The sequence below is a fragment of the Delftia sp. DS1230 genome (assembly GCF_040112715.1).
Classification (GTDB): Bacteria; Pseudomonadota; Gammaproteobacteria; order Burkholderiales; family Burkholderiaceae_C; genus Comamonas; species Comamonas tsuruhatensis.
The window spans coordinates 4203957-4317677 of the sequence record NZ_CP157763.1; the positions used below are offsets into that span (position 1 = coordinate 4203957).

At 65.9% G+C, this 113721-nt stretch carries 105 protein-coding genes, 7 tRNA genes and 2 pseudogenes (2 of these 114 running past the window's edge); 56 read left to right on the forward strand and 58 right to left on the reverse strand.

Going from position 1 to position 113721, the window contains the following annotated elements:
• The 3 genes from AAN986_RS18930 to AAN986_RS18940 all read left to right on the forward strand — a co-directional run.
• Positions 1 to 37: the 3' portion of a MarR family transcriptional regulator gene (locus tag AAN986_RS18930; RefSeq protein ID WP_047217614.1), read on the forward strand. 473 nt of this gene lie to the left of the window's left edge; the window shows 37 of its 510 coding nt (coding positions 474–510); the start codon falls outside the window, past its left edge; its stop codon occupies positions 35 to 37.
• A gap of 1 nt (position 38) precedes the next feature.
• Complete coding sequence (locus AAN986_RS18935; RefSeq protein ID WP_047217613.1) at positions 39 to 1265, forward strand: multidrug effflux MFS transporter; 1227 nt, start codon at positions 39 to 41, stop codon at positions 1263 to 1265.
• A gap of 114 nt (positions 1266 to 1379) precedes the next feature.
• Complete coding sequence (locus AAN986_RS18940) at positions 1380 to 2279, forward strand: alpha/beta hydrolase family protein (RefSeq protein ID WP_034363042.1); 900 nt, start codon at positions 1380 to 1382, stop codon at positions 2277 to 2279.
• 64 nt (positions 2280 to 2343) lie between these two features.
• Here AAN986_RS18940 and fumC read toward each other — a convergent pair whose 3' ends face one another.
• Positions 2344 to 3735 (reverse strand): class II fumarate hydratase, encoded by a 1392-nt coding sequence (fumC, locus tag AAN986_RS18945; RefSeq protein ID WP_047217612.1) that lies wholly within the window; start codon positions 3733 to 3735, stop codon positions 2344 to 2346.
• A gap of 313 nt (positions 3736 to 4048) precedes the next feature.
• On the opposite strand from fumC, the gene AAN986_RS18950 reads away from it, so the two are divergent.
• From AAN986_RS18950 to murI, 4 genes are all read left to right on the forward strand, one after another.
• A complete protein-coding gene (locus AAN986_RS18950; RefSeq protein ID WP_013803260.1) occupies positions 4049 to 5602 on the forward strand; it encodes a fumarate hydratase in 1554 nt (517 codons plus the stop codon).
• Between the two features lie 100 nt (positions 5603 to 5702).
• A complete protein-coding gene (locus AAN986_RS18955) occupies positions 5703 to 6335 on the forward strand; it encodes a class I SAM-dependent methyltransferase (RefSeq protein ID WP_047217611.1) in 633 nt (210 codons plus the stop codon).
• Entirely contained in the window at positions 6332 to 6919 is a 588-nt protein-coding gene (locus tag AAN986_RS18960; protein ID WP_017407255.1) for a GNAT family N-acetyltransferase, read from the forward strand. The genes AAN986_RS18955 and AAN986_RS18960 overlap by 4 nt, the downstream gene beginning before the upstream one ends.
• A gap of 58 nt (positions 6920 to 6977) precedes the next feature.
• Positions 6978 to 7868, forward strand: coding sequence for a glutamate racemase (murI, locus tag AAN986_RS18965; protein ID WP_016445161.1), 891 nt, complete (start codon positions 6978 to 6980; stop codon positions 7866 to 7868).
• Position 7869: 1 nt separating this feature from the next.
• On the opposite strand, the gene AAN986_RS18970 is transcribed toward murI, so the two are convergent.
• The 13 genes from AAN986_RS18970 to tig all read right to left on the reverse strand — a co-directional run bounded on the left by AAN986_RS18970 (position 7870) and on the right by tig (position 17556).
• Positions 7870 to 8481, reverse strand: coding sequence for a YgjP-like metallopeptidase domain-containing protein (locus tag AAN986_RS18970; protein WP_047217610.1), 612 nt, complete (start codon positions 8479 to 8481; stop codon positions 7870 to 7872).
• A gap of 32 nt (positions 8482 to 8513) precedes the next feature.
• The gene (locus AAN986_RS18975) at positions 8514 to 9140 is read right to left on the reverse strand and encodes a DUF6806 family protein (RefSeq protein WP_013803265.1); all 627 of its coding nucleotides are present in this window, start codon (positions 9138 to 9140) and stop codon (positions 8514 to 8516) included.
• 328 nt (positions 9141 to 9468) lie between these two features.
• Positions 9469 to 9559: transfer RNA gene (locus AAN986_RS18980), tRNA-Leu, on the reverse strand.
• A 99-nt stretch (positions 9560 to 9658) separates the two neighbouring features.
• A tRNA-Gly gene (locus AAN986_RS18985) sits at positions 9659 to 9734 on the reverse strand.
• A gap of 139 nt (positions 9735 to 9873) precedes the next feature.
• Entirely contained in the window at positions 9874 to 10638 is a 765-nt protein-coding gene (locus tag AAN986_RS18990) for a M48 family metalloprotease (protein ID WP_349335432.1), read from the reverse strand.
• Positions 10639 to 11021: 383 nt separating this feature from the next.
• A tRNA-Cys gene (locus AAN986_RS18995) sits at positions 11022 to 11095 on the reverse strand.
• Between the two features lie 43 nt (positions 11096 to 11138).
• A tRNA-Gly gene (locus tag AAN986_RS19000) sits at positions 11139 to 11214 on the reverse strand.
• 58 nt (positions 11215 to 11272) lie between these two features.
• Positions 11273 to 11348 (reverse strand) — tRNA-Gly (locus AAN986_RS19005).
• A gap of 69 nt (positions 11349 to 11417) precedes the next feature.
• Positions 11418 to 11493 (reverse strand) — tRNA-Gly (locus AAN986_RS19010).
• Between the two features lie 103 nt (positions 11494 to 11596).
• A complete protein-coding gene (gene lon / locus AAN986_RS19015; protein WP_012204531.1) occupies positions 11597 to 14011 on the reverse strand; it encodes an endopeptidase La in 2415 nt (804 codons plus the stop codon).
• A 120-nt stretch (positions 14012 to 14131) separates the two neighbouring features.
• Entirely contained in the window at positions 14132 to 15394 is a 1263-nt protein-coding gene (clpX, locus tag AAN986_RS19020; protein ID WP_012204530.1) for an ATP-dependent Clp protease ATP-binding subunit ClpX, read from the reverse strand.
• A 107-nt stretch (positions 15395 to 15501) separates the two neighbouring features.
• Entirely contained in the window at positions 15502 to 16110 is a 609-nt protein-coding gene (gene clpP, locus AAN986_RS19025; protein WP_012204529.1) for an ATP-dependent Clp endopeptidase proteolytic subunit ClpP, read from the reverse strand.
• A 135-nt stretch (positions 16111 to 16245) separates the two neighbouring features.
• Positions 16246 to 17556 carry a trigger factor gene (tig, locus tag AAN986_RS19030; protein WP_047218350.1) on the reverse strand — a complete coding sequence of 437 codons (1311 nt, stop codon included), beginning with the start codon at positions 17554 to 17556 and terminating at the stop codon, positions 16246 to 16248.
• A 571-nt stretch (positions 17557 to 18127) separates the two neighbouring features.
• On the opposite strand from tig, the gene AAN986_RS19035 reads away from it, so the two are divergent.
• The 26 genes from AAN986_RS19035 (at position 18128) to AAN986_RS19160 (ending at position 39577) form a co-directional block, all read left to right on the forward strand.
• Complete coding sequence (locus AAN986_RS19035) at positions 18128 to 18346, forward strand: hypothetical protein (protein WP_012204526.1); 219 nt, start codon at positions 18128 to 18130, stop codon at positions 18344 to 18346.
• Positions 18347 to 18722: 376 nt separating this feature from the next.
• On the forward strand, positions 18723 to 18926 hold the full coding sequence (locus AAN986_RS19040) for a tail protein X (RefSeq protein WP_043824232.1): 204 nt from the start codon (positions 18723 to 18725) through the stop codon (positions 18924 to 18926).
• A 1-nt stretch (position 18927) separates the two neighbouring features.
• A complete protein-coding gene (locus AAN986_RS19045; protein ID WP_047218349.1) occupies positions 18928 to 19194 on the forward strand; it encodes a hypothetical protein in 267 nt (88 codons plus the stop codon).
• Positions 19191 to 19772 (forward strand): lysozyme, encoded by a 582-nt coding sequence (locus tag AAN986_RS19050; protein WP_047218348.1) that lies wholly within the window; start codon positions 19191 to 19193, stop codon positions 19770 to 19772. The genes AAN986_RS19045 and AAN986_RS19050 overlap by 4 nt, the downstream gene beginning before the upstream one ends.
• Positions 19772 to 20380, forward strand: a complete 609-nt coding sequence (locus AAN986_RS19055; RefSeq protein WP_349335433.1) for a DUF2514 family protein — start codon at positions 19772 to 19774, stop codon at positions 20378 to 20380. The genes AAN986_RS19050 and AAN986_RS19055 overlap by 1 nt, the downstream gene beginning before the upstream one ends.
• Before the next feature lie 12 nt (positions 20381 to 20392).
• Positions 20393 to 21778, forward strand: coding sequence for a hypothetical protein (locus AAN986_RS19060; protein ID WP_349335434.1), 1386 nt, complete (start codon positions 20393 to 20395; stop codon positions 21776 to 21778).
• On the forward strand, positions 21775 to 22308 hold the full coding sequence (locus tag AAN986_RS19065) for a hypothetical protein (protein ID WP_047218347.1): 534 nt from the start codon (positions 21775 to 21777) through the stop codon (positions 22306 to 22308). The genes AAN986_RS19060 and AAN986_RS19065 overlap by 4 nt, the downstream gene beginning before the upstream one ends.
• 141 nt (positions 22309 to 22449) lie before the next feature.
• Positions 22450 to 22959, forward strand: coding sequence for a phage tail protein (locus tag AAN986_RS19070; protein WP_047218346.1), 510 nt, complete (start codon positions 22450 to 22452; stop codon positions 22957 to 22959).
• A 107-nt stretch (positions 22960 to 23066) separates the two neighbouring features.
• Positions 23067 to 23663 carry a phage baseplate assembly protein V gene (locus AAN986_RS19075; protein WP_235434622.1) on the forward strand — a complete coding sequence of 199 codons (597 nt, stop codon included), beginning with the start codon at positions 23067 to 23069 and terminating at the stop codon, positions 23661 to 23663.
• Positions 23660 to 24010 (forward strand): GPW/gp25 family protein, encoded by a 351-nt coding sequence (locus tag AAN986_RS19080; RefSeq protein ID WP_016445079.1) that lies wholly within the window; start codon positions 23660 to 23662, stop codon positions 24008 to 24010. Before AAN986_RS19075 ends, AAN986_RS19080 begins: the two co-directional genes overlap by 4 nt.
• An 8-nt stretch (positions 24011 to 24018) precedes the next feature.
• Positions 24019 to 24864, forward strand: a complete 846-nt coding sequence (locus AAN986_RS19085; protein WP_241150373.1) for a baseplate J/gp47 family protein — start codon at positions 24019 to 24021, stop codon at positions 24862 to 24864.
• Positions 24861 to 25841, forward strand: a complete 981-nt coding sequence (locus AAN986_RS19090; RefSeq protein ID WP_012204517.1) for a phage tail protein — start codon at positions 24861 to 24863, stop codon at positions 25839 to 25841. Before AAN986_RS19085 ends, AAN986_RS19090 begins: the two co-directional genes overlap by 4 nt.
• A 2-nt stretch (positions 25842 to 25843) precedes the next feature.
• Positions 25844 to 26329, forward strand: coding sequence for a hypothetical protein (locus AAN986_RS19095; protein ID WP_012204516.1), 486 nt, complete (start codon positions 25844 to 25846; stop codon positions 26327 to 26329).
• A gap of 10 nt (positions 26330 to 26339) precedes the next feature.
• Entirely contained in the window at positions 26340 to 29456 is a 3117-nt protein-coding gene (locus AAN986_RS19100; RefSeq protein ID WP_052862698.1) for a DUF4815 domain-containing protein, read from the forward strand.
• Entirely contained in the window at positions 29453 to 29992 is a 540-nt protein-coding gene (locus tag AAN986_RS19105) for a hypothetical protein (RefSeq protein WP_047218365.1), read from the forward strand. Before AAN986_RS19100 ends, AAN986_RS19105 begins: the two co-directional genes overlap by 4 nt.
• Positions 29989 to 31137: a hypothetical protein gene (locus tag AAN986_RS19110; protein ID WP_156179821.1), complete on the forward strand. Its 1149-nt coding sequence runs from the start codon at positions 29989 to 29991 to the stop codon at positions 31135 to 31137. Before AAN986_RS19105 ends, AAN986_RS19110 begins: the two co-directional genes overlap by 4 nt.
• Complete coding sequence (locus AAN986_RS19115; RefSeq protein ID WP_206424526.1) at positions 31127 to 31612, forward strand: hypothetical protein; 486 nt, start codon at positions 31127 to 31129, stop codon at positions 31610 to 31612. Before AAN986_RS19110 ends, AAN986_RS19115 begins: the two co-directional genes overlap by 11 nt.
• 304 nt (positions 31613 to 31916) lie before the next feature.
• On the forward strand, positions 31917 to 32309 hold the full coding sequence (locus AAN986_RS19120) for a hypothetical protein (RefSeq protein WP_047218343.1): 393 nt from the start codon (positions 31917 to 31919) through the stop codon (positions 32307 to 32309).
• Positions 32309 to 32794, forward strand: a complete 486-nt coding sequence (locus tag AAN986_RS19125) for a hypothetical protein (RefSeq protein WP_047218342.1) — start codon at positions 32309 to 32311, stop codon at positions 32792 to 32794. The genes AAN986_RS19120 and AAN986_RS19125 overlap by 1 nt, the downstream gene beginning before the upstream one ends.
• Before the next feature lie 56 nt (positions 32795 to 32850).
• Positions 32851 to 34044 (forward strand): phage tail sheath subtilisin-like domain-containing protein, encoded by a 1194-nt coding sequence (locus AAN986_RS19130; protein WP_016450710.1) that lies wholly within the window; start codon positions 32851 to 32853, stop codon positions 34042 to 34044.
• Positions 34045 to 34107: 63 nt separating this feature from the next.
• Positions 34108 to 34617 carry a phage major tail tube protein gene (locus AAN986_RS19135; RefSeq protein ID WP_012204508.1) on the forward strand — a complete coding sequence of 170 codons (510 nt, stop codon included), beginning with the start codon at positions 34108 to 34110 and terminating at the stop codon, positions 34615 to 34617.
• A 68-nt stretch (positions 34618 to 34685) separates the two neighbouring features.
• Positions 34686 to 35045: a phage tail assembly protein gene (locus tag AAN986_RS19140; RefSeq protein ID WP_012204507.1), complete on the forward strand. Its 360-nt coding sequence runs from the start codon at positions 34686 to 34688 to the stop codon at positions 35043 to 35045.
• Between the two features lie 8 nt (positions 35046 to 35053).
• The gene (locus AAN986_RS19145; protein WP_012204506.1) at positions 35054 to 35170 is read left to right on the forward strand and encodes a GpE family phage tail protein; all 117 of its coding nucleotides are present in this window, start codon (positions 35054 to 35056) and stop codon (positions 35168 to 35170) included.
• 113 nt (positions 35171 to 35283) lie between these two features.
• Complete coding sequence (locus tag AAN986_RS19150; protein WP_047218341.1) at positions 35284 to 38124, forward strand: phage tail tape measure protein; 2841 nt, start codon at positions 35284 to 35286, stop codon at positions 38122 to 38124.
• A gap of 11 nt (positions 38125 to 38135) precedes the next feature.
• Entirely contained in the window at positions 38136 to 38576 is a 441-nt protein-coding gene (locus AAN986_RS19155; protein ID WP_012204504.1) for a phage tail protein, read from the forward strand.
• A complete protein-coding gene (locus AAN986_RS19160; RefSeq protein WP_241150372.1) occupies positions 38576 to 39577 on the forward strand; it encodes a contractile injection system protein, VgrG/Pvc8 family in 1002 nt (333 codons plus the stop codon). The genes AAN986_RS19155 and AAN986_RS19160 overlap by 1 nt, the downstream gene beginning before the upstream one ends.
• Positions 39578 to 39625: 48 nt before the next feature.
• Here AAN986_RS19160 and AAN986_RS19165 read toward each other — a convergent pair whose 3' ends face one another.
• On the reverse strand, positions 39626 to 39958 hold the full coding sequence (locus tag AAN986_RS19165; protein WP_012204502.1) for a helix-turn-helix transcriptional regulator: 333 nt from the start codon (positions 39956 to 39958) through the stop codon (positions 39626 to 39628).
• Between the two features lie 158 nt (positions 39959 to 40116).
• On the opposite strand from AAN986_RS19165, the gene AAN986_RS19170 reads away from it, so the two are divergent.
• From AAN986_RS19170 to AAN986_RS19195, 6 genes are all read left to right on the forward strand, one after another.
• Positions 40117 to 40266, forward strand: coding sequence for a hypothetical protein (locus tag AAN986_RS19170; protein ID WP_236884675.1), 150 nt, complete (start codon positions 40117 to 40119; stop codon positions 40264 to 40266).
• 61 nt (positions 40267 to 40327) lie between these two features.
• The gene (locus tag AAN986_RS19175; protein WP_043825225.1) at positions 40328 to 40651 is read left to right on the forward strand and encodes an ogr/Delta-like zinc finger family protein; all 324 of its coding nucleotides are present in this window, start codon (positions 40328 to 40330) and stop codon (positions 40649 to 40651) included.
• Between the two features lie 152 nt (positions 40652 to 40803).
• Positions 40804 to 41220: a hypothetical protein gene (locus AAN986_RS19180; RefSeq protein WP_349335435.1), complete on the forward strand. Its 417-nt coding sequence runs from the start codon at positions 40804 to 40806 to the stop codon at positions 41218 to 41220.
• 4 nt (positions 41221 to 41224) lie between these two features.
• Positions 41225 to 43210 carry a replication endonuclease gene (locus AAN986_RS19185; protein ID WP_047218338.1) on the forward strand — a complete coding sequence of 662 codons (1986 nt, stop codon included), beginning with the start codon at positions 41225 to 41227 and terminating at the stop codon, positions 43208 to 43210.
• A gap of 21 nt (positions 43211 to 43231) precedes the next feature.
• Entirely contained in the window at positions 43232 to 43489 is a 258-nt protein-coding gene (locus tag AAN986_RS19190; RefSeq protein WP_016449585.1) for a hypothetical protein, read from the forward strand.
• Positions 43490 to 43531: 42 nt separating this feature from the next.
• On the forward strand, positions 43532 to 43738 hold the full coding sequence (locus AAN986_RS19195) for a hypothetical protein (RefSeq protein ID WP_012204496.1): 207 nt from the start codon (positions 43532 to 43534) through the stop codon (positions 43736 to 43738).
• Between the two features lie 26 nt (positions 43739 to 43764).
• Here the strand turns inward: AAN986_RS19195 and AAN986_RS19200 are convergent, their stop codons facing one another.
• From AAN986_RS19200 to AAN986_RS19225, 6 genes are all read right to left on the reverse strand, one after another.
• On the reverse strand, positions 43765 to 45072 hold the full coding sequence (locus tag AAN986_RS19200) for a type II toxin-antitoxin system HipA family toxin (protein WP_047218337.1): 1308 nt from the start codon (positions 45070 to 45072) through the stop codon (positions 43765 to 43767).
• On the reverse strand, positions 45072 to 45491 hold the full coding sequence (locus AAN986_RS19205; RefSeq protein WP_047218336.1) for a helix-turn-helix transcriptional regulator: 420 nt from the start codon (positions 45489 to 45491) through the stop codon (positions 45072 to 45074). Before AAN986_RS19205 ends, AAN986_RS19200 begins: the two co-directional genes overlap by 1 nt.
• Before the next feature lie 119 nt (positions 45492 to 45610).
• Positions 45611 to 46627 (reverse strand): tyrosine-type recombinase/integrase, encoded by a 1017-nt coding sequence (locus tag AAN986_RS19210; protein WP_047218335.1) that lies wholly within the window; start codon positions 46625 to 46627, stop codon positions 45611 to 45613.
• Positions 46628 to 46811: 184 nt separating this feature from the next.
• Positions 46812 to 46898: transfer RNA gene (locus AAN986_RS19215), tRNA-Leu, on the reverse strand.
• Between the two features lie 119 nt (positions 46899 to 47017).
• Positions 47018 to 50233 carry an efflux RND transporter permease subunit gene (locus AAN986_RS19220; protein ID WP_047218334.1) on the reverse strand — a complete coding sequence of 1072 codons (3216 nt, stop codon included), beginning with the start codon at positions 50231 to 50233 and terminating at the stop codon, positions 47018 to 47020.
• Positions 50230 to 51453, reverse strand: coding sequence for an efflux RND transporter periplasmic adaptor subunit (locus AAN986_RS19225; protein ID WP_047218333.1), 1224 nt, complete (start codon positions 51451 to 51453; stop codon positions 50230 to 50232). Before AAN986_RS19225 ends, AAN986_RS19220 begins: the two co-directional genes overlap by 4 nt.
• A gap of 174 nt (positions 51454 to 51627) precedes the next feature.
• Here AAN986_RS19225 and hpnC point away from each other — a divergent pair, with 174 nt between their 5' ends.
• The 4 genes from hpnC (at position 51628) to AAN986_RS19245 (ending at position 55953) form a co-directional block, all read left to right on the forward strand.
• The gene (gene hpnC, locus AAN986_RS19230) at positions 51628 to 52512 is read left to right on the forward strand and encodes a squalene synthase HpnC (protein ID WP_047218332.1); all 885 of its coding nucleotides are present in this window, start codon (positions 51628 to 51630) and stop codon (positions 52510 to 52512) included.
• Between the two features lie 67 nt (positions 52513 to 52579).
• A complete protein-coding gene (hpnD, locus tag AAN986_RS19235) occupies positions 52580 to 53425 on the forward strand; it encodes a presqualene diphosphate synthase HpnD (protein WP_349335436.1) in 846 nt (281 codons plus the stop codon).
• Positions 53422 to 54810: a hydroxysqualene dehydroxylase HpnE gene (hpnE, locus tag AAN986_RS19240; RefSeq protein WP_047218331.1), complete on the forward strand. Its 1389-nt coding sequence runs from the start codon at positions 53422 to 53424 to the stop codon at positions 54808 to 54810. The genes hpnD and hpnE overlap by 4 nt, the downstream gene beginning before the upstream one ends.
• Before the next feature lie 123 nt (positions 54811 to 54933).
• Entirely contained in the window at positions 54934 to 55953 is a 1020-nt protein-coding gene (locus AAN986_RS19245; protein ID WP_034367499.1) for a tripartite tricarboxylate transporter substrate binding protein, read from the forward strand.
• A 39-nt stretch (positions 55954 to 55992) separates the two neighbouring features.
• Here the strand turns inward: AAN986_RS19245 and AAN986_RS19250 are convergent, their stop codons facing one another.
• On the reverse strand, positions 55993 to 56676 hold the full coding sequence (locus AAN986_RS19250; RefSeq protein ID WP_016454064.1) for a GntR family transcriptional regulator: 684 nt from the start codon (positions 56674 to 56676) through the stop codon (positions 55993 to 55995).
• A 167-nt stretch (positions 56677 to 56843) separates the two neighbouring features.
• On the opposite strand from AAN986_RS19250, the gene AAN986_RS19255 reads away from it, so the two are divergent.
• From AAN986_RS19255 to AAN986_RS19265, 3 genes are all read left to right on the forward strand, one after another.
• Positions 56844 to 57242, forward strand: a complete 399-nt coding sequence (locus tag AAN986_RS19255) for a carboxymuconolactone decarboxylase family protein (RefSeq protein WP_012204485.1) — start codon at positions 56844 to 56846, stop codon at positions 57240 to 57242.
• A 10-nt stretch (positions 57243 to 57252) separates the two neighbouring features.
• Positions 57253 to 58116, forward strand: coding sequence for an NAD(P)-dependent oxidoreductase (locus AAN986_RS19260; RefSeq protein ID WP_047218330.1), 864 nt, complete (start codon positions 57253 to 57255; stop codon positions 58114 to 58116).
• A gap of 132 nt (positions 58117 to 58248) precedes the next feature.
• The gene (locus AAN986_RS19265; RefSeq protein ID WP_016454061.1) at positions 58249 to 59232 is read left to right on the forward strand and encodes a tripartite tricarboxylate transporter substrate binding protein BugD; all 984 of its coding nucleotides are present in this window, start codon (positions 58249 to 58251) and stop codon (positions 59230 to 59232) included.
• On the opposite strand, the gene AAN986_RS19270 is transcribed toward AAN986_RS19265, so the two are convergent.
• From AAN986_RS19270 to AAN986_RS19285, 4 genes are read right to left on the reverse strand one after another with little or no spacing between them, the layout of a single operon-like run.
• Positions 59204 to 59830, reverse strand: coding sequence for a class I SAM-dependent methyltransferase (locus tag AAN986_RS19270; protein WP_047218329.1), 627 nt, complete (start codon positions 59828 to 59830; stop codon positions 59204 to 59206). The genes AAN986_RS19265 and AAN986_RS19270 overlap by 29 nt on opposite strands.
• Positions 59831 to 59849: 19 nt before the next feature.
• Positions 59850 to 60062, reverse strand: coding sequence for a DUF2788 domain-containing protein (locus AAN986_RS19275; RefSeq protein WP_046240878.1), 213 nt, complete (start codon positions 60060 to 60062; stop codon positions 59850 to 59852).
• Between the two features lie 56 nt (positions 60063 to 60118).
• Entirely contained in the window at positions 60119 to 60952 is an 834-nt protein-coding gene (locus AAN986_RS19280) for a DUF2189 domain-containing protein (RefSeq protein ID WP_047218328.1), read from the reverse strand.
• 30 nt (positions 60953 to 60982) lie between these two features.
• Entirely contained in the window at positions 60983 to 61753 is a 771-nt protein-coding gene (locus AAN986_RS19285; protein WP_016449602.1) for an HAD family hydrolase, read from the reverse strand.
• A gap of 91 nt (positions 61754 to 61844) precedes the next feature.
• Between AAN986_RS19285 and hemH the strand changes: the two genes are divergently transcribed.
• From hemH to AAN986_RS19305, 4 genes are all read left to right on the forward strand, one after another.
• Entirely contained in the window at positions 61845 to 62942 is a 1098-nt protein-coding gene (gene hemH, locus AAN986_RS19290) for a ferrochelatase (RefSeq protein WP_047218327.1), read from the forward strand.
• 146 nt (positions 62943 to 63088) lie between these two features.
• Positions 63089 to 64063: a rhodanese-like domain-containing protein gene (locus AAN986_RS19295; RefSeq protein ID WP_047218326.1), complete on the forward strand. Its 975-nt coding sequence runs from the start codon at positions 63089 to 63091 to the stop codon at positions 64061 to 64063.
• 91 nt (positions 64064 to 64154) lie between these two features.
• Positions 64155 to 65252, forward strand: a complete 1098-nt coding sequence (locus tag AAN986_RS19300; protein ID WP_047218325.1) for a YeeE/YedE thiosulfate transporter family protein — start codon at positions 64155 to 64157, stop codon at positions 65250 to 65252.
• Positions 65253 to 65263: 11 nt separating this feature from the next.
• Positions 65264 to 65437 (forward strand): hypothetical protein, encoded by a 174-nt coding sequence (locus AAN986_RS19305; RefSeq protein WP_016449605.1) that lies wholly within the window; start codon positions 65264 to 65266, stop codon positions 65435 to 65437.
• A gap of 13 nt (positions 65438 to 65450) precedes the next feature.
• Here the strand turns inward: AAN986_RS19305 and AAN986_RS19310 are convergent, their stop codons facing one another.
• From AAN986_RS19310 to AAN986_RS19355, 10 genes are all read right to left on the reverse strand, one after another.
• Positions 65451 to 66446 (reverse strand): rhodanese-like domain-containing protein, encoded by a 996-nt coding sequence (locus AAN986_RS19310; RefSeq protein ID WP_016449606.1) that lies wholly within the window; start codon positions 66444 to 66446, stop codon positions 65451 to 65453.
• Between the two features lie 110 nt (positions 66447 to 66556).
• Positions 66557 to 67477, reverse strand: a complete 921-nt coding sequence (locus tag AAN986_RS19315) for an alpha/beta fold hydrolase (protein ID WP_026062925.1) — start codon at positions 67475 to 67477, stop codon at positions 66557 to 66559.
• 62 nt (positions 67478 to 67539) lie between these two features.
• On the reverse strand, positions 67540 to 69744 hold the full coding sequence (locus AAN986_RS19320) for a 3-hydroxybutyrate oligomer hydrolase family protein (protein WP_349335437.1): 2205 nt from the start codon (positions 69742 to 69744) through the stop codon (positions 67540 to 67542).
• Between the two features lie 52 nt (positions 69745 to 69796).
• Positions 69797 to 70864: a branched-chain amino acid ABC transporter permease gene (locus AAN986_RS19325; RefSeq protein ID WP_349335438.1), complete on the reverse strand. Its 1068-nt coding sequence runs from the start codon at positions 70862 to 70864 to the stop codon at positions 69797 to 69799.
• Positions 70865 to 70877: 13 nt separating this feature from the next.
• Positions 70878 to 71870 (reverse strand): branched-chain amino acid ABC transporter permease, encoded by a 993-nt coding sequence (locus tag AAN986_RS19330; RefSeq protein ID WP_016449610.1) that lies wholly within the window; start codon positions 71868 to 71870, stop codon positions 70878 to 70880.
• Positions 71867 to 72616, reverse strand: a complete 750-nt coding sequence (locus tag AAN986_RS19335) for an ABC transporter ATP-binding protein (RefSeq protein ID WP_016454051.1) — start codon at positions 72614 to 72616, stop codon at positions 71867 to 71869. The genes AAN986_RS19330 and AAN986_RS19335 overlap by 4 nt, the downstream gene beginning before the upstream one ends.
• Positions 72613 to 73395 (reverse strand): ABC transporter ATP-binding protein, encoded by a 783-nt coding sequence (locus AAN986_RS19340; RefSeq protein WP_046988338.1) that lies wholly within the window; start codon positions 73393 to 73395, stop codon positions 72613 to 72615. Before AAN986_RS19340 ends, AAN986_RS19335 begins: the two co-directional genes overlap by 4 nt.
• A gap of 3 nt (positions 73396 to 73398) precedes the next feature.
• Positions 73399 to 74592 (reverse strand): substrate-binding domain-containing protein, encoded by a 1194-nt coding sequence (locus AAN986_RS19345; protein ID WP_349335439.1) that lies wholly within the window; start codon positions 74590 to 74592, stop codon positions 73399 to 73401.
• Positions 74593 to 74929: 337 nt separating this feature from the next.
• Positions 74930 to 75511, reverse strand: a complete 582-nt coding sequence (gene msuE / locus AAN986_RS19350; RefSeq protein WP_349335440.1) for an FMN reductase — start codon at positions 75509 to 75511, stop codon at positions 74930 to 74932.
• Positions 75512 to 75808: 297 nt separating this feature from the next.
• Positions 75809 to 76711 (reverse strand): LysR substrate-binding domain-containing protein, encoded by a 903-nt coding sequence (locus AAN986_RS19355; protein WP_349335441.1) that lies wholly within the window; start codon positions 76709 to 76711, stop codon positions 75809 to 75811.
• Positions 76712 to 76822: 111 nt separating this feature from the next.
• Between AAN986_RS19355 and AAN986_RS19360 the strand changes: the two genes are divergently transcribed.
• The 3 genes from AAN986_RS19360 to AAN986_RS19370 all read left to right on the forward strand — a co-directional run bounded on the left by AAN986_RS19360 (position 76823) and on the right by AAN986_RS19370 (position 79938).
• Positions 76823 to 77797 (forward strand): tripartite tricarboxylate transporter substrate binding protein, encoded by a 975-nt coding sequence (locus AAN986_RS19360; protein ID WP_013803335.1) that lies wholly within the window; start codon positions 76823 to 76825, stop codon positions 77795 to 77797.
• A gap of 54 nt (positions 77798 to 77851) precedes the next feature.
• Positions 77852 to 78697, forward strand: a complete 846-nt coding sequence (locus AAN986_RS19365) for a substrate-binding domain-containing protein (protein ID WP_047218318.1) — start codon at positions 77852 to 77854, stop codon at positions 78695 to 78697.
• A 137-nt stretch (positions 78698 to 78834) separates the two neighbouring features.
• On the forward strand, positions 78835 to 79938 hold the full coding sequence (locus AAN986_RS19370; RefSeq protein ID WP_047218317.1) for a porin: 1104 nt from the start codon (positions 78835 to 78837) through the stop codon (positions 79936 to 79938).
• 27 nt (positions 79939 to 79965) lie between these two features.
• On the opposite strand, the gene AAN986_RS19375 is transcribed toward AAN986_RS19370, so the two are convergent.
• From AAN986_RS19375 to AAN986_RS19395, 5 genes and pseudogenes are all read right to left on the reverse strand, one after another.
• On the reverse strand, positions 79966 to 80244 hold the full coding sequence (locus AAN986_RS19375) for a hypothetical protein (RefSeq protein WP_047218316.1): 279 nt from the start codon (positions 80242 to 80244) through the stop codon (positions 79966 to 79968).
• Between the two features lie 458 nt (positions 80245 to 80702).
• Positions 80703 to 80912: pseudogene (locus AAN986_RS19380) on the reverse strand (transposase); the annotation flags it as partial.
• 18 nt (positions 80913 to 80930) lie between these two features.
• Positions 80931 to 83456 carry a hypothetical protein gene (locus AAN986_RS19385; RefSeq protein ID WP_052862701.1) on the reverse strand — a complete coding sequence of 842 codons (2526 nt, stop codon included), beginning with the start codon at positions 83454 to 83456 and terminating at the stop codon, positions 80931 to 80933.
• A gap of 3 nt (positions 83457 to 83459) precedes the next feature.
• The gene (locus AAN986_RS19390; protein ID WP_156179819.1) at positions 83460 to 86135 is read right to left on the reverse strand and encodes a hypothetical protein; all 2676 of its coding nucleotides are present in this window, start codon (positions 86133 to 86135) and stop codon (positions 83460 to 83462) included.
• A gap of 511 nt (positions 86136 to 86646) precedes the next feature.
• Positions 86647 to 87297 (reverse strand): S24 family peptidase, encoded by a 651-nt coding sequence (locus tag AAN986_RS19395; protein WP_052862696.1) that lies wholly within the window; start codon positions 87295 to 87297, stop codon positions 86647 to 86649.
• Positions 87298 to 87419: 122 nt separating this feature from the next.
• Here AAN986_RS19395 and AAN986_RS19400 point away from each other — a divergent pair, with 122 nt between their 5' ends.
• From AAN986_RS19400 to AAN986_RS19410, 3 genes are read left to right on the forward strand one after another with little or no spacing between them, the layout of a single operon-like run.
• A complete protein-coding gene (locus tag AAN986_RS19400; RefSeq protein ID WP_047218314.1) occupies positions 87420 to 88118 on the forward strand; it encodes a hypothetical protein in 699 nt (232 codons plus the stop codon).
• Entirely contained in the window at positions 88061 to 88855 is a 795-nt protein-coding gene (locus AAN986_RS19405) for a hypothetical protein (protein WP_241150371.1), read from the forward strand. The genes AAN986_RS19400 and AAN986_RS19405 overlap by 58 nt, the downstream gene beginning before the upstream one ends.
• Positions 88855 to 89598, forward strand: coding sequence for a hypothetical protein (locus tag AAN986_RS19410; protein ID WP_047218312.1), 744 nt, complete (start codon positions 88855 to 88857; stop codon positions 89596 to 89598). The genes AAN986_RS19405 and AAN986_RS19410 overlap by 1 nt, the downstream gene beginning before the upstream one ends.
• Positions 89599 to 89616: 18 nt before the next feature.
• Here the strand turns inward: AAN986_RS19410 and AAN986_RS19415 are convergent, their stop codons facing one another.
• The 17 genes and pseudogenes from AAN986_RS19415 to AAN986_RS19495 form a co-directional block, all read right to left on the reverse strand.
• The gene (locus tag AAN986_RS19415) at positions 89617 to 92127 is read right to left on the reverse strand and encodes a TonB-dependent siderophore receptor (RefSeq protein WP_082138083.1); all 2511 of its coding nucleotides are present in this window, start codon (positions 92125 to 92127) and stop codon (positions 89617 to 89619) included.
• Between the two features lie 111 nt (positions 92128 to 92238).
• Positions 92239 to 93345 carry a FecR domain-containing protein gene (locus AAN986_RS19420; protein WP_046988654.1) on the reverse strand — a complete coding sequence of 369 codons (1107 nt, stop codon included), beginning with the start codon at positions 93343 to 93345 and terminating at the stop codon, positions 92239 to 92241.
• Between the two features lie 120 nt (positions 93346 to 93465).
• Complete coding sequence (locus AAN986_RS19425) at positions 93466 to 94023, reverse strand: sigma-70 family RNA polymerase sigma factor (protein WP_047471487.1); 558 nt, start codon at positions 94021 to 94023, stop codon at positions 93466 to 93468.
• 162 nt (positions 94024 to 94185) lie between these two features.
• Positions 94186 to 95361, reverse strand: a complete 1176-nt coding sequence (locus AAN986_RS19430; protein ID WP_047218310.1) for a DUF4272 domain-containing protein — start codon at positions 95359 to 95361, stop codon at positions 94186 to 94188.
• Positions 95362 to 95457: 96 nt separating this feature from the next.
• Positions 95458 to 96990: a sigma-54-dependent Fis family transcriptional regulator gene (locus AAN986_RS19435; protein WP_047218309.1), complete on the reverse strand. Its 1533-nt coding sequence runs from the start codon at positions 96988 to 96990 to the stop codon at positions 95458 to 95460.
• Positions 96991 to 97032: 42 nt separating this feature from the next.
• On the reverse strand, positions 97033 to 97353 hold the full coding sequence (locus AAN986_RS19440; RefSeq protein ID WP_016449629.1) for a metalloregulator ArsR/SmtB family transcription factor: 321 nt from the start codon (positions 97351 to 97353) through the stop codon (positions 97033 to 97035).
• 140 nt (positions 97354 to 97493) lie between these two features.
• Positions 97494 to 100016, reverse strand: coding sequence for a TonB-dependent receptor (locus AAN986_RS19445; protein WP_047218308.1), 2523 nt, complete (start codon positions 100014 to 100016; stop codon positions 97494 to 97496).
• 86 nt (positions 100017 to 100102) lie between these two features.
• Entirely contained in the window at positions 100103 to 101140 is a 1038-nt protein-coding gene (locus AAN986_RS19450) for a siderophore ABC transporter substrate-binding protein (protein WP_016449631.1), read from the reverse strand.
• A gap of 64 nt (positions 101141 to 101204) precedes the next feature.
• Positions 101205 to 102167 (reverse strand): iron chelate uptake ABC transporter family permease subunit, encoded by a 963-nt coding sequence (locus AAN986_RS19455; protein WP_017405488.1) that lies wholly within the window; start codon positions 102165 to 102167, stop codon positions 101205 to 101207.
• Positions 102167 to 103171, reverse strand: coding sequence for an iron chelate uptake ABC transporter family permease subunit (locus tag AAN986_RS19460; protein WP_016449633.1), 1005 nt, complete (start codon positions 103169 to 103171; stop codon positions 102167 to 102169). Before AAN986_RS19460 ends, AAN986_RS19455 begins: the two co-directional genes overlap by 1 nt.
• Positions 103168 to 104985, reverse strand: coding sequence for an ABC transporter ATP-binding protein (locus AAN986_RS19465; protein ID WP_047218307.1), 1818 nt, complete (start codon positions 104983 to 104985; stop codon positions 103168 to 103170). The genes AAN986_RS19460 and AAN986_RS19465 overlap by 4 nt, the downstream gene beginning before the upstream one ends.
• A complete protein-coding gene (locus AAN986_RS19470; protein WP_047218306.1) occupies positions 104979 to 106793 on the reverse strand; it encodes an ABC transporter ATP-binding protein in 1815 nt (604 codons plus the stop codon). Before AAN986_RS19470 ends, AAN986_RS19465 begins: the two co-directional genes overlap by 7 nt.
• 163 nt (positions 106794 to 106956) lie before the next feature.
• Positions 106957 to 107961: a FecR domain-containing protein gene (locus tag AAN986_RS19475; RefSeq protein ID WP_047218360.1), complete on the reverse strand. Its 1005-nt coding sequence runs from the start codon at positions 107959 to 107961 to the stop codon at positions 106957 to 106959.
• 17 nt (positions 107962 to 107978) lie between these two features.
• Positions 107979 to 108497: a sigma-70 family RNA polymerase sigma factor gene (locus AAN986_RS19480; protein WP_043792729.1), complete on the reverse strand. Its 519-nt coding sequence runs from the start codon at positions 108495 to 108497 to the stop codon at positions 107979 to 107981.
• Between the two features lie 103 nt (positions 108498 to 108600).
• On the reverse strand, positions 108601 to 109887 hold the full coding sequence (locus AAN986_RS19485) for an SGNH/GDSL hydrolase family protein (RefSeq protein WP_047218305.1): 1287 nt from the start codon (positions 109885 to 109887) through the stop codon (positions 108601 to 108603).
• Between the two features lie 1154 nt (positions 109888 to 111041).
• Positions 111042 to 111483: pseudogene (locus AAN986_RS19490) on the reverse strand (RHS domain-containing protein); the annotation flags it as partial.
• Positions 111484 to 111766: 283 nt separating this feature from the next.
• Positions 111767 to 113721 carry the 3' portion of an RHS repeat-associated core domain-containing protein gene (locus AAN986_RS19495; protein ID WP_349335442.1) on the reverse strand. It continues 2725 nt past the right edge of the window, so the window shows 1955 of its 4680 coding nt (coding positions 2726–4680); the start codon falls outside the window, past its right edge; its stop codon occupies positions 111767 to 111769.

Here is a 113721-nt window from a genome sequence, read left to right on the forward strand (position 1 = left end):
CTGCGACACGGACCTGCCCGACGAGCAGGCTGCCTGAGATGGCTGCCGAGCACTCTTCGCTGCCACCCGCCCAGGACCATGCAGCGGCCAGCCGCAAGGCGCCGCTGTGGCTGCTGGTGGTCGTGACCATCGTCGGCACGCTGGCCATGCACATGTTCCTGCCCGCCCTGCCCGATGCGGCACGCCAGCTCCAGGCCGGCGCCAGCCAGATGCAGCTGACCATCACGGTCTACATCCTGGGCCTGGGCGTGGGCCAGTTGATCTATGGCCCGCTGTCGGACAGCCTGGGGCGCCGCCCCATGCTGCTGGCCGGACTCATCCTCTATGCGCTGGCCAGCCTGGCGGCCTTTCTCGCCCCGTCCGCCCCCTGGCTGATCGGCGCGCGGCTGCTCCAGGCGCTGGGCGGCTGCGCGGGCCTGGCCCTGGGCCGCGCCATTGCGCGCGATTCGAGCACGCCCGAGAACGCCGTGGGCAGCCTGGCGCTGCTCAACCTGATGATGATGATCGGCCCCGGCATCGCGCCGGCCATCGGCTCGGCCATCGACGACGCCCTGGGCTGGCGCGCCATCTTCGGCACGCTGGCCGTGGTCGGCGGCGTGACGGCCTTCGCCATCTGGAAGCTGCTGCCCGAAACCGGCCAGCCCACGGGCCGCCTGCACCTGGGCACCATCCGCGACGACTACCGCAGCCTGCTGCGCTCGCCGGCCTTTGTGGGCTTTGCCGTGGGCGGCGGCTGCGCCACCACGTCCATCTATGCCTTCCTGGCGGCGGCGCCCTTCGTCTTCATCGAGCAGCTGCATTCCACCAAGCATGAGGTGGCCATCTACCTGGGCCTGCTCATGGGCGGCATGGCCGTGGGCAATGCGCTGGCCCGCCAGCTGATACGCCACTGGCCCCTGGAGCGGCTGATGCTCAACGGCAATCTGCTGAGCCTGGCCAGCGCGGCCATGCTGCTGTTGCTGGCCCTGTTCAACCAGCTCACGCCGGCCATCGTGGTGGGGCTGATGGTGCTGTTCGCGCTGGGTTCGGGCCTGACCAGCCCTGCGGCGCTGGCCAGCGCGCTGAGCGTGCATCCGCGCCTCACGGGCTCGGCCGCTGGTGTCTACGGCAGCACGCAAATGGCCGTGGGCGGCCTGTGCACCTTGGGCGCCAGCCTGGGCAGCAACCCCGCGCTGTCGGCCGCGCTGGCCCTGGTCGTGGCGTGCGTGGTGGGGCAGTTGGGCTTTCGCAGCGCGCTGCGCCACGCGCAGCGTGCGCCCGGCTGAGCACCATGGTCCCCGAGGCGACGGCCCGGCCGCGCGGAGCGCAGGCGGGGCCAGGGCCTCGATTACATTGGCGCAGCCGTGGGCCCTTGCCACGGACCACAGGAGACAAAAAACATGCGCCAACTTTCCTTTTCCATCGTCCTGCGCCAGGCCGCCTCCGGCACGCTGGCGGCCGCCGCGCTGCTGGCCGGCCCGGCCGCCCAGGCCGGCTCCATCGAGGCCGCCGAGTTCAAGAGCGCCACGCTGCAGCGCAGCTGGACCTACAACGTCTACCTGCCCACGGGCTACGACGCCCAGTCCAGGCTGCGCTATCCCGTCATGTACCTGCTGCACGGCAACGACGGCCAGCGCAACGACTGGCCCGTCAAGGGCAATCTGCTGCGCACGGTGGACCAGCTGATCCAGAACGGGGAGATCCCGCCCGCCATCATCGTCATGCCCGACGCGGGAACGACCTGGTACGTGGACCTCAAAGAGCCCATGGAGACGGCCTTCTTCCAGGACCTCGTCCCCCATGTCGAGAAGAAGTACCGCACCCTCACCAGCCGCGATGGCCGCGTCATCGGCGGCCTGTCCATGGGCGGCTACGGCGCGCTGCGCTACGTGCTCAAGTACCCCGAGAAATTCCAGGCCGCCGCCCTGCTCAGCCCCGCCATCTACAACCCCGAGCCGCCCGCCGATTCCTCGGCACGCTCGGTCAAGGTCTTTGCCGAACCCAATACCGGCGGCCAGTACAGCACCACGGTCTGGAAAAGCTACAACTACCCCGCGCTGTGGGACAGCTTTCTCGCCCGCAAGATCAGCGTGCCCATGTACATCAACTCGGGCGATGACGATGAATTCATGATCGAGTCCGACGCCGCCCAGCTCTACGCCCAGCTGCGCAGGAACAAGCAGCCTGCCGAGCTGCGCATCGTCAACGGCAAGCATGAATGGCCGGTCTGGGAAAGCACCATCGGCGACGCGCTCAAGTACGTGTTCCGCACCGTGCGCCGCCCGCAGGCGGACAACTGAGCCAGGCCATGAAGCAAAAAAAGGGGAGCCGATCGGCTCCCCTTTTTGATGGCGTCAGCAGGTCCTACAGATTGCCGACCATCTTGGCAGGGATCACCCAGGCGTCGAACTGTTCGCCGGTCAGGTGGCCGGAGGCCACGGCGGCTTCGCGCAGGCTGGAGCCTTCCTTGTGCGCCTTCTTGGCGATGTAGGCCGCCTTGTCGTAGCCGATGTGCGGGTTCAGCGCCGTCACCAGCATCAGCGAGCGCTGCACCAGCTCGGTGATGCGCTCGCGGTTGGGTTCGATGCCAACGGCGCAGTGGTCGTTGAAGCTCTTCATGCCATCGGCCAGCAGGCGCACGCTCTGCAGGAAGTTGTGCGAGACCATGGGGCGGAACACGTTCAGCTCGAAGTTGCCCGAAGCGCCGCCGAAGTTGATCGCCACGTCGTTGCCGAAGACCTGGGCCGCCAGCATGGTCACCGCCTCGCTCTGCGTGGGGTTGACCTTGCCGGGCATGATGGACGAGCCGGGCTCGTTCTCGGGGATGGAGATCTCGCCCAGGCCGCTGCGCGGGCCCGAGGCCAGCCAGCGCACGTCGTTGGCGATCTTCATCATGCTGGCGGCCAGCGTCTTGAGCGCGCCGTGGGCGTGGACCAGGCCGTCGCACGAGGCCAGGGCCTCGAACTTGCTGGGCGCCGTCACGAACGGGTAGCCGGTGAGCTGGGACAGCTCGGCCGCCACGCCCTCGGCATAGCCCTTGGGCGCATTCAGGCCCGTGCCCACAGCCGTGCCGCCCAGCGCCAGCTCGTACAGGTGCGGCAGCGCGGCGCGCACATGCTTTTCGCCATGGGCCAGTTGGGCCACCCAGCCCGAGATTTCCTGACCCAGCGTCAGCGGCGTGGCGTCCTGCAGATGGGTGCGGCCGATCTTGACGATGTCGGCATAGGCCTCGCTCTTGGCCTGCAGCGTATTGCGCAGCAGGGCAATGGCGGGCAGCAGCTTTTGCTCGATGGCCGTGACGGCAGCCACGTGCATGGCCGTCGGGAACACGTCGTTGCTCGACTGGCTCTTGTTCACGTCGTCATTGGGGTGGACCAGGCGCGACTCGCCGCGCTCGCCACCGAGGATTTCGCTGGCGCGGTTGGCCAGCACCTCGTTGACGTTCATGTTGGTCTGCGTGCCCGAGCCCGTCTGCCAGACCACCAGCGGGAACTCGTCCGGGTGCTTGCCGGCGATCACCTCGTCGGCGGCAGCCAGGATGGCCCGGGTCTTCTTCTCGTCGAGCAGGCCCAGCTTGTGGTTGACGGAGGCCGAGGCCTTCTTGACCTGGGCCAGCGCGTGGATGATCTCGCGCGGCTGCTGCTCTCCGCTGATGTCGAAGTTCTGCAGCGAACGCTGCGTCTGCGCACCCCAAAGCTTGTCTGCGGGGACGGCTATGGGTCCGAAAGTGTCTTTTTCCTGGCGGGTCGCGGTCATTGGTGTGGACTCCTTGGTGAAAACAACGCGGCGCAGTTGGCTGGAGGCAGGTCGGCGGGCCGCGCGCTGCGTGGCTCGGGGATGTCTGGCTGGCGGGGCCGCAATGGCAAAAACCCGCCCATGGTAACTCCGCAAATGGGAACCTCTCGCATCCATCCCCCACTGAGGTGTCGCCGAGGCGGGCTTGTCCAGGCAAACCCCTCGACTCTTGTACAAGACTGCACCCCTCGCGTGCACTTTCCGCCGCGCAGCGCCGATAATCGCCCCCGGGATTCCCCTCCCCTGTTCCCCCGATCAAAAAGACACCCCACCGATGACCACCACGATCCGCCAGCAGGACCTGATCGATTCGATCGCAGGCGCCCTGCAGTACATCAGCTACTACCACCCCGCCGACTACATCGCCCACCTGGCCCGCGCCTACGAGCGCGAGCAGAGCCCGGCGGCCAAGGACGCGATGGCCCAGATCCTGACCAACTCCAAGATGTCGGCCACCGGCCACCGCCCGATCTGCCAGGACACCGGCATCGTCAACGTGTTCCTGAAGGTGGGCATGGACGTGCGCTGGGAAGGCTTCACGGGCGGCCTGGAAGACGCCATCAACGAAGGCGTGCGCCGCGGCTACAACCACCCCGACAACACGCTGCGTGCCTCGGTCGTGGCCGATCCGCTGTTCGCGCGCAAGAACACCAAGGACAACACGCCTGCCGTCATCAACGTGCAGATCGTGCCAGGCGACAAGCTGGACGTGACCGTGGCCGCCAAGGGCGGCGGCTCGGAGAACAAGTCCAAGATGATCATGATGAACCCCAGCGACAACCTGGTGGACTGGGTTCTCAAGACCGTTCCGACCATGGGCGCGGGCTGGTGCCCGCCGGGCATGCTGGGCATCGGCATCGGCGGCACCGCCGAGAAGGCCGTGCTGCTGGCCAAGGAAAGCCTGATGGAAGACCTGGACATGTACGAGCTGCAGGCCAAGGCCGCGCGCGGCGAGAAGCTCGACCAGGTCGAGGAACTGCGCCTGGAGCTGTACGAGAAGGTCAACGCCCTGGGCATTGGCGCGCAAGGCCTGGGCGGCCTGGCCACCGTGCTGGACATCAAGATCAAGATGTACCCCACGCACGCGGCCTCCAAGCCCGTGGCCATGATCCCCAACTGCGCGGCCACGCGCCACGCGCACTTCGTGATGGACGGCTCCGGCGCGGTCTACATGGACGCCCCCTCGCTGGACCTGTGGCCCAAGATCGACTGGGAGCCCGACTACAACAAGTCGCGCCGCGTGGACCTCAACGCCCTGACCAAGGAAGAAGTGGCCAGCTGGAAGCCCGGCGACACACTGCTGCTTAACGGCAAGATGCTCACGGGCCGCGATGCCGCCCACAAGCGCATCCAGGACATGCTGGCCAAGGGCGAGAAGCTGCCCGTGGACTTCACCAACCGCGTGATCTACTACGTCGGCCCGGTGGACCCGGTCAAGGACGAAGCCGTGGGCCCCGCAGGCCCGACCACGGCCACCCGCATGGACAAGTTCACCGACATGATGCTGGAGCAGACCGGCCTGATCGCCATGATCGGCAAGGCCGAGCGCGGCCCGGTGGCCATCGAGTCCATCAAGAACCACAAGTCGGCCTACCTGATGGCCGTGGGCGGTGCCGCCTACCTGGTGTCCAAGGCCATCAAGAACGCCAAGGTCGTGGGCTTCGAGGACCTGGGCATGGAAGCCATCTACGAATTCGACGTGGTGGACATGCCCGTGACCGTGGCCGTGGATGCCGGCGGCACCAGCGCCCACATCACCGGCCCTGCCGAATGGCAAAAGCGCATCGCATCCGGCGAGTTCAAGACCATTGAGATCGCCTCGGCCTGACGCCGGCGCCAAGCGCAAAGAGGCCGCCTTCGGGCGGTCTTTTCATTGGCGCGGGCATTTGTGACAGACTGCCCGCTGCCTGCAACACTGCCCATTCAACATGACCCTCGCGCTCGTCCTCATCGCCCTGCTGGCCGCGACCAGCCTGGCGTGGCGCCTGTCCTCCCGCCGCCATGTCCTGCCCTGCCCGTCCTGGCTGCGCTGGATGGTCGAGCTCGACAATCCCTTCGCGGCCAGCAACAAGGCCGCCTTCATCGTCGGGCAACTGCAGATCCAGCCAGGCATGAAGGTGCTGGACGCGGGCTGCGGCCCGGGCCGCGTCACCCTGCCGTTGGCACGTGCCGTCGGTGCGCAGGGACAGGTGCTGGCCGTGGACCTGCAGCCGGCCATGCTCGAACAGGTGGCGGCCAAGGCGCGCGCGCAGGGGCTGGAGAATGTGCGCACCCAGGCGGCGGCGCTGGGCCAGGGGCAGCTGGCAGCCGAGCAGCACGACCGCGCCGTGATGGCCGCCGTGCTGGGAGAGATCCCGGACCGCCAGGCCGCGCTGGCCGACGTGTTCCAGAGCCTGCGCCCCGGCGGCCTGCTGGCCGTGGCCGAGCTGGTCTTCGACCCGCATTTCCAGCGCCGCACCAGCGTGGAAAAGCTGGCAGGCAAGGCAGGCTTCATCCCCCACTCCTTCCACGGCCATGCAGCCGCGTATCTGCTGGTACTGCAGCGCCCTCTCCAACCATGACCACCACACATTCCCCTGTAGCGACCCTGCGGACACCGCGCCTGATACTGCGCCAGTGGCAGGCCGGCGACCGGCAGCCCTTTGCCGCGCTGAATGCCGACCCACAGGTCATGGAGCACTTTCCGGCACTGCTCAGCCGTGAACAAAGCGATGCCATGGCAGACAGGATCCAGGCACTGATCGAGGAACGCGGCTGGGGCTTCTGGGCGGCAGAACACCTTGCCAGTGGCGAGTTCATGGGCTTCATCGGGCTGCACACTCCCGCCGCGTCTTTGCCGTTCTCGCCCTGCGTGGAAATCGGCTGGCGGCTCGCCCGGCCTTTCTGGGGCCAGGGCCTGGCCAGCGAAGGCGCGCGGGCGGCGCTGGAGCACGGCTTCGGCGCGTTGCATCTGGAGTCCATCGTCTCGTTCACCGCGCTGTCCAACCTGCGTTCGCAGGCCGTGATGCAGCGCCTGGGCATGGAGCGCGACGCCCATGACTTCGACCATCCGGAGGTGCCGGCAGGCCATGCGCTGCGCAGGCATTGCCTGTACCGCCTGACACATGCCCAATGGCTGCAGCAGCAAGCCATGGCCCGAGCATGAACGCGCCCGAGCGGGCATACTGGGCGCCGCCTCCAAAAGCCTTTATCCGCATCTCCACATGACCTCCCCGGCCTCTCCCATCGGCGTCTTCGACAGCGGCATCGGCGGCCTCAGCGTGCTGCAGGCGCTGCGCCATGAGCTGCCGCATGAGCGCTTCATCTACCTGGCCGACAGCGGCTATGCACCGTATGGCGATGCACGCGGCGACGCGTTCGTGCAGCAGCGCACGCGCACCATTGCGCGCCACCTGTGCGAGCAGCACCAGATCAAGGTACTGGTGATCGCCTGCAATACGGCCACGGCCGCTGCCGTGGACATGCTGCGCGCTGAAATGCCCGAACTGCCCCTGATCGGTGTGGAGCCCGCCATCAAGCCCGCTTCGCTATCGAGCCAGACCGGCCACGTGGGCGTTATGGCCACGCGCGGCACGGTGAGCAGTGCGCGCTTTGCCCGGTTGGTGGCCGACCATGGCCAGCGCGTGCAATTCCATGTCCAGCCCTGCGACGGTCTGGCCAAGGCCATCGAGGAAAGCACGGAGCAGCCCGTTCCCGCCGACCCCATGGCCACCGAGGTCGCGCGCCTGTGCGCCAGGTATGTGAATGCCCTGGGCAGCTTCGGACAGAAGACGGGCGAGATGGATTCCCTGGTGCTGGGCTGCACCCACTACATATTCGCCCGCGAGCAGTTGCGCACGCTGCTGGGGCCGGACATCCAGTTCATCGACACCGGTGCCCCGGTGGCCCGCCAGACGCGGCGCGTGCTGGACCGCCTGGGCACCCTGGCCAGCGAAACAGGACCCTTGCCCGCGGCGGAGGGCCAGGTCCGGTTGATGACCACGGGATCGCTGCAGGCCCTGCAGTCCGCCGCATCGCGCTGGCTGGATCTGCCCGCGCAATGCTGCTCGTCCGTTCAGGTCGGCGAATCCAGCGCCATCCCCACGGCCGCTTGAATCACGGCTGCGCCTGCCACAGGCGCCGGCCCGAGTGGTCCATCCAGCTCAGGTACAGCCGCAACTCGAACTCCAGCTGGTGGTATTCGGGCTCCATGTGGGTGCACAGCTGGTAGAAGGCCTTGTCGTGATCGGGCTCGCGCAGGTGGGCCAGCTCGTGGACGACGATCATGCGCAAAAAAGCCTCGGGCGCTTGCTTGAACAGTGCACCGATGCGGATCTCATGCCGTGCATTGAGGCGGCTTCCCTGCACCACGGCGCGGCGCGTGTGCAGGCCCAGGGCGTTGTGGACCACATGGATGCGGCCGTCGTAGGCTACCTTGTTCAGCGTGCCGGCATTGCGCATGTGCCGGCCCTTGAGGGCATCCACATAGTCATAGAGGCTCTTGTCCGTGCGCACGGCATGGGCCTCGGGATGCTTGCGCAGCAGCCAGGCCTCGGCCTTGTCATCGGCCAGCCAGCCACGCACCTGTGACTGCAGCGCGGCCGGGTAGGCGGACAGGTAGGGAAGCGGCAGCGCGCCACCGGCCACCTCGCGCCGCTGCTCGCGCTGGCGGCGCACGGTCTCGGTGACTGCTCCGGAATACTTGGGCGTGCTGGCCTGTGCCGCCATGGCTGTACGCTGCGCGGGGCAGCGCCTTGCGCTCAATGCAGGTGGCGGGGGCGGCGGTTGCCGCCGTGGCCCGAACCCGATCCACCCATGCCGCGCGGCGGCTTGCCGATCTCCAGCGAGCTGACCAGGGCGTCGAAGCGCTGGGAGAACAGCTTGTCGATCTCCTGCACCACGCCACCCAGCTCGGAGCCGTCGAAATGGCGCTCCATCAGGTTGACCACGTCCTGCACCAGCAGGTCGCGCTGCACCTGCATGATGGCCGCGGGCGTCGGGCCCACGAAGAGCATGACGAAGTCGTCGCGCGACTCGGCCTCTTCGGACTCCTCTTCCTCGTCGAACTCGGTGTCGTAGAAGGTCACCTCGATGGCAGCGCCCTGCTCGGCCAGCTCGTTGATGCCCATGCACATGTCGTCCAGCGACTGGCGGAAGTCCTCATCGCCGCGCACCGTCCAGCACACCTGGAGCAGGCGCTCCTTGGTATCGAACTGGATGCCGGGCTCTTCTTCGTAGACGCTGCCAGCGCCATCGGCCAGGGAGCGGGCACCCGCATACTTCCACAGCGGGCCCAGCGCTTCCTGCAACTGCTCGTAGGTCGTGTCGGGGCGCAGCAGCACCTGGCCGTGCACGTGGATTTCAAATGGAGCGTTGTAATTCGACATGTTCTCGTCTGGGATGAGTTTGGCCACACCTGTCACGCCGCACCATGTGCCACGATCAATGTCAACGGAACGCATGCAGGCATCGCCATCACTGTCTGCCCGAGCCGCGCCATCCAGGCAAGCAGCCCGGGGCCTGATGAAGGGATTCTCGCACGTAATGCAGCCGGCAAGGACTTGGCGGCGCATGGCCACAATGCGGTGCTGCAAGAGCACGAAGCCAGCAACATGCACTGCGCAGCACCGCGAAACATTGCGCAACCGCAGCATTCGCCTCAACGCAAAATTGCTACAAAGATTGCAGCATCAGAACGCTGCTGCACATAGCTCATGGTGCCCCGAGCCGGGATCGAACCGGCACGCCCCTGTTCGGAAGCGGCGGATTTTAAGTCCGCAGTGTCTACCAATTTCACCATCGGGGCCCTGCGCCGCAGCGTCACAGGCCAACGCAAGCTGCTCATGCCTGCGAACTGCAGCACCAACGAAAAAGGGAAGCGTTACCGCTTCCCTTTTTTCTGAATTGGAGCGGGAAAACGGGCTCGAACCGTCGACCTCAACCTTGGCAAGGTTGCGCTCTACCAACTGAGCTATTCCCGCATATCTGTCAAGCTGTGCGCCTCACAGAGCAGACTTGAATTCTAGCGCAGATTTCCGGCACTCCGGACCAAGTCCGGAAAAAATCCACGTCGAAGCGGATCGATGCCCACCCGCACAGCAGCCCGCTCCATGCCGTCGCTTACTTGCCGTCGATGCGGTCCTGCATGCGCTTGGCCCGCTGTTCGGACGGCGGGTGGGAGCTCAGGATGGAGCTGCCGCCGCTGCCAGCGCTGAGCTTGGCCAGCTTCTGGAACGATGTGACCAGCCCCTGGCGGCTCATCTTCTTTTCCGTGAGCAGATCAAAGGAGTAGTCATCGGCCGCCGATTCCTGCGACTGCGAGAACTGGGCATTGATGAACTTCTCACCCAGATCACCCGCCTGCGAACGCGACAGCGAGGCCAGCGCCGAATTGCCGCTATTGGCCGCAATAGAGCGTGCAGCCGACGCCGCATAGGCCGTCTGCATGCGCTTCTTGCTGTGACCCAGTGCCACGTGCCCGATCTCATGGCCAATCACGCCACGCAGCTCGTCATCGTTCATCAGATCCATCAGGCCGCTGTAGACACGGATGCAGCCATTGGCCATGGCCCAGGCATTCACGTCCTGCGTCATATAGACCTTGTAGACAGCCTTCTTCCCATTGACAGCCTGCGGCATGCCGGCAGTCACCTTGTTCAGCCGCAGCGTGTACTTGCTCTTTGCATCTGCCACCTTGTTCTGGGCATCCATGGCTGCGCAGGAATCATTGGACAGAGTGACCACGTCGTCATCCGTGAGTGTCATGGCCTTCATGGCCGTGGAGCCCGAATCCAGCAACCCGCCCACATCGGCAGACTCCATGGTTTTACAGCCCGCCAGCACCACGTCCCCGGCAACAATCGCCGTCAATAACTTGATCTTCATAATCCCTCCCGATAAATGAAGCGCGCATCATATCCACGACCCGCCAATTCAATCTACCGGCAATGACAACACATTCGCAATTTCTTGCAATTTCTCAATGGACAAGCAATGCCAAATTTCAATGACGACTGTTCACTTAAAACAAATGGAAACAATTGAATTCACCAAATCAGCGATGAATGACCAAAACAGGCATGCAGTCATGCTCTCGATGCACAGAGCGTGAAGCACTGCCACGGCACTGAATCGGAAGAGAAGAAGATGCGCCAGCCAAGTCGAGGCGGCTGCGGAGACATGGCACCAAAGACGAACAACGATCCGTGATGCAGAAAAAGAAAAAGGCCCCGAGGGGCCTTTTGAACACTGTGTCTGCAATGAATTTTTGGAGGCGCGAACCAGAGTCGAACTGGTCTAACCGGATTTGCAATCCGGGGCATAACCGCTTTGCTATCGCGCCAAGATCACTATCAAACATGCAGCATTGCTGCAGTTTTTAAAACTGGAGCGGGAAAACGGGTTCGAACCGTCGACCTCAACCTTGGCAAGGTTGCGCTCTACCAACTGAGCTATTCCCGCAAACATTCAAGCAACTACCCGTCACCTGAATCGAACGTACACAAGGCACATTCAAAACTGGAGCGGGAAAACGGGTTCGAACCGTCGACCTCAACCTTGGCAAGGTTGCGCTCTACCAACTGAGCTATTCCCGCTTGAATCATCCATTCTGGCAGCCAACCGCCACCAGAACCGAACACACCCGAAACGGCATGTTCAAAATCTGGAGCGGGAAAACGGGTTCGAACCGTCGACCTCAACCTTGGCAAGGTTGCGCTCTACCAACTGAGCTATTCCCGCATTTCTACCGAAGCCTGACATTCTACAACGTCGTTTGCTGCGATGGGATGAATTGTAGCGTAGTTCTTGGAGGGTTCAGGAAAAACGCTACATTTTTTCATCTTCAGTGCTTGACGGCTGGCTCCACAGGCTTGGATTCCGCTGGCGGCGGCGCTGCGGCCTCCTCCTCGGACAAGGGCTCGGGCACGCGCTCCAGCGCCACCTTGAGGACCTGGTCGATCCACTTGACGGGGATGATTTCCAGGCCGCTCTTGACGTTGTCGGGGATCTCCTGGAGATCTTTGACGTTCTCTTCCGGGATCAGCACCGTCTTGATGCCGCCACGCAGGGCCGCCAGCAGCTTTTCCTTGAGGCCGCCGATGGCGGTGACCTCACCGCGCAGCGTGATCTCGCCAGTCATGGCGACATCGGCACGCACCGGGATACCGGTCAGCGCAGAGACGAAGGCCGTCGTCATGGCCGCACCCGCGCTGGGGCCGTCCTTGGGCGTGGCGCCATCGGGCACGTGCACGTGGATGTCCTTCTTCTCGAAGGCCTCGTCCTTGATGCCGAGCATGCGCGAGCGGCTCCGCACCACGGTGCGGGCGGCTTCCACGGATTCCTTCATCACATCGCCCAGGGAGCCGGTGCGCGAGATCACGCCCTTGCCGGGCATGATGGCGGCCTCGATGGTCAGCAGGTCGCCACCGACCTCGGTCCATGCCAGGCCCACGACCTGGCCGACCTGGTTGTTGTGCTCGGCACGGCCGTAGCTGTACTTGCGCACCCCCAGGTAGTCGGTGAGGTTGTCGGCATTGACGACGACGGTGGGCTCCAGCTTCTTGAGCTGCAGTCCCTTGACCACCTTGCGGCAGATCTTGGAGAGCTCGCGCTCCAGCGAGCGCACGCCGGCTTCACGCGTGTAGTAGCGCACGATGTCGCGGATGGCGGACTCGTCGACCTGCATTTCGCCGTCCTTCACACCGTTGTTGGTGAGTTGCTTGGGCAGCAGATAGCGGATGGCGATGTTGACCTTTTCGTCCTCGGTGTAACCCGACAGGCGGATCACTTCCATGCGGTCCAGCAGCGCGGGCGGGATGTTCATGGAGTTGGAGGTCGCCACGAACATCACGTCGCTGAGGTCGAAGTCCACCTCGACGTAGTGATCGCCGAAGGTGTGGTTCTGCTCGGGGTCCAGCACTTCCAGCAGGGCGCTCGACGGGTCGCCACGGAAGTCCATTCCGAGCTTGTCGATTTCGTCCAGCAGGAACAGCGGGTTGCGCGTGCCGACCTTGTCCAGGCTTTGCAGCACCTTGCCCGGCATGGCGCCGATGTAGGTGCGGCGATGGCCGCGGATTTCCGCCTCGTCACGCATGCCGCCCAGCGCCATGCGCACGTACTTGCGGCCCGTGGCCTTGGCGATGGACTGGCCCAGCGAGGTCTTGCCCACGCCCGGAGGTCCGACCAGGCACAGGATGGGCGCCTTGACCTTGTCCACGCGCTGCTGCACAGCAAGATATTCAAGGATGCGGTCCTTGACCTTTTCGAGGCCGAAGTGGTCGGCATTGAGCACGTCCTCGGCATTGGCCAGGTCGTGCTTGATCTTGGTCTTCTTGCTCCAGGGCAGGCCCGTGAGCACGTCGATGTAGTTGCGCACGACGGTGGCTTCGGCCGACATGGGCGACATGAGCTTGAGCTTCTTGAGCTCGGCCTCGGCTTTCTTGCGCGCCTCGGCGGGCATGCGGGCCAGCTTGATCTTCTTTTCGATCTCTTCTATGTCGGCGCCGTCTTCGCCCTCGCCCAGTTCCTTCTGGATGGCCTTGACCTGCTCGTTCAGGTAGAAGTCGCGCTGGTTCTTCTCCATCTGGCGCTTGACGCGGCCACGGATGCGCTTGTCGACGTTGAGGATGTCGACTTCGCGGTCCAGTTGCTCGAAGAGGTTCTCCAGGCGCTCCTTGATGTCCACCAGGTCGAGCACGGCCTGCTTGTTCTCAAGCTTGAGCGGCAGGTGCGCGGCAATGGTGTCGGCCAGGCGGCCGGCATCGTCGATGCTGGCGATGGAGGTGAGGATCTCGGGCGGGATCTTCTTGTTGAGCTTGACGTACTGGTCGAACTGCTGCGTCACGGCACGGCGCAGGGCCTCGATCTCGCTGGGCTTGTGCGTTTCGGCCTCGGGCGCCACGGGCACGACGGAGCCCACGAAGTGGGTCTCTTCGTCCATGACCTGCTTGACCAGCGCGCGCTGCTGGCCTTCGACCAGCACCTTGACCGTGCCGTCGGGCAGCTTGAGCATTTGCAGGATGGTGGACACGCAGCCGACATCGAACATGTCAGCGGCCGTGGGCTCGTCCTTGGAGGCGGTCTTCTGGGCCACCAGCATGATGCGGCGGTCGCCCTCCATGGCCAGCTCCAGCGCCTTGATGCTCTTGGCGCGCCCCACGAACAGCGGGATCACCATGTGGGGGAACACGACCACGTCACGCAGCGGCAGCAGCGCCAGGTCTAGGGGGGTGGAAGGCAAAGGGGTATGTCCTGACATGGGAATCCTCGGTTTGTCAGCGGAAGATGGTCCGCACACCGGTGTATTTCAACCCTGCGGCCCGAAAGGATTTCGGGACGCAGGGACTTGCGCTGCCGGACCTTTGCAGGCGGCGGCGCATCAGGCCTTCTTGGCCGCTTCGCGGTAAACCAGCAGCGGCGCCTTTCCGTCTTCGATGGTGGACTCGTCCACCACTACCTTTTCGACATTGTCGGCATTGGGCAGCTCGTACATGGTGCCGATCAGCGATTGCTCCAGGATGGAGCGCAGGCCACGGGCACCCGTCTTGCGCGCCAGCGCCTTGCGGGCGATGGCCTTGAGCGCGGCAGGCCGGATCTCCAGCTCCACGCCTTCCATGGCCAGCAGCTTGCTGTACTGCTTGACCAGGGCGTTCTTGGGCTCGGTCAGGATCTGCACCAGGGCGTCTTCGCCCAGTTCGGCCAGGGCCGTGACCACGGGCATGCGGCCGACCAGCTCGGGGATGATGCCGAACTTGATCAGGTCTTCAGGCTCGATCTCCTGGAACACTTCCGAGATGGAGCGCTGCTTCTTGCTCTTGACCGTGGCGCCAAAGCCGATGCCCGACGCCTCGGTACGGTTCTCGATGACCTTCTCCAGGCCCGCGAACGCGCCACCGCAGATGAACAGGATGTTGGTCGTGTCGATCTGCAGGAAGTCCTGGTTCGGATGCTTGCGGCCGCCTTGCGGGGGCACGCTGGCCATGGTGCCTTCGATGAGCTTGAGCAGGGCCTGCTGCACGCCCTCGCCCGACACGTCACGCGTGATGCTGGGGTTGTCGGACTTGCGCGAGATCTTGTCGATCTCGTCGATGTAGACGATGCCGCGCTGCGCACGCTCGACGTCGTATTCGCAGCTTTGCAGCAGCTTCTGGATGATGTTCTCGACGTCCTCGCCCACGTAGCCGGCCTCGGTCAGCGTGGTGGCATCGGCCATGACGAAGGGAACGTTGAGCATGCGCGCCAGCGTCTGCGCCAGCAGCGTCTTGCCGGAGCCCGTGGGACCGATGAGCAGGATGTTGCTCTTGGCCAGCTCAATCTCGTCCTTGCCGGCCTTGTCCTTGTGACGCAGGCGCTTGTAGTGGTTGTATACGGCGACAGCCAGCGTGCGCTTGGGCAGGTCCTGGCCAATCACGTAGTTGTCCAGGTTGGCCTTGATTTCGGCGGGCGTGGGCAGGTCGCCTCGGCCGTCCTTGGCCTCGGTGCTGGGCTGCTCGTCGCGGATGATCTCGTTGCAGAGATCAATGCACTCGTCGCAGATAAAGACTGACGGACCCGCGATCAGCTTCTTGACCTCATGCTGGCTCTTGCCGCAGAAGGTGCAATAAAGGTTTTTTTCGCTGGAGGAGCCTTTTTTCTCGGCCATGGGGTCGGTGCCTTGTTACAGAAATATGGAAAAGGATGATAACCAAATGGAAAGCGGCGTTTTCCGTAGGGGGAAAACGCCGCCCATTCTCATGCAGCCTCCGGACTTCAGGAGCGCTTGTTGATCACCTGATCGACCAGGCCGTAGTCCTTGGCTTCCTCGGCGGACAGGAAGTAGTCGCGCTCGGTGTCGTGCTGGATCTTTTCCAGCGGCTGGCCCGTGCGCTCGGCCAGGATCTTGTTCAGGCGCTCGCGGGTCTTGAGGATCTCGCGTGCGTGGATCTCGATCTCGGTGGCCTGACCCTGCATGCCGCCCAGCGGCTGGTGGATCATGACCTGGGAGTTGGGCAGCGCAAAGCGCTTGCCCTTGGTGCCAGCGGCCAGCAGGAAGGCGCCCATGCTGGCTGCGATGCCGGTGCACAGCGTGGACACATCGGGCTTGATGAAGTTCATCGTGTCGAAGATGGCCAGGCCGGCGCTCACGGAGCCGCCAGGGCTGTTGATGTAGAACGAAATGTCCTTGTCGGGGTTTTCGCTTTCAAGGAACAGCAGCTGGGCCACGACGAGGTTGGCCGTCTGGTCATTGACAGGGCCCACCAGGAAGATCACCCGGTCCTTGAGCAGGCGCGAGTAGATGTCGTACGACCGCTCTCCGCGGCCGGACTGTTCGATGACCATTGGGATCATGCCCAAACCCTGAGTTTCCAATGCGCTCATGTTTTCTCCAGTACTAGGGGGCTACTTTAGCCGTATCCGGAAAGAAAATGGGGCTTGTGCGCCAAAGCACAAGCCCCGCAGATGCCAACCCGCCCGCCGATCTCACGAAGCGGCAGGCAGGCGGTGCTCAAACCCTCAGGCCTGGCCCATCAGTTCGTCGAAGGACACGGCCTTGTCGGAGACCTTGGCCTTGCGCAGCACGAACTCGGTCACGTTGTTTTCGATGACAACGGCTTCGACTTCAGCCAGGCGTTGGCGGTCGCCGAAGTACCAGCGTGCCACGTCTTCGGGCTTTTCGTAGCTGGCGGCCAGCTCTTCCACGTGGGCCTTGATCTGGTCGGGCGTGGCGTGCAGCTCGTTGGCGCGCACCAGCTCGGCCACCACCAGGCCCAGGCGCACGCGGCGCTCGGCTTGGGGCAGGAACACGTCTTCAGGGATCTCGGCCTTCTCGGCGTCCTTGATGCCGCGCTGCTGCAGCTCGGCGCGGGCGCCTTCCAGCAGACGTGCGACTTCAGCCTGCACCGAAGCCTTGGGCAGTTCCAGCTCGGCCTTGGACACCAGGGCGTCCATCACGGCCTGCTTGTTGCGGCCCTGGACGCGGAACTTGACTTCACGCTCCAGGTTCTTCTTGATGTCGGCGCGCAGGCCTTCGACCGTGCCTTCAGCCACACCCAGTGCCTTGGCAAAAGCCTCGTCCACTTCGGGCAGGTTGGCGGCTTCGATCTTCTTGACCGTCACCAGGAAATCGGCGGTCTTGCCGGCCACGTCCTTGCCGTGGTAGTCGGCGGGGAATGCCAGCGGGAAGGTCTTGGACTCGCCAGCCTTCATGCCGCGCACTGCGTCTTCGAATTCCTTGAGCATCTGGCCTTCGCCGACCAGGAACTGGAAGTCTTCAGCCTTGCCGCCGGAGAAGGTCTCGCCGTCGATCTTGCCTTCGAAGTCCACGGTCACGCGGTCGCCGTCCACGGCCACATCGGCCTGGGCGCGCTGCGCGAAGGTGCGGCGCTGCTTGCGCAGGATGTCCACGGTCTTGTCGATAGCGGCGTCGTCCACTTCGGCGGTCAGCTTCTCGACTTCGGCCGAGGTCAGGTCACCGATCTTGACTTCAGGCATCACTTCGAAGATGGCTTCGAACTGGGCCTCGCCCTCGGGAGCGCCTTCCTTTTCGGAGATGCGGGGCTGGCCAGCCACGCGCAGCTTGGCTTCGTTGACGGCCTGTGCGAAAGCCTCGCCGACCTTGTCGTTGAGCACTTCGTACTGCACCGAGTAGCCATAACGCTGGGCCACCACGCTCATCGGCACCTTGCCGGGACGGAAGCCGTCCATCTTCACGGTGCGCGCCACTTGCTTGAGGCGGTTCTCGACTTCGCTCTGGATGGAGTTCAGGGGCAGGCTCAGCGTGATCTTGCGCTCGAGCTTTTCAAGGGTTTCAACAGTAACGGCCATGTTTGTTCCTATGAGGGATTGGACCGTGCCGGCTGCTGTACAGCCCGCACCGTATTGCGCAAAAGTCACGGTGCGACGCGAGCCAAGCCAGTCGGCCGCGCGGCACCTCAGATTTCAAGGGCTTACATCACATGCACCTGGCCGCTGGGGACCGCACATGGTTCGCTCAACCCGTGATGTAAGCGAAGCCGGACATTATAAACGAGGCGGTTTTGCCTTCGAGACGCGCGCTCTTGCAGGGGAATCCCGCAATCCGCCTGTCCAATGCGCCTCCTCTACAGGAAGCGGGCTTGAGCAGTGTTCGCCGCAGTTGAGCGGCGTTGGTGCGTGGTGCGCGGGGGGCGGGTCGTCAACCATTCAAAAACAATCACTTGCCTTCACTGCGCGGGATCCGTGCGGGCCAATAAAAAGCTTTCGAGGCCGCCCGGCACACGCCAGCCCAACATGCGCGCAGCCCAACCAAAGGCCCTGCCAGTCATCGCCAATCAGCAGATGAAAAAGGGTCACATCAAATTGAAACATCTGGTCATTCGACCTATACTGTATGTGCATACAGTAGAAAGAAGACGCGATGCAGCACCAGATTGAGACGGTCAGGGACGATGTGGAAAGCGCCAGCGAGCAAGTGGCCGCCATCTGCGAGCTGCTGGCTGCAGCCCGGGGCACGGCCGTGCACGCCTCGGCCATTACCGCATTGCTGCTGCCCGTGTCACGCAAGCTCAGCGCGGCGGCGGGTGACCTGTCCGACCATCTGCATCGCAGCCAGGTAGTTGGCAGCAAGCGCTGCTAGACCCTCTCACCCCCACCATGACAAGACCCCGCCCTGCGGGGTCTTGTCATTTCTGCGTTCGGCATGGCCGCTGGCGTGCCCGCAGCGCGCACAGGCTGCAGCGATTGCCGGGCCTGCTCCCGTCGGCAAACATGGCATTCATACCCGGCCCGCGCGCCGGACCCGGCATACCGCCTGCCCGGTGCCACCGCGATCCGGTGGCCTGAGGCGTTCCCGGCATCCGCAGCCACACGCATGGCGGGTGCACCAGGAACAGGTCCGCGCGGGCCGGCCCACGAGGAGCTTCAGTGAGTCTTGCCATTCCCATTCCCGCGCCGGATCAGGCGATATCGCCCCCGGCCCATACCGCCGCCCATGCGCACAGGGGGTGCGACTGATGCTGGCCATCGCCCGTGAATACGAAACGCTGGACGAGCTGTGCATGCGCCAGCTGGGCGCCACGCGCGGCGTGGTGGAAGCCACGCTGGAGCGCAACCCGGGCCTGTCGGCCCACGGGCCCCACCTGCCCGCCGGCCTGGCCGTCGAGCTGACCGAACCCGCCCAGGCGCCCAGCCTGCCCCTGATCAGTTTCTGGGATTGACATGGACCGAGAAACCATCGTCAAGACCGCCGCCCTGGAAGGCGCCAAGGCCGCGCCTCCCGTCACCGTCGTGGCCGCGAACGTGGCCAATGGCTGGACCATGACCCATACCGCCACCGCGCTGACCATCGTCTACGTGCTGCTGCAGGCCGTGTATCTGCTGTGGCGCTGGCGCAATGAGCGCGAGGACCGGCGCGCGCGCCAGGCCGAGGACGCCGTGCGCAGGAAGGCGTCTTCGACCGCCACAGACACCGGAGCGGCCCCATGAGCACAGCGCGCATGCCAGCGGCAGGTCTGGGCATTGGCGCGGCCATCGTTGCTGCCTGGATTGCCGCAGAAGGCTTCAGTGCGGCGCCCATCATTCCCGTGCAGGGCGATGTACCCACCATCGGCCACGGCACCACGCGCTACGAGGACGGCACGCGCGTGACCCTGGCCGACCCGCCCATCACCCGCGAACGGGCGCGCGAGCTGGCCATCAACCTGCTGGAGCAGCAGTACGGCGCCTGCGTGCGTGATTCGCTGGGCGACACGCGGGTGCACCCGGCCGAGTTCGCCCAGGCGGTGGACTTCGCAGGCCAATACGGCTGCGGGGCCTGGCGCGGCTCCTCGATGCTGGCCAGGACACGGGCTGGCGACTACGCCGGCGCCTGCCAGTCCTACCTGTCCTGGCGATTCATGACCAGCAGCCAGCCTTTGCAGGGCTTCAGCGCCTATCGATGGGATGGCGCAGGCCGGCCCACGCGCTGGCGCTTTGACTGCTCGGCACCCGGCAACAAGGTGTGCCGCGGCGTGTGGACACGCCAGCAGGCGCGCCACGCGGCCTGCATGGAGGCCCAGCCTTGATGGACCGCCTGCAAACCCATGCCTGGCAGCTGCTGGCCCTGCTGCTGGCGGCACTGCTGGTCTGGCAGTCGCTGGCGCGGCTGGGTGCCGAGCGCGATGCGGCGCAGGCACGCACGGATCTGGCGACAGACCGCCAGGCCGCTGCCACCGCCGCGCTGCACGCATCCGAACGCTATCGACAACGGGAAGGAGCCTACCGTGAACGCCTCGACTTTCTTGCACGCGACACGGACCTGGCCCTGGCGCGCGCTGCGGCGGATGCCGATGCTGCCCGCGCTGCTGCTGGCCGGCTGCGCGGCGACCTCGCCAACTATCTCACCGCCCACCGTGCCGCCGCCCAGGCTCGCTCCGCTGCCGGACAGTGCGCGCCAGACACCGGCGCCCTCGATCTGCTCGCCGAGCTGCAGCGCCGCGCTGACGAACGAGCGGGAGCGCTGGCGCGCATTGCTGACGACGCCCGCCACCGAGGCAGCGCCTGCGAGCGCGCCTACGACGCCGGGCTCGCGCTGACGAGTGAAGCGCGCATTCACCATATTCCCCGGAATCCATCGGGCCCTGCAGGCGACAGGCATTTGCCGGGCCTTTCAACCAAACCATCTACCCCCTGAAGGAAAACTCTCATGACCATCGAAACCCGAATCGTTGCACTTGCGCAAGCCATCGGCGCCGACGTAAAGGCTTTGCGCTGCGCGCAGGGCAATCTGTGCCTGCTGCCCACAGCGGCAAAGAACAATCTTGTGGCAGCCATTGCCGAACTGCATGGCATGGTTACAACGGGCGGCGTCGTCATTGACGACAGCGTCGGTAACGGCGACACCACAGTCACCTGGTCTGCAGACAAGATCTTCGACAGCATCGAGACAGCCATGCAGGCCTTGAAGAGCGAACTGGTCGATGGTGCCGGAGCCGCCTTGAACACCCTCAAGGAGCTATCCGATGCACTGGGTACCGACCCCAACCTGGCTGCGACGCTGCTGGTCAGCCTTTCGAACCGCGTGCGTTTCGACGAAGCACAGGCACTGACCAATGCGCAAAAACTGACCGCCCGGAACAACATCGGTGCGGCAGCCGCAACTGATCTGGTCGCGCTGGCCGCAGCAATGGGCAATACAGACCACAACTACGCTGCCGCATACGGCGCGGCCAAATGCGGATGCCAATGTGGCAGCAACGGCAACGGCAACGGCAACGGCAACGGCAACGGCAACGGCAACGGCAACGGCACGACGCTGCCACGCCAAAACCTGCTCTACAACGCAAGCTTCCAACTGAATCAGCGCGTCGTGGCCCCTGGCAGCTTCGCAGCCGGTGCATACACACTGGATCGCTGGAAGGCCGGTGCCAGCGGCTGCACACTGGCTTTCGCCTCGGACGCAGCGCCCAAATCCGTGGAGATCACTGCAGGCAGCCTGCTGCAGATTCTCCCGACAGAGGACCTGGTATCCGGCAAGGTCTACACGCTGTCCTGGACAGGCTCGGCACAAGCGCGTATCGGCGAGGGGCTCTACAGCGCTTCGCCCATCACCTTCACCCATGCCGGCGACAACCTGCAGCTTGAATTCACGGGCGGAGTGGTGGCCGAGCCCATGCTCAACCAAGGCTCGCTGGCCGGCCTGTACGAGCCAGAACCGCTGCCCCTGAATTTGCACCGCTGCGCACGCTTCTTCTTCGTCTACAGCGGATCGCGCGGCATCAACCCATGGGCCGGACTGTTCTTCCTGCGAGCCAACAGCGCCACGGCAGCGTCCTGGCTTGCACCAGCGCCAACGCTCATGCGGGCCAATCCGACCGTGACCGCCACGGGCTCTCTCGCGTTCTCGTTCTCCGGGGTTGCGACGCTGTTCACGCCGGCAAACATCACCTTTACGGCATACAGCCGTGGGCCCAGCTACATCGAGGGTGATGTGTCTGGCTCAGGATTTCCCGCCAACACCATGGGCTTCATGCGCGGCAACGGCAACGTCAACACTGCCACGCCACGCATCCTTTTCGCGGCCGAGCTGTGAGCCTCTATCAACTGCTACCCAATGGGGCATATCGGCGGATATCAGACCAGGCCGCCATTCCTGTGGATCCGGCAAACCGGGACTACCAGGAAGTGCAGGCCTGGCTTGCGGCGGGCGGCCTTCCACTGCCGGTGGAAAAGCCTACAGCCCAGGCCATGGCTGCTGCTTTGCGGCAAGCCCTGGCCACCGAGTACGCACAGCGCGTGCAGCTCATTGCTGCACCGTACGACGCGTTTGAGCGTGAGAGCTGGCATGTGCAGATCCTGGAGGCCATGGAGCTCCAGGCAACGCCAGATGCTTCCGCGCCCTGGATCACTGCTGCAGCCACCGCACGCGGAGTGGAACGCCTGGAACTGGCACAACGCATTCGCACCAAGGACCAGGCCTACCGCAAGGCACACGGCCTGCTGACAGGGAACCGCCAACGCATCAAAACCGCCATCGATACGGCGGGGACGGATCTGACCAGGCTATCCGGGATCGATGTGACCGCGGGCTGGCCAGCCGCTTCAGGCCTCGCCCCCCACTGACGGTACCAGCCACGGCGGCAAAGCGAATGGCCTCCCCGGCCAGCAGCCGCGCCGCCGTAGTCGAGCGCCCGGCTCGCCCACGGGCATCGCGGCAAATCGCTCCGATGCCGCCTACCCCAACCTTGATGGAGAGCTCTTGCCATGCTCAAGCCCGCTAGCCTGCGCGACGCGCTCGTCGCTGCCCTGCCCCAGCTGCAACAGTCGCCGGGGAACATCCGTTTCACCATCCAGAGGGGCCGTGTGGTCAACACGGGCACGCCGTCCCTTTCCTGGGAATACCGCTACACGCTGAGCCTGGTGATTGCGGACTTCACCGGCAGCATCGATGCCGTGACCGTGCCGCTGCTGGTCTGGGCGCGGCGCCACCAGCCCGACCTGTTCGACCATGCCGAAAGGCGCGAGCAGGCGATCCGCTTCGACATTGCGCCTCCTTCCACGGACCCTTCAGCCGCATCGCAGCCGCAGCAGCTCGCCATCGAGATCGACCTGGTGGAGGCCGTGCTGGCGCGCCCGCGCGATGGCAGCCCCAGCGCCTTCGACCTGATCTACAAGCCCGAGCCGCCGGGCCAGCTCGACATTGCGCAGCGCCAGTTGTGGGAGCTGTTCCTGTTCGGCGAGAAGGTGGCCGAGTGGAATTACGACCCGCGCTGAGGCGTGGCCGGGCTGCATGCCGGGCCGCATGCCGGGCTGCATGTGGCAGCGTGCGCCACGCCCGGCACACGGCGACACGCAAGGGCCCGGCCGGCACCATGAACGCCATGGATTCGCCCGTCGCACAAACCGAGAGCCCGTACGAGATCATCCGCCGCCTGGAAGGGCTGATCCGCACGGGCACCATCGCCGCAGTCCGCCATGCGCGCCCTGCGCGCTGCCGCGTCAAGACCGGCAACCTGACCACCAACTGGATTCCCTGGCTGGCCCTGCGCGCCGCAGGCGAGAACGCCAGCGTCTGGTGGCCGCCAGCCGTGGGCGAGCAGTGCGTGCTGCTGTCGCCCGGCGGCGACCTGCTGGGCGCCGTGGCGCTGACCGGCATCTACAGCAGCGCCGCAGCCCAGCCCAGCGACCGCGAAGGGGTGTGCCACACGCAGTGGAGCCCCACTGATTTCATGGAGCACGACAGCACCACGGGCCGTCTCAACATCAACGTGGCCCACGGCATCACGCTGCGCGTGGGCAACTCGGTGATCAGCATCGACGAGCAAGGCATCAGCCTGCAGGCCGGTGGCGGTTCGGCCACCGTCAATGCGCAAGGCCTGGCCGGCGCGCCCGATGTGACCACCGGCCCCATCAGCCTTTTGCGCCACCGCCACGGCGGCGTCAGGGCAGGCGACGCCGTCACGCAGGGGCCGCTATGAACCGCCATACAGGCCGCCGCATCGAGGGCATGGAGCATCTGCGCCAGAGCGTGGCCGACATCCTGTCCACGCCCATAGGCTCACGCGTGATGCGCCGCGACTATGGATCGCTGGTCCCGGCGCTGCTGGACCAGCCCGACAACAACGCCACCCAGGCACGCCTGCGCGCCGCCGTGGCCAGCGCGCTGATGCGCTGGGAGCCGCGCATCCGGCTGACGCGCATCGTGATCGAGCGCGATCCGGCCGCACCCGGGCGCGCCGACCTGACGCTGATCGGCACCTTCAACAACACGCGCCGCCCGGCCCCGCTGAGCCTGCAGATGCCCATCGCCCGCACCCTTTCATGAAGCAAGACATGACCCCTGCACTGGACGCCCTGCCGCCGCCCGGCGTCGTCGAGACGCTGGATTTCGAGCGCATCCTCGACGCCCACCGCGCCGATCTGCTGGCGCGCCACCCCGAGTCCGCCGAGGTCCTGGCGCTGGAGAGCGAGCCGCTCAACAAGCTGCTGGAGGCGCACGCCTATCGCGAGCTGCTGTACCGGGCGCGCGTCAACGATGCCGCGCGTGCGCACCTGATTGCGTTCGCCCAGGGCTCGGACCTGGACCACAAGGGCGCCTTCTATGACGTGGCCCGACTGCCCGGGGAAAGCGACGACCGCTACCGCCAGCGCATCCTGCTGCGCGTGCGCGCGCTGGCCGGCAGCGGCACGGCCGAGCACTACGAGCACCTGGCCATGACGGCCAGCGCCAATGTGCACAGCGCCATCGCCACGCAGCCCCAGCCCGGCCGCGTGAGCGTGCAGCTGTGGCTGGTCGAGCCCGCACAGGCCGAAGAGACCCTGGCCATCGTGCTGTCGGCCCTCAATGCGCCAGGCGCGCGGCCGCTGGGCGTGCCCGTGTCGGTATCGCTGGCGCGCCCGCACCCCATCGACATCACGGCGCACCTGCTGCGCGAGCCCGGTGCGCCCGTGGACATCGTGGCGCGCCTGCAGGCCGGCCTGGCCGCCCAGATCGCCGCCTACGCGCTGCTGGGCCGCGATGTGCCGCGCTCGTGGATCACCACGCGCCTGCATGTGGACGGCATTGCCCGCGTCACCTACCCCGACGCCCAGGCCCCGGCCGAGCTCACGCCGCTGGCCGCCGACGAATACCCGGTGCTGGGCCGCGTGCAGCTGGTGGACGAGGGCCTGCAGGCATGAGCACCGCCGCCATCGTCCCGACGGCGCCCCGCCGCCACGTACTGCCGCCCAACGCCACTGCGCTGGAGAAGGCCGTGGACCAGGTCGTCCCGAATTGGGATGGCCTGGCCGGCGCATTTCCCGCGCCTGCCCAGGGCGAGCCTGCGGCCTTTCTGCCCTGGCTGGCGGCCGAATGGGGCATTGCCCAGTTCGACCGCTACTTCGACGATGTGCCGGCCCTCATCGCCAACGGCCTGCCCTGGCTGCGCGAGCGCGGTACGGCCGCTTCCATGCAGCGCGCGCTGGGCTGGCTGGGCTATGACGGCGCGCAGCTCGACGAGGATGGTGCCTGGCTGCACCTGGACCTGGGCCGGATCATCGGCGACGCAGAGCTGGCCAGCGTGGCCCATGTGGTGCGCGCCAGCCTGCCGGCGCACGTGCGCTTTTACCGCGTCTTCCACGGCCACGACCTGCGCCCGCTGCGGCTGGACCACGGCCCGGGCCTGGACGCCGGCATGCTGGACAACGACAGCGGCACCTGGATCGATGTGTCGCCATATGGCGAACCCGTCAAGCTCAGCCAGGGCCTGCCCCGCCGCACCGGCACCGAGGCACCGCCTTCGGACGGCGTGCTCACGGCCCAGCTGTTCCGCGTCACCACCATCGCCACCTATGCCGACCGCATGCTGCTCGATGCCTGGACGTTGGACAGCGAGATCCTGATCGACGCCAGCCTGGGCATCACCGAAGTCAACGCCACCACCACGGGCGAGCCCGCCTACTACGCGCCGCTGCGGCCCATTCCCGCCCAGGCCATGGCCACCCACAGCGCCTGGACGGCGCCCGCACCGCTGGCCCTGGCCAGCCTGCACCCCTGGGCCAGCACCGAGCGCCCGCACGACAACACCCGTACCTGGACCGGACGCTGGGACAGCACGCCCTGGCGCCGATCCTTCGAAACCCGCACCACCACCACCGAAGAACCCGAGGAACCCTGAACATGGCAGTTCTGCAGCAAGCGGGCCGCATCGCCCTCGCCAAGGCCGTCGCCGCCCAGACCATTCACATCGCCTGGGGCCGCGGCCTGCCCGCCTGGGACGCCGCGCCCGAGCCCGAACCCATCACCGCTAACGCCCTGGTCGACGAAATCGGCCGCCGCCTGGTCACCGAGGTGCGCTTTGCGCGGCCCGACGACAACGGCGAGATCGAGCTGCCCAGCGGCGCGCGCTACAGCGTCAGCGACACACCCACCACCTTCGTCTACCTGCGCGCGGCCTTCGGCTTCGACGACGCCAAGGGCGAGGACGTGCGCGAGATGGGCGTGTTCTTCGGCACCCAGGTCGCCACCGATGTGCCGCCCGGCCAGCGCTGGGTGCTGGCCAGCCAGCTGACCGGCAAGGGCGAGCTGTACACGCTGGAGCGCCGCCCCCGGATCCTGCGCAGCGGCAGCGTGCGCCAGGTCGAAGAAATCATCCTCCCCTTCTGAACGGCACCCCATGAGCCAGACCAAGATCTACGACCGCTTCGACGCCGGCAAGCGCTACGACAGGCTGCAGTTCGCGGCCGACCGCGTGCTGCAATCGGCCGAACTCAACGAGCTGCAGAGCATGCAGCAGCACCGCCTGCGCGGCATCACCGATGTGCTGTTCAAGGAGGGCGACATCGTCCGCGGCTGCCAGTGCATCACCTCCGCCGACACGGGTGCCACCACCATCGAGGCCGGCGCGCTCTACGTGGCCGGTGCCGTGCGCGGCATCACGCCGGGTACGCTCACCGTGGCCACCGTGGGCACGGTCTATGTGGGCGCCTACCTGCAGACCGACACCGTCACCGAGCTGCAGGACCCCGAGCTGCTCAACCCCGCCGCCGGCACGCGCGGCTATGGCGAGCCCGGGGCGCTGCGCGAGCGCGTGACCCTGGTCTGGGGTGCGCAGGGTGACGGCACGGCCGGCACCTTCTATCCCGTGTGGACCATCATCGACGGCTCGGTCATGCCCAAGGAGCCGCCGCCCAACATCGACGCCGTCACCCAGGCCCTGGCCCGCTATGACCGCGACAGCGCGGGCGGCACCTACGTGGTGCGCGGCCTGGACGTGATCATGGGCGAGGACCTGGCCACCGGCCAGCAGGTCTACACCGTGCGCGAGGGCGCCGCCCGCGTCAACGGCCATCCGCTGGAACTGGGTGCCAGCCGCCGCCTGGTCTACGAGGCCAAGCCCGACCTGTTCTTCGTGGACAGCGAGCCCCACACCTCGGCCGGCACGGCCGCCCAGCGCATCCGCTTCGACCGCCAGCCCGCTGTCGGCACACCCCAGGTGCGCGTGCAGGCGCGCAAGACCGTCACGCTCACGCACGGCGGCTTCACGGGCGCGGCCGACCCGCTGCCCGACAACGCCGTGCTGGCCGTGGACAGCGTGGTCCAGGCCGGCACCACCTACGTGCAGGGCACGGACTGGAAGCTGGTCGCCGGCCAGGTCGACTGGAGCCCTTCAGGCGCCGAGCCCGTTCCCGGCAGCACCTACCAGGTCACCTACCAGTACATGCTCAACGCCACGCCCACGGCCGTGGACTCCACGGGCTTCACCGTGGAAGGCGCGCTCAAGGACACCCTGGTACTGGTCAGCTACCACTACGCGCTGCGCCGCTACGACCGCCTCGTGCTCAACAGCGAAGGCCAACTGCAATGGGTGCCCGGCGTGCCCGCCGCCTGGTCGCCCAAGGTCCCGGCCGCACCCAGCGGCACCCTGGCCCTGGCCTCGGTCTACCAAAGCTGGGACAGCAACCGCCGCGTGGAACAGGACGCCGTGCGCGTCGTGCCCATGCAGACCCTCAAGGCCTACCAGGACCACATCCAGACCATCTACGCCGACCTGGCCGAGCTGCGGCTGTCGGTGGACGTTTCGGGGCGGCACAGCGGGGTCAAGAAGGGGTTGTTTGCGGATCCGATGCTGGACAACGGCCTGCGCGATGCGGGGCGCAGCCAGAGCGCCCATATCCTGGGCGGACAGCTGCAGCTGCCCATGAACGCCGCGCTGTACCAGATCGGCACCGACATCACCACGCCCCAGACCACGCCCTACCAGCCCGTGGTCGTGCTCGACCAGTTGGGCCGAACCGGCTCCATGCTGGTCAATCCCTATGGCGCCTTCGATGTGCTGCCCAGCGCAGCCACCCTGACGCCGGCCGTGGACTACTGGACCGATGTGCAGACCCAATGGGCCAACCCCATCATCCTGCGCCTGACGCCCAGCCAGGTGCGTCCTTCGGAAACCGAAAAGCTGCTGTCCGAATCCACCAAGGCACTGGAGAAGCTGCGCCAGATCGATGTGCAGTTCTGGCTGGATTTTCCGGTGGGCGAAACCCTCACCGAGCTGATCTTCGACGGCATTCCCGTCACGCCCCAGCCCCTGACGGGCGGCACGCTCGTGGCCACGGCGCAGGGACTCAAAGGCACGTTCAGGATCCCGGCGGGCGTGCCCTCGGGCACCAAGAGCGTGCACTTCACGGGACGCGCCGGCAGCCATGCCGAAGCCGTCTTCACGGGCCAGGGCCAGTTGCTCGAGCGCAGCGTGGCCAAGATCACGGTCCAGCTCTACGACCCGCTGGCGCAGACCTTCACCCTGGGCACCACGCGCGAGATCTGCGGCACGCGCCTGTGGTTCGCCGCGGCGGGCGACAAGGATGTGCAGGTGCAACTGCGTGAAGTCACCAGCGGCGTGCCTTCGCGCAGCATCCTGGCCGAATGCGTGCTCAAGCCGGCCCAGATCAACGCCGACATCGCCGCAGCCAAGCCCACGCAGGCGCAATGGGCGCCGGTGCTGCTGGAGTCGGGCGTGGAATACGCCATCGTCGTGCTGACCAACGACGCCACCACCGCCCTGGCCGTGGCCGAGCTGGGCGGCTGGGATGCGGCGCGCGCGCAGTGGGTCACCAGCCAGCCCTACAGCGTGGGCGTGCTGCTGTCCAGCAGCAATGCCAGCACCTGGACGCCCCACCAGACACGCGACATGACCTTCGAACTGCTGGCGGCCGAACACACGGCCACCACGCGCACCATCGAGCTGGGCAGCATCGCCGTGCAGGACGCCACCGACCTCATGGTCCAGGCCGGCGCCATGCTGCCCGCAGCCGACGCACAACTGGTCTTCGCCATGCAGCTGGAAGACGGCAGCACGCTGGAGGCCGCGCCCGGCCAGGCCGTGCAGCTGGCCAGCCGCTACAGCGGCAACGTGGCCGTGCGCGCCAAACTTTCGGGCAACACCAACCACGCAGCCCACCTGCTGCCCGGCATGCAGCTGGTAGCCGGCAGCCTGCAGGCCACGGGCGACTACATCAGCCCCGCCATCAACGCCGGCAGCAACGTCACGCTCAACGTGGTGGCCGAGGCCGTGCTGCCCGCCGGCAGCGCCCTGGCCGTGCAGATGCAGGCCGAAGGCAGCAGCGCCTGGACCAACGTGCCCTACCTGAGCACCAGCCCCCAGACCGCAGGCGTGCTGGAGCTGAGCTACCGCCTCACCGGCATCAGCGCCGAGCGCCTGCGTGTCCGCCTGGTCCTCACGGGCAGCCACGGCGCCCGTCCCCAGGTCACCAACCTGCGAGCCATCGTGATATGACATTGCACGACGACAAGACAGCGCAGGGCTGGCCCCTGCCCCACCCCGACAACCGCCTGGAAGACGACGTGCTGCGCCTGCGCCAGGCCGTGCAGGACGTGGACCAGGCGCTGACCGCAGCGCGCCAGCTCATCGACACCAAGGCCAGTTCCCAGGGCGTGCAGGACGCCATGGACGTGGTGGCACACCGCATAGAGCAGCTGGAGACCGCTGCCCAGGCGTTGAGCACCGGCAAGGTAGCCAGCGTCAACGGTGTGGCCGGCATCAACGTCAAGCTCAACCCGGAGCACCTTGCGCTGGGCCCGGCCAATGGCGCCACCAGCGAAAGCTTCGGCTACGACGCCCAGGGCCGCATCAGCAGCATCACCCGCAGCGTCAACGGCTTCAGCGCCACCACCGCCGTCAGCTACGACGGCGCCGGCCGCGTCTCCCAGCAGCAGACCAGCTACCGCGGGCGCGTGCGCACGGAAAACTATGCCTACGACGCCGCCACTGGGCGGGTGTCGGGGGTGAATGCGACGGAGGTACAGGGATGAGTTTCGATGTGGTGACGCACAGCGAGGTGCGGAGGCTGGCGCAGAGCCTGGACAAAGGGATGGGACTGCAATTGCGGTCCCGATCGGTGTGGAAGGGCCCGGAGCGTTTTGCACCGGGGGTCCGGGTCGGTGGAGACAGTCCCTATCGGATGCTGCCGAAGTTCAATCCTGACCTCTACATGGAACACGTTTGCCACAACGGGGAAGTCTATGTGGGCACGCAGATCAGCGGAGCTTCCGCCTACTATGGGATCTACACATCCACAGATCTGAAGAACTGGCTAACACGCTCGTCCTGGAATCCTATAAACAAAGTGGCAGTGTTCGGCAAGGCAATTCTTATATGGGGCGGATCATCCTCATCCCAGATGATCCAGCTATCTACGGACAATGCTACGACCTTCGTGGCAGTCACAGGCACCGGCCTTTACCTCAGCAATATCTGCGGAGCAGGCGCCTATGGATATGCATTCACAACATCCACGCTTAATTACTTTTACCTAATACACTCTACAGGCCAACGAGATACGGTTACCATGCCCGAAGCGCGTGCCTGGAAATATGTACTACACAACGGATCGCGCTATGTGGCGCTGGACTCAACCTGCGAGCGAGCATACTCCAGCGACAACGGAAGTACAAACTGGATGGCATCCTCAGGGTTGGATATGGCCATTGCCACAGCACCTAGCAACTACGGAAGCACATCGCTTCGACAACCCTATGTAGTCAATGGACAATTTGTCATTCTCGATATTTCCGTCGGCTCAATAACCTCTATCGTTTCGGACAATGGCATCAATTGGCGCATTGGCAATAGGGGCCTACTTTTCGAAAGAGACAGTTTCATCATTGAAGTAAGCAAAAATGGTGCGATATACGATGGCGCACTGTACATTTCCGTACGCATCACCAATGGAGTTGTTGGCGATATTGGTCGCTTTTCCATTCTAGAGACCCGTGATGGCATCAACTTTCGACTTCTGCCCAGTTTCTATACAGGCCGTTCAACCGCCGTAGAAAACACACCTGGTGTATGTGCCAAGCTCGATGGAACAGGGATATTTTTCAACTCCAGTGCAAGCCTCATCGGCGCCCGCTATGAAACCGACCCCCGCGCCACGGAGGTCTACCATGCACTATGAATACGACCTCTGGGGCTGGTACGTCGGCGAGCACCAGGCCTGGCGCGAGCGATGCACCACGCTGGCACCATCATGCACCGACATGCCCGAGGAGCACGGCGCCACACGCTGCCTGTGGACCGGCAACGGCTGGATAGAACACCCCTACGAGAAGCCGCCGATCCTGCCAGAGTTGCCACAGCATCCAAACCCACGCCACATTACCCCACTGGCCCTGCGCCGTCGCTTCACCCTCGCCGAACGCTCGGCCATCGAATGGGCTGCCGTGGACCGTGCCGACACCAGCGAGAAGCAGCGCAAGGATGCCGCCATGCTGCGCGCCTGCCTGAAGGACCAGGAGCAGGCTGGATTCATCGACCTGGACGATGCGGACGTGGCCGCCGGCGTGCGGCTTATCGAGGATCTGCAACTGATCGCACAAGGCCGCGCTAGCGAGATCCTCGGAGCCCCCGTCCAGTCCGGCGAACGCCCCTGAAATCTCCACCTGCAAAAGCCCCGGCACCTATTGGGCGGCCGGGGCTTTTCCATGTCTGATCTGCATCCCGAACCAGCGCCAAACCAAGCCTCTGTGCAGCCATCCCGCACAGCCAAGGTCGCTGGCGCCCATGCCCCTGCCGCGAGAACATCAAGGCAACCCGGGCACAACTCCAGCGGCCTTGCAGGCTGCAGGCGCCAACCCGGCCAGGACAACCAGGCCGCCTTGGCTGCATGAACTTCAGCATGACACAGACCATCACTGTCGATTCCATCAACACCGCAGCTTGCGCAAAGGTGCCTGCATGAGCCTGGATGCCGTCATCAGTGCCGATCTGGTGAAGACGCGGGTGGAGATTGCCGCGCTGAGCAATGCCTTGGCGGCCGCACGCAGCGAGATCATCGGTTTGTCAGGACAGATCAGCAGCGGCAGCTCGATCAAGACTATCCAGAGACTGAGGCTCCGACCTTCATACGGATTCGAAGGCTCCCCGACGTATTCCGATGCGACTATCGCGGCGATCAATCCGCAGAAAACTCTCATCCTGATTCGACCAAGCCACATTGGATCAAGTGCCTTCGGCAGGTTTGATTGCGAAATCGTCAATCCCACGACCTTGCGCTGCTATAGCTACGGATACAGCGGGGGCTACCTCTCACTCGCGGAGATGGACATCCAGGTGGTGGAGTTCAAGTAATGCCCCACCACTACGCCCAGCTCACCCCCGCCGGCGTGGCCTTCGCCATCACCGAAACCCACGCCGAGCTCAACGCTCCCGACCTGCTCCCTCTGCCCCGCTACGACACCTCGGTGCTCGGCCGCCGCTGGACCGGCACGCACTGGGAAGACGTGGCGCAAGCCTTGCCTGAAGACCAGGCAGCGTCCAACGAACCCGCCCCCCGCCACATCACCCCCCATGCCCTGCGCCGCCGCTTCACCGTGGTCGAGCGTACGGCGCTGGAGTGGGCCGTGGTGGACCGTGCCGAGGCGGGCGAGGCCGATCGGCTCAACGCGGCCACGCTGCGCTCGCTGCTCAAGGACATCGAGCAGGCGCGGCAACTCGATCTTGACGACCCCGAACTGGCCGACAGCCTGCGCCGGTTCGAGGCCTTCGGACTCATCGCCGCGGGGCGTGCCCAGGAGATCCTGGACGGCCCCGTACAAGCCCACGAACAGCCGTGACCACCCCTTTTTGACGACAGCCCCACGGCCCAACCACCCCCAACCCGGAGAACACCATGGCGACAGCCCCGTTCCATCATGGCATTCGCGTCACGGAAGTGAGCGAAGGCATCAATTCCATCCGCATCGTGTCCACGGCCGTGATCGGCCTCGTGGCCACGGCCAGCGACGCCGATGCGGCCACTTTCCCGCTGAACCGTCCGGTGCTGGTCACCAAGGTCGATGCGGCCATCGGCAAGGCCGGCACCAAGGGCACGCTGGCCCAGGCGCTGAACGCCATCAAGGAGCAGTGCCGCCCGGTGCTGGTCGTCGTGCGCGTGGCCGATGGCGAAGGCGCCACCGAGGCCGAGCGCCGCACCGACCAGGACGCCAAGGTCATCGGCACCACCGCCGGCAACCAGTACACGGGCCTGCAGGCGCTGCTGGCGGCCCAGGCACAGCTCGGCGTCAAGCCGCGCATTCTGGGTGCGCCGGGCCTGGACAGCCAGGCCGTGACCGACGCGCTGGCGTCCGTGGCCATCAAGCTGCGCGGCTTTGCGTATGCAGCGGCCATCGGCAACGATGTGGCCGAGGCCCAGGCCTACCGCGAGCACTTCGGCCAGCGTGAACTGATGCTGCTGTGGCCCGGCTTCAAGGCGCTGGATCTGTCCACCGCCGCCGTGCAGGACGCCTCGCCCGTGGCCTACGCCCTGGGCCTGCGCGCGCGGATCGACCAGGAGCAGGGCTGGCACAAGACGCTGTCCAACGTGCCGCTGTCCGGCGTGCTGGGCATCTCGCGCGATGTGCACTGGGACCTGCAAAGCCCCGATACCGAGGCCGGCATCCTCAACCAGGCCGGCATCACCACGCTGATCCAGAGCCAGGGCCACCGCTTCTGGGGCTCGCGCACCTGCACGGACAGCGAGCTGTTCCGCTTCGAGTCCAGCGTGCGCACCGCGCAGGTGCTGGCCGACACCATGGCCGAGGCGCATTTCTGGGCCGTGGACAAGCCCATGCACCCCAGCCTGGTCAAGGACATCCTGGAAGGCATCAACACCAAGTTCCGCGAACTGAAGGCCCTGGGCTACATCCTGGACGGCAAGGCCTGGTACGACGAAACGGTCAACGAGACCGCCACGCTCAAGGCCGGCAAGCTGGTGCTGGACTACGACTACACGCCCGTGCCTCCGCTGGAGGACCTGGGTTTTCGCCAGCGCATCACCGACCGCTACTTCGCCGACTTCGCCCTGCGCGTGGGCACCGGCCAGTAAACGGCGGCCGCACCCGACACACCCAATACACCGAACACACCGGATACACAGGAGAAAAGCACCATGGGACTGCCCCGCTCTCTCAAGAATTTCGCCACCTTCGTGGATGGCAACTCGTACATCGGCGACATGCCCGAAGTGGGCTTGCCCAAGCTCACCCGCAAGATGGAGAAGTACCGCGCCGGCGGCATGAACGGCGAGGTCAGCCTGGACTTCGGCATGGAGGCCATCGAGGCCGACCTGACCGCTGCCGGCTACATGAAGGAATTGATCTCCACCTGGGGCACGCTGCGCCACGACGGCGTGCTGCTGCGCTTCGCCGGCGCCCTGCAGGGCGATGACAGCGAAGGCGTGGACTCGCTGGAAGTGGTCATGCGTGGCCGCTTCTCGGAGTTCGACCCCGGCAAGGCCAAGGCCGGCGACAAGACCGAGATCAAGTACAAGCTGGCCGTCAGCTACTACCGCCTGTCCATCAACGGCCAGGTGCTGATCGAGATCGATCCGGTCAACTTCGTCGAAGTCGTCAACGGCATCGACCGCCTGGCCCAGGTCCGCGCCGCGCTGGGCATCTGAGCCTGGCTCAACTGACCGGGCCGGCCGGCCCGGTCCTCCTCTTTTCTTCACCCGAACGCTGACACACCATGGACACCACCAAGCCCCAGGAAGACCTCCAGAACCAGGCTGCCGCCAATGCGGCCGCCCTCGCATCGGGCGATGCGCGCGAGATCACGCTCGACGTGCCGCTCAAGCGCCCCGGCGGCGACCTGGCCCGGGTGCTGGTGCGCCGCCCCAATGCCGGCGCGCTGCGCGGCCTGTCGCTGGTCGAGCTGCTGCACATGAACGTGACCGCGCTGCAGACCCTGCTGCCGCGCGTGACCGAGCCCATGCTGCACAAGGCCGAAGTGCTGCAGCTGGACCCCGCCGACCTGGTGACCCTGGGTACGGAGGTGGCCTCTTTTTTGGTGCCGAAGGCGCAGAGGGAGCAATTCCCGAGCGCGTAGAGGATGCCATGGCCGACCTGGCCATGGTCTTCCACTGGCGGCCGGCGGACATGGAGGACATGTCGCTGGCCGAACTCGGCCAATGGCATGAACGGGCGCGCGAGCGCTACGAAAGCCAGGACTGAGCCAGGACTGAGCACCACCTCCACTCCATCGCCCGCCTCTCGCCCCTCTCTTGCACGCCCCTTGCCCATGACCTCCACCCAACGCCAAAACCGCACCGGCCAGGGAGCCCTCCATGGCCGTTGACACCCTGCGCCTGGACGAGGTGCTCAAGCAGGCCGAGCGCGTGCACCAGCCCCTGGCGCTGCTGGGCAGAACCAGCAGCAACACGGCCCGGGAACTCAAGGAAACGGTCGACCAGTTGAAGAAGCTGCAGCAGCAGCAAACCCAGCTGGGCGACTACCGCGCGCTGCGCAGCGGCCTGGCCGACACCACGGCACGGCTGCGCGGCGCGCGCCAGCAGATGGCCCAGCTGCGGCTGGAATCGGGCGCGGGCGAGCAGCCCTCGCGCGCCATGCTGCGCGCGCTGCGTTCGGCCCAGGTCGAGGAAGAGCGCCTGGCGCTGCTGCGCGCCACGCAGCGATCGCGCCTGATGGACATGCGCGAAGGCCTGCGCGGCGCGGGCGTGGACACGGGCAACCTGTCCGCGCACGAGCGCAAGCTGCACAACGACATCCGCGCCACCACGGCCCAGATGGAAAAGCAGCGCAAGGTGGTGGCACCGGCCGCCCAGCGGCTGGAGAGGATCGACGCCCTGCGCGAGCAGAGCAAGACCCTGGCCGATCGCGGCCAGGCGCTGCGCGAGACGGGCGGCAAGATGCTGGCGCCCGTGCGCGCCGTGAGCCAGGCCTTCATGACCGACGACCAGGCCGCCGCGCAGCTGCGCGCCACCATGGCGGGCAGCAACGGCAAGCCGGGCGCCGACTACCAGCAGGTGCTGGACTTGGCCAAGAGCCTGGGCACCGACATGCCCGGCAGCACGGCCGACTACATCGCGATGATGAACCAGCTGCAGCGCCAGGGCGTGTCCTCGCAGGATGTGCTGGGCGGCGTGGCCCGGCAGGCGGCCAACCTGGGCGCGGTGCTGAACATGCCCGCCAAGGAGGCCGGCGAGTTTGCGGCGCAGTTGCAGCAGGCCACCCGCGCAAGCGCGGGCGACATGGCCGCACTGGCCGACACGGTGCAGCGCACCTCCCATCTGGGACTGGACCCCACAGGCATGGTCAAGGGCCTGGACGCCATCGGCAAGGCCCTGCCGCAGCTGGGACAGCAGGGCGCAAGGTCGGGACAGATGTTCGCGCCGCTGCTGCTCATGCTCAACGACGCCAGCATCAGCGGCGAGGCCGCCGGCAAGGCCGTCGGCAACCTGGTCAAGAACTCCATGGACCCGGCCAAGCTGGGCCAGGTCAACAAGATGCTCGCGAGCCAGGGCGTGTCGCTGGACTTCAAGGACGCCAGCGGCCAGTTCGGCGGCACCGAGCAGATGATGGCCCAGCTGCAAAAGCTGCAGAGCCTGGGCAGCGACAAGCTGCGCGCCGCTGCGCTGGACAAGCTGGCGGGCGGCGATGCGCAGACGCGCAAGGCCCTGGAGGCGCTGCTCCAGCAGGGCCCGGGCGGCTACCAGCAGATCGCCTCCCAGCTCAAGTCACAGGCGGATCTGGATGGGCGCGTGGCCATCCTGAAGGACTCGGTCTCGGCCCAATACGAGTCCGTCAAGGACAGCTACAACGGCCTGTTGAGCGACATGGGCTCGACCATCGAGTCCGACCTCAAGGCCGTGCTGGGCACGCTGCGCGAGATGACCGAAGGCATGCGTGCCTGGGTCAAGGAGCATCCCCAGATCGTGCAGTGGACGCTGCGCATCGTGGCCGTGCTGGGCCTGCTGGTCGCAGGCGTCGGCGTGGTGAGCAGCGTGCTGTTCGGCCTGCTGGCGCCGCTGCTGCTCACGCGCACCGTGTTCGGCCTGCTGGGCGCGGCCATGGGCGCAGGCAGCAGTGCCTTGGGCGTGCTCAGGCGCGGCCTGGCGGCCGTGGTCCTGTCGCTGGGAATGATGGGCGGCGGCGGCAGTGCCATGGGCCTGTTGGCCGGCGGCTTGCGCATGGCCAGCAACGCTGCGGGCGTGCTCAGGCGCGGCGTGGGCGCCGTGGTCCTGTCCCTGTCCATGATGAGCGGCGGTGGCGGAGCCATGGGTCTGCTGTCGGGAGGCTTGCGCATGGCCAGCAACGCTGCGGGCGTGCTCAGGCGCGGGCTGGGAGCCGTGGTCCTGTCGCTGGCCATGATGGGCCGCGGCGCTGCCATGGGCAGCATAGGCACCGCCCTGGCCGGCGCGGGCCGCGCTGCAGGCCGCATCTTCGGCGGCGGTGCAGGCGCAGCCAAAGGCGTGGCCGGCAAGGGCCGTGCGGGCGCCGTCATGGGCCTGCTGGGCGCCGGCCTGGGTGCCGTCGGCGGTGGCCTGGGCGGCAGTCTGGGTGGTGCAGCCGCATCGCTGATGGGCCTGGTGCGCATGACACCCATGGGCCGGCTCGCAGGCGGCCTGATGGGCGCGGGCGGCTCGATCATGCAGAACTGGGACGGCCTTTCCACCGCCTTCAAGGCCGGCGACTGGAAGGGCGTCGGCGGCACGCTGCTGGAGGCCGGCAAGGCCGGCCTCGATGGCGCCACGGGCGGGTTGTTCGGCGTGGTCTCTGACCTGGCCGGCAAGGGCATCAGCGGCCTGGCCTCGTCGGTGGGCTCATGGTTCAAGTCCGGCGATGCGTCGGCACCCGACCAGGGCCGCGCCGGCGCACTGCGCCAGGGTGTCGCTGCTGCAGCCACGGCGGCCACGCTGGCCACGGGCGCCATGCCGGCCCTGGCCGACACGGGCGCCGTGCGCATCGACAGCCGCCCGCCGCTGGCCAGCGCCGCTGCACCCGCGCCGGCACCGGCCCCGGTGGCCGGCGCCACCATCCATATCACCGTCAACGCTGCGCCCGGCCAGGATGCGCAGGCCATTGCCCGCGCCGTGGCCGCCGAGCTGGACCGCCGCGAAATGGCCAGGCGCTCCAGCGTGCTGTCGCAGCTGTCCGATATCGATTGAGGAGCATGAGCATGCTGATCACACTGGGCCAGTTTGCCTTCGGCATCGACACACTGGCATTCGACAAGCTGGTGCGCAGCAGCACCTGGCGCCACCCGAGCAACAGCCGCGTGGGCGCGCGCCCCGCCCGCCAGTCGCTGGGCCCAGGCGATGAAACGCTGGGCCTGACCGGCGTGCTCGCACCCGAGTTCCGGGGCACGGCCAAGTCGCTGGACGACCTGCGCGAAATGGCCGACCAGGGCAAGGCATGGGCCCTGGTGGGCGGCGAAAGCATCCTGGGCGCCTGGGTCATCGAGAGCCTGCAGCAGACCGGCACGCACTACACACCGGGCGGCAAGCCGCGCCGCATCGAGTTCGATCTCAAGCTGGCCCGCGTGGACGACCACCTGGCCGAAGGCGGCGGCGGCGTCGATCCCTGGCCCGATGACGACTTCTGGGAATGGTGGATCTGATGGCCACACAGGAATACCTGCACGCCAAGCCCCAGTACGAGATCGTCCTGGACGGGCGCAACATCACCAGCCAGGTGGACACGCGGCTGATGAACCTGACGCTGTCCGAATCGCGCGGCGAAGAGGCTGACAAGCTGGACATCACGCTGGACGACAGCGATGGGCGCCTGGCCCTGCCAGGCAAGGGATCCAAGATCGCGCTGAAGCTGGGCTGGGCCGAACATGGCCTGGTCGACAAGGGCACCTACGAGGTGGACGAGGTGGAGCACCAGGGTGCGCCCGACAGAATCGTGGTGCATGCGCGCTCGGCCGAGCTCAAGCGCCAGCTGCGCACGCGCTCCGAGCACAGCTACCACAACAGCACGCTGGGCCAGATCGTGCGCAGCATTGCGCAGCGCAACGGCCTGCAGGTACGCGTGGACGCGCAGTTCGAGAACCTGCGCGTGGACCACATCGACCAGACCCACGAAAGCGACCTGAACTTCTGCAGCCGTCTGGCGCGGCAGTACGACGCCGTGTGTACGGTCAAGAAGGGCAAGCTGGCCTTCATCGCCATCGACAGCAAGATCACCGCCGGCGGCCAGACCGTGGAGGCCGCCACGCTCACGCGCGCCGAGGGAGACAGCCACGCCTACCACACGGCCGCGCGCAACGACTACAGCGGCGTTCGCGCGTACTGGAACGACGCGGATCGCGCCGAAAAACGCAGTGCCACGCAGGGCGCCGAAGACAACGAAAAGCGCCTGAAGGACACCTACGGCAGCGAGGCCGAGGCGCAGGCCGCCGCCAAGGCCGAGATGGGCCGCATCAACCGCGCCAAGGCCACCATGGGCCTGAAGCTGGCGCTGGCGCGGCCCGACCTGATGCCGCAGACACCGCTGAAGCTGCAGGGGTTCAAGGCAGAGATCGATGACACGCCGTGGCTGGTCGTCAAGATCCAGCACGAACTGGGCGACGGCGGCTTCACCTCCAAGCTGACGCTGGAGACTCGCGCCAAGTGAGCGAGAGGGGCGGGTAGAGCGCGTCCTGGAGCGGCCGGCGCAGGCCGTTCAGCGCGCGGCCAGGGTCGCCACGGCCATGATGGCGGCGCGGCCCGAATCGTCGGCCCGGCCGTAGCAATCGAGCAGCTCGCGCTCGTCGGGCGCCAGGGTCTGGACCGATGCGTTCGCATGCTGGCCCGTGACCACATACAGGACATCCACGCCCAGGCCCGCCATCACGGCCAGGGCGGCCGCATTGGGCGATTGCTCGCCCTTCTCCCAGGTGGCCAGGGTGCCGCGCGAGACGTCGCAGGCGTCGGCCATGGCGAGCTGCGCCACGTCCAGACGCAGACGCTCCTGCCTCAGCCTTTCACCGATGTGATCGAAATTTCTTCTATTCATCAATTGACATGCTCGAAATTTCGAGCAATGATGCAGTCAGCGTGTAACCAAATCATCCAAACCATCCCAAATACTACATGACAGCCATGCACTCCCCCAGAGCCGTGCCCGGTATCCCTGCGGATCCGGTGCTTCATGACAGGCCCGTGCCACTGCGCATGACGGCATCCGAACGCGAACGCCACGCCCGCTATGCCAGCCGTGAGAGCCGCAGCGCCTCCAACTTCGCGCTGAAGCTGTACCGCATGGGCATGCAGCAGTACGAGCAGCAGATGCCGCCGCTGCCCCAGGCCGATCAGGCGCGATAGCCACCCGCGCCGACCTGTTCACCGCCTTGTCTTCGATCCCAACTGCCCCCAGGAGCCTGCCATGCGCATGATGTGCCCCCACTGCAACGAACACGCCTACACCCGCACCAGCCTGCAGCTGACCAGCACCAGCCGCGAGACCATCTTCCAGTGCCGCAACTTCGAGTGCGGCCATGTGTTCTCGGCGGTCACCGAGATCAACCGCACCATCAGCCCCAGCGCCATTCCCAACCCCATGGTGATCCTGCCGATGAGCACGCACATCAAGCGCAAGCTGCTGCAGACCCAGCTGGACGCCATGCCGTCCTCGCAATACGAAGGCGCAGCGCACCGCGCAGCCCAGGCGGCCGAATCCGCCCAATCCACCGAAGGCGCGCGCAGCTAGCGCGGCCGGGGCGCCTTCTCCTGACGGCGCCCCATCCGGCGCGCGGGCAGCCCCGCCTGCACCGCCGCCACCCCACCCCCTTTCCCGCAACCTGCGGAGCCTGCATGAAGGCCCTGCGGGATGCGCTCACCCTGAAACGACCTGGACAGACCATGAAGCTCGGCGACCTGCGCCTTTCCGATCTGATGCGACTGCTGCAGGCAGACGATGCGCCCGCGCCCGAATACCGGCCCGAATACCGGCCCGTGGACCCGCCCGCACTGCCCGAGGCCTACCAGCGCCTGAGCGTCCAGGACTGCCGCATCCGCCTGCGCGAGCTGCAGCGCGAAGCCGCGCAGCGCGCCTCCAACGGCCGCTCGGGCAGCGCCGAAAGCCGCGAATGGGCGGGCCTGGCCAGCCACTACCGCATGGCCCTGGTGCTGCTGGCGGGCATAGACGGCGAGATCGAGGAGCTGGCCCTGCGCGACTGGCGCGAAATGCCGCCGCCCGAGCGCGACGCCATCCGCCGCCAGATCCGAGCGCTGCGCACCTGCCTGCTGCCGCTGCGCGCGCTGGCCCTGAGGACCTGAGCCCATGTCCGTCCTGCTCGCCGCCAAATCCACCGGCCGCAGGCTGCGCACCGCCAGCCTGCAGCAATGGGACCAGCACAAGCCCCGCCCCCACATGGTCCAGCGCGCCATGCAGGCGCTGGAAAAAGCCTTGCCGCCGCAGTGGCTGCAGCCCATAAAGCTGCTGGGCCTGGGCGACTGGCAAAAGGGCGCGCAACACGCCAACGGCCAGCCCGAATGGGCTGCCTGCCACGACGCGCTGGCCGCCATTGACGACTTTGCCAGCCGCCACGGCCGTGCGGCCGAGTGGAACCTGGACGACTACGAGATCTGCCAGATGGCCCGGCGCCTGAGCGACGAAGTCGGTGAGCTCGACGCCGGCGCCCAGGCCCAGAACATGGACCTGGCCGCACGCGTGGACCTGGTTCGGCTGATGCTGCGCATGCTGGGCCTGCAGGAAAGCACGCCGCTGGCCGGCGAGCCCGCCATCCGCCGCGCGCTGGACGCGGCCTGGTGGCGCCGCATGCTGCGCCGCCACGTCACGCGCACCGTGGAGGCCGGCGCCGTCAAGCTGGGCATCGTCAACCGCAGCGCCGGCGGCTATGCCAGCAACGCCACCGTGCGCCGGCGCACCGCGCAGATCGAACGCAACGCCCGCGCGCTGGAGCGCAGCCTCTACCGAAACGAGGCCGGCCAAGTCTTCACCCTGGCCGAGCTGGCCGCGCTGTCGCCGGCCAACCCCGTGATCCGCGGCGGCGAGCTGATGACGCGCATCCGCGGCGCAGAGGAATATGCCGACGCGCGCAGCCATGTCGGCCTCTTTCTCACGCTGACGGCGCCCAGCCGCTTTCACGCCGTCACGCTGGGCAGCGGCGGCCGGCCGCGCCCCAATCCCCATTACGACGGCCACAGCACGCCGCGCGATGCCCAGCTGTGGCTGCGCACCATGTGGGCGCGCGTGCGCTCGCACCTGGGCCGCCAGCGCATCGCCATGTACGGCATCCGCGTGGCCGAGCCGCACCATGACGCCACGCCGCACTGGCACGCCCTGGTCTGGGCCGAGTGCGAGGAGCACGCCCAGCACATCGAGGCCGCCATCCGCAAATGGTGGCTCAGCGAAGATGGCGACGAGCGTGGTGCCCAGCGCAACCGCGTCAACGTCAAGCGCATGACCGGCGGCGGCGCTGCCGGCTACGTTGCCAAGTACATCGCCAAGAGCGTGGGCCATGCGGCCCTGGCCGACCACCTGGACGTGGTGCAGGGCCGCCTGTGGGATGTGGAGCAGGGCGGCATGCCCGGCCACCGCCGCGTGGACGCCTGGGCTGCCTGCTGGGGCATTCGCCAGTTCCAGGCCGTGGGCATGCCCAGCGTCTGCGTCTGGCGCGAGCTGCGCCGTGTCAGCAAGGACCAGGTCGAACAGATCCGCATCGACGGCGACAAGGCCAGCTGGAAGGCCTGGGGCGCCAGCCACCGCCACGGGCCCGACATCCCCGCCGACTGGCGCCGCTACATGGAAGCCATGGGCGGCCACTGCCTGGCCCGCGACCGCTGGCACCTGCGCATGGCACGCCGCCCCGTGCCCGCCGGCGCCGTCAACCAATACGGCGAGGCCATCGCGCCCGGCTGCGGCCGCGTGGTGGGCCTGGAAACCCGGCGCGGCCAGTGGCTGGTCTCGCGCCGCATCGCCTGGCGCAGCGTGGCGCGCGCCACGCTGGAGTTCCAGGAAACCCAAGGTTCAGAAAGCGCCGAGGGTGCCGAGGTCGCCGACGTGGCCCCTCCCGCCCTGCCCGCCCGCGCGCCGCTGGCGCGCGCTTGGACTGGTTTCAATAACTGTACGGCCCGGCTCACGGGCCACACGCTGCGCGCCCTCATCGGCCGCGGCGGGCACCAGCGCGAGGACCGTGCCAACCCGGCCGGGCCCGATTCGGGTGCCGATCCAGTGTCCCATTCCGTGCTGCACCGCCCCGCATCCGGCGCCACGCCATCCACCCCCCCTTTCTTTACCAGCTGATCCACCCCTGGAGGACCCACCATGCACCACAACATCACCGCCCTGCGCAGCTACCGCGCCACCCTCATCCCCCACGGCGTGGACGCCGCGCAGCTGGATCAATTGGCCGACGCCCGCCTGCTGCCCGTGCTGCGCCTGAAGGCGGCCAGCGCCAGCCACGCCCAGGCCTGTGCCCTGCTGGCCAGCGGCCGGCCCGTTCTGCGAGTCGAGCGAGTCGAGCGAGTTGAACGTGTGGAGCGCAAGAAGGCAGGCAAGTCCATCACGCCGCGCCAGGCCTGATCAAGCACCCAAGCACCGGACACGACATCGGAGAACACCGCAATGACGCAACAGAACATGGAACTCTTTCACAGCGCCCCGCGCCTGGACACCCAGGGCATCGCCAACTACCTGGGCCTGAGCCGCGAGCACGTCACCGCGCGCCTGACCAAGCGCCCGGACTTTCCCAAGCCCTTCATCAACGCCAGCCGCCGCATCCGCTACTGGCGCATGGCCGACGTCAAGGCCTGGGCCGAGGGGCGCCGGTGAGCCGGCACCAGGCCATCGCCGTGCGCTCAGTGATCGCTGCCCGCAAGAAAACGGCGTGCCTGGTCGCGCGCCCCGTCGAAGATCTGCCGGGCCATAGGCTGCGGCACGCTGGCCGGCAGGCGCGGCTGCAGCCGGGCTATGGCACCGTCCAGCGCCTCGACCATCTCCACCATGCTTTCCCACAGGCCTGCGATGCGCGTGGTCTCGGCCAAGGCCTTCCAGTGGCGGCGCTGGATCTCGGCCAGGCGGTAGTGGCGGCTGCGCCCCGGCAGGGCCATGGCCATCCTGGCGCGCTGGCGGGCGATCTTGCCGTGGCCATGGCCGATGATGGGCCAGGCCGACAGCACGTCGTACAGCGGCGTCATCTCATAGCCGCCGCCCGGCTGCAGAAACACAGAGAAATTCTTGGCATGCCCGTCCGTGGCCGCCAGCAGCCAGAACGCCAGCTGGGCCATCACGAAGCGGGCGCAATCCTGGGCAGGCTCGCTGCCATGCTGCAACACCTGCAGGCACTGCAGCATGCCGGGCCCGCCGTGGGTCTCGTACTTGTTGGCGCTGGCAACGCCGCGCACCTGGCAGAAATCCTCCTGGGGCAGACGCGCAATCCAGCCCTGCGCCGTCCAGGCGCGGTCAAAGCGCTCCACGCACAGCACCTGCTGCCCGCCAAAGCTCTCGATGCTGCTGTCGGCCGCGGCAAAGCCCAGCTCGGCCAGCAGGCGGGCGCACAGCCACTCATTGGCCACTGACTCGCTCAGGTCGTAGTGCCAGTGCGGCACCACGCCGATGGCCGGCTTCAGGATATGCGTGGTCGGCGTCGCACCCAGCGGGCGGCACCACTGGCCGCCATGGCGCAGCACCGCCGTCTTCTCCTGCGCACCGGCGATGGACAGCCGGAACTCCTGGTCCACCTCCAGCGCGCCAAACCCGCCACCCAGGCTGGCCAGGTGCTCCGCAATCTGCGCCTCGCTCAGCGGCTCGAAGCGCACCTGGTCGAACCCTTCGGGCACGGCCCCCTCGGGCAGCAGCTGCACGGCACCCACGCAATCGCGGCCAATGGCCTCCAGCAGCGAGAACGCATCGGCCCCGCGCAGCCCGAAGCGCTGGTGAATGCGCCGGCGAATGCCCTCGCCGTCCGGCAGCAGGTTGTCGAAATAGTGGGCCACCACCTCGCCCGCCACCGTCAGGTCGCGGGTGAAGGGCATGGACAGTGACAGCGGCCGCGCATGCGCGCTCTGCGGCCAGGCCGGGTCATAGGCGAACACATGGCGGCCCGTGCGCGTGACCTCCCAGGTGCCCACCCGCTCCCCATTCATCCAGACGCCCAGCGCCGCCATCACCAGGACCCTTTCGGCTTGCGGTCCTGCCAGTGCGGCGGCAGCGCCTGCGGCTTGAAGGCCACGGGGCGGTCGGCGGGCTTGCGGGGCACGTTGTCACTCGCGTACGGTTGTGGAGCGGGCTCGGCAACCTTCGACGCAGCAGGTCCAGGTCCAGGTCCAGGCACAGGCACAGATGCAGACGCAGGAGAAGCCACCGCATCCGCCCTGGGCCGCATGAGCAGATCGGCATCCAGCAGCTGCAGGATCTCCATCAGCTGGCGCACGCTGATGGCGGCCGGGTCACGCTCTATCGCCGCCACACGCGACTGGGACACGCCCAGCCGCTGTGCCAGTTCAGCCTGGCTCACGCCAGCGGCCTTGCGCAGCGACTTCAGGTGCAGCGCAAGCTGATCGGGCAGTTGCAACAGGTGGTCCATGGTGTTCTCCTGGCCAGGGCATTCAAAATATCATCTCAAGATGATGAATTGAAATTATCACTCTAGAATAATATTGTCAAGATATCATATTGGAGTGATATTTCTGGCAGCCATCCTGCCTACAACCGTGCCGCGATGTCCTCGGCCGTCTCTCGGTAATAGGTATTGAACAGCTCGTTGATATCCACGTGGCCGCTGATGCGGGCCAGCGTCATCACATCCACGCGCTTGCTCAGCCAGGTCAGCGCCGTGGCGCGCAGGTCATGGAAGCGCAGGCCCTGCACCATCACCCGGTCGCGCAGCTTGCGGTAGAGCGTGTCGCGGCTGGCGTCGCTGATGGTCCAGTAGGCGTCGCGCCCGGCAGCCTCGGCGGCGGCGTCCAGCACGCGCAGCAGGCGCACGGCACGGCGCGTCAGCGGCACATGGCGCTCGCCCACCTTGGCCTCGGTCTTGTGGTGCGGCAGGTGGTAGACCCGGCGCTTGAGATCCACATTGCTGCGGCCCATGCGCAGGATCTCGCCGCTGCGCATGGCCGTGTGCAGGGCCACCAGCATGGTCCAGGCCGTCTGCTCCATGGCGGTGACAGGCGCCAGGCGCGGCGAGACATTGGCCGAGCGCAGCATGCGCCGCACCTCGCTCCACTGCCCCGTGCGCCGGCGCGCATGGGACTTGGCCGGCAGCTTGATCTCGGGCCAGGGGCTCTTGCCCACCCATTTCCACTGCTTGACCGCCAGCGTCCAGATGGGACGGAACTGCTGCGCCTCGCGCAGCACGCTGGCGCCAGAGACCTGCTGCAGCCGCGCATCGCGCCAGCGCGCCAGGTCGTCGCCCGTGATCTCGTGGAAGACCTTGGAGGCCAGCTCGGGGAACTCGCGCAGCCAGGCATCAAAGCGCAAATGGTCGGCCCGCGCCGTGCTGGCCGTCTTTTTGTCGGTGACCTCGCGCCGATAGCGCTCCACCGCCTCGGCCAGCGTGCGCCGCGGAAACTCCCCGCGCGCACCGGCCAGAATGGCCGCCTCCTCGGCCACGGCCCAGCCCTGCGCCTCGGCCTTGGTCGCCCGCGTGGCGGTGCGCCGGATGCCCGCACGCTCCACCTCGGCCCGCCAGCCGTTCTTCACCTTCCGGAAATACGCCATCCCACCTCCTGCAGCCCGCGCGGGATCACAAGCGGGATCTGCGCGGGATTGTGATGTGATTTTGCGCTGTTTTGTGCCGGTTTCAACCTGCTCCGTTTTGCCCCCAGAACCCAGAAAAAAGCCCGCCTCCTCTACAGGAAGCGGGCTTGAGCAGTGTTCGCCACAGTTGAGCGGCGTTGGTGCGTGGTGCGCGGGGGGGGACTCGAACCCCCACACCATTGCTGGCGTCAGGACCTAAACCTGGTGCGTCTACCAATTTCGCCACCCGCGCTGGTTCTTGGGGAGCCGCCTGCGCGGCGGCTCCTAGGTCAGGGCGCAGATTCTAGCCGCAATTGCGGGGTGCATTGCCATACCCCGGATTTGAGCGGCGGCCTCTGCGTTTTCGCCGCCTCAATGCGTGGGCTCGCGGCGCACGCGGAACACGGCGGCGTACATGGCCGGCAGCGCCAGCAGTGTCAGCACGGTGGCCACGATCAGCCCGCCCATGATGGCCACGGCCATGGGGCCCCAGAACACGCTGCGCGACAGCGGGATCATGGCCAGCACGGCGGCAGCAGCCGTCAGCACGATGGGGCGCAGGCGGCGCACGGCGGCTTCGATGATGGCGTCCCAGGCCGGCACGCCGCGCGCGCGGTCGGTCTCGATCTGGTCGATCAGGATCACCGAGTTGCGCTGGATCATGCCCATCAGCGCCACCACGCCCAGCAGCGCCACGAAGCCGAAGGGCCGGCCCAACAGCAGCAGCGCCGCCGCCACGCCGGGAATGCCCAGCGGCCCGGTGATGAACACCAGCAGTGAACGGCTGACACTGCGCAACTGCAACATGAGCAGCGTGAAGGTGAGGAACAGCATCACGGGCACACCAGCGACGATGGCGTCCGAGCCCTTGGAGCTTTCCTCCACGGCGCCGGCCACATCGATGCGGTAGGCCGTGTCGCCCGCGGCATGCCAGCGCGCCTCGATCTCGCGCAGGCCCGGCAGCAGCGCATGGGTCAGCGTTGCGCCCTGCAGGCCCTCGCGCACATCGCCCTGCACGGTGATGGCGAACATGCGCTTTTCTCGCCACATCACGCCGGGCTCCCAGACCATCACGGGCTTGGCGATCTGCGTGAGCGGGATCGACTTGCCCGATGCCGTGGGCAGGTAGGCATTGGCGATATCGGTGATGGCGTCGCGCTCCGAATACGGCGTGCGCAGCACGATGTCGATGAGCTTGTCACCCTCGCGGAACTGGCCCACGGTGGAGCCGCTGAGCATGACGCGGGCCGCCTGGGCGATGGCCTGACTGCTCACGCCCAGGGCGCGCGCCTTGTCCTGGTCCACCTCCAAGCGCACGGCCTTGACGGACTCGTTCCAGTTGTCGTTGACGCCGCGCATGTCGGCGTTGGCGATCATGGCCTGCTTGACCTCGTCGGCATAGGCACGCAGCTTTTGCGGATCGGTGCCGGACACGCGGAACTGCACCGGATAGGGCACGGGAGGCCCGTTGGGCAGCAGCTTGACGCGGCCCCGCACCTCGGGGAACTCCTGGGCCAGCAGCGCCGGCAGCGATTTGCGCAGGCGCTCGCGCGTGGGCAGGTCCTGGGCGACCAGGATGAACTGCGAGACGTTGTTCTGCGGGAACACCTGGTCCAGCGGCAGGTAGAAACGCGGCACGCCCGAACCTACCCACTCGCTGACCGTGCGCACGCCGTCCAGCTGCATGAAGCGCTCTTCCACGCGGCGCGTGACGGCCTCGTTGGCGGCCAGCGACGTGCCCTCGGGGAACCAGATGTCCACCAGCACTTCGGGCCGGCTGGAATCCGGGAAGAACTGCTGCTGCACGCGCGACATGCCCACCAGGCCCAGCGCGAAGACCAGCACCGTGATGGCGATGGTCAGCCAGCGGTGCGTCACGCACCAGTTCACGGCGCGCCTAAAGCGGTTGTAGAACGGGCTGTCGAAGACTTCATGCTCGGCTGAGGACGCATTGAGGTTGGTCTCCTCGATGGGCACCTCGCCCGAGGCCACCTCGGGCGGCAGCGTGGCCGCGTGCGGCGGGCGCTTGAGCAGCAACATGCCCAGGTAGGGCACGAAGTACACCGAGGCGAACCAGCTGAGCACCAGCGCAATCACCGTCACCGCGAAGATGGCGAAGGTGTACTCGCCCGTCATGGACTTGGCCATGCCGATGGGCAGGAAGCCCGCCGCCGTGATCAGCGTGCCGGTCAGCATGGGCTTGGCCGTGATCTCGTAGGCAAAGGTGGCGGCGCGGTACTTCTCGTAGCCCTCCTCCATCTTGCGCACCATCATCTCCACCGCAATGATGGCGTCGTCCACCAGCAGGCCCAGCGCGATGATCAGCGAGCCCAGCGACACCTTGTGCAGGCCGATGTTCCAGTACCACATGGCCAGGAAGGTCGCGGCCAGCACCAGCGGAATGGTGATGGCTACCACCAGGCCCGGGCGCGGATCGATGTACCAGCGCTTCCACAGCGGCTGGTGGCCCTCGCGCTTGTGCAGGCCCAGGCTGATGAAGCTCACGGCCAGCACCACCACCACGGCCTCGATCAGCACCTGCAGGAATTCGTTGACCGAATCGGCCACCGCCTTGGGCTGGTCCTGCATGTTGGCCAGCTCCACGCCGGCCGGCAGCGTGCGCGCGATGTCGCCCACGGCGCCGCGCAGGGACTTGCCCAGGCGGATGATGTCGCCGCCCTTGGTCATGGACACGCCCAGCGCAATCGTCTCGCGCCCCTGGTGGCGCACCTTCACATTGGCCGGATCGGCATAGCCGCGGCGGATCTCGGCGATATCGCCCAGGCGCAGTTGCGCGCCCGATGCGCCGCGGATCGGCATGGCGCGCAACTCGTCCACCGCCAGGAACTGGCCGGCCACGCGCACCTGCACATCCTCGCGCGGCGTCTGCAGCACGCCTGCGCCCTCGATGGCGTTTTGCTGGCCCAGCTGGCCGAGCACCTGGTTCATGTCCAGGCCCAGCTGCGACAGGCGGCGCTGCGACAGCTCGATGTAGACCTTCTCGTCCTGCACGCCGAACAGCTCGACCTTGGCCACATCGGGCACGCGCAGCAGCTGCTGGCGCACGTCGTCGGCCATGGTCTTGAGCTCGGCGTAGCTGAAGCCGTCGGCCTGCAGGGCGTAGATCACGCCATAGACATCGCCGAACTCGTCATTGAAGAACGGCCCCTGCACGCCCTGCGGCAGGGTGTAGCGCATGTCGCCGATCTTCTTGCGCACCGTGTACCACAGCTGCTGGACATCGCCGGGGCGCGAATTGTCCTTGAGCTGGAAGATGATCAGCGACTCGCCGGGCTTGGAGTAGCTGCTGATCTTGTCGGCGTAGGGCACCTCCTGCAGCGTACGCTCGATCTTGTCGGTGACCTGCTCGGCCATCTGCTGCGCCGTGGCGCCCGGCCAGTTGGTGCGCACCACCATGGCGCGGAAGGTGAAGGGCGGGTCTTCGTCCTGCCCCAGCTGGAAGTACGAGGCAAAGCCCAGCAGCAGCAGCACGACCATGAAATAGCGCGTCAGCGCCACATGGTCCAGCGCCCAGCGCGAAAGATTGAAGTGCCCGCCCTGCGGCGCCTTGTGCTTGGGCCCGCTCATTGGGCCGCTCCGCTGGACGCAGCACCTGCGGAAGCTGCGGCACCTGCGGCGGCAGGCGCCTGTGCCGGCTGCTGCGTCTTGTCATACCGGTCCTGATAGACCGTGACCTTCTGCCCGGGCGTGAGCACATGCACGCCGGCGGCCACCACCTGCATGCCGGGCGTCAGGCCGGCGGCAATCACGGCCTCGTTGCCATCGGCCGTGGCCAGTTGCACGGGCTGCAGCTTCACCGTGCTGCTGGCGGCATCGAACACCCACACGGCCGTGCCCTGGCCGCCGCCGCCTTCCTGGCGCAGCGCCGTGGTCGGCAGCTTGATCACGGGCTGGCCCGTGGGGCCCATGCCCTCGGGCAGCGCATGGACCGTCGCGCCCAGCGGCGGCACGGCGGCCGCATCCGACGCGGGCAGTGCCACCTTCACCTGGTAGGTGCGCGTGACCGGATCGGCACTGGCCGCCACCTCGCGCACCTGGCCCTGCAGCGGCTGCATGCCGGCCGACCACGGGCGCACATTCACTTTCTGGCCCACGCGGATGGCGCCGCGCTTGTCTTCGGGCACCACGAACACCACGTCGCGCGGGCCGTCCTGGGCAATACGCACCACGGGCGAGCCGGCCGACACCACCTGGCCGGGCTCGGCGTCTATGCCGGTCACCACGCCGGGCACATCGGCCAGCAGTTGCGCATAGGCCTCCTGGTTGCTCTGCGATGCCAGCTGCGCCTTGGCCTGGTCCAGCGTGGCCTGGGCGGACTTGAGCGTGGCCTCTCGCCGCTCCAGCTCCGCACCGCTGATGAAATTCTGCGCCTTCAGCTGCGAGTAACGCCTCACATCGGCGGCGGCAAGATCGCGCTGCGTGGTCGCGGCCGCCACCTGAGCGCGCGCGGCGTCAGCTCCCAGCCGGTAGTCGCTGGCATCGAGCCGCGCCAGCAACTGACCTGCCTGCACGTGCTGGCCCAGCTCCACCTCGCGGCGAACGAGCTTGCCGGCCACGCGAAAGCCCAGGCGCGACTCTATGCGCGCGCGCACCTCGCCCGCGTATTCCAGTTGCGTGTCCAGCGCGCCCACGCCTACGGTGAGCAGCTTGACGGCGCGCACCGGCTCGGGCGGCGGCTCGGCCTTGGAGCAGGCGCCCAGCGCCAGCGCGGCGGCCAGGCACAGAGGGGCAAGAAGAAGATGGCGCGGCAAAGCGGGCGCGGCAGGGTTCGATGGCAAGTCGGGCATGTGGATCCGGGAGGGCTGGTGCGAAAAGCGGCTGCGGGCTGCAAGATCCGGGCAACATGCCGCGGCAGCTGGCTGGCGCCGTTTACTGACTGACGGGTTAGTAATTTAGGAGAAGCCCTTGAGCCCGTCAAGTGAAATGCATGGCCTTGCGCGCAGCATCGACAATCGGCCACCGTGAAGTCCACCGCTCCCACCCTGCCCGCCTCCCCCGCCCCGGTCACGCACTACGAGAACTTTCCCGTGGCGTCCTGGCTGTGCCCGCCCCGCTTGCGCCCGCCGATTGCCGCGCTCTACCACTTCGCACGCACTGCAGACGATCTGGCCGATGAGGGCGACGCCACGCCGCCCGAGCGCCTGGCCGCGCTGGCCGCCTACCGTGCCGACCTGATGGCGCTGGGCACCGAAGGCGAGGCCTCCATGCTCGCCCGCACGGCCTGGCCTCTTGTCTTTGCAGGGCTGGCGCCGCAAGTACGCGCCCACCAGCTGCCGCTGGCGCTGATGGACGATCTGCTCAGCGCCTTCGCGCAGGACGTGCGCAAGACCGAATCCGGCACCACCTACGCCGACCGCGCCGAGCTGCTCGACTACTGCCGCCGCTCGGCCAATCCCGTGGGCCGGCTGCTGCTGCATCTGTACGGCGTGGACGATGCCGAATCGCTGGCCCGCAGCGACGCCATCTGCACCGCCCTGCAGCTGATCAATTTCTGGCAGGACTTCAGCGTGGACCTGCCACGCCAGCGCCACTACCTGACCGATGCCGACTGCGCCGCCCATGGCGTGCGGCGTGAAGACCTGCGCGCCGAGCCCGCTGCACTGACCCCTGCCGTGCGCGCGCTGTTGGCCGACCAATCGGCCTGGGCGCGTGCACTGATGCAGTCCGGCGCACCGCTGGTGCACCGCCTGCCGGGCCGCATCGGCTGGGAGCTGCGTCTGGTCGTGCAGGGCGGGCTGCGCATCCTGGACAAGGTCGATGCGCTGCAGGGCGCCAGCCTCTACCGCCGCCCCACCATCGGCAAGGCCGATGCGCCGCTGCTGCTGTGGCGCGCCCTGCGCATGTGATGGCGGGCCGGCCGTTGCGACACCCAGGCTTTGGCTCCCAGCCGTCCATGGGACAATCCCGCCCCATATGAATCCGGATCAGTACGTCCAAGACAAGGCTGCCGCCTCGGGCAGCAGCTTTTATTACGCCTTCCTCTTCCTGCCGCGCGAGCGCCGTGCGGCCATCACCGCCTTTTATGCGTTCTGCCGCGAAGTGGACGACGTGGTGGACGAAGTCTCCGACCCCGGCGTGGCCGCCACCAAGCTCGGCTGGTGGCAAAACGAAGTGCACCAGGGCTTTGCAGGCAAGCCCTCGCATCCCGTGATGCGGGCGCTCATGCCGCACGCTCCGGTCTACGCCATCGAAGAGCGCCACCTGCAGGCGGTCATCGACGGCTGCCGCATGGACCTGGAGCAGACCCGCTACCTCGACTTCCCGGGCCTGGCGCGCTACTGCCACCTGGTCGCAGGCGTGGTCGGCGAAGTGGCCGCGCGCATCTTTGGCCAGACACAGGAAGAAACCACCGCCTACGCCCACAAGATGGGTCTGGCCTTCCAGCTGACCAACATCATCCGCGACGTGGGCGAGGACGCCATGCGCGGACGCATCTACCTGCCCATCAGCGAGCTGCAGCAGTTCGACGTCAAGGCGCATGAGATCACCAAGCGCGAATACTCGGACCGCTTCACCGCGCTGATGCGCTTTCAGGCCGAGCGCGCCCACCGCCTCTACGACGAGGCCCTGGCCCTGCTGCCCGCGGCCGACCGCCGCACGCAAAAGCCCGGCCTGATGATGGCCAGCATCTACCGCACCCTGCTGCGCGAGATCGAGGCCGACGACTTCCGCGTGCTGCACCAGCGCATCAGCCTGCCGCCGCTGCGCAAGCTGTGGCTGGCCTGGAAGATGCAGGCGCTGGGACGCATGGCGCGGTGAGCAGAGCCAGCGCCAAGGACACGCCTCGCGCCGCTCAGCCGCGCGCCGCCATCCTCGGCGGCGGCTGGGCCGGCTTCGCGGCCGCCCTCACGCTGGCGCGCAGCGGCTGGCACATCACATTGCACGAGGCCGCACGCGAGCCCGGCGGCCGTGCACGCGGCATGGACCTCGACACGCCACAGGGCCCGCTGCGCGTGGACAACGGCCAGCACATCCTCATCGGTGCCTACACCGAAAGCCTGCGCCTCATGCGCGAAGTGGGCGTGGACCCTGAACGGGCGCTGCACCGCCAGCCCATGGCCCTGCCCTATATCGATGGCAGCGGCCTGCGCTTTCCCGACTGGCCTGCGCCGCTGGATGCGCTGGCCGGCATCGCCACCGCACGCGGCTGGAGCCTGGGCGAGCGTGCAGCCCTGCTGGCGCGCGCCGTGCGCTGGCGGCTGGCGGGCTTTCGCTGCGCGCCGCAGGCCACCGTGGCCGACCTGTGCGCCGGCCTGCCGCAGCGCCTGGTCAGCGAGTTCATCGACCCGCTGTGCATCTCGGCACTCAACACGCCCATTCACCTGGCCAGCGGCACGGTGTTCCTTCGCGTGCTGCGCGATGCGCTGTTCAGCGGCCGTGGCGGCTCGCATTTCCTGGTGCCGCGCCGTGACCTGGGCAGCCTGTTCCCGGCGCCGGCCGCGCAGTGGCTGCAGGAGCGCGGCCACGCCGTGCGCCTGGGCAGCCGCGTGGCCGAACTGCAGCCCCAGGGACCGCACTGGACGCTGGGCGCAGCCCAGGCCGAAGATGCGCCCTTCGACGCCGTGCTGCTGGCCTGCCCCGCGCCCGAGGCGGCGCGCCTGGCACTCACCGCCGCAGAGCACGACAGCCTGCCTGCACGCGACGGCATAGCCCTGCAGCGCTGGGCGCAACTGTCCCAGGACCTGCAGCACCGCCCCATTGCCACCGTCTATGCGCAGGCCTTTGACGCCTCACACACATTGCCCCCGGGCGCGCCCTGGCTGGCGCTGCGCTCCACGTCCGATGCCCCTGCGCAATTTGTCTTCGACCGTGGGCAACTCGGCGGCCCTCAGGGCCTGATGGCCTTCGTCATCAGCGACAGCGCATCGGACCGCGAAACCCTGCAGGCCCAGGTGCTGGCCCAGGCCCAGGCGCAGTTGGGCTGGCATGGACTGGTTGCGCTGCGCACCGTGATCGACAAGCGCGCCACCTTCGCCTGCCTGCCGCAGCTGCAGCGCCCCGGCATGGAGTTGGGCCACGGCCTGTGGGCCTGCGGCGACCATGTGGATGGACCGTATCCGGCCACCATCGAAGGCGCCGTGCGCAGCGGCCTGCAGGCGGCCGAGGCCATCGGACAGGCCCTGGGAGCCGAGGGAAAAGCCTGATCCCCCGGGTATCTCCGTAGCCTGCAGACCCTGGTTTGACAGCAGATTGACAGCCGCCGGCGCCACCATCGCTGGCGCCGCATCCGCTGCCCATTCACTACAACGATAGCCAGGAGACCAGACATGCCTTCGCGCGACTTTCTTCACCACGCAGACCTGCCCCCGCTCGGCCGCCGCCAACTGCTGGCCGGCACGGGCGCCATGGCCCTGTCTGGCCTGCTGCCTGCGGCCGCGCTGGCGCAGGATGCCTGGCCCACACGGCCCATCCGCTTTGTCGTGCCCTTTGCGCCGGGCGGCAGCTCGGAAATCGTGGCGCGCTCCACGGCGGCCGAGCTGTCCAAGACCCTGGGCCAGAACGTCTTCGTGGACAACAAGCCCGGCGCGGCCGGCAACATCGCCATGCAGGAAGTGGCGCGCGCCGATGACCAGAGCACCGTCATCCTGGGCCACATCGGCACGCTGGCCGTCAATCCCTACATCTTCGACAAGCTGCCCTACGACGCCAACAAGGACTTCCAGCCCGTCAGCCTGCTGGCCAAGGTGCCCAGCCTGTACGTGGTCCACCCCGATGTGCCGGTCAAGAACCTGCGCGAACTCATCGCCTACGCCAAGAAAAAGCCGGGCCAGCTCAGCTACGGCTCGGCCGGCAATGGCAGCGCCGGGCACCTGGCCTTCGAGTACCTGAAGATGACGGCCGAGATCTTCATGCTGCACGTGCCCTATCGCGGCACGGGGCCCATGATGACGGACCTGATGTCGGGCCGGCTGGACGCCGCCTCGGTCGGCGCCGCCGCCCTGCTGCCCTTCATCAAGGCAGGCAAGGTGCGCTGCATCGCCACGGGATCGACCCAGCGCCTGCCCCAGTTGCCCGATGTGCCCACCGTGGCCGAGCAGGGTTTCCCGGGCTTCGAGATGACGCAGTGGTACGGCATGCTCGCCCCCTCCAGCATGACCCGAGCCCACGTGGACAAGCTGGCCGCCGAGTGCGCCAAGGCCGTCAAGGCGCCCGACGCGCTCAAGCGCCTGCAGGGCGATGCGGCCGAGCCCATCGGCAGCACGCCCCAGCAGTTCGCGCAGTTCATTGCCTCCGAGCAGACACGCTGGCAAAAGGTGCTCAAGCGCGCCCAGGTCAAGCCGGACTGAGCGCACACGGACTGACACCCCCAGGCGCAGGCCCCGGCATCAGCTGGCCGGGCCAGCCTTCTCGGCCATGGCGCGCAACACGCCCTGGCTGGCCTTTTGCACATGCTCGGCGCTCAGGCGCGCGGCTTGGTCCGCGTCGCCCTGCTCTATTGCCGTCACGATGGCATCCAGCTCGGCCAGCGTCTGCGGCAGGCGCCCGGGCTGGGACATGGAGATGCGCCGCAGCACCGTCACGCGGTTGTTCAGCTGCCGCAGCATCTGGCCGGCCACCAGATTGCCGCAGCCCTCGATCAGGATGTCGTAGAACTGGTTCTTGATCGCCAGCAGGGCCACCTTGTCGCTGGCCACGGCGGGCACGGCCAGCTCGCCCAGCTTGGCGCGCAGCGCGGCGCGCTGGCCTGCCGAGGCATGCAGCGCAAAGCCCCGGCTGGCCAGCCCCTCCAGGCTGGCCCGCACCTCGTAGATATCGCGCACTTCCTGCACCGAGATGTCCGTGACCTCGGGGCCCCGGTGCGGAACGATGGTGATCAGCCCCTCGGCCTGCAGGTGCTGCAGCGACTCGCGCAGGCACGAACGGCTCACATCAAGGCTCTCGCACAGTTCGCGCTCGGACAGCTTCTGGCCCGGCGCAAACACGCCATCGAGGATGGCCGTGCGCAGGGTCTGCGTCGTGCGCAGGCGCAGCGACGTTTCTTCGCGGGGGACACGCAACATCTGGTTCATGGGACGAATCCTACCCGCCAATCCAGGGGCCGGACGGACTGACGGATTGTCATACACACACCTGGCCCGGCAGGCAATCCTGATTTTCATCAAGTAGGATTGTCTGACAATCTGATTAAATCCACTCCACCGAAAGACACCCTCACCGCCTTCCATCAGGAGTTTTCATGACCCGAGCCTATGCACCCAAGAACCCCGCCCTCTTCGACCAGGGCCTGTCCACTCGCCGCGAGGTGCTGGGCGCCGAGTATGTCGATGCGTCCATCCAGAACGCCACGGACTTCAACATCGACATGCAGGAACTGGTCACCCAGTACTGCTGGGGCGATGTCTGGAACCGCCCCGGCCTGGACCGCAGGACGCGCTCCTTCCTGAACCTGGCGATGATCACGGCGCTGAACCGCCCCCATGAACTCAAGCTGCATGTGCGCGGCGCCATCAACAACGGCCTGACCAAGGAAGAGGTCAAGGAGGTCTTCCTGCAGACCGCCATCTACTGCGGCGTGCCCGCCGCCATCGACTCCTTCCGCGTGGCTTCGGAAGTCTTCAAAGAGATGGACATCTGAGGCACGCAGCATGACCACCATAGGATTCATCGGCCTCGGAATGATGGGCCAGCCCATGGCCCACCTGCTGCACGCCGCAGGGCACGCCCTGGTCATCCGGGACGCCGTGCCCGCCGCCACCGCACGATTCGCGCAGGAGCATGCGGGCGTGGCCGTGGCATCCGGCGCGGCCGATTTTGCCGGCTGCAGCGTGGTCTTCACCATGCTGCCCGACTCCCGCATCGTCGATGCCGTGGTCGGTGAACTGGCACCGCACCTGCCGCCCGGCGCCTGCATCATCGACATGAGCTCGGCAGACCCCAACCGCACGCGTGCGCTGGCCGGCCTGCTGGGCGAGCGCGGCATCGGGCTGCTGGATGCGCCGGTCTCCGGCGGCGTCAAGCGCGCCATTGCGGGCACGCTGTCCATCATGGTCGGGGGCGATGCGGACCTGCTCGCCCAGCACCTGCCGCTGCTGCAGCGCATGGGACAGGCCATCACCCATGTCGGCCCCGTGGGCGCAGGCCATGCGCTCAAGGCGCTGAACAACTATGTCTCGGCAGCGGCCCTGATCGCCACGGCCGAGGCCATCCACGCAGGCGCGGCCTTCGGCATTGCGCCGGCCACCATCGTGGACGTGATCAATGCCTCCACCGGCAAGAACAACACCACCGAAAACAAGGCGCACCAGTTCATGCTGAACGGCGCCTTCAACTCGGGCTTCTCGCTGGCGCTGCAGGCCAAGGACGTGGGCATCGCCCTGTCGCTGGGCCAGGCCATGCACACGCCCATGGCATTGGCCGAACAGGTCAGCGCCATGGCGGCCGACGCATCCAGGTCCCTGGGACCCGCCGCCGACCACACCGAGCTGTACAGGTACGTGGCCCCGGCCTGAGCCTGCGCCGTCTCGCCGTCGTCAAGGGCCGCATGCGGCCCTTGCCTTCCTGCCTCACGCCACCAAACACGCCACCGACAACCGGCCGCACAGAGCCGGCGGCCCCTGCACGCGCCTCCAGGAGACAAACCCATGCGCCCCCTCATCCGCAATCCCCTCGCCCAGACCCTTCTCGCCGCCGCGCTGGCAGCGGCCAGCCTTGCCGCCCAGGCCTTCCCCAACAAGCCCGTCACCATCGTCGTTCCCTACGCGGCCGGAGGCTCCACCGACGTACTGGCCCGCGTGCTGGCCGAGGCCATGACGCGCGACCTGGGCCAGCAGGTCATCGTCGAGAACCTGGGCGGCGCCGGTGGCACCATCGGCACCAGCCGCGTCACACGTGCCCAGGCCGACGGCCACACCCTGCTGCTGCACAACATGGGCATTGCCACGGCACCCGCGCTCTACAGCAAGCTCGCTTTCGATGTGAGGCGCGACCTGGAACCCATCGCGCTGGCCGGCGACGTACCCATGATCCTGGTGCGCAGCAAAGGCTTTGCGCCCGCCACGCTGGCGGATTTCATCGCCCACATGAAGGCCAAACCGGGCGAAGTGCGCTTCTCGCATGCCGGCGTAGGCGCCACCTCCCACCTGTGCGCCATGCTGCTGCTGCAGACCACCTCCACCGAGGCCACCCTGGTGCCCTACCGTGGCACGGGCCCGGCCCTGCAGGACCTGGTGGCAGGCAATGTCGATGTCATCTGCGACCAGCCCGTGGCCACCGGCCCGCACATACAGGCGGGCATGCTCAAGGGCTACGCCGTCGCCACGCGCGAACGCCTGCCCTCCCTGCCCGATGTGCCTACCTTCGCGCAGGCAGGCCAGCCCGGCTTCGAGCTTGCCGTATGGCACGGCCTCTACGCCCCGCGAGGCACGCCCCAGGCCGTCATCGAGCGCCTCAACAAATCGCTGCGCACCGCCCTGGCCGAACCCGCCCTGGTCAAGCGCTTCACGGACATGAGCGTCATCATCCCGCCCGCAGACCGCCTCACCCCCGACGCCCTGCGCCAGCACACCGCCGCCGAAATCAAGCGCTGGGACCCGGTGATCAAGGCTGCGGGGGCCAAGGCCGAGTAACGCCGCACGACGACGGCACCGGCCTGCGGGCCACGACATCAAAGCGATGCCAGTGCTTGGGGCCCCGCATGCTGGGGGCCATGCCATCGAACTCATTGAAGGCCAACAGCTCCATGCCATCCAAAAGGCGCAAGACCTGATCACGCGAATGAAAGCTCATGGACTGCGAATCGGCCCAGGCATCGCGCGGCCCGAAAAAATGACCGGCGAACACACCGCCCGAACGCAGCGCAGAACGCACCAGCGACCAAAACGCATCGAAGTACTCAGGATGGCAAAAGGGCAGGCTCAGCCCAGCGTGGATCAGATGCGCTGCAGGCAAAGAGGAAAGATCCTCGAAACGGCAAGCCTGCAGCGTCAAAGCGCCGGACGCCTGCGATGCCAGGGGGCGCAAGCCCTCGATGGCCGCAGGTTCGCTGTCGATGGCGTGGACGCGCCAGCCGGTATTGAGCAGCACGCGGCACTCATGGCCCGCGCCACAGCCCAGATCGATGGCCGCTCTATCTGCCGTATCACCCGCCAACGCGTCAAGCGCCTGCACCAGCAGGGGAGATATCTTGCGTCCCTCGGTAAAGCGGTAGTAGTCCGTCCAACTCATGGGTGTGACGCCTGCGGCGTCATCTCTCCATCCACCACTGGATGACGATCTTGGCGATGTAGCCCACAAAGCCCACGCCCAGGCCCAGGAAGATCACGAAGGTGCCGAACTTTCCTGCCTTGGACTGGCGCGCCAGCTGCAGGATGATGAACACCATGAAGAGGATGAAGGCCCCCACGCCATAGGTGAGGAAGAAATGGGCGATCTGTTCTTCTGTATACCCGAATATCACGACAACACCGTCCTACATCCTCCCCTGCAGGCCCGGCCGGTCCGGGCCCGCCCGGCTCAACGCGCCGGAAAGGCCGACGCATCGACCAGATCGCGGTACGCGTGCCAGCTCGCGTGCCCCAGCAGAGGCATCACGGCCACCAGTCCCAGCAGCCAGCTGCCCAGGCCCAGCAGGGTCAACAACACAATGAGGGCGGCCCACAGTGCCAGAGGCACAGGGTTGGCCAGCACGGCCAACCAACTGGTCAGCACGGCCTGGCGCACCGTCACCCGCCTGTCCAGCATCAGCGGCATGGCCACCACGCTGGACGCAAAAATAGGCGCTGCCAGAAAACTGCCCAGCGCCAGCCATATCGCAAACAACTGCCCGTCGCGGGCCAGCACCACGTGCTGCACGAAATCCGCCGGAGTGGCGATGCGAACGGGCGAGAGCACCGTGATCAGCGAGGCCGACACCAGCACCCAGCCCGTGGCCGCCAGCGACAGCAGCAGCCCGAACTGCACCAGGCACCAGTAGCCGCCCTGCCCCTCAGCCTTGGCCGCATGGCCGTTTTGCCAGCGCGTCCAGGTGCGCCGCACCAGGGACAGATCGGCAGCCTCGCCACGCTCCAGCGCACGGCTGATGGCGTAGAGGCTGGTTGCCACGACAGGGCCGACGATCAGGAACCCCGACAGGGCACCGGCCATCAGCCAAAAGCGATTGTGCCCCAGCGTCAAGATCAAAAACCCGATCAAGGTCAAGACCAGGCCATGTGCCAGGCTCAGCGAGGGCGCCCTGGCCATGTCGCGCGCGCCACGCGCCAGCCAGCTCAGGGGGTGTTTCCAGCCGATGCTGCGCACGGCGGGGAGGACGGGGGGGTGGAGGAAAGCTGTGCTGTGGCTGATGGGCATGGCGTGGCGCGGCTTCGCGGGCAGGCAGGGTCAGCTGTCAGCCAGCCCCTGGCACAACTGCGCAAGGCTGGCCACCGTGACGTGGGGCGTGGACCCCTCGTGAGGCCATGCTACGCCCGTGCGGTTGAGCCAGACTGCGTGCATACCCGCATCCATGGCGCCCAGCGCGTCGAGCCGCGCGTCGTCGCCAATGTGCAGCACCTCGTCAGGCGCCACGCCAGCCGCCGCCGCTGCCGCGTGGAAAAAGCGCACATCGGGCTTGGCCATGCCGGCCTTGCTGGCGCTCAGCGCGGCATGGAAATGCTCGCCAATGCCCACCACGTGCACGCTGGCGTTGCCGTTGCTCAGCGCCACCACGGGCCAGCGCGCGGCCAGGAACTGCAGGGCGGGCAACGCGTCCTCGTACAGGTCCACGCGCTGGCGCTCGGCAAAGAAAAGATCGAAGGCCGGCTCGGCCAGCGCGCCGTCGTCGCCATTGCGCTGCAGCGCCAGGCGGATGGACTCGCGGCGCAGGCCGCTCAGGTCATGGGCCAGGTCGGGACGATCGCGCTCGATCTGCACGCGGATGGCGCGCACGGCGGCCACGTCGCGCAGCGCCGCGGCCGTGGCCGGCGCATGGGTGTGCAGCCAGTCCAGCAGCACCTGTTCGGCACGCGAGATGGCCGGCCACACAGGCCACAGCGTGTCATCCAGATCGATGGATATGGCGCGGATGCGGCCGCTGCGGCGCAACTGCTGCAAGGCGGTCAGTGCAGGGGCAAATGAGGATTCGGCGAGGGGAGCGGTGGTGGCTTGGGACATGGTCCGAGCATAGCGAAGGCAGCCGCTGCAGGCTGCCGCCGGGTCATCGGGCTCGCATGGCAGGCCGCCGCGTCCTGCCACAATCGGGGCCATGCCATCCCGCTTTGCGCCAGAACCCCCATTCCGCCACGACCAACCCCAGCGCACCGCCGTGCTGCTGTGCAACCTTGGAACGCCCGACGCGCCCACGGCCCCGGCCGTGCGCCGCTACCTGGCGCAGTTCCTGGGCGACGACCGCGTGGTCGAGATCCCCAGGATTGCCTGGTTGCCCATCCTGCACGGCATCATCCTGCGCACGCGGCCGGCCAAGTCGGCTGCCAAGTACGCCACCGTCTGGCATGAGAAGGACGGCTCCCCCCTTCAGCACTGGAGCGAGCGCCAGGCCCTGCTGCTGCGCGGCTGGCTGGGCGAGGCCGGGCACAACGTGCTGGTGCGCCATGCCATGCGCTACGGCAACCCGTCCATCCCCAGCGTGCTCGATGCCCTCAAGGCCGAAGGCGCCACGCGCATCCTCATCCTGCCGCTGTACCCGCAGTACTCGGGCACGACCACGGCCAGCGTGTTCGACGCGGTCTACGACTGGGGCCGCACCCAGCGCCACATCCCCGAGCTGCGCTTCGTCAACCGCTACCACGACGACGCTTCCTACATCGACGCGCTGGCCCAGCGCATCGAGGCCCATTGGCGCGGCAACGGCCGTGGCGAGAAACTGGTCATGAGCTTTCACGGCGTGCCCGAGCGCACGCTGCACCTGGGCGACCCCTACCACTGCGAATCGCGCAAGACCGCACGCCTGCTGGCCGAGCGCCTGGGCCTGTCGCCCTCGCAATACCTGGTGACCTTCCAGTCGCGCTTTGGCAAGGCCAAATGGCTGGAGCCCTATACCGAGCCCTCGCTGATCGAGCTGGCACGCAGCGGCACCAAGCGCGTGGACGTGGTCTGCCCCGGCTTCACCAGCGACTGCCTGGAAACGCTGGAGGAAATCAGCCAGGAAGCGCGCGAAGCCTTCATGCATGCCGGTGGCGAGCAGTTCGAGTTCATTGCCTGCCTCAACGACAGCGCGCCCTGGATCACGGCGCTGAGCCGCATCGCCCAGCAGCATATGCAGGGCTGGCCCACGCAGAAGGCGCCGCAGGCCGAACTCGACGCCAGCCTGGAGCGCGCCAAGGCCGTGGGCGCACAGCGCTGAGGCCGTTCTGCATCTTCTGCGCCGCGCCATATAACCCTGCCTCATGAGCAGAATGCATAAGCGTCTTTGTATATAGATGCTGCAAGCGGGACAATTGCACTCCAGTTGCTTGTTCCGCCGGTCTTCCATGATCGGCCTCAGCCATCATGACCAAGACCTTTTCCCCCGCTCTGCACTTGGCGGCCCCGCTGCTGGCGCTCGGCCTCGCCTGCACCGCCTTCGGCACGGCCCACGCCGCCGAACCCCTGCTCACCCCTGCCGGCGTGCAGGCCGCCGCCGGCCAGGACGCCGTGCGCATCATCGACATCCGCGACCCCAAGGCCTATGGCGAGCGCCATATCCCAGGCGCGCTCAACGCCCCCTACGGCAAATGGCGCGGCCCCGCCACCAACCCTGGTGAACTGCCGGAGCTGCCCAAGCTCACCGAACTCGTGCAGTCCCTGGGGCTGACGCCCGCCACCCACGCCATCGTGGTCTCCTCGGGCGCGGACGCCACCGACTTCGGCGCGGCAGCGCGCGTGTACTGGACGCTCAAGCTGCTGGGCCTCAAGGAGCTGTCCGTGCTCAACGGCGGCATGAAGGCCTGGAACGAGCAAAAGCTCCCGCAGGACAACGAGGCCGTCAAAGTCGCTCGCAGCAGCTACCAGCCCCAGCTCGACACCAGCCTGATCGCCACGCGCGAGGACGTGGGCCAGCACGTCAGGCTCAGCAACGCCGCCCTGGTGGACTCGCGCCCCGACGCCTTCTACCAGGGCAAGACGCGCGCACCCGCCGCCAAGCTCTCGGGCACCCTGCCCGGCGCGCAGCAGCTGGACTTCAACCAGTGGTTCGTGCCCGGCACCTCCACCTTTGTCGATACCGCCACGGCCAAGCAGATTGCGGCCAAGGTCAAGCGCGAGCAGGGTCAGGACATGGTGGCCTTCTGCAACACCGGCCACTGGGCAGCCACCGACTGGTTCGGCCTGTCCGAAGTCGCAGGCCTGCCGGGCGTCAAGCTGTATGCGGGCTCCATGGTGGACTGGACGCAGCAGGCCGATGCGCCGCCCATGGCCAACCAGCCCGGCCGCGCCGAATCCCTGGCCTACGACGCCAAGCAGTGGTGGGAAAAAAAGTTCAAGTAAACACCCCCTGAGGCGCTTCGCGCCTTCCCCCGTGGCACGGCGCCTCTCTACCCGCTTCGCGGGGGAGGGCGACTGCATGGAGAAAAATGATATGAAACGACTTCCTCTTGCGGCCATCCTGGCCGTTTTCTTTGGCTGGCTGCTGTGGAGCGTCTCGGTGCGCCAGGCCGCGCTGTTCGCCGTGGGCCTGGGCCTGGGCGCGGTGCTGGCCGGCAAGCGCTTCGGCTTCACCACGGGCTGGCGCATGCTGATCGAGGACAAGGACGCCAGCGGCGTCTTCGGCCAGTTGCTGCTGCTGGCGCTGGCCGCCGCCCTGGCCATGCCGCTGCTGGGCCACTATCCCGAACTCACGGCTGCCCTGGGCCCGCCCAGCATCAGCCTGCTGGTGGGTGCCTTCGTCTTCGGCCTGTGCATGCAGATTGCAGACGGCTGCGGCAGCGGCACGCTGTACAAGGCCGGCATGGGCATTCCCATGAATGCGGCCATCCTGCCCGTGTTTGCCATCGGCAGCTTCCTGGGCAGCCTGCACCTGGGCTGGTGGCTGGACCTGGGCAACACCCAGCCCGTGGGCCTGGTCACGGCCTGGGGCTGGGCCCCTGCCCTGCTGGCCACGCTGGCGGCGCTGGCCGTGGTCGCGCTGGGCGTGGCCTGGTATGTGCGTGGCGCCAACGTGGCACTCAAGCGCCCGGCCAAGCCGCTGTTCGTGCGCAAGTGGGTGGTGGGCGCGGTGCTGCTGGCCGTGCTGGCCACGCTCAACCTCGTCATTGCGGGCCAGCCCTGGGGCGTGGTCTACGGCTTCGGCCTGTGGGCCGCCAAGATCGCCAACGCCACAGGCGCCGTGGACCTGGCCGGCAACTGGTTCTGGAGCCAGCCCGGCAACGCCGCGCGCCTGCACGAGACCGTTCTGCTGGACGTGACCAGCATCACCAACATCGGCATCCTGGGCGGCGCCCTGTGGGTGGCCGCCGCCAAGCCCGTCAATGCCAAGCCGCTCACGGGCACGCAATGGATGGTGGCCCTGGTGGCCGGCCTGGTGCTGGGCTACAGCTCGCGCCTGGCCTTCGGCTGCAACGTGGGCGCCATGCTCTCGGGCATCTCCACGGGCAGCATCCACGGCTGGATCTGGGTGCCGCTGGCCTTTGCCGGCACCATCTTCGGCCTGCGCATCCGCCGCCACTTCAATTTCTGAAAGGACCCGCCATGACACAACAGAACAGCCTGCGCGCGGTCTTCTGGGCCGTGCTCGTCCTCTTCCTGGCCTGGGACCACCTGCACTCGCCCCCCGTGGACCTGCGCTTCGAGGCACCGCTGATCGCGGCCGGATCGGGCAAGGCCACGCAAGGCGGGCATTGCTCGATGCCGGCGGGCAAATAGACCAAGGCTAAGGTCAGGGGACGCTGGGCGCCGGCCCCTCATCCGCGCCAGCCGTCACGGGCAGCGGCGCGGTTTCCACGTCGAAGCCAGCCGCCTGCCAGGCCTTGAGGCCGCCCACCAGCGGGCGCACGTTGGCGAAGCCCGCGCGCTGCAGCTGGCGCGCCAGCCGCGCGGCCGAGATTTCATTGGGACAGTCGCAATAGACCACCACCCCGTGGGGATGGTCGTGCTGGGGCAGCAGGTGCGCATGCGACTCGCCGCCATCGCGCGGGCGCAGCTCCCAGGACTGTGCACCCGGGATATGGCCCTGGCGGTACTGCGGCAGGGCGCGCACATCGATCACCGTGGGCTGCATGCCCTGGGCATGCAGGCCCGCCAGCTCGCGCACCGACATGCGCGGCATGCGCAATGAACGCACCATGCGGTGGCGCTGCCACCACTTGCGCACGATGAACAGCCCCAGCGCCACGGCCAGCAGCAACAGACCCCACTGGCCCAGCGCGGTGAGCACGCCCAGCAGGTCTTCCACCGTGGAGCTGAACAGCGAGCCCAGGTACACGGCCGACCCTACCCAGATCAGCGCACCCAGCCCGTCATACAGCACGAAGCTGCGCAGCGGCGTGCCCATCACGCCGGCCAGCGCGCTGGCGATGGAGGCGAAGCCCGGCACGAACTTGGCCACCAGCAGCGACCTTGCGCCCCAGCGGCCGTAGACGGTCTCGGTCTGGCGGATGCAGGCATCGGGTGACAGCGAGATGCGGCAGATGCGTCCCAGCACACGGTGGCCGTAGGCCTTGCCGGCCTGGTACCAGAACAGATCGGCAATCAGCGCCGCGCTCACGGCCACGGCCACCAGCCACAGCAGGCGCACCCAGTCGGCGCCTTCCAGCGCACCGGTCACGACCAGCACCGGGTAGGCCGGAATCGGCGCGCCCAATTGCTCGACGAACACATTGAGAAAGACGATGCCGAAGCCGTACTCACGGATCAGCTCCACCAGAAAACCCATGTCAGGCCTCTCTTGCCCAGACGGTGCCCGCACCCGAAAAAGAAGGCGAGGCTGCACCCGTCGCAAATGCTAGCGCGGCTGCAACATCCGCGCCCGGCCCGGGTTGATGCTCAGCCGCGCTGCAGATGCTCCAGCACCCATTGCCAGTGCGCGGGCACGTTCAGCGCCGGCGCATGGCCGCAGCCGGGCACCTCCTGCCAGTGCAGCAGGCCGCGCGCGCCGGGGCCGCGCGTGGTCATTTCCCTGGCCACCTCGGGCAGCACCAGGTCCGAGTCCACACCCCGCAGCAGCAGCACGGGGATCTCCAGCGCGTCGTAGTGCGGCCAGATGCCGTAGTCGTCGTCATGGGCCGTGAACTGCTCGATCATGGCCGGGTCGTAGTGCGGCGTGACGCGCCCATCGGGCAGGCGGCGCACGCTGGTTTCGGTGAGCTTGCGCCACTCGGCCTCGCCGAGCCAGCCATAGGGCCGGTAGGCCTGGCGAAAGAAGGCCTCCAGCTCGCCCACGGTGTCGAAGGCCGGCGGCTCGCCCGCATAGGCCTTGATGCGCGCCAGCGCTGACTCGGCCAGTTGCGGCGCATTGTCGTTGAGCACCAGCGTCGCAATGCGTGCGCGCAGCGAAGGCTCGAACAGGCCCGAGGCGCAGACCGTGCCGATGGCCCCGCCCATGGACGTGCCCACCCAATGCGCGCGCTCCAGCCCCAGCGCATCGAACAGCCCGCGCGCAATGCGGGCGTAGAAGCCCAGCCGGTATTCCTCGCGCGGCGCGCGGCTCCACTGGCTCAGGCCCCGGCCCAGCGTGTCGGGGCAGACCACGCGCCAGCCCTGCCCCGCCAGGAACTGCGCCAGCGCATCCATGTCGCGCCCCGTGCGTGCCAGCCCGTGCCAGGCGATGACCGTACCTGCAGGCTCCGCGCCGGGCGCAGGCTGCCAGTCCATGTAGTGGATCTCATAGCCCGAGCAGTGCGCGTAGCGGGAATCCGGCACGGCAACAAAAGGGGATGCGGACGAGGGTGATGCTGTGGAAGCCATGGAAGAAATCTCTGTGCAGGAGCGGCCGGCCGCCGTGGCAGCCGGCCGCCCCGGGGCCTGGCTCACTCAGGGATGCGGATCAGCCCGTCGCTGACCTCGATGGTGTTGGCCGTTGCGGGCCGCGTCACGAAGGGCGGCACCTGGGCCGCCGTGATGGCAGGCGCCGCGCCCGGCTGGCCGCCGCGCGGCGTGGTGCGCACCACCTGGCTGGCCGGCAGTGCCGTGCTGCTGCGCAGGTTGGCCCACACGGCATCCATGGCCTGGTTGAAGTACGGGTGCAGCGGCACGAAGCGCGTGTCGAAGCCCGAGAACGGCAGGAAGGCATCGAAGTGCTGGGCATTCACCACCTCGATATAGCGCAGCCGCGTGCTGGAGCCATCCAGGCCACGGTTGAGCACCGTGTAGGCGCGCGCATTGTGGTTGACCGGCACCAGCGCATCGCTGCGGCCCGCCACGATGATGGTGGGCTTGCCGCGCAGCCTGCCGGTATGCAGCACCTCGTTGATGCCGGCGCGCACGGCGTCGCTCTGGGCGCGCGTGGGCACGCTGCTCTCGGACAGGTTGAAGCCGGTCACCGGATCGAAGCCCGTCACCAGCGCGTGCTGGCACAGCGCGTTGTCCAGGCCCAGGTCGGCCACGCGCGTGGAGGGCGACACGGCAAACTGCCAGGCCTTGGCCCCGCCCACCGAGTCGTTGTAGACCACCGTGGCGGGCGTGCCGTTGGCCGTGCCATTGGCCGTGGCAAAGCTCTGGGCCAGCGCGGCCCCCGTGGCGGGCACCACGTCGCCCGTGGCATTGGCGGCCGCAAAGCTGGTGCGGCACAGGTTGGCATCCACGCCAAACCGGCCATAGGCCATGGTGTACATGGCCGACAGGATGGGGCCGTTGCCCAGCGCGTAGTGGGCGTTGTGCATGCGGTCGTGGTCACGCGTCCAGCCGTACAGGCGCAGCTTGCTCAGCGCATTGGCGGCGCGGTCGGCCGTGGTGGCGCCGATGACCAGGCCCTTGGCGGCCAGGCTGGTGCAGCGTGCCTCGGCACGCGCCGTCATGGCGGTGAGGCCTATGTAGTTGAAGATCGAGGTCTCGGTCAGCGCCGCATCGGGAGCCAGCGCCGCGCAGGGCTGGTAGATGTTGCCGTAGGTGGTGTACTCGGCCAGCGTGCGGCCCGGGTTGGGCATGGTCGCATTGCCCACGGCAATCGTGTAGCCCTGGCGCGTGGGCATCTCGGTCACGGGTTCGGAGGCCACCACGCCGTCGATCAGGCCGTCCGTATCCAGCTCGGCCGCACGCAGCACGGCCGCGCCGCCGTTGGAGGCCGAGCCCGCCAGCACCAGCGTGTTGTCCTTGCCGAAGGGCACGGGGTCCTGCGTGGTGCCATAGCGGGCATTGAGCACGTACAGCGCATAGCGGGCCGCGGCCAGCGTGTCGTTGCCCCAGTCCTTTTCAGGGTTCTGCTGGGAGTGCGCGTGCTTGATGGCGATGCGGTTGGGAAACGCAGCGTTGTAGGCGGCGCGCGCCGCATCGGTCAGCCGCGCGGCAAAGAAGGACAGGCTGCCGGCATCCGTGCGCGTGGCGCGCGTGCCGTCCAGCTTGTTGACGGTGTCGTCGCTCAGGTTGTGCAGGCCCACGCCCTTGCCCGCATCGGTCAGCGCCACGGCGCAGCCCTTCTTCAGGCCCCACTCGCCCGCCGTGCCGATGGCGCCATACACGCCGCGCGAGCCAGAGGACGGGCCCAGCACGATGCAGGGCCGGTTGCGGTCAAAACTGTCCGGCACCTGCACGGCCACCATGGTCTGCTTGCGGCCCGTGCCGTCGTCCAGCACGGCCAGGTACTCGCGCCCGGGGATCAGCCCTTCGCCCGTGGTCACCTGCCCGTCTGCCGTGATGTTGGGGCCGTACAGCGTGCCGTAGCCGCCGCCCGCCGTGGGGTCCAGGATGCCCCGGTAGTTGGAGTACAGCGCATTGCGCCGCAGCTCCGCCGCCGTGGGATTGGCAGGGTCCGCGTACAGGGGCGCGGCTGCGGCGCCCAGGCCCGTCTTGCCCAGGCCGCCCGTCAGCAAGTCCTGCGTGGCCGCCGTGGCGCCCGTGCCGGTGGCCGTGGCCGGATACACCGTGGCGCCCAGTTCGGTAAAGCCCTTGGGCAGGTCGTTGCTGGGTTCATGCTCGCCGCTGCCGCAGGCTGCCAGCGCGGCCGCCGCCAGCGCCGTGAAGGCCCAGCGCCAGGGGGTTGCAGGAATCGACGACACCATCTCTTCACGCTTCAACATGCCCATCTCCTTGTGGTAGTTCTCTGATGCACGAATGCGCCAGGGGCCCTGGTCAGGCTCCGGCGCGGGAAGAACGCAGACGCCCCACGACGCCCGTGGGGAAATAGTAGACCGACAACACGAACAGCACGCCCAGCCACAGCAGCCAGCGGTCGGGGGACAGCAGCGCGGCCAGCCAGGGCAGGCTGTGCGCGGCCTCGCTGGCCACGCGCAGCAGGTCCTGCAGATAGCTCTGGGCGATGAGGAACAGCACCGAGCCGATCGCCGCGCCATAGATGGTGCCCATGCCGCCGATCACCACGATCAGCAGGCAGTCCATCATGATCTCGAACGACAGCGAGGTATCGGGCCCGTTATAGCGCAGCCACAGCGCCAGCATGGCCCCGGCCACACAGGCGAACAGGGCCGACAGCACGCTGGACAGGGTGCGGTACACCACCACCCGGTAGCCGATGGCCTCGGCGCGGAACTCGTTCTCGCGGATGGCCTGCAGCACGCGGCCGAACGGGGAATTGACGATGCGCAGCAGCGCCAGCACCAGCACCACAGCCAGCACGAACAGCAGGTAGTAGGTGATGATGCGCCCGTCGATCAGCACGCCCAGCACCTCATTCTCGAAGGGCTCGAAGCTGGGCGACAGCCACTCGGGCAGCTTGAAGCTCAAGCCGTCCTCCCCACCCGTCCATTCCGACAGTTGGGAGGCCAGCGTCTGGAATGCCGCCGCCACGGCCAGCGTGATCATGGCAAAGAAGATGGCCCGCACGCGCAGCGAGAACAGGCCGATGGCCAGCGACAGCAGCAGCGACACCAGCAGCGCCGCGCCCAGGCCCAGCGCCAGAGCGCCCCAGCCCGCGCCCAGGCGCGACGATGCAATCGCCACGCCATAGGCGCCAATGCCGAAGAACATGGTGTGCGCAAAGCTCACGATGCCGGTATAGCCCAGCAGCAGATCGAAGCTGGCCACCAGCACCACGAAGATCAGCACCTTGGCCGCCACGTTCAGCGCCTTCACGCCAGGGAACACGAACGGCGCCGCCGCCAGCCCCAGGAAGATCAACAGCAGCAGCACCGCCAGCACGCGGCTGCGCGGCATGTCGCCGGAAAGCAATCGGTTGAGCATGTCGATCACTCCTTCAGCGGTTGGCCACGGGATAGACGCCCTGCGGGCGCCACAGCAGGATGGCCACCATCAGCGCGATGTTGGAGAACAGCGCCACCTTGGGCACCAGGAACCCCGTGTAATTGGCCATCAGCCCCACCAGCAGCGCGCCGATCAGCGCCCCGCCCGTGCTGCCCAGCCCGCCGATGATGATCACGATGAAGATCAGCACATTGACCTGCGCGCCCATCTGCGGCACCACGCTCTGCTGGTACATGCCCCACATCACCCCGCCCAGCCCGGCCAGGGCCGAGCCCGCCACGAACACGCCCACGAACAGGCGGCGCACGCGGTAGCCCAGGGCCTCCACCATCTCGCGGTCCTGCACGCCCGCGCGGATCAGCAGGCCGATCTTGGTGCGCGACAGCGTCCAGGCCAGCAGGGCAAACACCGCCAGCCCCACCAGCACGGCCACCACGCGGTACTTCTCCACGGCGGCATCGCCCAGCAGCCAGGCGCCCTTCATGCCCTGGGGCAGCGGCAGCGGAATCTGCTGCGGGCCCCAGATGAGCTTGATCAGCTCCTCCCCGATGATCATGCCGCCCATGGTGATCAGGATCTGCTTGAGATGCTGGCCGTACACGGGCCGCACGATGAAGCGCTCGAACGCCAGCCCGATGGCACCCGCCACCAGCATGGCCACCACCATGGCCGGCAGCACGGCCAGCAGGTTGCGCCACAGCTGGTCCGACCCCGTCCAGTCGCCCATGGCGCCCAGCACGCTGGTGGCCACGAAGGCACCCAGCGCGATGAACACGCCGTGGCCGAAGTTCAGCACATCCATCAGCCCGAACACCAGCGTCAGCCCCGAGGCGATGATGAACACGATCATCCCCATGGCCAGCCCCGCCACCGTCAGCGTCAGCCAGGTCGAGCCCGAGCCCACCAGCGGCAGCGCCGCCAGGGCCAGCACGGGCACCAGCAGCAGCGGCTTGAAATCCACATCCAGCCTGTTCAGCTTGTTCATAGCGAAAGCCCCAGCAGCGACTGCTGCAACGCCGCGTCTGCCGAGAACTCGGCCATGCCGCCCGCGTGCACCACGCGGCCGTTGTCCATCACCGCCACGCGGTCGCCCAGGCGGCGCGCAAAGCCCAGGTTCTGCTCCACCAGCACAATCGTCGTGCCGCCCGCCTTGAGCTGGGCGAAGGCCGCGATCATGTTCTCGATGATGGCCGGTGCCAGGCCCTTGCTGGGCTCGTCCACGATCAGCAGGTCGCGCGGCTCCACGATGGCGCGCGCCACCGCCACCATCTGCTTTTGCCCGCCCGACAGCTTGCCGGCCGGGTGGTTCCAGAACTTCTCCACGGCCGGGAACATGCCGAAGATCCACTGCAGCCGCTGCGCGTCCATGCGGTCGGCGCGCGAGGCGCCGCGCGCGGCCAGCAGCAGGTTTTCCTGCACCGTCAGGTCCGCGAAGATGCCCATGTTCTCGGGCACATAGGCAATGTTCAGCCGCGCAATCGCCGGCGTGGGCAGGGCCGTGATGTCGGCCCCGCCAAAGGCGATGCGCCCCTGGCTGGCCCGCCACAGGCCCATGATGGTGCGCAGCGTGGTCGTCTTGCCCGCGCCGTTGCGCCCCAGCAGCATGGTCAGCTGCCCGCGCGGCACGGCCAGGTCCACGCCATGCAGGATGTGATAGGCCCCGATATGCGTGTGCACGCCCGACAGTTCGAGCAGGTTGGGGTTTGGGTTGAGGTTGGCGGCAGCGCTCATGCGGCCTCCTTCACGGTGCCCTGCTCCGGCACCACACCCAGGTAGGCCTGCTGCACCACAGGCGAGGCAATGACCTCGGCCGGCGGCCCATCGGCCACCAGCGTGCCATTGGTCAGCACGATGATGCGGTCGGCCAGCTCGCGCACCACATCCATCTTGTGCTCCACCAGCAGGATGATCTTGCTGCGGTCCTGCTTGAGCTTGCGTATCAGGTCCAGGATCACCGGCGCCTCGTCATGGCTCATGCCCGCCGTGGGCTCGTCGAACATATAGACCTGGGGTTCCAGCGCCATCAGCAAGGCCACCTCCAGCTTGCGCTGGTCGCCATGCGGCAGCGCGGCCACGGCCTCGTCGCGCCGGGCGGACAGGGCCACCTGGTCGAGGATGTGCAGCGCCCGCTGCGTCAATGCCCGGTGGTCGCTCCAGATGCTCCATAGGTTCAGGCCGCGCCGGTGCGGCCCCTCGTCGCGCGCCTGCACGGCCAGGCGCACGTTCTCCAGCACGCTCAGGTGCGGGAACAGATTGGTGAGCTGGAACGCCCGCCCCAGCCCGGCCCGCGTGCGCGCCGAAGGGGCCAGCCCCGTCAGCTCGCGCCCGCCCAGCAGCACGCGCCCGGCCGTGGCCTTGAGCTGCCCCGAGATCAGGTTGAAATACGTGGTCTTGCCCGCCCCGTTGGGCCCCACGATGGCCGTCAGCGTGCCCGGCTCGAAAGCGCAGCTCACGCCGTTGACGGCCACATGGCCCCCGAAGCGGATGGTCAGATCCTCTGTGCGCAACATTGCTCAGCGGCCGTTGCGGATGGGGACCTGCATCTCCTCGGGCTTGATCTCGCGCACCAGCTCGGGCACGCCCCAGGCCAGCGCCGGGTCCACGCGGATCTTGAAGTGGTACATGCTCTGCAGGGCCTGGTGGTCTTCCTTGCGGAAGGTCATCTGGCCCTTGGGCGTGTCGAAGCTCATGCCCTCCATGGCCTTGATCAGCGTGTTGGTCTTGGTGTCTCCACCTGTCTTCTTGAGCGCCGTCACGATGGCCATGGCCGCAGAGAAACCGCCCGCCGTGAAGAAATCCGGCGGCGTCTTGTACTGCTTGTAGTGCATGGACACCAGCGCCTCGTTCACCGGGTTCTTGGGAATGCCGTAGTAGTAGTACGTGGCGCCCTCCATGCCCGGCAGATTCTTGTAGGCCGCCATGGCGGGCAGGATGTTGCCGCCCGTGGCGATCTCGATCCCGTAGCGCTTGAGATCCATGTCCGCGATCTTGAACGGATTGCCCGCCCCGGCCCACACGATCCAGATGATCTTCCTGCCCGGCTGGTCCTTGAGCTTGTCGATCAGCCGCTGCGCCCCTGCCGTGAAATCCGTGGTGGCGGCAGGCAGGTACTCCTCATGCGCCAGCTTGCCCTTCTTGATGGCGTCCTTGAAGGCCTTCACCCCGTCGCGGCCGAAGGCGTTGTCCTGGGCCAGCGTGGCAATCGTCACGCCCGCCCTGTCGATGGCCACCGCATTGCTGATGGCGTCCTGGCTGGAGTTGCGGCCCGTGCGGAAGATGTACTTGTTCCACTTGTCGCCCGTGATCGAATCGGCCACGGCCGGCTCCACCAGCAAAATCTTCTTGTACTCCTCGGCCACCGGCAGCATGGCCAGCGCCACGCCGGACGACGTGGGCCCCACGGCCAGATCGGCCTTGTCATCGGAATACGCCGTGGCCAGCAGGCTCTTGCCCAGGTCGGGCTTGCCCTGGTCGTCCTTCTCGATCACCACCAGCTTTTTGCCATTCACCGCCATGCTGCCGCCCGTGGCGTACTCCAGCCCCATCAGCAGCCCGGCCTGGGTCTGCTTGCCATAAGCCTCCAGCGCGCCGGTCTTGCTGTAGACGTGGGCAATGCGGATCTCGCCCTGCTGGGCCAGTGCAGCAGGAGCTGCAGCGGCCATGGCGGCGAGTGCGATGGCGCAATGGAGGAAGGGGCGGCGGTGCATGGTTTGTCTCCTTTGGGGTTTGCGGCTTGATGGCCTGGCTGGGCCTGCCGTTTTGCAAGGGGACCATGCATGCTTTGTGCCAGGCACGCCCAGGCGGCACCAAGACAGGGACGGCCTTGTGCCCCCGGGGCCAGGCAGCCCGTGCCAGGGCCGAAAGTGTCTGGCCATTGAACAGATTCAGTGTCTTTTTCCAAGACAGCTGCCTGAATCCGATACAGGGCAAACCATGAATTCCTGGGATGTTCCCCTGCGCCTGGCCCACCATCACGTCCTGGCCGGCCAGCAGCTTCATGAGTTCAGGAGGCCCATGGGCGTGGAGAGAAAACCGTTGTTTTCTTCAGGCAACAGCCGCTGATTCGGCCAGATGGGGCATGGTGCGCTGCCTCAGCTCGACCAGCGGCAATGCCCGCTGAACCGCCAGCGCGGCCCGCTGTAGCAGGGCCTCGTCGTGCAGGCGGTAGTCCACGAAATCCTTGTCGGTCGCGTAGACGCCCAGGGGCAGCGTGCGCGCCTGGAAGAAGCTGAACAGCGGCCGCAACTGGTGGTCGATCACCAGGGCATGGCGCTCGCTGCCACCGGTGGCCGCCAGCAGCACGGGCTTGTCGATCAAGGCGTCCTGGTGGACGAAGTCGAAGAAGTGCTTGAACAGTCCGGTGTAGGCGCCACGAAAGACCGGTGTGGCCACCACCAGCACATCCGCCTGCTCCACCGCCGCAAGCTCACGCTCCACCCTCTCGGGCAACTGCGAGCGCCACACCGCGCCGGCAAGCTGCGGCGCGAGCTGGCCCAGTTCCACCAGGCGTTGTTCGCACGGAACTTCGTCGGCGATCAGATCAGACAGATGCTCTGCCAGGGCGGCAGACTTGGAGGGGCGCTGCAGTCCGCCGGATACGGCGACCAGACGAAGTGGACGTGTCATTGCTGCTCTCACGCAAGATGGCCGGGGTTCAACGCGGGAGCCGGTTGTGGCGACCATGCGGTCCGAGGTGAAGTGATGACCATGACTGCTTCCCAAAATGCAAACGAACAATGGGAGCGGATGATATGGAGCCAAATCAATGAAGTAAAATGGTTTTATCTCACAATTACATGATCAAAACTCATATAAAGCCTTAAACCTGCCCCGTCGGTGCTGTTCGGGGGAGCATCCGGGTCACAAGCGAGGCGGGCATCTGCATCGCGCACAAGCGAACCGTTGCCGAACCGGCATTCACGCTCAGCGGCCCGCTTCGTGAGCCTGCACCAGGCACTCCCGCAACGCCTGCGCCACAGGCCCCAGCACGCGGTCACGCCTTTGCAGCAGGCCCAGCGTGCGCCACACATCGGGCGCGGTCAGCGGCACGCCGCAGACCTGGGCATGGTCCTGGCGCAGGGCCAGCTGGGGCACGGCGGCCAGGCCCAGGCCCGCTTCCACCAGGGCCAGGGCGCCCGTGACGTGGTTGCATTCGTGCCAGGCCACGGGCTGCTCTGGCAGGCCGGCCATGACCTGGTCCAGCAGCAGCCGGTTGCCGCTTTGGTGGGAGACGGAGACCAGGCGCTTGCCCGCCAGCTCGGCCCATTCCACCTGGCTGCGCCCGGCCCAGGCATGGCTGCGCGGCATGGCCAGCACATAGCGCTCGCGCGTGAGCGCCTCAAAGCGTAGCGACGGCTCCTGGCTGCCCGTGAAGCTCAGGCCGAAATCCGCCTCCCCGCGCAGCACGGCCTCCACCACCTGGTGCGCGCTCTCGTCGATGACGTGCACCTGCACATCGGGCTGCTCCACGGCAAAGGATTTCAGTACCGGGGGCAGCAGATTGGTGGCCACCGAAGGCACGCAGGCAACCGTCACCCGGCCACGGCGCAGCTTGACCTGGTCATCCACGCGCTGCACGGCCTCGTCCAGGCCGGCCAGGGCCCGGCGCGCCTCCTGCAGGAATTCATGGCCTACCTCGGTCAGCTTCACTTGCCGCGTGGTGCGCTCCAGCAGCCGCACGCCCAGCACCGACTCCAGGCGCTCCACGCGCCGGCTCAAGGCAGGCGGCGACAGGAAAAGCGCTTCTGCGGCCAGGCGAAAACTGGCCTTCTCGGCCGTGGTCACGAAGGCGATCAGCTCCCCCATGTCGAATTTGATGCGCTGCATGCAACAGTCCCTCCAAAAGTTGCAATTCACAGAATAGCAGCCCCTGCATAGGATGGCGCCCTTGATAACGCTGCCCCCTGCGGGCAGGCAAGACCAACAAACGGAGACGACATGCACCAACGCAGACTGATCGCGGGCGGCGCCCTGGCAGCCCTTCTTTCCCTGGCCGTGGGCACCGCCCAGGCCCAGGACTTCCCCCCCAAGAAACCCGTGGTCATGGTGGTCGGCTTTGCTGCAGGCGGCTCGGCCGACATTGCCGCGCGCATCATCGCCAAGAAGCTGGGCGAGAACATCGGCCAGAGCGTGGTCGTGGAAAACAAGCCCGGCGCAGGCGGCAACCTGGCCCACACGCAGGTGGCCAATGGCCCGTCCGACGGCTCGGTACTGCTCTTCGGCTCCATCGGCCCGCTGGCCATTGCGCCGCACTTCATGAAGATCGGCTATGACCCGCTCAAGGACCTGGCCCCCATCACCATGGGCGTGAACTTTCCCAACGTGCTCGTCGTGCCGGCCGCCACCGGCATCAAGACCCTGGGCGAATACGTGGCCAAGGCCAGGCGCGAACCCGGCAAGCTGGACTTCGCCTCCACCGGCCCCGGCTCCGCATCGCACCTGGCCGGTGAACTGCTCAACGATGTCGCCAAGATCGACACCCTGCACGTGCCCTACAAGGGCGGCGCGCCCGCCCTGCAGGACGTGCTGGGCAACCGCGTGACCTCCTTCTACGCAGCCCCGCCCACGGCCCTGCCCCACATCGAATCGGGCAAGCTCATCCCGCTGGCCACCACGGGCCTCACGCGCCCGGCCTACCTGCCCAACGTACCCACCGTGGCCGAAAGCTTCCCCGGCTTCAACGCCACCAACTGGTACGCCTTCGTGGCATCCGCCAAGACGCCCAAGCCCTTGCTGGACCGCTGGAACACCGAGCTGGTCAAGGTGCTGAACACCCCCGAAGTGCGCGACAACCTGCTCAAGCACGGCCAGACCGCCGCCCCGGGCACTCGCGAAGAACTGGGCCAGTTCATTGCCGCCGAGCACGCCAAGTGGGGCCGCATCATCCGCGAGCGAAAAATCACCGCCGATTGATTCCCTCGCCAGCCGTTAGCCGTTCCCCAACCATAAAAAACCAGGAGACAAACCATGACCGCCATCCGTTCCACCCCCCTGCAGTCCCCCGTGCCATCCACCCTGCGCCGCCGCACCCTGGGCGCGCTGCTGGGCGGGGCCCTCAGCCTGGGCCTGGCCCTGGGCGCTGCCGCGCCCTCCACCGCCGCCGCAGATGAAATCCGCGTGGTCACCTCGGGCGGCTTCTCTGCCGCCTATGACCAGCTGATACCCCTGTACGAGCAGGCCACGGGCCACAAGGTCGTCACCTCGCGTGGCGCCTCCATGGGCAATGCGCAGGACTCCATTCCCAGCCGGCTGGCGCGGGGCGAGCAGTTCGACGTGGTCATCCTCGCCGACTCGGCCCTGGACAACCTGGCAGCGCAAGGCAAGGTGGAAGCGGGCAGCCGCGTGGACCTGGCGCGCTCCATGATCGGAATGAGCGTGCGCAAGGGCACGCCCAAGCCCGACATCAGAACCGTGGACGCGCTCAGGCAGACCCTGCTGGACGCCAAATCCGTTGCCTACTCGGCCAGCGCCAGCGGCACCTACCTGGCCAACGAACTGTTCCCGCGCCTGGGCGTGGCCGAGCAGATGAAGGGCAAGGCCACCCGCATCCTCAGCGAGCGAGTGGGCGCCGTGGTGCTGCGTGGCGATGCGGACATCGGCTTCCAGCAGGTCAGCGAACTGCTGCCGTTCAAGGAGCTGGAATTCGTCGGCCCCCTGCCCGATGAAGTGCAGCAGCGCGTCTTCTTCTCCGCAGGCGTGGCCACCGGCGCCAAGAGCCCTGACACGGCGCGCCACCTGATCCGCTTCCTGGCAGCCCCCGCCGCCGCACCCATCGTGCGCAGCACCGGCATGGAGCCGGCGGCCAAGCCCTGACGGCAGGCCCACGAGCCCTCAAGGCTCTCTAGGCACTCAAGGCCCTCAGGGCCCTCAGGGCCCTCGACACACAGGGGGCCTTCACCCCTCCCCGGTTCGACCTCCATTCAGCGGCGCTGCAACGGCACTGCTGCGGCATGCCGCTGCCCAGCCCTATCACCCTCGCCACACCCATGAACACCAAAACCCTGGTGCTGATCACCCTCGCCGCCGCACCGCTGTCCGCCCTTGCGCAATCCAGCATCACGCTCTACGGCATTGCCGATACCGGCGTGCGCTACACCAGCGGCCTCACCGCCGCCAACGCGGCCAGCAACACCTCGGGCGCCGCGCTGTCCAGCGGCGTCAACACCACCAGCCGCTTTGGCTTTCGCGGGCGCGAAGACCTGGGCGGCGGCATGTACGCCCTGTTCAACCTGGAAACCGGCCTGAACCTGGACACCGGCACCACCGCCAACTCCAGCAAATTCTTCGACCGCGCGGCCATCGTGGGCCTGGGCGGCAACTGGGGCCAGGTCACGGCCGGCCGCCAGACCAACCTGCTGGCAGATGCCATCAGCCCCGTGGACCCCGTGGGCATGCGCTTCGCCGCCTTCAACCCCAACATCGCCACAGCGGCCCTGAGCAGCCACGGCCTGGGCGTGGAATACGGCAGCGCGGGCGCCACCACGGGCTCGTACCGGCTGGACAACTCGGTCAAGTACACCGGCCGCTTCGGCGGCCTCACCGCCCGCGCCATGTACAGCTTTGGCGAGACGGCGCAAGGCGGCTCCGCCCGCTCATCGGCCGGCGCGGGCCTGGCCTATGGCACGCAGACATGGACCGTCTCCGGCGCCTACCAGCGCTTCAAGACCGCAGACCAGTGGGAGCTGAAAGCCGCCACCTTGGGCGCCAGCTACAAATGGGACAACCTGCGCCTTGCGCTGAGCACCGCGCGCAGCGACGGCCAGACCAACGCCACCACCAGCCGCACCGTGCAGCGCGTGCACTCGCTGGGCGCCACCTGGTCGGCCCGCAGCACGCTGGACCTGACTGCCGCCCTGTACCGCGTGGAACGCGAACGCAGCGGCCGCGCCGCAGACGGCTACACCCGCGCCCTGCTGTTTGCGGAATACAAGCTGTCACGCCGCAGCAAGCTGTATGCGGAGCTGGACCGCACGCATTGGAGCGGAGGGTTTCAGGGCGGGCAGAACAAAGATGTGGCTACGGGGGTGACTGCGGGGTTGATGCATAGTTTCTGAGGGGCGCTGCGAGCCTCTATTGCCAACTCAGCCGCTCAGTTTTTTGAACGGCGTGTCGGAAGTGATCCAGCCCTTGCCTTGGGGGCAGATCACTTCCTTGTAACGCAGCTCCTTTTCAAAGCTCCACTGCTGGCCGAGTGCGCAAACGTCCCCTGCGTTGAGGACAAATGCCACCGTCTGTGGATCGCCTTTTTTCAGCAGAACATCGACGCTTTGCGTCGCTTCCCATTGCCCACTCGGCGACTGGCTGCATCCCAGAGTTGCCAGCAACGCCATGATCGCGCCCCTTCGCAATACGGTTTTCATCAACTGCCTTTCTTGTAGTTGTCGCGCTTCAGAACTCTGTCGGATCGAGAGAGCGAGATCAGAAGCTCTTTATATGTTCAGTGCGCAGTGAGATAGTGTGGATGAAGTCGAAGGCGACTCGGATCTTTTTCCCCCTGCCTCGTACATCGCCCGAAATGGTGTCTTCGCCTGAGCGCCTTCAAGTGCTTGACAAAGTTGTAGCTTTGAACGGATGCCGGGACATGCCCCGTCGCTGCTCCAGACCCTCGTACCCGTACGCCGTGATCGTGGTTTTCTTGATGGTCCGGTTCATGCGCTCGGCCATGCTGTTCGTTCATAGGTGGTAAGGCTTGGTATGCCTTTTCTCGATGCCATTGAACTTGCAAAAGCGCTCTAAAACATGATCGATGCCTGTGTCAGGGACACCGCCTATAAAGCGTTCTTGCCCTGTAAAGGCCATGCCGTTGTCTGATGTTGTCCCCGTATACACGCTGCAGCTTGGCGATTTCCTCGCAGGCAGCCGCCAGCTCGGATGCCGGCTGCCTCGCCAGCGCGACGGCGGTCAAAGCACATTGACATTCGAGCTTGCGCCACTGAAACAGCAGTCCAGCCAAGACGCCTTCATGCCGAGCGACCAATGACACGCTCATGCCCTGTTCGTAGGTTCGGCGAACGAGCGCCGCCTTCTCTAATCGTACATTTTATATCTATGATAATAGAGGATGATGGAAACGATATACTCTCCCACGCTCATTCAATGAACCAAGACGATCAAGGGCTTCTGAATCGCTGAGGCCAATTTTTCTTAGAGATGCGTAAACCAAATGAAACTCAGTCTCGATGTCCGCCGCAAAAATACCTGGGTCATCAGATCCAAGGCAAACCATTATCTCTGGATCGCCTTCCTCTAGATAACCAGGAATACGCATCCAACGGAAAGAATGATGCTCATCAATGTGATGATATTGACTAATTCGAACATTACTAGACGGAAGGGTCTCTATAATTACACCACGTTTCGCCACATGCCGCATCAGTGCCTGTTGCAAGCAGATATATTCATCAGCATCAATGAAATCCGCCTCCTTTGAGATTAACTCATCTGTTCGTCTCTGAACCTCCGCGTCACTTAGCCATCTCCAAATAAGTTGGAACGCTTCCGGTTGCTCAATGCTTGCGCGATGGACGAGAAAAATCTCATCCTTCCAATATTCACTTGTAGCCTCTTGTAGATCACCATTAAAACGAAAATAATTCATCAATTCAATACGACTAAGATCTCGAAGAGCCATGGCACGCTCCAAGTCAAAAACAGTTAGTGAACATTTAAATATTTCGTTCGCAATATTTTCCAGCTCCCGCTTAAGACGATGTACACAAGACTGCATCTCAGGGACATCTCGGAGTAGTTGCCAAGCGGCTAATATACCAAGCATCCATTCTCCGCGAGGCAATATCAGGGATGCGGGCATACGACCAAGCCATAATCTTGGATTTATTCCCATTGCCGTACCATGACCAATACGATCGCCATCCCGTAGATCTAGCATTTCCAGCGCCTCCCACATCGTCGCAATCCCTGAGAGCAAATGACGAAAATCTTCACCAGCATGATAAGTTCTACGAGTGAGACCTGCCCTATTGCAGACCCGAAAAACAGGGGCAAAAACGTCCGGAGGAGCATGCAATTCGTTAGCGGCGGCATCTACACCTCGAACCCAGGTCTTAAGACTGGGCCAACAACCAAGTACAGATAACAGTACCACCATAGATTGACGCAATTGAACTACAAGAGGATAGTGTCTAAATGGTCCGGCTTTCCCCTTTTCTTTAGGCGGCCAATCTTGCTTAATAAAATGTGCGACTAAAGCCAGCCGGTGGAATCCCCGCGGCGAGTCAGACCTCATTTCAAGGAAATTATCAAGATCGGTCAATAAGACGGAAAGTGACTTGTGTTTTTTTACAGATGCCCCTTTGATCGCACCGACATCGCACAAATAGTTATAATATCCGCCCAATATAGATCGAAATAGCCTACAGGTTTTTAAGTAAGTGAATTTTGGGGCAAACCGCCCTTCCAAGAATCCGATCTTACTCATTTTTAAATTAGATCCATGCATCGCCTGAAATCTTGCGCGGTACTCTTTTTCTTCAGGCTCTCGAAGCCCAGTCAAAGTAAATTTCTGGAACTGATCGAAGCCGTATTGCATTTCACCTTGCACCAGCAACCGATAATACTCGTTTGCCAAAAGTAAATAAGCGTGCAGCATTCGAGATATTTGGACATTAGGACGGTATTGCAACCTTTTAAAGAGGTTAGCCATCCACGTAAGTTCGTCCGTAATGTCTGAGACGTCATTCCACGATGGCGAATGCCGTAGTAGACCGATAGACCACTCATCTTCTGTCGCCTCATTCAAATTTCGACAGCATGAAGGCAACAAGGCTTGATTTGCAATCCTATCTTCAGTAATGGCCAGCAGCCAAGAACGTAATCGACCAGCCACACGCAGATGCTCATGAAACACCTTAGGCGTCAACTCTGGATTTGCTTGTGCCACCAAATCACGAACCAGATTAAAGTTCTTCTGATTGCTCCAAGCGGTAACGAATTCATGGGTTTCTGCCATTGTATTACGCAGAGCACGTAACCAGCAAATCTCAGCATGCGTGCTCCCATTCAAATGGAGGTGAGTTTCATGCAAACCCTCTCGCCCAATATAGTCATTCAGCACAGCATTGTCTGGACGTAATAACGGCATGATTTGACGAGCCCACGGCGTGCTGATTTTTTCATGAGATTTTCTCCATCGTGCAGATGATTCGATTTTTCCATACACCCCGGCATCAAACGTAATATCAGCAATAGCCTGCATCGGAACAGAGGATATTCTACTAACCACTCCTTGCTGCCAAGCTCCTATATTTTTACTTTTTATCCGCACCTCCCCATGTCTCAGCTCCAAATATTCGTCAATCAGCGCATTGAGTGTCGCCAAGAGAATACAGCTCCCAGATTTCTGCTGCATTTCTAGAAATCGCCATGCGGAGTCAAACACGTGATCTGGAAAACGTGCAGCCCACGGCTGATACGCAGAATATACTGGCGCCCGTAATTCATCCCATGCCAAATTTTTAACAAATGGTGTTTTCCATGAGAGATGCAAAACACGAAAATCTGAAAGCAAAATTGTAGAGAGTAGCGAACTAATTGAAGCAGCTTGAGCACTCATAAATTACCACTCCGAACCTTTAAGCTCTACTCCCGTTGCAGTTTTCTCAACTGTTTTTTTCTTTTTTAAATTTTCTGCCATCTCTGCATCGTCATCTCCTTTCCCCCCAGCAATTGAGACTGTTTCCAAAATATCAAAGTTCTCACCTGGACACAAAAGCTCATTAATCTTATCTTCCGTATAACCTTTTTTAAATAAATTTAATAAAACTGCAGCATAACCTTTTCGCCTATCCAGCAGCCCCAAAAGTAACGGGCATGTAGCCATTACGGCGGTAAGTGGAAAATCACTTCTGGATAGCCACGAGCTTTCACCAACCTTTAATTTTTGGACAAACCGCTCTGCAGACGTTCGAGGATTGCTTCGATCAACCCTAATCGAACCCGATTGCCCTTTGGATGTGCTGTGCATGTGATGCTCCGCCTCCTCAACCAGAAAGGCGTTTATGACACAAAGAGCAAATACCTCCATTAAAGAAGCGAAACCAAATCTAGGAACCTTCATATCGCCCGCAACATTTTGCAAGCTAAAATAAATTCTTGTCCAAATTTTCCCCAAAAGAATCGCAGAGGGCAATGTATTTTTTGATACATCCTCCATATTTTTCAACCAATTATCAATTTTTAACCAAAGAGCATCGCGGTCCGCTTGGAGTGCCCCTATTTCATTGTCACCATCCGAATCTTCAACCTCGAGCGTTGAACCTCCTTTAAGGGACCAGCTTGGCGCTGACACCGATACTGCAGGGTATACGCGCTCAAATACCGTGCGTACTTCACCCCCTCCCCTATACTGATGCGAAAGTAGCTTTTCAATCAATCCAATGATTGTGTAGATAGAAGCATAAGTTCTTGAATTTGTTTCACTGACAACATGTATCATGCCGAGAGCAAATACAGGCAACATCCCATTATCTTTTTTAGAAGCAATTTGTTTTATAGCAGCACCAGCAGTCACCTCACCGACCCGACTCCTTCGACGCAAACCAACGACACCTGGTGCAACAACCCTCCCCTTGTAGTTTCCGCTATAGGGCTGCGCTACGACTGCAGTAGCATGCCGAGCCCAATCAAGTCCATCTTCTTTACGCCCGACACCCATATAAGACGTAAATGTATGAACAGGATCTATTGACCTAAAAGATCCACCTGATTTAAGGTTCTCCTGCGCAAAAGAGTAAAGCGAAACGCTACCCGGCCCGCGCAAAAGATACTTAATAGCCATTCCTGGGTTCTGGGCACAAAAATTAGGAACTTCTGACGCAAGCGCTGCAAAACAAGCCTTAATATTAAGGTCAGCGGACATAGGACGCAAATATGGCGCCGTATCTATATCCCCATCTTGAAGCGAGAGATCAAAAACGGCTTGTATTAAGGCTGGCAACTCCCTCTCTGCAATAGCATCTGTATCAATAGACAGCTTATACAAACTGGTCAACGCAAGTGCATGCAATGAACGACTCAATGCTTGTGTTAACTCAGGAGACCAACTCAGCGAGTCCAGTCTCTTTGATTTTTCACCGACAAGATAAGGAGCACATCGTTCAATTAGCTGCAATATAGTTCGCAAAGGTTGTTTAAGCAAAAATTCGGTATACTGATCAACATCTGATTGGGTTTTAACACGCAAGCCGTGCTTAATCAGTGCATCAACCACATCTTTGACTAAAAATGAAGCCTCTCCCCAATCTTTGTGAGTCACTCGACATTCTTCACGTGTTCCCACATTCCAAAGAGACTGTAATTGCAGTCTTCGACGAATAGGAAATATCTTAAGCAGGTATTGCTCTTCCAAATGGTCGATCATTCTTAGATACTGAGCCGACCGATCTCCTTGTTTTGAACTACGTTGAAGATCAACAGCAGCATCTGACCTTCCCACAACCGTCTTACCAAAACGTTGCCGCATAAGCAAGGAATAAAGCTCCAAGTCACCTGTCACCAACACCATTACATGCGGCGTGTCTAAGTATTTCCTAATACTTTCCAGAAGCGGTATAGCCAATGTAGAGTCTGTGTCAGCGTCATCAAACCCAAGAATTAGAGCACGCACATTGAGGATGCGACAGGCGATTTCAAACAACTGATGCAATCCATCCCTCAATCTAATACTATCACTTGTACGCTCCAACCCCCAATCAAGGAAAAGCTCAGGATCTAAATCGTCTAGAGGATGAAAATCCTTGGCAAATAAGCTCAATCCGCCAGCCACCCGACTAAATGCTCTACGCCAGTCCTCATAAAATGAATTTTCACCGAGCTTTCGCCTATCGCCAATCACCAAGTCAACCTTCTTCCGAATCGTCTGCAATATAACAAGCAGAGGCATTTGGCTGTGCTCAATACGACTTGGATCTATAATATCAAAGAACATCATTTTATCTTTGATCTCTAAATCCTCAGTCAACGCCTTCCTAACTGAGCTCAAGAAGGTGGACTTACCAGCACCCCTAGAGCCATCAACGAACTGAGTCCATCCACTGCCGAAAGGAAATCTAGAGTGCTTTGATAAATCTGATAACAACACGGTACTTTCGAGATGCACCTTTATTTGCTCTCGAAGTGATTGATAATGCCTTCTATTAATCAACTCCTCAGTAGGAAAAGATTTCGTACTCTCCCCCTGGTCAAGCTTGATAAGAATCGAACCAATTTCACCATTGTTAAACAGATTATTCAACTAAATATCTCCATTTTTGAGGTTAATTTAAATACCAACGAATGCAATTTCAATAAAACTTATGGAAAAATTAGGCCAAAAAAGATTTACACCCGATTAGTGAAATTTGACAAAATCCATGTGCCGCAATATCTCCTTCAAATCTCGGATAAACTACGCTTTGGTGCAGCATTAGCTCTCCTAAGTAAGCCTCGCTCACACCATAGCAGACGACACGTGGCCGATTTCAACGCCAAAGTTGCTGGCAAGCCGGTATGAAGAAGCATCTATTTAGGCAACGAGCTAGAATAATTTCTTTGACCATCGAAACGCCGCCGCAGGACGAGATCGATGTCAACTCTGAAGAAATATAAATATAGCCAGCAATGAGTCCATACGCAAACCAACCTCCTGCAAGGAGGCGTTGAGAAAATTGCCCCTCTGATAGTGAATTTGGTAAGCCTCATGTCGCTGCGCGGGCGCCCTATCTTTCCGTCACGGATTAGTGTTGCATTGCAAGCCAAAGATCTGCTCAATCGCGCGGAAACTTCCGCCGCAACTCCAGCATGGTTCCAATCACGGAAAGCTTGTAGTTGTCACTGCGCATGACGGGATGGTCCTGATTGAGCGGCATCAGCTCAAAAACCTCCTCGCCACTTTCATCGTGGCCGAGCAGCCGGTATTTGCGAAACAGGGTTTCATTCTTTCCGGTCTTGGCGGCTACATAGTCGCCGGGCTGCGGCGTGACGGCAGGGTCGATCAGCACACGGTCACCTTCGCGGAACTCGGGGAACATGGAGTCGCCATCGAGTTGAAGGAAGAAAGCACCCTGTGAAGGGCTGTCGTCTCCGAACTCCACGAGGCGAATCCTCCGGCGGCGAGACGGTCCCGTAAAGCTCAGAGGATAGGCGCGCCCCACGGCCGAGGCCGCCGCATCTGCGGAAACATCAACGTCCAAAAGCAGGTCTACGTTCAGGATTCTTCCGACCACGGAAAGCCACATCTTGTCCATGCGGCCCGTCTTGAACCAGCCATTGACGCCTTGGGGAGTGCACTTGACGCCCAACTCCTTCTCGCACAGCTCGGCAAGGCGCTTCTTGGTTTTCTTGCCATCCACAGGCTGCCACCGGGCGAACGCGGCCTCCAGTCTGACCCGCATCAGCTTCGCTGTTTTCTCAAGCATTGCTGAATTCTGCTTTTAACAATTGATACAAACCAATACTTGATTTAATAAAGCATTGCTGTATTAATTTAAGAAATCTACCAATTCATCAGCCATCGCGATTGGCCGCAACTTTGGAATCCATGCACATCACCCACCACTTCACCCCCGGCCTGCGCTTCGCCGCACGCTGGAAGTACGCCGCCCGCGCGCCATCGGGGCGGGCCTGTTGGTCGCGGCTGCCGCTGGGGCAGCCGGATGCGGGCAGGGCCGATCCGCATGGCGCCTGGTGGTGTGTGCGGCGCTGCGCTGCCGTGCTGCGGCGGGAGATGTGGCAGTCGGTGGATCTGCCTTCAGACATACCCTTGCGGCCGGGGCCGGAAGATGTGGCGCTGGCCCTGAACGCGCTGATGCCGCGCTGGCAGGTACAACTGAGCGCGGGGGCCGGGCACATGTCCATGCAGTCCTGCACCCGGGCAGTGATGGCAGGAGGCGGGGCGGTGCTGCAACTGCAGTCAGAGGCGCTGCACCGGCGGCCGCAGAGCACGTTCTGGGCCTGGGTGATTGGCGTGGAGATGCATCAGAAAATGCGGCCCGCACCGGTGAAGCCATGGCCGTCATGCCGTGCGCCAAGCCCTGCCGCGCTACTCGCCATTCCCTTTGGCTGGAGCATGCCTTGGGCCTGCGGCTATGCGGCGCGGGTGCAGATGAACCGCGACGGGCATTGCGATGTGGACGGCATTGACGGGCAGTGGCGCGAGTGCCGCTGCCTTGCCGCAATCACGTGGTCGCCCGCGCAACGCGGCAATGCAGGGCCATTGACGGGGCCCGCACTGTGTTGAAGTCCACCACGACAAGGCTCCACATGGCTGAGACCGCGCACGTCACCCACCGCTTCACCCCTGGGTTGCGCTTTGACGGGCTGTGGACGTACGCGGCGCGCATGCCGTCAGGCCGTCGCTATTGGGCGCGACTGCCGGCAACCCGCGCAGGCGGCGTGGCTGCAGCAGATCCACAGCGCGCGTGGTGGTGCGTGCGCCAGTGCGTTGCGGTGCTCAATCGCATGCCCTGGCATTCCGTGCATCTGCCCCCGGGCCTGCCTGTGCAGCCGGAATGCGGCGATGTGGCATTGGCCCTGGGCGCAATGCTTGCGGACTGGAACGTCAAGGTGCTTGATGAGAGCACGGCACAGGCGCCGCTGCTGCGCAGCACCGATGCGCTGCTTGCCAATGGCTGCTCTTTGCTGCAGTTGCAGGCCGAAGATGCGAGCGATGGCGCGCCACCCGTTTTCTGGGCCTGGGTGGTCGGCGTGGAAATGCATGAGAAGTTCAAGCGCGCCAAGCGCACTTCGGCCTTTGACGTGCCCGGGCGTCCTCGCGCCCTGCTGATCTGGCCCTTCGGCTCGAAATCTCCCCTGACAAGGAACCACGCCTTGAGGATGACGGTGGATGGCGAAGGGCTGTGCGGTGTGGATGGCATCGATGCCCGCCGGGGCCGGTACCGGTGCATCGGGACCATTACCGTGGCGCAGTCGGACAACCACAGCGCTGGCAACGGCGGCCTTTCCGGATCCGAATAATGCAAAAGCCCGACGACGCACCAGAGCCATGTGAGCGGGAGGTTCCGCAGGAAGACATCCGTCTCGATCACCGCCTCATCTGCGGCCTGCGCTTTGATGAGCACTGGCAATACAGGAGACGCACGGAATCGGGCCACACCAGTTGGACACAGCTGCCGATGGCATCCGACCCCGTTGCCCCGGCCGACCCCTATGGCGTCTGGTGGTGCGTTCGCCGGTGCACCTTGGTGCTGGAGCAGCGAAGCTGGCTGTTCCTGCAGCTTCCCACTCACCTGCCCGCTGTTGCCGGCGTGCAGGAGATGGCGCAGATCCTCGATGTGCTGATGCCCGATTGCAACGTGCAGGCACATGCGCAATGCGCCGAGACACACTTGCTCTGCGCCCATGCGGTGGAGCAGGCAGGAAGTGCATTGCTGATGCTGGAGTCGCCGGAATGTGACGGCCCCAAGCCCGGCATTTTCTGGGCCTGGGTGGTGGGCTACGAGCCGCAACTGCCTTTGCCGTGCACCGAAGATTGCGTTGCACCCGACACGTGGCAGCCACTGGACATACAAGCCATGGCACCGCCCCAGGCCCTGCTGGTCCTGCCCTTCGACTGGACCATCCCCTGGTCCAGCGGATACCCCACCCGGATCCAGGTGCAAGCCGACGGGTCCTGCCATCTGCAAAATGCCGACGGGCCATGGCACCCATGCCGTTGGCTTGGCACTGTCACGCTTGGAGCCAGGACCGCACCGGCCTGACGGTGGCCCGCCTGCCTCTCAGATGCGCGGCGTGTACTTGAGCGTGAACATGAGGTTGCGCGGGTCGCCGAAGTCGTTGTTGCCGTTTTGCTCGGCAAAGCCGGGGATCCAGTAGCGCTTGTCGAAGACGTTGTTGAGGTTCATGGCAAGGCTGACTTCGGGGGTGAGCTGGTAGGCCAGGCGCATGTTCCAGACGGCGAAGCCGGGGACCTTGAAGGAGCGGTCATAGCCCAGGGTATGGGTCTGTGCAGTGAAGCCGGCACCCACGTTCAGGTGGCTCCATTGACCGGGCAGGCGATAGGCGGCCCAGGCGCGCAGCATGTGCCGGGGCGTCCAGGTGCTGAAGACCTTGCCCTGGTTGACGGGGTCGCTGAGGAACCTGGTGGTGTTGTACGTGTAGCCGGCCATGAGCTGCAGGCCGCGCAGCACTTCGCCGCTGACTTCGGCTTCCAGCCCCTGGCTGCGCACCTTGCCCGAGGCGGTGGAGCAGTACCAGTCGTCGCAGGCCATGCCGGAGGCTACGTCGTTGACGGCGCGGTTCTTGTGGTCATAGCGGAACAGGGCCAGCGAGGTGTTGACGCGCCCGTCCAGCAGTTCGCCCTTGAGGCCGATTTCGTAGTTGGTGCCGATGATGGGGTCCAGCACGTTGCCGGCCACGGTGCGCTCGGACTGCGGCTCGAAGACGCTGGTGTAGCTGCCGTAGGCCGACCACTGGGGCGTGAGCGCATAGACCAGGCCCGCATAGGGCGTGATCTCGCCCGAGGCGGTGATGGAGGTGCGGGCGTTGGACAGGGGCACGCTGTAGAGGTAGTCGTACCAGCTGGCGCGTGCGCCCGCAATGGCGCTCAGCGGCTCGGCCAGCTTGGCACGCCAGCTGGCGTAGATGCCTTTTTGCTCCACGTCGTACCGTGGCAGGGTCTTGATCCCGCCCCCGGCCATGATGGTGTCCAGGTTCTGCCAGGGCCGGTTGTGGTCGATGTTGAAGATGTTGCCGCCCGGCGTGAAGGTGCGCGCATACATGTCGTTGGATTTGTACCGGGAGTAGTTGGCGCCCAAGGTGATTTCATTGCGCAGGCCCAGCGCCTGGAAGCGGCCGTTGACGAAGGCGTCCAGGCCGACCTTGGTGGAGTCGAAGTCGGTGACCCAGTTGGCATAGGTGAGGCCGCTGCCGTCGGCCGCGACGTTGCCGTGCATGCGCTGGTGGGCGGAGGTGTTTTTCTCGCTCATGCGCAGGGTGGAGACCTTGAGCCTCCAGTCGGCGTTGAAGCGGTGGTCCAGGTCGGCATAGAAGGTGGTCTGTTCTATGCTGGCCCGGTTCCACCAGGCGCCGACGAAGGTGGAGCGCGGCAGGCCGAGGTCGCGTCCATCGGCAAAGCGCGGCAGGCCCCGGATCATGGGGCGGCCGTTGCTGTCGGAGTGGCTGATGCCCAGGCCCACGGTGGTGTCGGGGCTGATGTCGTAGTCAAGGGCGGCGTACAGGGAGCGCGTGCGGTCGTTGACGTAGTCCACGAAGGAGTGGCTGCGCGATTCGTCCAGCACGACGCGGCCGCGCAGGGTGCCTTCGCTGTTCAGGGGCCCGCCCGCATCGAGCTGCAGGCCGTAGCGGTCCCACGAGCCGGCACGGGCGGTGATGGCGACGGTGCGCTCCGTCTGCCCGCGCTTGCGCACGAGGTTGACGGCACCGCCGGGGCTGCCCGTGCCCTGCAGCAGGCCGGAGGCGCCGCGCAGCACTTCCAGCCGGTCATAGAAGACCATGCCTTCGGTGCCCCAGTTGCCCAGGGCGTAGTTGTTGCGGGGGATGGCGACGCCGTCGTACTGCCAGGCGTCGATCTGGAAGCCCCGGGCCGAAAGCACCATGCCCTGCCCCACGCCCTTGACGCCCACGGTCCCGGTGACGTTGTTGGCGGCCACGCGCAGGTCGGTGATGCCCTGGTCGTCCAGCTGGCGGCGCGTGAGCACGCTGACAGATTGCGGTATGTCCTTGAGCGCCTGGTCGCCCTTGGTGATGCTGATGGCGCGCGCGGCCAGGGATTCGGAGCCCTCGGTGATGGCGCTGCGCTCTGCCTTGGCCGAGACGTTGACGGGCGCAAGGGTGAGCGAGCCGGTGGCCGCCCCCTGGGGCATGCGCCGCACGATGACGGCGCTGCCGTCGATTTCCGCATACAGGCCGGTGCCGGCCAGCAGGCGGCCCAATGCCTCGGAAGCGCTCAGGCGGCCTTCGACGGCGGGTGCGGTCCTGCCCTCCACCAGTGCGGGCTGCACCATCAATTCAAGCCGAGCCTGGCGGGCCAGCGTGTCCAGTGCCTGCGCCAGGGGCTGGGAGGCGATGCGGATCTGCACCGGCACGGAGGCCATGGCCGACGCGCCGCCCGCGCCAGGCAGCGCCTGCAACGGAGCCTGGGACTGGGCGCGGGACGGCGCGGCCATGGTGGCCAGCAGCAAGGCCGTGGCCAGGGCCAGCGGGACGGGGGTGAAGAGGACGGAACCGGGAATGGAGCCGGGAATGGAAATGGAACTGGAACGGGGCATGAGGGAAATCTCCGGAAGGCTGCGAATACGAATCCTTCTCAGGTAGACGCACGGCACGGCAAAACCCCAACCCGCCCGTGAAAAATTTTTGAGGAACTCGCAGCGCCCGTCTCAGGGCGCGGCGACGATGAGGGTCTGCGCGCCTTCCCCACCCTGGGGGTCGAGCAGGCGCACGGGCAGCACCTTGGGCAGGGCCTTGCGGAAGTTGTCCAGGCGGCGCGGGTCGAAGGTGCCGGACAGGCGCATGGCGGCCACGGCAGGATCGCGCACCGCCAGGCGCGTGGGGCCATAGCGCTCGAATTCCGCCAGCGCCTGCGACAGCGGCACGTTGTCGAAGCTGACGCGTCCGTCGCGCCAGGGCGCGATGCCGGCAGGCGGCACGGCGCCGACAGCCGAGAGGCGGCCATCGCCATCGGCCTGCACCTGCTGGCCCGCAGTGAGCAGCACGGCATCGGAAGGGCCGGCCGCAGACACCCGCACCTGCCCTTCCTGCACGGCCACCTGCACCGGGCTGCCGGCCGTGTGGCGCACGGCAAATTGGGTGCCGACCACGGTGACCTTCACGCTGCCGGCGAGCACATCGAAGGGCCGGTCCGCATCGCCGTGCACCTGGAAGACGGCCTGCCCTTCGGGCAGGCGCACTTCGCGCCGCTGGCGGTACAGCGCCACATGCACGCGGGTGGCGGTGTCCAGCCGCAAGCGGCTGCCGTCGGGCAGCTCCACGTTCAACTGCTGGCCGCGCCCGGTGGCGTAGTCCTGGACAAACAGGGGCCGGCTCTGCCAATGCTCCCAGGCCATGCGGCCCGCGCCACCGGCCACCAGGAGCACGGCGGCCGCCAGCGCGGCACGGGGCACGGCGGCCGTGCAGCCGCGCAGCCAGGCCAGCGGAGCGGACCATGCTGGCCGGGCTGGCTGGACAGCGGGGGCGGGCCGTGGCTGCGCCCTTTGCCCGAGCAGGTCCGCGGCCTTGTCGGCAGCCAGTTGGCGACGCAGCTGCTGGACGGCGGTGTCAGGCAGCGTATCAAGGCGGCGCCAGTCGGCCTGCCAGCGCTCGAAGGCGGCCCGGTGGTCCGGATCGACGGCCAGCCAGGCCTGGAAGTCCGCATCATCGAAGGCGGCCTGCGGCTGCTGGCTGAATTGCGCAAACCAGTCCAGCGCCTGGGCATCGGCGCTGCGGCTGGCATCGGTGGGCCGGGCTGGGGGGAGGTGTTCAGTCATGCGAATGACGCAGGCTACAGGGAAGCAGACGCACGGACAGCCGCGAACCCAACCCCGCGTGCGGGGCATACGGGGTGAGGGCACAGGCCGCAGTCCGCGCAGGCCATGCAAGGTCTGGCCTCATCGAGCGTCTCCCGGCCGGGGCGATGCGGCGGGCGCAGGCGTGCCGTCCATGCGGTCCTGGCAGGCGCGGCAGGCCTGCATGCCCAGCTTGATGTGGCGCTCGACCATGGTGGTGGAGATGCCCATGTGCCGGGCCACTTCCGCCTGGGACATGCCGTCGAACTTGTGCAGGATGAAGGCCTCGCGGCAGCGCAGCGGCAAGGCGCCGATGGCGGCCAGCAGCGCTTGCACGGACTGGGAGGACATGGCGGCGATCTCGGGCTCGCAGGCCTGGGGGCCGGCCAGGTCATCCGCGCCCTGCGCCTGCTCCGCGCCCTGCGGCCCGGCATCCAGCGGCGCATGCGCTCCACGCACCTCGCTGCGGCGGTACTGGTCGATCACCAGGTTGCGCGCCGTGCGGTACAGCAGGGCACGCGGTTCGGCAATGCCCTCTCCAGAGCGCTGCACGGCCAGCAGGCGCGCATAGCTTTCCTGTGCAAGATCCTCGGCCGTGTCGCGATCCTTGACGGCCCTTTGCAGGAACCTCAGCAGTTCTCGGTAATAGCGTACGACCACGGGAGCCAACAACGGATCAGTCAACGGATGGCCATGCCCGGCCGCCTTGGCCCAACGGCAGGCGGTGCCGGGGGCTGCGAAGCGGCGAGTATAGACAGTTGAATGAGTTTCAATCTCAAACAGGAATAAAAAGAGGGCCGGCCGTGCGGCCATGCCACGTGCTCAGGTCGGCGTGTCCACGTCATCCCAGTCATTGCCCTCGAAGCGCACCAGCCAGTTCAGGGCGTGGTGGCGCTCCATGAGCACGTCGGCGTTCAGCCCCGCGGGCGCGGGCTGCTGCTGCACCTGGGCCTGGCGCACGATCCAGTGCAGGCGGTAGTGCTGGTCCAGGGCGTCGAGGATGTCGCTGTCGGGCCGCATGCGTGCGGCATGCAGGGCGCCTTGCAGGTCGCCGGCCTGCAGCAGGACGCGCGAGGTGAGCGGCACGTCGCAGATGGCATCGGGGAACGGCAGCGCATCGACCAGGCCCAGCGCCCATTCCAGCAAGTACGCGGCTTCGTAGCGCCAGCCGAACTTGGCGATGGCCTCTTCGGAGGGCTGGGCAGTGGCAATGAAGTCACGCTCGTTGGGGGTGAGCGCGGCCTGGGCGGCTGGCAGGCGCTGGAACAGCTCGTCGGGCGTGAGCGGTTCGCCACTGTTCATTGCTTCGTTCAGCGATTCGGCGCGCACGGCCACGGCCAGCAGGGCAAAGGCGCGTGCGGCGATCTCGTCGGGCGCGCGCATGCGCAGTTCGGGCTCGGAGATCAGCGGCGGCAGGCTGGCCGATGGCATGAAGCCGCGCTGCGCCAGCGCCTGCTCGCTGCGCTGCTTGCGCTGCCAGGCCTGCTGCGGATAGGGCAGCGCGGCCTGTTCATCGGGCTCGGCGCCGTTGGCGGCCAGCAGGATGCGGCCCTGCGGGTCGCGGATGCTGCCGTCCGCCAGAAATGCGATGGCGTTGGCGCGCTGCGCCCAGCCGGCAAAGGCATCGAGCTGCTCCGGCGCAACGCCCAGGCTCAGGTGCTGCTGTACGCGCTGGATATGGCGCATGGCGTGGTAGCGGTTGCGCGTCATCTGCCCATCGCCGCGCCCCAGCACATAGCCGACAAAGCCGGAAAGATGCGGTGCCAGCTCGGGGTCCGACAGATCGCGGCGCCCGGCCAGCGTGTGCGGAAAGTCAAGCGCAGGAAGGTCCCAGACGGTGCAGTAGGCGTTGATGAGTACTTCGTCCTTTGCAGCATCCGCCTGGGGTTCCTGCTGCTGGCGCTGGTGTTGCTGGTGTTGCTGGTGTTCCTGTGGGCGAGCGGGCTCTGGGGCAGGCTTGCTGAATGCGGTCTTGAGGCGGGTAAGGAGGTTTTTCATGTTCACGGACTGGGTTCCGGGATGGGCTCCGGGATGGGGAACAGCAGGAATCGCCCTGCCTCTTGGCCACGGTACGGCCTGCAGATGGCGGGTGACTCAGCCCCCCAGCTCCAGCACCGCCATGCGGTCATACAGCGTGGCCCGCGAGATGCCCAGCTGGCGCGCCGTGGCCAGCTTGTTGCCGCTGTTGGCGGCCAGGGTGGCGGTGATGGCCTTGCGTTCCAGCTCGGCCACCTGCTGGGCCAGGGGGCGCAGCAGGTCGGTGTCGGCGGGGCTGTTGTGGGCAGGGGACGGGGCGGGTGCAGTCTCGGGGCCCGGCGCGGGGGCGGCAGGTTCCACGCCGGATGAGCGCAGCACTTCGCGCAGTTGTTCTGCGTTGATGGCGGTGTCTTCGCTGCGCATGGCGGCCTGCTCCAGCACGTTGCGCAGTTCGCGGATGTTGCCGCGCCAGGTCTGGCCGGCCAGCAGGGCCAGGGCGTCGGGCAGGAGTTCTGGCGGGGGCATGTCGTTGCGCAGGGCCAGTTCTTCGGAGAGGACTTCGACCAGGGCCGGGATGTCGCGCCTGCGTTCGCGCAGCGGCGGCACGCGGATGGGCAGCACATGCAGGCGGTAGAAGAGGTCTTCCCTGAAGCGGCCGTCGCGCACCATCTGCGGCAGGTCGCGCGAGGTGGCAGCGACCACGCGCACGTCAAAGCGCACGAGCTGGTTGGAGCCCAGCGGTTCGATCTCGCCTTCCTGCAGCGCGCGCAGCAGCTTGGCCTGCAGGTTCAGGGGCATGTCGCCGATTTCGTCGAGGAACAGCGTGCCGCCGTCGGCCAGCTTGAATTTGCCGTCGCGCGGCTTGCGGTCGGCGCCGGTGAAGGCGCCGGGGGTGACGCCGAAGAATTCGGCCTCCAGCAAGGCGTCCGGCACGGCGGCGATGTTGACGGTGACGAAGGGGCCGCCGCTGCGGGCCGATGCGGCGTGGATGGCATGGGCCAGCAGCTCCTTGCCGGTGCCGGTCTCGCCCAGCAGCAGCACGGGGCTGAGCGACTGGGCCGCGCGGCGCGCCTGGCGCTTGACCTCCACGGCGGCCGGGCTGCTGCCTACAAAGCTGGCAAAGCTGTACTTGGCGCGGCGCTCGCCCTGCACGGCCACGCGCAGGCTGCGGTTGCGCTGGGCGGCCAGCTCGCGCCGGGCCTCGTCCAGGTCGCGTTGCAGAACGGCGAACTTGCTGATCAGGGGCTGCAGCGTGGTCTCCGGCTGGTCGAACAGCACGATGCCGATGGCGCCGATGACCGCGCCCGCATCGTCCTTGAGCGGGATGCGGCTGACCACGAAGGTGCCGGCGCGGTTGGTGAGCAGGTCGATGAGCACGGGCTCGCCGGTTTCCAGCACGCGGCGCATGCGGGTGTTGGGGATGACGTCCTCGACCATGTGGCCCAGGAACTCATCCACCGAGGCCACGCCCAGGTCGGGCAGGAAGCGCTGGTAGCCCTCGTTGACCCAGACGATGCGCCCCGCCCTGTCGGCCAGGAACATGCCCTGGCTCATGGTGGAGAACAGCTGGAACATGGAGCGCGCTGCCAGCGCGAGGATGCCGTCGGCATCGAGCGGCAGGGGCTGGACCAGGGTGGGTGTGGGCGGCATGGATGGCATCCTAGCCGAGTCGCCCCTGCCAGGCTGCGGCACTCAGCCCTGCTCGATGGCGACCTGGGTGCAGATGGCGCAGCACATCTGCGCAGCCTGCTCGTTGGCGATGAAGTAGTAGATGCTGACGCCTTCACGGCGCCGGCCCAGCACGCCGGCCTGGTACAGCGTGTTCAGGTGCTGGGACATGTTGGGCTGCGTGGTGGCGATGCTGGCGAGCAGCTCGGTCACGTTCTTCTCGCCATTGCACAACACGCTGATGATCTTCAGGCGCACGGGCGCCGCCATGGCACGGAACAACTCCGCAGCGCTCTCGAAAACGCTGTCGTCGCTCAGGTCCATGCTGTCATTGCGGCTGTCCATAGGCGTCTGTCATCCTGGTATACGGCGGGAGGGCAAGGGGGCTGGCATGCTTTGCCGCCCGACCGGGCTAGTTTATAGCCCGCAGGGCGGCAGCGCAGGCTCGGTGCGGCTTGATGGACGGCAAGCCGCCCTGTCATCGCTCAGAAATCAACCGTGGCCGACAGCATGAAGGTGCGCGGTGCGCCCAGCCCGAGGCTGGTCCACAGCGGCGTGGCCCAGTAGGCCTTGTTGGCCACGTTGGTGATGCTGCCGCGCAGCGTGAGCGGATGGCCGGCCGCCGTGGTCACGTAGCGCGCGCCGATGTCGAACACGGTTCGGCCCGGCACGGACAGCGAGTTGTCGGCATTGATGTACTGCCTGGAAGCCGTGGTGGCGTTGGCCGTCAGCGTCAGGCCCTGCACGGCGGGCAGGTCCCACTCCACGCCCAGCTTGCCCTGCAGCCTGGGCACACCCGCCGCCAGCTTGCCCTGGTTCACGCCGCCTGCCGTGCGGGTGAGCTTGGGCTGTACGTAGGCAATGCCGCCCATCAGGCGCACGCCCGTGACCACGTTGCCGAAGAAGCCCCATTCCACGCCCCGGTTGCGCTGCTCGCCGCCGAAGGAGAAGACGTTGGAGACGGGATCGGTGTAGCCGTTGGGCCGCTGGATCTCATAGAGGCTGAAGGTGTGGGCGAAGTCGCCCAGGTCCAGCTTCAGGCCCAGCTCCTTTTGCCGGGACTTGTAGGGCGCGAACACTTCGCCCGCGTTGGCCGCCGTCATGGGTGCGGTGGCGCCCTGGCTCAGGCCTTCGATGTAGTTGGCGTAGACCGAGACACGCTCGCTGGCCTTCACCAGCAGCGCGGCGGCGGGCGTGGTGGCGCCTTCGTCATAGCGCGCGGTGCGCGCGCCCGTGGCCACGTTGAAGGTGTCGCTGAGCACCTGCTGGCGGCGCAGGCCCAGGGTGAGCTGCACGCGGTCCTGCGCAAAAGACAGGGTGTCGGCCACGCCGATGCTGGTCAGCCGTAGTTCGGTGCGCGAGATCGGGGGCGCGTTGAAGCTGGTGGCCGGGCCCCAGATGGGGTGGTAGATGTTGGTGATCCAGTCCTGGGCCAGCACGTTGCGGCGGCCGAACTGCTTGTCGGTATGCGTGTAGTAGGTGGCGTTGAGCGCCCACTGGTGGCCCACGCCGGCCGTGTTGAACTTGCCCTTGAGGCCGGCCTCGGCCGACTTCTTGTCCATCTCGAAGCCCAGGTCGGCCAGGTTGGTGCGGTAGTCGCCGGCCGTGTTGAAGACCTGGATCAGGTAGGCCCCCGTGGAACGATACCGGGTCTTGCTGGTGCCCACGGCGGCATAGGCCGTGACGCGGTCGCCCAGGTCGAGTTCGCCGCGCACCATGGCGCCCTTGTCCTTGGTGTCGTAGAAGGCCCAGCTGGGGTTGAGCAGGGTGTCGGCCTTGGGCGGCCTGGGCACGGGCAGGCCTGCGGCCAGGTTGATGCCGCGGTTCAGGCCGTCGGTGCGGTCCTCGCTGCTGTACAGGTCGGCCGACAGGCGGGCACGGTCGCCGCGCCAGTCCAGGCCCAGCGAGGCCAGCCGGGTCTCTTTTTCCTGGTGGTTCACGGCGCCGTCGCCGTCGCGCAGCACACCGTTGAAGCGGATGCCGAACTGCTTGCGCTCGCCGAACCGCCGGCCCAGGTCGATGTGGGCGCCCAGCTGCGCATCCGACATGAAGGAGGTGGTCAGCCGCGTCAGCGGCTCGTCGCCCGCGCGCTTGGGTACGAGGTTGACCGTGCCGCCCACCGAGCCGCCGGGCGGCATGCCGTTGAGCAGGGCCGAGGGGCCCTTGAGCACGTCCACGCGCTCGAACATTTCTGGCGATGCGCGGTAGAACGGCGCCACGCCGAACAGCCCGCCAAACGTGACATCGCCGATGCTGGAGCTGAAGCCGCGAATGGAGTAGTTCTCGCTGATGATGCCGGTCATGCCCGTGCTGAACACGGTGGGGTCGGCGGCCGAGATCACGTCGGTGATGTCGCGGGCCTGGCGGTCGGCGATGAATTTCTCGGTGTAGCTGATGGTGTTGAAGGGCGTCTCCATGAAGTCCTTGTCGCCCAGCAGGCCCATGCGGCCGCCTGTGGAGACCTGGCCGCCGGCATAGGCTTCCGGCGCCTGCTGAGCCTGTGCGCGCACGGTGACGGCAGGCATGAGCACGCCGCCGTCCACGGGCGCTGCCGCGTTGCGGTCGCGGCCCAGGGTGTAGCTGCCGTTGGCTTCGCGCAGGGCGCGCAGGCCCTGGCCGCGCAGCAGCTCGGCAAAGCCTTCGGCCACGCTGTAGCTGCCCGACAGGCCTGCGCTGCTGCGGCCTTGCAGCAGGCTGGAATCCACCGTCAGCTCCACGCCGGCCGATGCGGCAAAGGCGTTGAGCGCCTGGCCCAGCGGGCCGGCCGGGATGCTGAAGGCGCGGCGGGCCTCGCCGGGTGCCGCCCCGGAGGCGGCTCCAGATGCGGCCCCCTGGGCAGCCGCCTGCGCCAGCGCGGACGGCATGGCCACGGCCAGGCCCCCCAGTGCCAGGCCCGCCATGCAGAGCATGTGCACGGCGATGGCCGTGTGCCTGCAGGCAAAGGCCGGGTGCGGCAGGGGGCGCGATGCGCCGTTGTGCGCGGGGCGGGATGGATGGCGTAGTGCCATGCGGGACTCCTTTCGATTCGGGTAGGCGTTGGGTGTTTCACCTTGTCTTCCGAACGAGAAAGCCAAACCCTCAATCGAGAATGCGATCAATTTGCAACCGCAGCGGCCACCGGGCCCGCGCCCGCTGCCGGCGCATCGCCGTAGCCCTTGAGCACGTCATCGACCATGAGCTTCACCGAGGTCACGCTGGCCGCCGTGACGTACCAGGCCTCTGAATCGACGAAGACCACGCGGTTGTTCTTCCAGGCGCTGGTCTGGCGCAGCAGCGGGTTGTCCATGCCTGCGGCGTCCATGCCGGGGCGGCGCTGCATGATGGCCGTGCGGTCGATCACATAGAGGATGTCCGGGTTGGCCTGCTGGATGAATTCGCTGGAGATGGGCTGGCCGTGCAGGTCGGCCTCGGCCGCCGTGCTGGCGGGCCTGACGCCCAGCGCGTTGAAGACAAAGCCGTAGCGCGACTGCGGCCCGAACGAGGTGAAGGCGCCGTTGTTGTGCATGACGATGAGGGCCGTCTCCTTGCGCCCTTCGGTGGCGCGCCGGGCCTGGGCCACCTTGTCGTCCATCTCGGCGGCCTTGGCGCGCGCCAGGTCCTGCTTGCCGAAGATGCGGCCCAGGGTCAGCAGGTGATCGCGCACGGTGTCCAGGTGCCGGGTGCCGCTGTTCCTGAAGTCCACGTCGAAATGAACCGTGGGCGCAAAGCCCGAAAGCTCCTGGTAGGCGCTGGCCTGGATGGGCGAGATCAGCACCAGGTCGGGCTTGAGCGCATGCACGCGCTCCAGGTTGGGCTGGACGATGGAGCCCAGGTCCTGCACGTTGGCATCGTCCTTGTACCGGGCCAGGAAGTGGGGCACGAAGTCCTTGGGCATGCCGGCAATGGGCACGCCGAGCTGGTCGAGGAAGTCGGCCTCGTTCATGTCCAGCGCGGCCACGCGCTGCGGCGGGCGCTCCACCACCGTGGTGCCCAGCTGGTGCTGCACCGTGACGGGCGTGAACTCGCCGGCCGCCGCCTGCGGCGCTGCGGCCTGTGCCGACGGGTTGGCGGGCCGGTCGCAGGCCGACAGGGCCAGGGCAGCAGCCAGGGCCAACATGGGAGCGTGATGGGGAACGCGGAACAGACGGGTCACGGGCTTTCTCTCCTGAAAAATGGCATGCATTGCTTGACTGTTTTTGGTGGCGCCGGTGCTCGGCTCAGGCCCGGCCGCGCCCGCGCACCATGAGCGCGAGGAAGTAGCTGCCGCACACCAGGTTGACGAGGATGCCCACCGAGGTGCGGTAGTTGAAGACATGCTCCACCGCCAGTTGCGCCGCGATGAAGATGGACACGGCCACGGCGCAGCCCAGCGGCAGCGTGACCCGGTGGCGCGCCGTGCCCGCCAGCGCATAGCTGATGTGGGCCACGAAGATGCCCATGAAGGCCGTGGGCCCCAGCAGGCTGGTGGACACCGCCACCAGCGCGGCAATCAGCGCCAGCTGCAGGCGCAGCTGGCGCTGGTAGTGCACGCCCAGCGAGATGGCCTGCTCGCGCCCCAGGGCCAGCACGTCCAGCACGGGCAGGCTGCGCCGCACGATCACGCAGGCCACGGCCACGATCAGCGCCGACCACAGCAGCTGCGCGGGCCGGGCGCGGTTGAACGAGGTGTAGCTGTAGCCCTGCAGCACAGAGAACTCTCCGGGGCTGATGCGCAGCTGCACGAACTGCGTGAAGGTGCCTATCACCATGCCCAGCACCAGGCCCAGCAGCAGCAGGAAGTACACGTTGTCGCGCCCCCCGCCCAGCAGCCAGCGGTGCAGGGCCCAGGAGTAGCCCAGCATGCAGGCCACCGACAGCCAGAAGTTGCCGCTGGGGCCCAGCACCACCAGGCTTTGCACGCCCATGGCCAGCACCAGCAGCGCCTGCAGCAGCAGGTAGACCGCCTCATAACCCATGATGGCGGGGGTGAGGATGCGGTTGCCCGCAAGCGTCTGGAAGACGATGGACGACAGCGCAATGCAGATGCCGCCGATGACGATGGCCGACAGCCGCGTCAGCCGCCGTGCAATGACGTAGCCGAAGTCCAGCCCCGAGCCCAGCAGCACGAAGCAGGCCGCCAGCGCGGCCACCACCAAGGCAGCCGCAATCCACGCGGTGGTGTGAGGCAAGGCCTTGCGCATCACGGCCTTCTGCGCAGGATGAGCACGAGGAACAGCACGCCGCCCACGCTACCCGCCGTCAGGCCGATCGGCACCTCGAAGGGGTGCATGATCAGCCGGCCCACGATGTCGCAGGCCAGCAGCAGCGAGGCGCCGCTGAGCGCGACGATGGGCAGGGTGCGGCCCAGGTTCTCGCCGCATCGCATGGCCACCAGGTTGGGAATGACCAGGCCCACGAAGGGAATGGCGCCCACGGTGATGACCGTGGCCGAGACGGTGACCGCCACCAGCACCAGACCCAGCGTGGCCAGCGCCGGATAGCTCAGCCCCAGGCTGGTGGCCATGCCCTCGCCCATGCCCAGCACGGTGAAGCGGTGCGCAAACGCATAGGTCAGCACCACGATGGGCACGATGAGGTAGATGATCTCGTAGTGGCCCTGCACAATGCGCGAGAAGTCGCCCAGCAGCCAGCCCTGCATGCTTTGCAGCAGGTTGTGGCGGAAGGCATGGAACTCGGCAATGGCGCTGAGCACGCTGCCGTACATCAGGCCGACCACGGGCACCAGCACCAGGTTGCGCAGGCGCATGCGGCGGATGATGGCCACGTACAGCAGGCTGGCGCCCAGGCAGAACACCAGCGCGAACACCATGCGCCAGGCCACGCCCCACGCGCCCGAGGTGAAGGCCGAGGCGGGCGCCACCGTCAGCGACACCAGAATGCCCAGCTTGGCCGCGTCCAGACCGCCGCAGGTAGCAGGCTCCACAAAGCGGTTCTGCACGATCTGCTGCAGCACGACGCCGCACACCGACAGCCCCACCCCCGTGAGCACCAGCGCTGCCAGGCGCGGCAGGCGGCTGGCCGTGAGGGTGAGCCAGGCATCGCCCGACAGCGACAGCAGTTGCCCCCATTCCACCTGCCGCGCGCCGGTGAGCACGGAGGCGCAGCACAGCGCGGCAAACGGCAGCAGCCACGGCGCCAGGCGCGGGACCTGCGTCCCGGTCTTTGGCTTCGCAGGCTCGCTCAACGGAGGTCCTCACCCGTGCCCGTGCCCGTGCCCGTGCCCGCTACCGTGCGCGTTCTCGCAATGCGCCAGCCCTTGGCGGCGCGCCGCCGCGCCAGAAAGCGCGCGTACAGGCCCGGCGCCTGTGCCAGCTGCTGCGGCGTGCCCTGCTCGCTGACGCGGCCCTGGTCCAGCACGATGATCTGGTCGGCCATGGCCACGGTGGACAGCTGGTGGGCAATCACGATCAGCGTGCGCCGGCCGCGCAGCCGCGCCAGCGCCTGGGCGATGGCCGCCTGGTTTTCGGCATCCAGCGCGGCCGTGGCCTCGTCGATCAGCAAAATGGGCGCATCCTTGATGAGCGCACGCGCGATGGCGATGCGCTGGCGCTCGCCGCCCGACAGGCGCGCCCCACCCTCGCCCACCGGCGTGTCCAGGCCCTGCGGCAGGCGCTCGATGATTTCGGCCACGCCGGCCTGGCGGGCGGCTTCCATCACCTCGGCATCGCTGGCCTGCGGGCGGCCCATGCGGATGTTGTCGGCAATGGAGCCCTGGAAAAGGTAGCTGTCCTGGAAGATCTGGCTGATCTGCCCGGCCAGCCGCTCGCCCGCGATCTGGCGCACGTCGATGCCGCCCACCAGAACGCTGCCCTGCTGCACATCGAAAAAGCGTGCGATCAGCCGCAGCACGGACGACTTGCCAGAGCCCGAGGCCCCCACCAGCGCCGTCATCGAGCCCGGCTCCACGCGCAGGCTCAGGCCGCGCAGCACCTCGGGCTGGCCCGGCGCGTAGCGGAACACCACATCGCGCAGCTCCACCGAGGCATCGCGCGGCGCCTGGGGCACGGCAGGCTCGGGCAGCGGCTGGACCGCGAGGATGTCGCGCACGGCATCGAGCTGCACGCGCGCGGCGCGCAGCGAGTCGGCGTAGCCGGCCACCTCCAGCAGCGGATCGACATGGCGGCAGGCCAGCAGCAGGGCCACGATCACGGGGATGGCGGCTTCCATTCCCATGCCCATGCCCTGTGCTGCAACGCCGCCCAGGCGCTCGTCCAGCCACAGCGCGCCGGCCACCAGCAGGGCCGCAAACACGGCCTGCAAGGCCCAGCCGTTGAGCACGCCCGACAGCGCCGCCAAGCGGATGGATTGCGCGCCCGATGCGCGCTGCCGGCCCAGGGCCTGCTCCAGCCAGCGCGTGCCGCCGCCTTCGCCATTGAAGGCGCGCAGCACGGACTGCGCCTGCGCAAACTCCACCATGCGCTGGCTGGCGCCGGCCATGCTGCGCTGCAGGCGCTCGTCGGCACGGCGGCCCAGGTACGCGGTGACCAGCAGCACGCCTGCCAGCAGCGGCAGCGCCAGCAGCGCAATCAGGCCCATGCGCCAGTCCATGGCACACAGCGCGGCCACCACGGCAACGGGCGCCACGGCGCCGCTGAACACGGGCGTGAACACATGGGCCGGCAGCTGGGCCACCTCCATCATTCCCTGCGAGACAACGTGGTTGAGCCGGGCCGTGTTCTCGGGGGTGAACCATCCCACGGGCAGGCGGGCCACATGGTCGCCCAGCCGGTGGCGCGCCACGCGCAGAACGGCGGCGCCCAGGCCCAGGCCGGCCTTTTCCACCTGGCGCTGCCAGGCCCAGCACAGCACCACGCCCGCCAGCAGCACGGCCAGCCAGGCCGCGGCGCCGCGCGTATCGCCTGCCAGCAGGCGCGACAGCACGGGCACAAGAGCGGTGACAACCAGGCCGCTGAGCAGGCCATGCAGCACGGCCATGCAGGCATAGCGGCGGAAAAGCCGGGCGTCGTCGCCCAGCAGTTGCATCAGGGTCTTCAGCATGGGGGCAGCTCCGGGGCCAGGGCGGGGGTGGAAGGCAGGGATTGGGAGGGCTGTGATTCGTACCCGCCCAGCGCCCACAACCGTGCGTAGCGTCCGCCCAGCGCCAGCAGCTCGGCATGGCGGCCGCGCTCGCGGATGGCTCCGCCTTCCACCACCAGGATCTGGTCCGCATGCATGACGGTGTCCAGCCGGTGAGCGATGACCAGCAGGGTGCGTCCGGCGGCCAGGCGCGACAGGGCTTCCTGGATGGCGGCCTCGCTCTCGGCATCGGCAGCGGCCGTGGGCTCGTCCAGCACCAGCACGGGCGCATCCAGCAGCACGGCGCGCGCAATGCTCACGCGCTGCTGCTCGCCGCCGGACAACTGGGCGTCTTCGCCGATCACGGAGTCATAGCCGCGCGGCAGCGCCAGGATGCGTTCATGGATGTGGGCGGCGCGCGCCGCTTCTTCCACCTCCTGCGCGCTGGCCGAGGGCCGGCCCAGTGCGATGTTCTCGCGCACGCTGGCATGCACCAGGCGCACGTCCTGCAGCACAAAGGCCATGTGGCGGTAGAGCTGTGCGGTCTCGACCTGCCGCAGGTCCACCCCGCCCAGCGTGATGCGCCCTTCGTTCGGGTCGAAGAAGCGCAGCAGCAGCCGGGCGAGCGTGGACTTGCCCGCGCCCGAGGCACCGACCACGGCGGTCACCGTGCCGGGCCTGAGCGTGAAATCCATGCCCTTGAGAACGTCATGCCCCGCCTCGTAGGCATGGCCCACGCCTTCGAAGCGGACTTCGCAGCCTTGGGGCAGCCTGCATTGATCGGCGGCCGGTTGCTCCAGCACGGGCGTGCGCAGCAGCGCCTGCACGCGCTGGGCAGCGCCCGTGGCGTGATTGAGCGCATGCAGGTTGAAGCTGAGCAGCTGCAGCGGCGCGCTGATGCCCGGCGCCACCAGGGCAAAGGGCAGCACGTCCACGGGCGCCATCCAGCCCAGGGCCGTGAACAGCGTGCCAAAGGCCAGCACCACGCCCAGCACGGCCACGGGCGCGATCAGCGCATTGGCATTGGCGCGCGCCGACACCAGCGGACGCGCAAAGCCTAGGAAGGCATCGGTAAAGCCATCGACGGCCTCGCGGTAGCTGCCATGGGCTCGGCCGCTGGCGCCAAAGGCCTTGACCACGGGAATGCCGTGCACGAACTCCACCACCGCGTTGTTGATGCGCGCCAGTCCCGCGCCAAAGGCCGGCATGTGGGCGCCGCTGGCCTGCATGGCGTGGCGCATCACCAGAAAGAAGATGCCGAACGGCAGGGCCGAGACCAGGGCCATGCGCCAGTCCATGGCCACCAAGTAGACCGCAGAAGCGGCCACCGTGCCCGCGCCGCGCCCCACCGTGGTGTAGAAGTGCGCGGTCAGCTCGTGCAGGGTGGCCACGTCGTCCTGCATGGCCTGCTTGACCTGGCCCGAGGCCCGCTCGGTGAACCAGCCCAGCGGCACACGCGCCAGCCGCTGCATGGCCGACAGGCGCAGCCCGTGGGTGAGGCGGTTGTCGGCCAGATGGGCGACCAGCTCGCCCGCCGACACCAGGGCCATGCCCGCGAACAGGCAGACAAGGCACAGCGCGATGACGTGCCAGGCATCTGCCGCCACCATGCCGCCATCGGCCAGCGCCAGCCGCGCGATGTGGGCGATGCCGGCCAGCGGCGCCAGCGCCAGCACGGCGCCCGCAAACGACAGCAGCGCGGCAAGAACAAGCTGCGCGCGGATGGGCTGCAGCGTCTGCGCAATGGGGCCGGGGCCGGCCTGGGCGTCATCGGCCTCGGGTGAGTGCATGGGTTCTCCTGGAAGGCATGGCGGAACAGAAAAGAACAGAAAACAAGGGCTCTTGCCTGTCTTCCGAACGAGAACGCCAAACCCTCAATCCCCAGGGGCAGAAAGTTGAATCAGCCGGTAACGGGTTCCGAGAAACGGGGAAGGCGCCGCGATGAAAGAAGCCTCAGCCCGCCGCCTGCACCGTGACCCAGTAGCGCGTGCGCGAGACCACCTGCACAGGCAGGCCCAGGGCCAGGTTGTGCAGGGCGCGGTCGGTGTCGCGCAACGAGAACACGCCCGTGACGCGCAGGCCGGCCACCTGCGGGTCGCAGCGCAGCAGGCCCGTGCGGTAGCGCGCCAGTTCGGCCACCAGCTCGCCCAGCGGCATGTTGTCGGCCACCAGCACGCCGCGCGCCCAGGCGGCGGCACTTTCCTGCGCAGGCACAGGAGCCCGGGCCTGCTCGCCAGTGAAGACGGCGCCCTGCCCCGCATCCACGCGCACCACCTGGCCCGGCGCCCTGGCAGGACGCACCTCCACCGCGCCCTCGAACACGGCCACGCGGGACTGCTCATCTTCCTGGCGCAGCGTGAAGCGCGTGCCCAGGGCCTGCACCGTGCCGTGGCGCGAGCGCACGCGCAGCGGGCGCGGTGTGCTTTGCGGATCGGGCGCGGTGGTGACGAGGATTTCGCCGGCGCGCAGCAGGATCAGGCGCTCGGCCTCGTCAAAGCGCAGGTCGATGGCCGAGGCCGAGGCCAGCACCACCTGCGTGCCATCCGGCAGCGTGATCTCTCGGACTTCACCGCGCGCCGTGCCATGGCTGGCGGCGGCGATTTGCCATGCATCGGTGCCGCGCACCACATGGGCAATGCCTCCGGCCGTGGCCATGAGGCCCAGCAACTGCATGGCACGGCGGCGGCCCCGGGACGCAGGCGACGCAGCGGAGGTGTCCGCCAGCGTATGCCGCGCGATGCCGCCGGGCACGCTGCGCAGCTTGTCGTCAAAGGCCTGCAGGCGGCCCCAGGCCAGCTCATGCCGGGGATGCTCGGCCCGCCAGCGGACGCAGGCGGCTCGGTCTTCATCGCTGGCGTCGTCAGCCCACAGCCGGGCCATCCATTCGGCGGCGCGCTGGACAATGGCCGGCTCCAGCAGCTCGCTGGAGGCGTCGGGCGATGCCGGTGATGAGGACATGCGGGCGGGCCGGCCGTTCAGCACACCGGGCCGTGCAGCGCCTGGTAGCAGGCCAGCAGGCCGGCAGCGATGTATTTCTCCACCGAGGACACGGACACGCCCAGCTCGGCCGCGATATCTCGGTAGGCCATGCCATCGAGCTTGCACAGCAGCAGGGCCTTGCGCGCCTTGGGCGGCAGGCCGTTCAGTGCGGCATCGATCTCGACCAGGGCCTCCAGCGCCAGGGCGCGGGCTTCCTCGGAGGGAGCCATCTGCTCGGGCAGCAGGGCCAGGGCTTCAAGGTAGGCCGCCTCCACGCGGCGGCGCCGGTACAGGTCGATCACCAAGCCATTGGCGATCTGGGTGAGATGGCGGCGGCGCTCATCGGCCGGGGGAACGCGGCCCGTGCGCAGCAACTGCAGGTAGACGTCGTGCGCCAGATCGGCCGCATCAAAGGCATTGCCCAGCTTGCGGCGCAGCAGGCCGCGCAGCCAGCCGTGGTGATCGGTGTAGAGAATTTCGACTTGTTGCTGAAGCGCAAACTCGGCGGCGGCCACAGTACCCCTCCCTGTGCCCCAGGGCGCAGGCACGCCGGGGACGTATGACAAATGAGAACCATTTGCATTTTATATGGAAGCCAGCCCCCGCCGCCGCGACGCACTAGCGCTGCGGCAGGCCGGGCAGTATGGCGTTCAGGTCTACCGCGTTGGCCATGGCGCGGTTGCCTTCGTCGCCAGGATGCAGGTGGTCGCCCGAGTCGAAGCGCGCCGCCATGCGTGCCGGGTGGGCGCTGTCGCGCAGCACGGCATCGAAGGCGCCGCCCAACCGTATCCATGCATTCACCTGCCGCCGCAGGTCGTCCTTGCCGTCCTGGTAGTAGTCGTCCAGCGGCGTGCCTGGCAAGGCGCCCTCGAAAGGCGGCAAGGTGGCGCCGATCACGCGCAGGCCGTGGCTGCGCGCCCTGGCAACCAGCTGGCGATAGCCCTCTGCCATGTCCTGCAGCGTGGGGCGCTGCGCCCGCGGCGCAAAGGCCGTGCCGGGCCAGGAAATATCGTTGATGCCCAGCAGCACGATGAGGCTGCGCACACCGGGCTGGGCCAGCACATCACGCTCCAGCCGCGCCAGGGCATGCTCGCCCATGCCATCGGACAGCAGGCGCGCCCCCGAGATGCCGGCATTGACCACCGCCGCGCCGTGCGGCGCAAGGCGCGCGGCCAGGAAATCCGGCCAGCGGCTGTCTCTGTCCAGGCTGGCCGTGGCACCGTCGGTGATGGAGTCGCCCATCACCGCTACCACGGGCGCCGCAGCTTCTGCCTCGACCTCTATGCCCGCCAACAGCGGGCGGGCCGTGCTGCTGATTGCGCCAGGGTCCGAAGTCCGCAGCGCCGCAGCCGCGGACTGGTCGCCCGCCACGATCCAGCCGGTCTGACGCCCATCCCAGTGAAAACTCTGCACAGGCGTGGCACCGGGCAGGTACAGGCTCACGGCCACCTGCGACAGCGAGGCCAGCGGCAAGGCCACAGGGTCGCTGACCAGGGATGCGCCTGCGGCAATGGTGGCTTGCGCGCTGCCGCCAAAAGTCACGGCCTGCAGGCTGCCAGCGTCAATGGCGCCCTCCGGCAACGGCTTTGCCACGGTCGCCCTGCCCACGGTCACAGGCTGGCCGCCGTAGGCGTTGGACAGCACGATACGCAGGCGCGGCCCGCCCAGGCTGATGCGTGCCACCTGGCGCACGGTCTGGTCCTGCAGCACAGCGGGCAGGTTGGTGGGAAAGAGGAAGTCCGCCCCCCAGACCGGCTGCGGGCTGGCCTGCCACGTGGCAGCCCAGTGGGAGACTCCAGCCGAACCCGCCGGCGCCGTTGAATCCGCCATGGCTGGCGTGGAAATCACAAGCGCCAGAAGGGCCGCGCCCGAGGCCGTGGAAAGCGATGGAAAAAGTTGCAGCATGCAAGGAATCCGATGTCTGTCGATGGCGGGATCATGGATTCAAGGGCTGCGCGGGACTAGACGGTCTGCTGGAACACCATCTGTGAATTTAATTCACGATGAGGCCTGTGCTGTGCTTTGGCAGCGAGGATGGGTTTGGCGTGCCCAGATGGTCGCAGGGACGGCAGGGAATGGCGATGCGCCGTTGCCATTCTTTTCCTGCCCTTGAAGTTAGGCTGCATTTAACTGAACTTGCTTTGTGCTGTGCGCCGTGGCGCTTTTTTATCACCAATTTTAGACGGAGCTTTCCATAGTATATTTTGTATATATACTATTTCTTGAAACGGATGATGATGCAAACACTTGTTATAACAAAAATACAAGTTGATGTTATTATGGAAAATTTATTATCAATAAAAGGTATTTTGAAATTAATAATGCTCTTAAAAAGAAATAGAAGGAAAATATATGCCATTGCATATACTTTATTCTTCGTACATTTGATTTTTGTTACGCAATATATTGAGAATATAAAAACCAGCGTATCTACTGAAATTAAATAGATGGCAGATATATCGCCTGATGCCCAGCAGGTAGCGGGCCACATAAATGCTGTGCATGCTATGAAACTGTAATTCCTCATTTTATTTACAGGGGCAGGTGAATCCATTTATGTCGCCGGATTTAAATGCTTCCCACGCCTTCTTTGCACTCTCAAATAGAGAGCTATCCTTACTGGGGACAATCGATTCCTTGCCTATATGAATAAGAATTTCCGCAGCACTCTCTTGTCCAGTCCACAGTTGAAAACCCGAGTGAAATGGGAACGTCGCATCTTGTATAGTGTGCAATGCCGCGCCGAAATGGAATAGTGCTGAGTCCATATCGCCAGATTTTTTGGCGTTCAGCGCTTTCTGCGATTCATTTTTTATAAATTTATTTGTGGCGGCACATGCCCCTGCTTTGGTCTGACCGGGGCGTCGCATCGCGTGCATATGACTAAACTCCGGCGTTTGGTGCTCAGCGCTATCGGCCCACACATGACCTCTTGCGACGGCCGACAATTGTGATTGACTTATCTCTTTGCCAAAAACCAAATAACCGGCTCTTTGATGCACGTATGCGCCTTTCTGGGAAGCCCATAACCCTAATGGGTCAATTTTTTGTAATGAAATCAATGGATAGATACTTTTATTCATGCCGCCGCTTAACCCAATAGGATCCTGATTGACATAAATCCCCACCACCGGATCGTAATACCGATGCCGGTTGTAATACAGCCCCGTCTCCCTGTCATGGTGCTGCCCCGGCAGCCGGATCGCCTGGTGGATGCCCTGCGGGTTGTATTCCTGCAGCACATTGCCCCAGGGGTCCAGCTTCGCGGCCCAGGCCACCTGGCCGTTCTGGTCCGTCAGGGCCATGGGTGTGCCCAGATGGTCGCAGTGGTAGTGGTGGATGGCGATGCGGCCGTGCTGTTCTTTTTCCTGTTCCTGCAGCTGGGCCTGCATGCTGCCCAGCGGGCGTGTGGGTGCTGTCTGCCTGTTCACCCAGCGTGGCTTGGGCGCCGGGCGGCAGGTCCAGCGTGTGGGGCAAGTGGCGGGCAGCGTCTTGCTGCACGGCACTAAATAAGAGTTATATCGCAAAGTCAAACGATGAGATTTTCAGAAATCTCAGTGGATCCTTCACCCTGATACCCCACTAATCTGCCTCCTCCGCCAATACACCCCTGATTATTGGATAATTTAAAATCCACGCCAGAAGAACCCCAATCAGAAAAAACCATCTATTGTCTGCAACAATAGACATTCCAACGCCAGCAAAGAAGAAAATTATCCCCAATATTTTTCCTAACATCAAAACAATCTGGTATTTTTTCTTTGAGATTTTTATGATCATATGGTTATTTGCATTGACAAGTAAAATTATTTTGATTTGCAACAGCCCCATAACCAGCATTCATAGCGACCAGCTGAGTTGCTCCTCCCGTGGTTGGTTGGACAAATGTTCCCGGCACCGCTCTTACATAACCAGTCGTTTTATTAATAGCCACCGGTATGGCAGAACCAGGTGGCACAAAAGGATTCCTTGGATATCCCCCCACTGAGGATGCGTATTTACCAGCACCAAATAATCCAGCACTTGAGGATTTTATCCCCGACTGTGCGATACCTGCTGCTCCCGCTTCAGTTGTGAAGTGTGTAAGTGTTTTTGGAATTGCACCTACCGCGTTAGTGGCAAGTGTTGCCGCTGCGCCGGTCACAACACCTGACTTGTATGCACCTGTACATTTGTCAATTCCGCCATCCACCCCCAAAGAGTCACGCAGAGATTGACCTTTAAGTAATCCAAAACTCATAGTACTCAATATCCCATCGCCCATTCCTGCCGAAAAGTCAACGACCCCTTGCGGCAAGGAAGGCAATGATGCAAAAAATGAAAGGCCTAAAGTATCTATTCTGCTAATCGGCTCCCCACCTGTATAAGAATATATATTCAATCCCCCCATCAACCCGATCGGATCCTGATTGATATAACTCCCCACCACCGGATCGTAATACCGATGCCGGTTGTAATACAGCCCCGTTTCCCTGTCATGGTGCTGCCCCGGCAGCCGGATCGCCTGGTGGATGCCTTGCGGGTTGTACTCCTGCAGCACATTGCCCCAGGGATCCAGCTTTGCGGCCCAGACCACCTGGCCGGTCTGGTCCGTCAGCGCCATGGGCGTGCCCAGATGGTCGCAGTGGTAGTGGTGGATGGCGATGCGGGCGTGCTGTTCTTTTTCCTGGTCCTGCAGTTTGGCCTGCATGCCGCTGAGCAGGCGGGTGGTGCTTTCGGCCTGTTCGCCCAGCATGGCCTGGGCACTGGGCGGCAGGCCGTGCTCCAGGGTGTGGCGCAGGTGGCGGGCGGCGTCTTGCTGCATGTCGCGCGGCATGGCGTCGAGCATGGTTTGCATGAGGGCCAGGGCCGGCGTGTGGTTGGGGTCGTCCGGGTCGGGCAGGCCTGCGGTGATGGCTTGCACCAGCAGGTGGGGCTCGCTTTGCGGGTCGCCGCTGGCCGTGGTGCTCAGGCGCACCAGGGGGGTGAAGCTGCCCGGTTCGTAGATGGTGTGCTCTATGTAGCGGGTGTCGTCGCCGCCCTGCAGGCGTTCGGTGTGGATGAGGCGGTCGCCGTCCCAGCCGTAGTAGTGGGTGCGGGTGGATTCTGTGGAGTCCGCGCTTTCGACCTGCTGCTTCAGGCGCCTGCCCAGGGCGTCGTAGGTGTAGCGGCTGTGGTGGCGCAACTGCTCTGCGTTGGCCTGGATCTGGCTGCTGCGCACGGCGATGAGCTGGTGGGCTCCGTCGTAGTGCAGTTGCTGCTGGCTGTGGTCCGCCTGCATTTGCGCGATGCGGTTGCCGCAGGGGTCGTAGCGCCAGACGCAGTCTTCGGTGAAGCCGATGCGGTTGTCTTCCCAGCGCTGCACGGGGCCTTGGCGCTGGCCTGCAAGGTGGCCCAGGCCCATGAGGTTGAAGTCGGTGTGCCGCCAGTGGGCGTGGACCTGGGCGGCCCAGTTGTCCTGAGGGCTGGCATGACCGGGGGCGCCGGACGCACCGGACGCGGGCAGGCGGTTGCCGGCAGGGTCGATCTGCCAGCGGGCGGTGGTCTGGGGGTCCTGGCTGTCGGTGGCCGCCCTGAGGCGCCCGGCGCTGTCGTAGCCGTAGCGCAGCAGTTGTGCGGCCTGGCTCGGGGCGCCGGCCTGTTCGATGGCAACGAGCTGGCCCAGGCTGTCGTAGTGGTAGCGGCGGCCAAGGATCTGGCCGATGAGGGGCTGGACGAGGTGATCCCTGCCTTCCGTGCTTTGCAGGCCTGTGGTGCCCA

Coding starts and splice junctions, on each gene's coding strand:
- AAN986_RS18935 (WP_047217613.1), top strand. CDS start 39: ATGGCTGCCGAGCACTCTTCGCTGCCACCCGCCCAGGACCATGCAGCG.
- AAN986_RS18940 (WP_034363042.1), top strand. CDS start 1,380: ATGCGCCAACTTTCCTTTTCCATCGTCCTGCGCCAGGCCGCCTCCGGC.
- fumC (WP_047217612.1), bottom strand. CDS start 3,735: ATGACCGCGACCCGCCAGGAAAAAGACACTTTCGGACCCATAGCCGTC.
- AAN986_RS18950 (WP_013803260.1), top strand. CDS start 4,049: ATGACCACCACGATCCGCCAGCAGGACCTGATCGATTCGATCGCAGGC.
- AAN986_RS18955 (WP_047217611.1), top strand. CDS start 5,703: ATGACCCTCGCGCTCGTCCTCATCGCCCTGCTGGCCGCGACCAGCCTG.
- AAN986_RS18960 (WP_017407255.1), top strand. CDS start 6,332: ATGACCACCACACATTCCCCTGTAGCGACCCTGCGGACACCGCGCCTG.
- murI (WP_016445161.1), top strand. CDS start 6,978: ATGACCTCCCCGGCCTCTCCCATCGGCGTCTTCGACAGCGGCATCGGC.
- AAN986_RS18970 (WP_047217610.1), bottom strand. CDS start 8,481: ATGGCGGCACAGGCCAGCACGCCCAAGTATTCCGGAGCAGTCACCGAG.
- AAN986_RS18975 (WP_013803265.1), bottom strand. CDS start 9,140: ATGTCGAATTACAACGCTCCATTTGAAATCCACGTGCACGGCCAGGTG.
- AAN986_RS18990 (WP_349335432.1), bottom strand. CDS start 10,638: ATGAAGATCAAGTTATTGACGGCGATTGTTGCCGGGGACGTGGTGCTG.
- lon (WP_012204531.1), bottom strand. CDS start 14,011: ATGTCAGGACATACCCCTTTGCCTTCCACCCCCCTAGACCTGGCGCTG.
- clpX (WP_012204530.1), bottom strand. CDS start 15,394: ATGGCCGAGAAAAAAGGCTCCTCCAGCGAAAAAAACCTTTATTGCACC.
- clpP (WP_012204529.1), bottom strand. CDS start 16,110: ATGAGCGCATTGGAAACTCAGGGTTTGGGCATGATCCCAATGGTCATC.
- tig (WP_047218350.1), bottom strand. CDS start 17,556: ATGGCCGTTACTGTTGAAACCCTTGAAAAGCTCGAGCGCAAGATCACG.
- AAN986_RS19035 (WP_012204526.1), top strand. CDS start 18,128: ATGCAGCACCAGATTGAGACGGTCAGGGACGATGTGGAAAGCGCCAGC.
- AAN986_RS19040 (WP_043824232.1), top strand. CDS start 18,723: ATGCTGGCCATCGCCCGTGAATACGAAACGCTGGACGAGCTGTGCATG.
- AAN986_RS19045 (WP_047218349.1), top strand. CDS start 18,928: ATGGACCGAGAAACCATCGTCAAGACCGCCGCCCTGGAAGGCGCCAAG.
- AAN986_RS19050 (WP_047218348.1), top strand. CDS start 19,191: ATGAGCACAGCGCGCATGCCAGCGGCAGGTCTGGGCATTGGCGCGGCC.
- AAN986_RS19055 (WP_349335433.1), top strand. CDS start 19,772: ATGGACCGCCTGCAAACCCATGCCTGGCAGCTGCTGGCCCTGCTGCTG.
- AAN986_RS19060 (WP_349335434.1), top strand. CDS start 20,393: ATGACCATCGAAACCCGAATCGTTGCACTTGCGCAAGCCATCGGCGCC.
- AAN986_RS19070 (WP_047218346.1), top strand. CDS start 22,450: ATGCTCAAGCCCGCTAGCCTGCGCGACGCGCTCGTCGCTGCCCTGCCC.
- AAN986_RS19075 (WP_235434622.1), top strand. CDS start 23,067: ATGGATTCGCCCGTCGCACAAACCGAGAGCCCGTACGAGATCATCCGC.
- AAN986_RS19080 (WP_016445079.1), top strand. CDS start 23,660: ATGAACCGCCATACAGGCCGCCGCATCGAGGGCATGGAGCATCTGCGC.
- AAN986_RS19085 (WP_241150373.1), top strand. CDS start 24,019: ATGACCCCTGCACTGGACGCCCTGCCGCCGCCCGGCGTCGTCGAGACG.
- AAN986_RS19090 (WP_012204517.1), top strand. CDS start 24,861: ATGAGCACCGCCGCCATCGTCCCGACGGCGCCCCGCCGCCACGTACTG.
- AAN986_RS19095 (WP_012204516.1), top strand. CDS start 25,844: ATGGCAGTTCTGCAGCAAGCGGGCCGCATCGCCCTCGCCAAGGCCGTC.
- AAN986_RS19100 (WP_052862698.1), top strand. CDS start 26,340: ATGAGCCAGACCAAGATCTACGACCGCTTCGACGCCGGCAAGCGCTAC.
- AAN986_RS19105 (WP_047218365.1), top strand. CDS start 29,453: ATGACATTGCACGACGACAAGACAGCGCAGGGCTGGCCCCTGCCCCAC.
- AAN986_RS19110 (WP_156179821.1), top strand. CDS start 29,989: ATGAGTTTCGATGTGGTGACGCACAGCGAGGTGCGGAGGCTGGCGCAG.
- AAN986_RS19115 (WP_206424526.1), top strand. CDS start 31,127: ATGCACTATGAATACGACCTCTGGGGCTGGTACGTCGGCGAGCACCAG.
- AAN986_RS19120 (WP_047218343.1), top strand. CDS start 31,917: ATGAGCCTGGATGCCGTCATCAGTGCCGATCTGGTGAAGACGCGGGTG.
- AAN986_RS19125 (WP_047218342.1), top strand. CDS start 32,309: ATGCCCCACCACTACGCCCAGCTCACCCCCGCCGGCGTGGCCTTCGCC.
- AAN986_RS19130 (WP_016450710.1), top strand. CDS start 32,851: ATGGCGACAGCCCCGTTCCATCATGGCATTCGCGTCACGGAAGTGAGC.
- AAN986_RS19135 (WP_012204508.1), top strand. CDS start 34,108: ATGGGACTGCCCCGCTCTCTCAAGAATTTCGCCACCTTCGTGGATGGC.
- AAN986_RS19140 (WP_012204507.1), top strand. CDS start 34,686: ATGGACACCACCAAGCCCCAGGAAGACCTCCAGAACCAGGCTGCCGCC.
- AAN986_RS19145 (WP_012204506.1), top strand. CDS start 35,054: ATGGCCGACCTGGCCATGGTCTTCCACTGGCGGCCGGCGGACATGGAG.
- AAN986_RS19150 (WP_047218341.1), top strand. CDS start 35,284: ATGGCCGTTGACACCCTGCGCCTGGACGAGGTGCTCAAGCAGGCCGAG.
- AAN986_RS19155 (WP_012204504.1), top strand. CDS start 38,136: ATGCTGATCACACTGGGCCAGTTTGCCTTCGGCATCGACACACTGGCA.
- AAN986_RS19160 (WP_241150372.1), top strand. CDS start 38,576: ATGGCCACACAGGAATACCTGCACGCCAAGCCCCAGTACGAGATCGTC.
- AAN986_RS19165 (WP_012204502.1), bottom strand. CDS start 39,958: ATGAATAGAAGAAATTTCGATCACATCGGTGAAAGGCTGAGGCAGGAG.
- AAN986_RS19170 (WP_236884675.1), top strand. CDS start 40,117: ATGACGGCATCCGAACGCGAACGCCACGCCCGCTATGCCAGCCGTGAG.
- AAN986_RS19175 (WP_043825225.1), top strand. CDS start 40,328: ATGCGCATGATGTGCCCCCACTGCAACGAACACGCCTACACCCGCACC.
- AAN986_RS19180 (WP_349335435.1), top strand. CDS start 40,804: ATGAAGCTCGGCGACCTGCGCCTTTCCGATCTGATGCGACTGCTGCAG.
- AAN986_RS19185 (WP_047218338.1), top strand. CDS start 41,225: ATGTCCGTCCTGCTCGCCGCCAAATCCACCGGCCGCAGGCTGCGCACC.
- AAN986_RS19190 (WP_016449585.1), top strand. CDS start 43,232: ATGCACCACAACATCACCGCCCTGCGCAGCTACCGCGCCACCCTCATC.
- AAN986_RS19195 (WP_012204496.1), top strand. CDS start 43,532: ATGACGCAACAGAACATGGAACTCTTTCACAGCGCCCCGCGCCTGGAC.
- AAN986_RS19200 (WP_047218337.1), bottom strand. CDS start 45,072: ATGGCGGCGCTGGGCGTCTGGATGAATGGGGAGCGGGTGGGCACCTGG.
- AAN986_RS19205 (WP_047218336.1), bottom strand. CDS start 45,491: ATGGACCACCTGTTGCAACTGCCCGATCAGCTTGCGCTGCACCTGAAG.
- AAN986_RS19210 (WP_047218335.1), bottom strand. CDS start 46,627: ATGGCGTATTTCCGGAAGGTGAAGAACGGCTGGCGGGCCGAGGTGGAG.
- AAN986_RS19220 (WP_047218334.1), bottom strand. CDS start 50,233: ATGAGCGGGCCCAAGCACAAGGCGCCGCAGGGCGGGCACTTCAATCTT.
- AAN986_RS19225 (WP_047218333.1), bottom strand. CDS start 51,453: ATGCCCGACTTGCCATCGAACCCTGCCGCGCCCGCTTTGCCGCGCCAT.
- hpnD (WP_349335436.1), top strand. CDS start 52,580: ATGAATCCGGATCAGTACGTCCAAGACAAGGCTGCCGCCTCGGGCAGC.
- AAN986_RS19245 (WP_034367499.1), top strand. CDS start 54,934: ATGCCTTCGCGCGACTTTCTTCACCACGCAGACCTGCCCCCGCTCGGC.
- AAN986_RS19250 (WP_016454064.1), bottom strand. CDS start 56,676: ATGAACCAGATGTTGCGTGTCCCCCGCGAAGAAACGTCGCTGCGCCTG.
- AAN986_RS19255 (WP_012204485.1), top strand. CDS start 56,844: ATGACCCGAGCCTATGCACCCAAGAACCCCGCCCTCTTCGACCAGGGC.
- AAN986_RS19260 (WP_047218330.1), top strand. CDS start 57,253: ATGACCACCATAGGATTCATCGGCCTCGGAATGATGGGCCAGCCCATG.
- AAN986_RS19265 (WP_016454061.1), top strand. CDS start 58,249: ATGCGCCCCCTCATCCGCAATCCCCTCGCCCAGACCCTTCTCGCCGCC.
- AAN986_RS19270 (WP_047218329.1), bottom strand. CDS start 59,830: ATGAGTTGGACGGACTACTACCGCTTTACCGAGGGACGCAAGATATCT.
- AAN986_RS19280 (WP_047218328.1), bottom strand. CDS start 60,952: ATGCCCATCAGCCACAGCACAGCTTTCCTCCACCCCCCCGTCCTCCCC.
- AAN986_RS19285 (WP_016449602.1), bottom strand. CDS start 61,753: ATGTCCCAAGCCACCACCGCTCCCCTCGCCGAATCCTCATTTGCCCCT.
- hemH (WP_047218327.1), top strand. CDS start 61,845: ATGCCATCCCGCTTTGCGCCAGAACCCCCATTCCGCCACGACCAACCC.
- AAN986_RS19295 (WP_047218326.1), top strand. CDS start 63,089: ATGACCAAGACCTTTTCCCCCGCTCTGCACTTGGCGGCCCCGCTGCTG.
- AAN986_RS19300 (WP_047218325.1), top strand. CDS start 64,155: ATGAAACGACTTCCTCTTGCGGCCATCCTGGCCGTTTTCTTTGGCTGG.
- AAN986_RS19305 (WP_016449605.1), top strand. CDS start 65,264: ATGACACAACAGAACAGCCTGCGCGCGGTCTTCTGGGCCGTGCTCGTC.
- AAN986_RS19310 (WP_016449606.1), bottom strand. CDS start 66,446: ATGGGTTTTCTGGTGGAGCTGATCCGTGAGTACGGCTTCGGCATCGTC.
- AAN986_RS19315 (WP_026062925.1), bottom strand. CDS start 67,477: ATGGCTTCCACAGCATCACCCTCGTCCGCATCCCCTTTTGTTGCCGTG.
- AAN986_RS19320 (WP_349335437.1), bottom strand. CDS start 69,744: ATGTTGAAGCGTGAAGAGATGGTGTCGTCGATTCCTGCAACCCCCTGG.
- AAN986_RS19325 (WP_349335438.1), bottom strand. CDS start 70,864: ATGCTCAACCGATTGCTTTCCGGCGACATGCCGCGCAGCCGCGTGCTG.
- AAN986_RS19330 (WP_016449610.1), bottom strand. CDS start 71,870: ATGAACAAGCTGAACAGGCTGGATGTGGATTTCAAGCCGCTGCTGCTG.
- AAN986_RS19335 (WP_016454051.1), bottom strand. CDS start 72,616: ATGAGCGCTGCCGCCAACCTCAACCCAAACCCCAACCTGCTCGAACTG.
- AAN986_RS19340 (WP_046988338.1), bottom strand. CDS start 73,395: ATGTTGCGCACAGAGGATCTGACCATCCGCTTCGGGGGCCATGTGGCC.
- AAN986_RS19345 (WP_349335439.1), bottom strand. CDS start 74,592: ATGCACCGCCGCCCCTTCCTCCATTGCGCCATCGCACTCGCCGCCATG.
- msuE (WP_349335440.1), bottom strand. CDS start 75,511: ATGACACGTCCACTTCGTCTGGTCGCCGTATCCGGCGGACTGCAGCGC.
- AAN986_RS19355 (WP_349335441.1), bottom strand. CDS start 76,711: ATGCAGCGCATCAAATTCGACATGGGGGAGCTGATCGCCTTCGTGACC.
- AAN986_RS19360 (WP_013803335.1), top strand. CDS start 76,823: ATGCACCAACGCAGACTGATCGCGGGCGGCGCCCTGGCAGCCCTTCTT.
- AAN986_RS19365 (WP_047218318.1), top strand. CDS start 77,852: ATGACCGCCATCCGTTCCACCCCCCTGCAGTCCCCCGTGCCATCCACC.
- AAN986_RS19370 (WP_047218317.1), top strand. CDS start 78,835: ATGCCGCTGCCCAGCCCTATCACCCTCGCCACACCCATGAACACCAAA.
- AAN986_RS19375 (WP_047218316.1), bottom strand. CDS start 80,244: ATGAAAACCGTATTGCGAAGGGGCGCGATCATGGCGTTGCTGGCAACT.
- AAN986_RS19385 (WP_052862701.1), bottom strand. CDS start 83,456: ATGAGTGCTCAAGCTGCTTCAATTAGTTCGCTACTCTCTACAATTTTG.
- AAN986_RS19395 (WP_052862696.1), bottom strand. CDS start 87,297: ATGCTTGAGAAAACAGCGAAGCTGATGCGGGTCAGACTGGAGGCCGCG.
- AAN986_RS19400 (WP_047218314.1), top strand. CDS start 87,420: ATGCACATCACCCACCACTTCACCCCCGGCCTGCGCTTCGCCGCACGC.
- AAN986_RS19410 (WP_047218312.1), top strand. CDS start 88,855: ATGCAAAAGCCCGACGACGCACCAGAGCCATGTGAGCGGGAGGTTCCG.
- AAN986_RS19415 (WP_082138083.1), bottom strand. CDS start 92,127: ATGCCCCGTTCCAGTTCCATTTCCATTCCCGGCTCCATTCCCGGTTCC.
- AAN986_RS19420 (WP_046988654.1), bottom strand. CDS start 93,345: ATGACTGAACACCTCCCCCCAGCCCGGCCCACCGATGCCAGCCGCAGC.
- AAN986_RS19430 (WP_047218310.1), bottom strand. CDS start 95,361: ATGAAAAACCTCCTTACCCGCCTCAAGACCGCATTCAGCAAGCCTGCC.
- AAN986_RS19435 (WP_047218309.1), bottom strand. CDS start 96,990: ATGCCGCCCACACCCACCCTGGTCCAGCCCCTGCCGCTCGATGCCGAC.
- AAN986_RS19440 (WP_016449629.1), bottom strand. CDS start 97,353: ATGGACAGCCGCAATGACAGCATGGACCTGAGCGACGACAGCGTTTTC.
- AAN986_RS19445 (WP_047218308.1), bottom strand. CDS start 100,016: ATGGCACTACGCCATCCATCCCGCCCCGCGCACAACGGCGCATCGCGC.
- AAN986_RS19455 (WP_017405488.1), bottom strand. CDS start 102,167: ATGCGCAAGGCCTTGCCTCACACCACCGCGTGGATTGCGGCTGCCTTG.
- AAN986_RS19465 (WP_047218307.1), bottom strand. CDS start 104,985: ATGCTGAAGACCCTGATGCAACTGCTGGGCGACGACGCCCGGCTTTTC.
- AAN986_RS19470 (WP_047218306.1), bottom strand. CDS start 106,793: ATGCACTCACCCGAGGCCGATGACGCCCAGGCCGGCCCCGGCCCCATT.
- AAN986_RS19475 (WP_047218360.1), bottom strand. CDS start 107,961: ATGTCCTCATCACCGGCATCGCCCGACGCCTCCAGCGAGCTGCTGGAG.
- AAN986_RS19485 (WP_047218305.1), bottom strand. CDS start 109,887: ATGCTGCAACTTTTTCCATCGCTTTCCACGGCCTCGGGCGCGGCCCTT.